At 63.6% G+C, this 113,540-nt stretch carries 107 protein-coding genes and 1 other RNA gene (2 of these 108 cut by a window edge); 45 read left to right on the top strand and 63 right to left on the bottom strand.

Translation table 11 applies throughout. The annotated features are described in order from the left end of the window. The 3 genes from hisS to AFIDRAFT_RS12780 all read right to left on the bottom strand — a co-directional run. Window positions 1-265 carry the beginning of a histidine--tRNA ligase gene (gene hisS, locus AFIDRAFT_RS12790; RefSeq protein WP_009339898.1) on the bottom strand. It extends 1,274 nt beyond the left edge of the window, so 265 of the gene's 1,539 nt are visible here — the first part of the coding sequence; the start codon lies at window positions 263-265; the stop codon falls past the left edge of the window. 69 nt (window positions 266-334) lie between these two features. Continuing rightward, the gene (locus AFIDRAFT_RS12785; RefSeq protein ID WP_009339897.1) at window positions 335-1,978 is read right to left on the bottom strand and encodes a pilus assembly protein TadG-related protein; all 1,644 of its coding nucleotides are present in this window, start codon (window positions 1,976-1,978) and stop codon (window positions 335-337) included. Further along, the gene (locus AFIDRAFT_RS12780; protein WP_009339896.1) at window positions 1,978-2,415 is read right to left on the bottom strand and encodes a TadE/TadG family type IV pilus assembly protein; all 438 of its coding nucleotides are present in this window, start codon (window positions 2,413-2,415) and stop codon (window positions 1,978-1,980) included. Before AFIDRAFT_RS12780 ends, AFIDRAFT_RS12785 begins: the two co-directional genes overlap by 1 nt. Before the next feature lie 186 nt (window positions 2,416-2,601). Between AFIDRAFT_RS12780 and aptA the strand changes: the two genes are divergently transcribed. From aptA to AFIDRAFT_RS12765, 3 genes are all read left to right on the top strand, one after another. After that, window positions 2,602-3,942: an omega-aminotransferase AptA gene (gene aptA, locus AFIDRAFT_RS12775; RefSeq protein WP_040298404.1), complete on the top strand. Its 1,341-nt coding sequence runs from the start codon at window positions 2,602-2,604 to the stop codon at window positions 3,940-3,942. 174 nt (window positions 3,943-4,116) lie between these two features. Further along, a complete protein-coding gene (locus AFIDRAFT_RS12770) occupies window positions 4,117-5,556 on the top strand; it encodes an EAL domain-containing protein (protein ID WP_009339894.1) in 1,440 nt (479 codons plus the stop codon). An 80-nt stretch (window positions 5,557-5,636) separates the two neighbouring features. Then, entirely contained in the window at window positions 5,637-6,497 is an 861-nt protein-coding gene (locus AFIDRAFT_RS12765; protein ID WP_009339893.1) for a TIGR01459 family HAD-type hydrolase, read from the top strand. Window positions 6,498-6,580: 83 nt separating this feature from the next. Here the strand turns inward: AFIDRAFT_RS12765 and AFIDRAFT_RS12760 are convergent, their stop codons facing one another. Further along, window positions 6,581-6,973, bottom strand: a complete 393-nt coding sequence (locus AFIDRAFT_RS12760; protein WP_009339892.1) for a response regulator — start codon at window positions 6,971-6,973, stop codon at window positions 6,581-6,583. Window positions 6,974-7,175: 202 nt separating this feature from the next. On the opposite strand from AFIDRAFT_RS12760, the gene AFIDRAFT_RS12755 reads away from it, so the two are divergent. From AFIDRAFT_RS12755 to mutL, 8 genes are all read left to right on the top strand, one after another. Beyond that, a complete protein-coding gene (locus AFIDRAFT_RS12755) occupies window positions 7,176-8,162 on the top strand; it encodes a bifunctional riboflavin kinase/FAD synthetase (protein ID WP_009339891.1) in 987 nt (328 codons plus the stop codon). A gap of 122 nt (window positions 8,163-8,284) precedes the next feature. Next, window positions 8,285-11,260, top strand: coding sequence for an isoleucine--tRNA ligase (ileS, locus tag AFIDRAFT_RS12750; protein WP_009339890.1), 2,976 nt, complete (start codon window positions 8,285-8,287; stop codon window positions 11,258-11,260). 3 nt (window positions 11,261-11,263) lie between these two features. After that, window positions 11,264-11,764, top strand: coding sequence for a signal peptidase II (gene lspA / locus AFIDRAFT_RS12745; protein ID WP_009339889.1), 501 nt, complete (start codon window positions 11,264-11,266; stop codon window positions 11,762-11,764). Window positions 11,765-11,845: 81 nt separating this feature from the next. Further along, window positions 11,846-12,586, top strand: a complete 741-nt coding sequence (locus AFIDRAFT_RS12740) for a hypothetical protein (RefSeq protein WP_009339888.1) — start codon at window positions 11,846-11,848, stop codon at window positions 12,584-12,586. Window positions 12,587-12,719: 133 nt separating this feature from the next. After that, window positions 12,720-14,117 carry a M16 family metallopeptidase gene (locus AFIDRAFT_RS12735; RefSeq protein WP_009339887.1) on the top strand — a complete coding sequence of 466 codons (1,398 nt, stop codon included), beginning with the start codon at window positions 12,720-12,722 and terminating at the stop codon, window positions 14,115-14,117. After that, on the top strand, window positions 14,114-15,466 hold the full coding sequence (locus AFIDRAFT_RS12730; protein ID WP_009339886.1) for a M16 family metallopeptidase: 1,353 nt from the start codon (window positions 14,114-14,116) through the stop codon (window positions 15,464-15,466). Before AFIDRAFT_RS12735 ends, AFIDRAFT_RS12730 begins: the two co-directional genes overlap by 4 nt. Window positions 15,467-15,500: 34 nt before the next feature. Beyond that, window positions 15,501-15,917, top strand: coding sequence for an alternative ribosome rescue aminoacyl-tRNA hydrolase ArfB (arfB, locus tag AFIDRAFT_RS12725; protein WP_009339885.1), 417 nt, complete (start codon window positions 15,501-15,503; stop codon window positions 15,915-15,917). Between the two features lie 78 nt (window positions 15,918-15,995). After that, a complete protein-coding gene (gene mutL, locus AFIDRAFT_RS12720) occupies window positions 15,996-17,792 on the top strand; it encodes a DNA mismatch repair endonuclease MutL (RefSeq protein WP_009339884.1) in 1,797 nt (598 codons plus the stop codon). 3 nt (window positions 17,793-17,795) lie between these two features. On the opposite strand, the gene rsmD is transcribed toward mutL, so the two are convergent. Then, a complete protein-coding gene (gene rsmD, locus AFIDRAFT_RS12715) occupies window positions 17,796-18,353 on the bottom strand; it encodes a 16S rRNA (guanine(966)-N(2))-methyltransferase RsmD (protein ID WP_009339883.1) in 558 nt (185 codons plus the stop codon). Window positions 18,354-18,355: 2 nt separating this feature from the next. After that, window positions 18,356-20,443, bottom strand: coding sequence for a pseudouridine synthase (locus tag AFIDRAFT_RS12710; protein ID WP_009339882.1), 2,088 nt, complete (start codon window positions 20,441-20,443; stop codon window positions 18,356-18,358). A 139-nt stretch (window positions 20,444-20,582) separates the two neighbouring features. Between AFIDRAFT_RS12710 and AFIDRAFT_RS12705 the strand changes: the two genes are divergently transcribed. After that, entirely contained in the window at window positions 20,583-21,029 is a 447-nt protein-coding gene (locus tag AFIDRAFT_RS12705) for a nucleoside deaminase (RefSeq protein ID WP_009339881.1), read from the top strand. A gap of 12 nt (window positions 21,030-21,041) precedes the next feature. Here AFIDRAFT_RS12705 and AFIDRAFT_RS12700 read toward each other — a convergent pair whose 3' ends face one another. Next, window positions 21,042-21,488, bottom strand: a complete 447-nt coding sequence (locus AFIDRAFT_RS12700; RefSeq protein ID WP_009339880.1) for a GNAT family N-acetyltransferase — start codon at window positions 21,486-21,488, stop codon at window positions 21,042-21,044. Continuing rightward, window positions 21,488-22,753 carry a phosphoribosylamine--glycine ligase gene (purD, locus tag AFIDRAFT_RS12695; protein WP_009339879.1) on the bottom strand — a complete coding sequence of 422 codons (1,266 nt, stop codon included), beginning with the start codon at window positions 22,751-22,753 and terminating at the stop codon, window positions 21,488-21,490. The genes AFIDRAFT_RS12700 and purD overlap by 1 nt, the downstream gene beginning before the upstream one ends. Before the next feature lie 81 nt (window positions 22,754-22,834). On the opposite strand from purD, the gene xseA reads away from it, so the two are divergent. The 3 genes from xseA (at window position 22,835) to AFIDRAFT_RS12680 (ending at window position 26,975) form a co-directional block, all read left to right on the top strand. After that, the gene (gene xseA, locus AFIDRAFT_RS12690) at window positions 22,835-24,277 is read left to right on the top strand and encodes an exodeoxyribonuclease VII large subunit (RefSeq protein ID WP_009339878.1); all 1,443 of its coding nucleotides are present in this window, start codon (window positions 22,835-22,837) and stop codon (window positions 24,275-24,277) included. 174 nt (window positions 24,278-24,451) lie between these two features. Beyond that, window positions 24,452-26,620, top strand: a complete 2,169-nt coding sequence (gene nirK / locus AFIDRAFT_RS12685) for a copper-containing nitrite reductase (protein WP_009339877.1) — start codon at window positions 24,452-24,454, stop codon at window positions 26,618-26,620. A gap of 127 nt (window positions 26,621-26,747) precedes the next feature. Next, the gene (locus AFIDRAFT_RS12680) at window positions 26,748-26,975 is read left to right on the top strand and encodes a DUF2093 domain-containing protein (RefSeq protein ID WP_040298402.1); all 228 of its coding nucleotides are present in this window, start codon (window positions 26,748-26,750) and stop codon (window positions 26,973-26,975) included. 3 nt (window positions 26,976-26,978) lie between these two features. Here AFIDRAFT_RS12680 and lpxK read toward each other — a convergent pair whose 3' ends face one another. From lpxK to AFIDRAFT_RS12650, 6 genes are read right to left on the bottom strand one after another with little or no spacing between them, the layout of a single operon-like run. After that, window positions 26,979-27,989, bottom strand: a complete 1,011-nt coding sequence (gene lpxK, locus AFIDRAFT_RS12675; protein WP_009339875.1) for a tetraacyldisaccharide 4'-kinase — start codon at window positions 27,987-27,989, stop codon at window positions 26,979-26,981. Next, window positions 27,982-29,286, bottom strand: a complete 1,305-nt coding sequence (locus AFIDRAFT_RS12670) for a 3-deoxy-D-manno-octulosonic acid transferase (protein WP_009339874.1) — start codon at window positions 29,284-29,286, stop codon at window positions 27,982-27,984. The genes lpxK and AFIDRAFT_RS12670 overlap by 8 nt, the downstream gene beginning before the upstream one ends. Next, window positions 29,279-29,992: a lysophospholipid acyltransferase family protein gene (locus tag AFIDRAFT_RS12665; protein ID WP_197083268.1), complete on the bottom strand. Its 714-nt coding sequence runs from the start codon at window positions 29,990-29,992 to the stop codon at window positions 29,279-29,281. Before AFIDRAFT_RS12665 ends, AFIDRAFT_RS12670 begins: the two co-directional genes overlap by 8 nt. Next, window positions 29,989-30,237, bottom strand: coding sequence for a DUF4170 domain-containing protein (locus tag AFIDRAFT_RS12660; protein WP_009339872.1), 249 nt, complete (start codon window positions 30,235-30,237; stop codon window positions 29,989-29,991). Before AFIDRAFT_RS12660 ends, AFIDRAFT_RS12665 begins: the two co-directional genes overlap by 4 nt. 41 nt (window positions 30,238-30,278) lie before the next feature. Next, on the bottom strand, window positions 30,279-31,043 hold the full coding sequence (locus AFIDRAFT_RS12655) for a 3'(2'),5'-bisphosphate nucleotidase CysQ (protein ID WP_040298449.1): 765 nt from the start codon (window positions 31,041-31,043) through the stop codon (window positions 30,279-30,281). Window positions 31,044-31,083: 40 nt separating this feature from the next. Beyond that, the gene (locus AFIDRAFT_RS12650; RefSeq protein ID WP_009339870.1) at window positions 31,084-32,505 is read right to left on the bottom strand and encodes a TldD/PmbA family protein; all 1,422 of its coding nucleotides are present in this window, start codon (window positions 32,503-32,505) and stop codon (window positions 31,084-31,086) included. Window positions 32,506-32,775: 270 nt separating this feature from the next. Here AFIDRAFT_RS12650 and AFIDRAFT_RS12645 point away from each other — a divergent pair, with 270 nt between their 5' ends. Then, window positions 32,776-33,309 carry a DUF6101 family protein gene (locus AFIDRAFT_RS12645; RefSeq protein WP_009339869.1) on the top strand — a complete coding sequence of 178 codons (534 nt, stop codon included), beginning with the start codon at window positions 32,776-32,778 and terminating at the stop codon, window positions 33,307-33,309. 14 nt (window positions 33,310-33,323) lie between these two features. Here the strand turns inward: AFIDRAFT_RS12645 and ubiA are convergent, their stop codons facing one another. Beyond that, window positions 33,324-34,259 (bottom strand): 4-hydroxybenzoate octaprenyltransferase, encoded by a 936-nt coding sequence (ubiA, locus tag AFIDRAFT_RS12640; RefSeq protein ID WP_009339868.1) that lies wholly within the window; start codon window positions 34,257-34,259, stop codon window positions 33,324-33,326. Between the two features lie 39 nt (window positions 34,260-34,298). After that, complete coding sequence (locus AFIDRAFT_RS12635; RefSeq protein WP_009339867.1) at window positions 34,299-35,009, bottom strand: hypothetical protein; 711 nt, start codon at window positions 35,007-35,009, stop codon at window positions 34,299-34,301. A 172-nt stretch (window positions 35,010-35,181) separates the two neighbouring features. Between AFIDRAFT_RS12635 and AFIDRAFT_RS12630 the strand changes: the two genes are divergently transcribed. The 6 genes from AFIDRAFT_RS12630 to AFIDRAFT_RS12605 all read left to right on the top strand — a co-directional run bounded on the left by AFIDRAFT_RS12630 (window position 35,182) and on the right by AFIDRAFT_RS12605 (window position 41,037). Continuing rightward, window positions 35,182-35,949, top strand: a complete 768-nt coding sequence (locus AFIDRAFT_RS12630) for a 16S rRNA (uracil(1498)-N(3))-methyltransferase (protein ID WP_009339866.1) — start codon at window positions 35,182-35,184, stop codon at window positions 35,947-35,949. Between the two features lie 79 nt (window positions 35,950-36,028). Continuing rightward, entirely contained in the window at window positions 36,029-37,168 is a 1,140-nt protein-coding gene (locus AFIDRAFT_RS12625) for an ATP phosphoribosyltransferase regulatory subunit (RefSeq protein ID WP_009339865.1), read from the top strand. Continuing rightward, window positions 37,165-38,142 (top strand): ATP phosphoribosyltransferase, encoded by a 978-nt coding sequence (gene hisG / locus AFIDRAFT_RS12620; RefSeq protein ID WP_009339864.1) that lies wholly within the window; start codon window positions 37,165-37,167, stop codon window positions 38,140-38,142. Before AFIDRAFT_RS12625 ends, hisG begins: the two co-directional genes overlap by 4 nt. Window positions 38,143-38,215: 73 nt before the next feature. Further along, window positions 38,216-39,271 (top strand): glycosyltransferase family 2 protein, encoded by a 1,056-nt coding sequence (locus AFIDRAFT_RS12615; protein WP_009339863.1) that lies wholly within the window; start codon window positions 38,216-38,218, stop codon window positions 39,269-39,271. Next, window positions 39,268-40,101: a ChbG/HpnK family deacetylase gene (locus tag AFIDRAFT_RS12610; RefSeq protein WP_009339862.1), complete on the top strand. Its 834-nt coding sequence runs from the start codon at window positions 39,268-39,270 to the stop codon at window positions 40,099-40,101. The genes AFIDRAFT_RS12615 and AFIDRAFT_RS12610 overlap by 4 nt, the downstream gene beginning before the upstream one ends. 123 nt (window positions 40,102-40,224) lie before the next feature. After that, a complete protein-coding gene (locus AFIDRAFT_RS12605) occupies window positions 40,225-41,037 on the top strand; it encodes a DUF2076 domain-containing protein (protein WP_009339861.1) in 813 nt (270 codons plus the stop codon). 77 nt (window positions 41,038-41,114) lie between these two features. Here AFIDRAFT_RS12605 and AFIDRAFT_RS12600 read toward each other — a convergent pair whose 3' ends face one another. Continuing rightward, window positions 41,115-41,864 (bottom strand): L,D-transpeptidase, encoded by a 750-nt coding sequence (locus AFIDRAFT_RS12600; protein ID WP_009339860.1) that lies wholly within the window; start codon window positions 41,862-41,864, stop codon window positions 41,115-41,117. A gap of 296 nt (window positions 41,865-42,160) precedes the next feature. Here AFIDRAFT_RS12600 and AFIDRAFT_RS12595 point away from each other — a divergent pair, with 296 nt between their 5' ends. Continuing rightward, complete coding sequence (locus tag AFIDRAFT_RS12595) at window positions 42,161-42,928, top strand: protein phosphatase CheZ (protein WP_009339859.1); 768 nt, start codon at window positions 42,161-42,163, stop codon at window positions 42,926-42,928. Window positions 42,929-42,984: 56 nt separating this feature from the next. Here AFIDRAFT_RS12595 and AFIDRAFT_RS12590 read toward each other — a convergent pair whose 3' ends face one another. After that, the gene (locus AFIDRAFT_RS12590) at window positions 42,985-44,187 is read right to left on the bottom strand and encodes an MFS transporter (RefSeq protein ID WP_009339858.1); all 1,203 of its coding nucleotides are present in this window, start codon (window positions 44,185-44,187) and stop codon (window positions 42,985-42,987) included. Between the two features lie 58 nt (window positions 44,188-44,245). Next, on the bottom strand, window positions 44,246-44,746 hold the full coding sequence (locus AFIDRAFT_RS12585) for a hypothetical protein (RefSeq protein WP_009339857.1): 501 nt from the start codon (window positions 44,744-44,746) through the stop codon (window positions 44,246-44,248). Between the two features lie 285 nt (window positions 44,747-45,031). Here AFIDRAFT_RS12585 and AFIDRAFT_RS12580 point away from each other — a divergent pair, with 285 nt between their 5' ends. The 4 genes from AFIDRAFT_RS12580 to AFIDRAFT_RS12565 all read left to right on the top strand — a co-directional run bounded on the left by AFIDRAFT_RS12580 (window position 45,032) and on the right by AFIDRAFT_RS12565 (window position 50,058). Further along, entirely contained in the window at window positions 45,032-45,328 is a 297-nt protein-coding gene (locus AFIDRAFT_RS12580; RefSeq protein ID WP_009339856.1) for a co-chaperone GroES, read from the top strand. A 51-nt stretch (window positions 45,329-45,379) separates the two neighbouring features. Then, window positions 45,380-47,032 (top strand): chaperonin GroEL, encoded by a 1,653-nt coding sequence (gene groL / locus AFIDRAFT_RS12575; RefSeq protein WP_009339855.1) that lies wholly within the window; start codon window positions 45,380-45,382, stop codon window positions 47,030-47,032. Between the two features lie 241 nt (window positions 47,033-47,273). Next, window positions 47,274-48,485: a hypothetical protein gene (locus AFIDRAFT_RS12570; protein ID WP_009339854.1), complete on the top strand. Its 1,212-nt coding sequence runs from the start codon at window positions 47,274-47,276 to the stop codon at window positions 48,483-48,485. Between the two features lie 37 nt (window positions 48,486-48,522). Then, window positions 48,523-50,058 carry a phytoene desaturase family protein gene (locus AFIDRAFT_RS12565; RefSeq protein WP_009339853.1) on the top strand — a complete coding sequence of 512 codons (1,536 nt, stop codon included), beginning with the start codon at window positions 48,523-48,525 and terminating at the stop codon, window positions 50,056-50,058. Between the two features lie 21 nt (window positions 50,059-50,079). Here the strand turns inward: AFIDRAFT_RS12565 and AFIDRAFT_RS12560 are convergent, their stop codons facing one another. Together AFIDRAFT_RS12560 and AFIDRAFT_RS12555 are read right to left on the bottom strand one after the other, a co-directional pair. Then, the gene (locus AFIDRAFT_RS12560) at window positions 50,080-50,478 is read right to left on the bottom strand and encodes an META domain-containing protein (RefSeq protein ID WP_009339852.1); all 399 of its coding nucleotides are present in this window, start codon (window positions 50,476-50,478) and stop codon (window positions 50,080-50,082) included. Window positions 50,479-50,617: 139 nt separating this feature from the next. Beyond that, window positions 50,618-52,279: an L-lactate permease gene (locus tag AFIDRAFT_RS12555; RefSeq protein ID WP_009339851.1), complete on the bottom strand. Its 1,662-nt coding sequence runs from the start codon at window positions 52,277-52,279 to the stop codon at window positions 50,618-50,620. 316 nt (window positions 52,280-52,595) lie between these two features. Between AFIDRAFT_RS12555 and AFIDRAFT_RS12550 the strand changes: the two genes are divergently transcribed. Continuing rightward, entirely contained in the window at window positions 52,596-54,326 is a 1,731-nt protein-coding gene (locus AFIDRAFT_RS12550; protein WP_009339850.1) for an ABC transporter ATP-binding protein/permease, read from the top strand. A 64-nt stretch (window positions 54,327-54,390) separates the two neighbouring features. Here the strand turns inward: AFIDRAFT_RS12550 and AFIDRAFT_RS12545 are convergent, their stop codons facing one another. The 28 genes from AFIDRAFT_RS12545 to AFIDRAFT_RS12415 form a co-directional block, all read right to left on the bottom strand. Next, window positions 54,391-55,374: a TorF family putative porin gene (locus AFIDRAFT_RS12545; RefSeq protein ID WP_040298400.1), complete on the bottom strand. Its 984-nt coding sequence runs from the start codon at window positions 55,372-55,374 to the stop codon at window positions 54,391-54,393. A 372-nt stretch (window positions 55,375-55,746) separates the two neighbouring features. Further along, on the bottom strand, window positions 55,747-56,172 hold the full coding sequence (locus AFIDRAFT_RS12540; protein WP_009339848.1) for a hypothetical protein: 426 nt from the start codon (window positions 56,170-56,172) through the stop codon (window positions 55,747-55,749). Window positions 56,173-56,262: 90 nt separating this feature from the next. Then, window positions 56,263-57,612, bottom strand: a complete 1,350-nt coding sequence (gene glcF, locus AFIDRAFT_RS12535; RefSeq protein ID WP_009339847.1) for a glycolate oxidase subunit GlcF — start codon at window positions 57,610-57,612, stop codon at window positions 56,263-56,265. After that, window positions 57,609-58,850 (bottom strand): FAD-binding protein, encoded by a 1,242-nt coding sequence (locus AFIDRAFT_RS12530; RefSeq protein WP_198007827.1) that lies wholly within the window; start codon window positions 58,848-58,850, stop codon window positions 57,609-57,611. Before AFIDRAFT_RS12530 ends, glcF begins: the two co-directional genes overlap by 4 nt. A 15-nt stretch (window positions 58,851-58,865) precedes the next feature. Next, complete coding sequence (locus AFIDRAFT_RS12525) at window positions 58,866-60,359, bottom strand: FAD-linked oxidase C-terminal domain-containing protein (RefSeq protein WP_009339845.1); 1,494 nt, start codon at window positions 60,357-60,359, stop codon at window positions 58,866-58,868. Between the two features lie 226 nt (window positions 60,360-60,585). Beyond that, window positions 60,586-61,260 (bottom strand): TetR/AcrR family transcriptional regulator, encoded by a 675-nt coding sequence (locus AFIDRAFT_RS12520; RefSeq protein WP_009339844.1) that lies wholly within the window; start codon window positions 61,258-61,260, stop codon window positions 60,586-60,588. Window positions 61,261-61,389: 129 nt separating this feature from the next. Continuing rightward, entirely contained in the window at window positions 61,390-62,565 is a 1,176-nt protein-coding gene (locus AFIDRAFT_RS12515; RefSeq protein WP_009339843.1) for an MFS transporter, read from the bottom strand. A 126-nt stretch (window positions 62,566-62,691) separates the two neighbouring features. After that, window positions 62,692-64,608 carry an ATP-dependent zinc metalloprotease FtsH gene (gene ftsH, locus AFIDRAFT_RS12510; protein ID WP_009339841.1) on the bottom strand — a complete coding sequence of 639 codons (1,917 nt, stop codon included), beginning with the start codon at window positions 64,606-64,608 and terminating at the stop codon, window positions 62,692-62,694. A 197-nt stretch (window positions 64,609-64,805) separates the two neighbouring features. Further along, window positions 64,806-65,849, bottom strand: a complete 1,044-nt coding sequence (gene tilS / locus AFIDRAFT_RS12505; protein ID WP_009339840.1) for a tRNA lysidine(34) synthetase TilS — start codon at window positions 65,847-65,849, stop codon at window positions 64,806-64,808. After that, window positions 65,824-66,822: a tol-pal system protein YbgF gene (gene ybgF / locus AFIDRAFT_RS12500; RefSeq protein WP_040298447.1), complete on the bottom strand. Its 999-nt coding sequence runs from the start codon at window positions 66,820-66,822 to the stop codon at window positions 65,824-65,826. Before ybgF ends, tilS begins: the two co-directional genes overlap by 26 nt. A 173-nt stretch (window positions 66,823-66,995) precedes the next feature. Beyond that, window positions 66,996-67,484, bottom strand: coding sequence for a peptidoglycan-associated lipoprotein Pal (pal, locus tag AFIDRAFT_RS12495; protein WP_009339838.1), 489 nt, complete (start codon window positions 67,482-67,484; stop codon window positions 66,996-66,998). Window positions 67,485-67,718: 234 nt separating this feature from the next. Further along, a complete protein-coding gene (gene tolB / locus AFIDRAFT_RS12490) occupies window positions 67,719-69,038 on the bottom strand; it encodes a Tol-Pal system beta propeller repeat protein TolB (RefSeq protein ID WP_198007825.1) in 1,320 nt (439 codons plus the stop codon). 62 nt (window positions 69,039-69,100) lie between these two features. Then, window positions 69,101-70,042 (bottom strand): cell envelope integrity protein TolA, encoded by a 942-nt coding sequence (gene tolA, locus AFIDRAFT_RS12485; RefSeq protein ID WP_009339836.1) that lies wholly within the window; start codon window positions 70,040-70,042, stop codon window positions 69,101-69,103. Window position 70,043: 1 nt separating this feature from the next. Further along, entirely contained in the window at window positions 70,044-70,496 is a 453-nt protein-coding gene (gene tolR, locus AFIDRAFT_RS12480; RefSeq protein WP_009339835.1) for a protein TolR, read from the bottom strand. Between the two features lie 24 nt (window positions 70,497-70,520). Continuing rightward, window positions 70,521-71,234, bottom strand: coding sequence for a protein TolQ (gene tolQ / locus AFIDRAFT_RS12475; protein WP_009339834.1), 714 nt, complete (start codon window positions 71,232-71,234; stop codon window positions 70,521-70,523). Window positions 71,235-71,626: 392 nt separating this feature from the next. Continuing rightward, window positions 71,627-72,127, bottom strand: coding sequence for a DUF2852 domain-containing protein (locus AFIDRAFT_RS12470; RefSeq protein WP_009339833.1), 501 nt, complete (start codon window positions 72,125-72,127; stop codon window positions 71,627-71,629). 97 nt (window positions 72,128-72,224) lie between these two features. Continuing rightward, window positions 72,225-72,875 carry a TetR/AcrR family transcriptional regulator gene (locus AFIDRAFT_RS12465; RefSeq protein ID WP_009339832.1) on the bottom strand — a complete coding sequence of 217 codons (651 nt, stop codon included), beginning with the start codon at window positions 72,873-72,875 and terminating at the stop codon, window positions 72,225-72,227. A 51-nt stretch (window positions 72,876-72,926) separates the two neighbouring features. After that, the gene (gene ybgC, locus AFIDRAFT_RS12460) at window positions 72,927-73,397 is read right to left on the bottom strand and encodes a tol-pal system-associated acyl-CoA thioesterase (protein WP_009339831.1); all 471 of its coding nucleotides are present in this window, start codon (window positions 73,395-73,397) and stop codon (window positions 72,927-72,929) included. 17 nt (window positions 73,398-73,414) lie between these two features. After that, a complete protein-coding gene (gene ruvB, locus AFIDRAFT_RS12455) occupies window positions 73,415-74,455 on the bottom strand; it encodes a Holliday junction branch migration DNA helicase RuvB (RefSeq protein ID WP_009339830.1) in 1,041 nt (346 codons plus the stop codon). Continuing rightward, window positions 74,452-75,069, bottom strand: coding sequence for a Holliday junction branch migration protein RuvA (ruvA, locus tag AFIDRAFT_RS12450; RefSeq protein WP_009339829.1), 618 nt, complete (start codon window positions 75,067-75,069; stop codon window positions 74,452-74,454). Before ruvA ends, ruvB begins: the two co-directional genes overlap by 4 nt. Next, complete coding sequence (ruvC, locus tag AFIDRAFT_RS12445) at window positions 75,066-75,581, bottom strand: crossover junction endodeoxyribonuclease RuvC (protein WP_009339828.1); 516 nt, start codon at window positions 75,579-75,581, stop codon at window positions 75,066-75,068. The genes ruvA and ruvC overlap by 4 nt, the downstream gene beginning before the upstream one ends. 33 nt (window positions 75,582-75,614) lie before the next feature. Next, a complete protein-coding gene (gene mgtE / locus AFIDRAFT_RS12440; RefSeq protein ID WP_009339827.1) occupies window positions 75,615-76,982 on the bottom strand; it encodes a magnesium transporter in 1,368 nt (455 codons plus the stop codon). Window positions 76,983-77,215: 233 nt separating this feature from the next. After that, window positions 77,216-77,962: a YebC/PmpR family DNA-binding transcriptional regulator gene (locus tag AFIDRAFT_RS12435; RefSeq protein WP_009339826.1), complete on the bottom strand. Its 747-nt coding sequence runs from the start codon at window positions 77,960-77,962 to the stop codon at window positions 77,216-77,218. Between the two features lie 111 nt (window positions 77,963-78,073). Then, the gene (locus tag AFIDRAFT_RS12430) at window positions 78,074-78,901 is read right to left on the bottom strand and encodes a TIGR00282 family metallophosphoesterase (RefSeq protein WP_009339825.1); all 828 of its coding nucleotides are present in this window, start codon (window positions 78,899-78,901) and stop codon (window positions 78,074-78,076) included. A gap of 5 nt (window positions 78,902-78,906) precedes the next feature. Beyond that, a complete protein-coding gene (locus AFIDRAFT_RS12425) occupies window positions 78,907-79,491 on the bottom strand; it encodes a 5-formyltetrahydrofolate cyclo-ligase (RefSeq protein ID WP_009339824.1) in 585 nt (194 codons plus the stop codon). Window positions 79,492-79,539: 48 nt separating this feature from the next. Then, window positions 79,540-79,700, bottom strand: a non-coding RNA gene (gene ssrS / locus AFIDRAFT_RS19500) — 6S RNA. 87 nt (window positions 79,701-79,787) lie between these two features. After that, window positions 79,788-80,171: a cell division protein ZapA gene (locus AFIDRAFT_RS12420; protein WP_009339823.1), complete on the bottom strand. Its 384-nt coding sequence runs from the start codon at window positions 80,169-80,171 to the stop codon at window positions 79,788-79,790. Continuing rightward, window positions 80,168-80,506: a DUF4164 domain-containing protein gene (locus tag AFIDRAFT_RS12415; RefSeq protein ID WP_009339822.1), complete on the bottom strand. Its 339-nt coding sequence runs from the start codon at window positions 80,504-80,506 to the stop codon at window positions 80,168-80,170. Before AFIDRAFT_RS12415 ends, AFIDRAFT_RS12420 begins: the two co-directional genes overlap by 4 nt. Window positions 80,507-80,813: 307 nt before the next feature. Here AFIDRAFT_RS12415 and tkt point away from each other — a divergent pair, with 307 nt between their 5' ends. The 10 genes from tkt (at window position 80,814) to AFIDRAFT_RS12365 (ending at window position 91,824) form a co-directional block, all read left to right on the top strand. Continuing rightward, window positions 80,814-82,820 carry a transketolase gene (tkt, locus tag AFIDRAFT_RS12410; RefSeq protein WP_009339821.1) on the top strand — a complete coding sequence of 669 codons (2,007 nt, stop codon included), beginning with the start codon at window positions 80,814-80,816 and terminating at the stop codon, window positions 82,818-82,820. Between the two features lie 98 nt (window positions 82,821-82,918). After that, window positions 82,919-83,926: a type I glyceraldehyde-3-phosphate dehydrogenase gene (gap, locus tag AFIDRAFT_RS12405; protein WP_009339820.1), complete on the top strand. Its 1,008-nt coding sequence runs from the start codon at window positions 82,919-82,921 to the stop codon at window positions 83,924-83,926. Window positions 83,927-84,077: 151 nt separating this feature from the next. Next, a complete protein-coding gene (locus AFIDRAFT_RS12400; RefSeq protein WP_009339819.1) occupies window positions 84,078-85,277 on the top strand; it encodes a phosphoglycerate kinase in 1,200 nt (399 codons plus the stop codon). 114 nt (window positions 85,278-85,391) lie between these two features. Next, on the top strand, window positions 85,392-86,420 hold the full coding sequence (locus AFIDRAFT_RS12395; RefSeq protein ID WP_009339818.1) for a class I fructose-bisphosphate aldolase: 1,029 nt from the start codon (window positions 85,392-85,394) through the stop codon (window positions 86,418-86,420). 115 nt (window positions 86,421-86,535) lie between these two features. After that, a complete protein-coding gene (locus AFIDRAFT_RS12390) occupies window positions 86,536-87,216 on the top strand; it encodes a thiamine phosphate synthase (protein ID WP_009339817.1) in 681 nt (226 codons plus the stop codon). Next, window positions 87,213-88,307 carry an SEL1-like repeat protein gene (locus AFIDRAFT_RS12385; RefSeq protein WP_009339816.1) on the top strand — a complete coding sequence of 365 codons (1,095 nt, stop codon included), beginning with the start codon at window positions 87,213-87,215 and terminating at the stop codon, window positions 88,305-88,307. Before AFIDRAFT_RS12390 ends, AFIDRAFT_RS12385 begins: the two co-directional genes overlap by 4 nt. Window positions 88,308-88,425: 118 nt before the next feature. Next, window positions 88,426-89,217: an inositol monophosphatase family protein gene (locus tag AFIDRAFT_RS12380; protein WP_009339815.1), complete on the top strand. Its 792-nt coding sequence runs from the start codon at window positions 88,426-88,428 to the stop codon at window positions 89,215-89,217. 129 nt (window positions 89,218-89,346) lie between these two features. Continuing rightward, entirely contained in the window at window positions 89,347-90,354 is a 1,008-nt protein-coding gene (locus AFIDRAFT_RS12375; RefSeq protein ID WP_009339814.1) for a MotA/TolQ/ExbB proton channel family protein, read from the top strand. Window positions 90,355-90,358: 4 nt separating this feature from the next. After that, complete coding sequence (locus AFIDRAFT_RS12370; RefSeq protein ID WP_009339813.1) at window positions 90,359-91,375, top strand: peptidoglycan -binding protein; 1,017 nt, start codon at window positions 90,359-90,361, stop codon at window positions 91,373-91,375. After that, a complete protein-coding gene (locus AFIDRAFT_RS12365; RefSeq protein ID WP_009339812.1) occupies window positions 91,372-91,824 on the top strand; it encodes a GNAT family N-acetyltransferase in 453 nt (150 codons plus the stop codon). The genes AFIDRAFT_RS12370 and AFIDRAFT_RS12365 overlap by 4 nt, the downstream gene beginning before the upstream one ends. Here the strand turns inward: AFIDRAFT_RS12365 and AFIDRAFT_RS12360 are convergent. Continuing rightward, complete coding sequence (locus tag AFIDRAFT_RS12360; protein ID WP_009339811.1) at window positions 91,821-93,668, bottom strand: ABC transporter ATP-binding protein/permease; 1,848 nt, start codon at window positions 93,666-93,668, stop codon at window positions 91,821-91,823. The two genes, AFIDRAFT_RS12365 and AFIDRAFT_RS12360, sit on opposite strands and share 4 nt — an antisense overlap. Window positions 93,669-93,848: 180 nt before the next feature. Between AFIDRAFT_RS12360 and rpmE the strand changes: the two genes are divergently transcribed. Beyond that, on the top strand, window positions 93,849-94,076 hold the full coding sequence (rpmE, locus tag AFIDRAFT_RS12355) for a 50S ribosomal protein L31 (RefSeq protein WP_002717151.1): 228 nt from the start codon (window positions 93,849-93,851) through the stop codon (window positions 94,074-94,076). 83 nt (window positions 94,077-94,159) lie between these two features. Here rpmE and rcdA read toward each other — a convergent pair whose 3' ends face one another. Together rcdA and AFIDRAFT_RS12345 are read right to left on the bottom strand one after the other, a co-directional pair. Beyond that, window positions 94,160-94,666, bottom strand: a complete 507-nt coding sequence (gene rcdA / locus AFIDRAFT_RS12350; RefSeq protein ID WP_009339810.1) for a protease adaptor protein RcdA — start codon at window positions 94,664-94,666, stop codon at window positions 94,160-94,162. A gap of 332 nt (window positions 94,667-94,998) precedes the next feature. Then, complete coding sequence (locus AFIDRAFT_RS12345; RefSeq protein ID WP_009339809.1) at window positions 94,999-95,190, bottom strand: DUF1192 domain-containing protein; 192 nt, start codon at window positions 95,188-95,190, stop codon at window positions 94,999-95,001. A gap of 141 nt (window positions 95,191-95,331) precedes the next feature. On the opposite strand from AFIDRAFT_RS12345, the gene AFIDRAFT_RS12340 reads away from it, so the two are divergent. Beyond that, entirely contained in the window at window positions 95,332-96,330 is a 999-nt protein-coding gene (locus tag AFIDRAFT_RS12340; protein WP_009339808.1) for an NAD(P)H-quinone oxidoreductase, read from the top strand. Between the two features lie 107 nt (window positions 96,331-96,437). After that, on the top strand, window positions 96,438-99,425 hold the full coding sequence (locus AFIDRAFT_RS12335) for an EAL domain-containing protein (protein ID WP_009339807.1): 2,988 nt from the start codon (window positions 96,438-96,440) through the stop codon (window positions 99,423-99,425). Window positions 99,426-99,444: 19 nt separating this feature from the next. Here the strand turns inward: AFIDRAFT_RS12335 and AFIDRAFT_RS12330 are convergent, their stop codons facing one another. Further along, window positions 99,445-100,098 (bottom strand): YqgE/AlgH family protein, encoded by a 654-nt coding sequence (locus tag AFIDRAFT_RS12330; RefSeq protein ID WP_009339806.1) that lies wholly within the window; start codon window positions 100,096-100,098, stop codon window positions 99,445-99,447. 95 nt (window positions 100,099-100,193) lie between these two features. On the opposite strand from AFIDRAFT_RS12330, the gene AFIDRAFT_RS12325 reads away from it, so the two are divergent. Together AFIDRAFT_RS12325 and AFIDRAFT_RS12320 are read left to right on the top strand one after the other, a co-directional pair. Continuing rightward, window positions 100,194-101,033 carry a protein-disulfide reductase DsbD domain-containing protein gene (locus tag AFIDRAFT_RS12325; protein WP_009339805.1) on the top strand — a complete coding sequence of 280 codons (840 nt, stop codon included), beginning with the start codon at window positions 100,194-100,196 and terminating at the stop codon, window positions 101,031-101,033. Window positions 101,034-101,104: 71 nt separating this feature from the next. Further along, window positions 101,105-101,590, top strand: coding sequence for a peroxiredoxin (locus AFIDRAFT_RS12320; RefSeq protein ID WP_009339804.1), 486 nt, complete (start codon window positions 101,105-101,107; stop codon window positions 101,588-101,590). A gap of 50 nt (window positions 101,591-101,640) precedes the next feature. Here the strand turns inward: AFIDRAFT_RS12320 and rnhA are convergent, their stop codons facing one another. The 3 genes from rnhA to ispH form a co-directional block, all read right to left on the bottom strand. Next, complete coding sequence (rnhA, locus tag AFIDRAFT_RS12315) at window positions 101,641-102,096, bottom strand: ribonuclease HI (protein WP_009339803.1); 456 nt, start codon at window positions 102,094-102,096, stop codon at window positions 101,641-101,643. Further along, the gene (locus AFIDRAFT_RS12310; protein WP_009339802.1) at window positions 102,093-103,073 is read right to left on the bottom strand and encodes a homoserine kinase; all 981 of its coding nucleotides are present in this window, start codon (window positions 103,071-103,073) and stop codon (window positions 102,093-102,095) included. Before AFIDRAFT_RS12310 ends, rnhA begins: the two co-directional genes overlap by 4 nt. 133 nt (window positions 103,074-103,206) lie before the next feature. Next, on the bottom strand, window positions 103,207-104,196 hold the full coding sequence (gene ispH, locus AFIDRAFT_RS12305; protein WP_009339801.1) for a 4-hydroxy-3-methylbut-2-enyl diphosphate reductase: 990 nt from the start codon (window positions 104,194-104,196) through the stop codon (window positions 103,207-103,209). Window positions 104,197-104,481: 285 nt separating this feature from the next. Here ispH and AFIDRAFT_RS12300 point away from each other — a divergent pair, with 285 nt between their 5' ends. Continuing rightward, a complete protein-coding gene (locus AFIDRAFT_RS12300) occupies window positions 104,482-105,186 on the top strand; it encodes a DUF1013 domain-containing protein (protein ID WP_009339800.1) in 705 nt (234 codons plus the stop codon). Between the two features lie 57 nt (window positions 105,187-105,243). Here AFIDRAFT_RS12300 and AFIDRAFT_RS12295 read toward each other — a convergent pair whose 3' ends face one another. The 7 genes from AFIDRAFT_RS12295 to AFIDRAFT_RS12265 form a co-directional block, all read right to left on the bottom strand. Then, complete coding sequence (locus AFIDRAFT_RS12295; protein ID WP_040298398.1) at window positions 105,244-105,972, bottom strand: DsbA family protein; 729 nt, start codon at window positions 105,970-105,972, stop codon at window positions 105,244-105,246. 41 nt (window positions 105,973-106,013) lie between these two features. Beyond that, window positions 106,014-106,256: a hypothetical protein gene (locus tag AFIDRAFT_RS12290; protein WP_009339798.1), complete on the bottom strand. Its 243-nt coding sequence runs from the start codon at window positions 106,254-106,256 to the stop codon at window positions 106,014-106,016. A gap of 30 nt (window positions 106,257-106,286) precedes the next feature. Next, window positions 106,287-106,493: a DUF6494 family protein gene (locus AFIDRAFT_RS12285; RefSeq protein ID WP_009339797.1), complete on the bottom strand. Its 207-nt coding sequence runs from the start codon at window positions 106,491-106,493 to the stop codon at window positions 106,287-106,289. Window positions 106,494-106,593: 100 nt separating this feature from the next. Beyond that, the gene (locus AFIDRAFT_RS12280; protein WP_009339796.1) at window positions 106,594-108,495 is read right to left on the bottom strand and encodes a propionyl-CoA synthetase; all 1,902 of its coding nucleotides are present in this window, start codon (window positions 108,493-108,495) and stop codon (window positions 106,594-106,596) included. A 33-nt stretch (window positions 108,496-108,528) separates the two neighbouring features. Next, on the bottom strand, window positions 108,529-109,803 hold the full coding sequence (locus tag AFIDRAFT_RS12275) for a DUF1850 domain-containing protein (RefSeq protein ID WP_245258173.1): 1,275 nt from the start codon (window positions 109,801-109,803) through the stop codon (window positions 108,529-108,531). 37 nt (window positions 109,804-109,840) lie between these two features. Further along, window positions 109,841-111,973, bottom strand: coding sequence for a TRAP transporter permease (locus tag AFIDRAFT_RS12270; RefSeq protein ID WP_009339794.1), 2,133 nt, complete (start codon window positions 111,971-111,973; stop codon window positions 109,841-109,843). 151 nt (window positions 111,974-112,124) lie between these two features. After that, on the bottom strand, window positions 112,125-113,078 hold the full coding sequence (locus AFIDRAFT_RS12265) for a TAXI family TRAP transporter solute-binding subunit (protein ID WP_009339793.1): 954 nt from the start codon (window positions 113,076-113,078) through the stop codon (window positions 112,125-112,127). Window positions 113,079-113,164: 86 nt separating this feature from the next. Here AFIDRAFT_RS12265 and AFIDRAFT_RS12260 point away from each other — a divergent pair, with 86 nt between their 5' ends. After that, window positions 113,165-113,540: the 5' end (the start) of a hypothetical protein gene (locus tag AFIDRAFT_RS12260; RefSeq protein ID WP_009339792.1), read on the top strand. 839 nt of this gene lie beyond the right edge of the window; the window shows 376 of its 1,215 coding nt (coding positions 1-376); the start codon lies at window positions 113,165-113,167; its stop codon lies off the right edge, out of view.

Below are 113,540 nucleotides of genomic sequence, written 5' to 3'. Positions count from 1 at the left end.
GCAACGAAATCCACTGCTCGTCATCGTCCTGGAACGAGAATACGCCCTCATTCGGCCGGTCCTGGTCGGGCAGGAATTTGCCGAGTGCGTCGGTGTATTCCATCGCCGGGGTCTCGACCGGTTCGAAGCCGTAACGCTCGTAGACGGCGCGGATTTTCTCCACCATCGCGCGCGTTGCGGCGATCTCGGACGGAGTGCGATCCACCAGCCCGCGCGGCAGGCGGGCACGGAGTTTTTGCGGCTTTTTGGATTTTTTGTCGGACATGGCCGGTTGGTATCAGCCGCCAAAACGTCCGGCAAGCACCGAAGGGGTCAGTTCACCAGCACCGCGCCATCAGCGGATGCCCGCGACCCAGACATCCGCCTGCCCCAATCCGACCCCGAGTGTCTGCAGCACCGTATTCAGCAGCGTGTCGATCGAGCCAGTGGCACCCGAGATAATCGACACCACCTGCGGCCCGAGCCCCGGAATCGGCAACGCCAGCGGGCCGAGTTGAACGGACAGCGACAGGTCACCCAGCAGGCTCCCCGTCAGCGACGAGGTGAAGGACGTGGTGTTCACGGTCTTGCGCGTCTGCGCCTGAATATCGGCATAGCTGAAATTCACATTGGTCGGAGCCGTGTTCGCCATCGTCACATGGGCGCGGCCCGTGACCTTGATCGCGCCGAGATCGACGATGGTCGCGGCCGGCGGATTCGGCTTGGTGGTGAAATTCGTCATATCGGCACTGGTCACTCCGCCGATCCACGCATCGACGATGCCGGGCGAGACGCCGAGTTGCGCGGTGGATGACGCGATGTCGGGATAGCCGCAACTCACGTTGTTCAACGTCGCGGTGCCCGCCGCGACTTCCACATAGATCGGCAGGTTCACCGCCGCGACCGAGCCGCTGCCGATCAACTGGACCGTCGCGAGGATACGGGTTTGCGCGGTGTGCACGCTCGCCCCCGCCTGGCCGATGGTGATCCAGCTTGAACCCACTGGCCGTTCGCCGACAGTGACCTGAAGCGAGACGGCGGCGATGCCCGGCAGGCCAAGATTGAGGCTCGTGGCGATCTGGTGGGTGCCGTTGGCCAGTTGCGCGGTGGCCGACAACAGATCCAGTGCGTCGAGATCGACACCCACTTTCGGCTGCTGGCCCACAAGCATGTCACCATAGGGACCGGCATCGATCAGATCACCGAGCGTCACCTTGGTGGTGACACCCGCCAGCGACGAACCGACGTTCGACAACGCGCTGCTCGCGGCGCCTGTGGCACCGCTTGCCTGCAGCGCGGCAATGATGTCCGTCACTTTCAGGTTGGATTGCAGCAGCGAATCGTAACTGACGCCGGTGAGATTTGCGCGCGTCGCCAGCGCCGACATGAAATCGAACAGGTTGACCTTGGCATCCGCCAGCGCCTGATAATCCATCGCCGAGAGCGACAGCGAGGTGCCAAGCATCTGGCCCAGCAACTGGTTGAGCAGCCCGCCGTTCAGCGACGCGAGCCGCGAGCCGATCGCGAAGGTCGCAAGCTGCGTGGTGCTCGCAACCGAGCTGACGCGGAGATTGATATAGGGATCGCCGGTCAGCACCTTGCCGAAGAACAGTGGCGTCTTCGTCTGCATGGTGACGCGCACGGCGTTGGCGGGCGTGGCTCCTGCGGTGAAGCGCTGCTGCGGCACAAGCGACGTGTCCGCCTTGTACACGCCGGTCTCGACAGCCACGAGCGAGTCCGGCGGGTAGTTATTTTTGGCGACAGTGGCCGCAGCAGCGCGAGGGGCACGGGTGAGATCGCTCGCCGCCACGATGGCGGCAAGGTCGGCCGCGCTTTGCGCGCGGCGCTTGTCGGTGAACACCGAGCCGACATCGACACCGAGCGCGGCACAGCCGGTCACCAGCAGCATGCAGGCGGCGGCGATGAAGGCGATGTTGCCGCGTTCGTCGGAGACGAACTGGCGGCCCAGATGCCGCGCGAATTGTCCCGGCTGCTTCATCAATAGCCTCCGCCCGGAATCGCGGCCGAGCGCACGATGACCGGCGGCGGGGCGGGCACGAAGGACGGCAGCGAATAAATGAACGTGTTCGAGGCGTCGTAGTTGACGGTGACGATGAACACGTTGGGATCGGCACCGGAGGTCGCGGCGTTGACCGACAGATGCGCGGGCACGATCAGCGGATAGCTCGCGGCGTTCTGTGTCACATAGTTCGTGGCCAGAGATTTGCGCTCGGTCTCATTGAGGCCCGCGACCGAAGTGCGCGCAGCTTCGGCGGCCAGTTGCTGCACGTCGTGGACCATCGCGAGATAGGCGCCGAACATCACGATGCCGAACACCAGCAGCATGAACACCGGCAGCACCAATGCGAATTCGACGGCGGACGCACCCGAACAGGCGCGGCGAAAATCCCGGAAGCGGTGAAAGCCCGTTGTCATGGGCGCAGGATGCTCACACAACTTTTAACAGGTTACGAAAGATATATACTACCCATGGTAGTAAATACATGCCGTCCCGGATGCGCAGGACACCAGAGGCGAGCGATGCGCCCACCGTCGTTCCGCTCATTGTCTCCGCCTGATAGGGTCCCCGCCATCTACCTGCCCGAGGGAAGGAAATCCGTCTTGAATATTCAGCAGTCCCGCTCCGTTTTGTCGCCGAACGACCTTGCCGCCTATTGGATGCCGTTTACCGCCAACCGCGCCTTCAAGAAGGCACCGCGCATGCTCGCGGGCGCGAAGGACATGCACTACTTCACGACGGACGGGCGACAGATCATCGACGCGGCCTCGGGCATGTGGTGCTCGAATGCGGGCCATTGCCGCGAGCCGATCACGCAGGCGATCGCCAGGCAGGCGGCGACCTTGGACTATTCGCCGCCGTTCCAGTTCGGCCATCCGCAGGCGTTCGAGCTTGCGAACCGCATCGCGGCGCTCGGCCCCGAGGGGCTCGATCATGTGTTCTTCTGCAATTCGGGATCGGAAGCGGTCGACACCGCGCTCAAGATCGCGCTCGCCTATCATGCGACGCGCGGCGAAGCCGCGCGCACGCGGCTGATCGGGCGCGAGCGCGGCTATCACGGCGTCGGCTTCGGCGGCATTTCGGTCGGCGGCATGGTCAACAACCGCCGTCTGTTCGGCGCGCTCCTGAACGGCACCGATCACCTGCCCACGACCTACGACCGCGAGCACCAGGCTTTCTCAAAAGGCGAACCGGAATGGGGCGCCCACCTCGCCGACGAACTGGAACGGATCGTCACGCTCCACGGCAAGGATACCATCGCAGCCGTCATCGTCGAGCCAATGGCGGGCTCGACCGGCGTGCTGGTCACACCGAAGGGCTACCTGCAGAAGCTGCGCGCGATCTGCGACAAGCACGGCATCCTGCTGATCTTCGACGAGGTCATCACCGGCTTCGGCCGCCTCGGCTATGCCTTCGCCGCCGAGCGCTACGGCGTGGTGCCCGACATGATCACCTTCGCCAAGGGCGTCACCAACGGCGCGGTGCCGATGGGCGGCGTGCTGATCCGCAACGACATCCACGATACGTTCATGAAGGGGCCGGAACACATCGTCGAGTTGTTCCACGGCTACACTTACTCGGCGCATCCGCTTGCCTGCGCCGCCGGCCTCGCCACCCTCGACATCTACCGCGACGAGGACCTGTTCGCGCGCGCCCGCAAGCTGGAACCGTTGTTCGCCGACGCCGTGATGGGGCTGCGCAAGGAACCGAACGTCATCGACATCCGCACGGTCGGTCTGACGGCGGGTATCGACCTCGCGCCCAAGGACGGCCAGGGCGGCCTGCGCGGCCTCACCGCGCTCGCCAACGCCTTCAACGACCATGACCTGATGCTGCGCGTGGCGGGCGACACCCTCGCCTTGACGCCGCCACTGATCATGAGCGAGGCCCAGATCGGCGAGATCGTGGACAAGGTCGCGGCCGTCATCCGCTCGGTCGCCTGAACGCCCGCCCTGCCCGCGCCCGGCCAGCCGGCAGGACGCGGGCCGTTTCGGCGTCTTCGGACCCGCTCCGCCCGCACATCCGGCGGTGGAGAAACACCAGACAGCGCCCCGCAGAACTTCCCGTTGAATCGAACTTGATGCTAGAATCAGCCTTGCCGGGGGGATGGCTGCTGCATGGTCCGCGTATCGACGATTTTCATCGCCATCTGCATGGTGCTGATCGCGGCTTCATTCGGCCTGATTCTGTACGCGATGACTGGCCTGAGCATGCGCGAATCCGCGCTTGTTGCACTGGCCGCGTTCGTTTGCCTTATCCTCTACAACGCCATCTCGATGCGCATCCGCGGGGGCACCGATGCCAGCGGCCAAATCGCGGACCTATCGCGCGGCACCGCCGATCTCGCCCGGCAGGTTGCCGAGTACGGCCGCCGCATGGCGCTGATTGAATCGAGGCTCGCCAGCGCGGACAATGTTGCGCAGGACCGCGCCCGCGCGGTGATGGGCGAGATCGGCGAACTCGGTGTCATGATCAAGCACCTCGCCGGGTCGGTCGCGACCCACGACGAACTGCTGACCTCCGCCACAAGCCTGACGGTCGCACACCATCCTTCGCAGCCTCAGATGACGAGCGCGCCTCAGACCCAGCCTGTCGAGCCAGTCCACGCGGCCGAGACGCCCGCGCCAGTGCCCGTCGCATTGCAGGCTGCCGCAGAAGCGATCTCGAATCTTCCGGACATGCTTGCCGCCATCAAGAGTGCGACGGAAGCCAACCGCATCGATCTCTATCTGCAGCCGATCGTGTCGCTGCCCCAACGCAAGGTGCGCTTCTACGAAGCCGTTTCGCGTCTGCGCGACGAGAAGGACCATGTGTTCACCGCAGGCCAGTTCATCGACATCGCCGAAGCGAGCGGCGTGGTCGGCCAGATCGACTACACCGTGCTGTTCCGCTGCGTTCAGGTGCTGCGCCGCCTGCAGGTGCGGACCAAGGACGTCGGCATGTTCTGCAACATCTCCGGCGTCACGCTCGCAAACCCCGACATTTTCGGTGAGTGCATCGCCTTTCTCGAAGCCAACCGCGCGCTCGCGCCCTCACTGGTGCTGGAATTCAAGCAGAGCGCCTTCCGCAGCCTCGGCCCCATCGAAATCGAACATCTCGCCGCGCTGAAACGGCTCGGCTTCCAGTTCTCCATCGACAATATCGCCGACCTCAGGATCGACGGCCGCGAACTGGCCGACCGCGGCGTACGCTACATCAAGGTCCCGGCCTCGCTGCTGCTCGACCAGAAGGAGGCCGCATCCTCCGACATCCATACCGCCGATCTGACGAGCCTGCTGACAAGGTTCGGCATCGACCTGATCGCGGAGAAGATCGAGGGCGAGCGCTCCGTGGCGGATCTGCTCGATTATGACGTGCGCTTCGGCCAGGGCTTCCTGTTCTCCGCGCCACGGCCGCTCCGTCCGGAAGCCGCAGTGCCGACTCCGGTCGCCGCGAGCCGCCAGTCAAAGGCTCCTTCCCCACCACCCGCCGAGCCTGCCGCGGTCGCCGCCCGCGCAGCCGCCGAGACACGCCTGTCCGGCACTGCCGCGCTCGCACGGCGGATCGCGCAAAGCTGAACCTTTCTTTCCTCGCCGCATCGTGGCAGGGGTTGGTCATGCGCATATAACTGCGCCTGATCTTTCCCCGGACACGAATAATGAGCTTTCCCCGCTTCGCCCCGCATTTGCGCGACCTCGTTCACGACACAGACGTTCTCATCAGCGACATCTGGGGCGTGGTCCATAACGGCGTGGTGGCGTTTCCCGAGGCCTGCGAGGCCTTGCAGACATTCCGCAAGCAGGGCGGCATCGTGGTGATGCTGACGAATTCACCGCGCCCGACGCCAGCCGTGCAGGAGCAGCTTCGCGACCTGCGCGTGCCGGACGATTGCTACGACGACATCGTCACCTCCGGCGATCTGTCGCGCCAGTACATCGCCGCACGCCCCGGCCAACCTCTCTACCAGATCGGCCCGGACCGCGACGGCCCGACCTTTCATGGCCTCGACGTCAACTTCGCGCCGCTGGAGCGCGCCGATTATATCGTCTGTACCGGGCTGTTCGACGACGAGACCGAGACGGCGGAAGACTATCGCGAGGTTCTGCTCAAAGCCCTGAGCCGCAAGCTGCCGATGATCTGCGCCAATCCCGACATCATCGTCGAGCGCGGCCACAAGATGATCTATTGCGCGGGCGCGATCGCCGAGCTGTATCGCGAGCTTGGCGGCGACGTCACCTTTTACGGCAAGCCGCACCTCCCCGCCTACCAGCGGGCGTTTGAACTTGCCGCCGCGCGACGCGGCGCGGCTGTGCCGCGAGAGCGGATGCTGGCGATCGGGGATTCGGTACGCACGGACCTCGCGGGAGCTAACAATTCCGGCATCGCATGCGTGTTCGTGACGCGTGGCATCCATTCGGCCGATTTCGCGAGCCTTGAAGAGCTCGACGCAGCAACGTCCAAACAATTGTTTGGTGACACCCAGCTACCTTCCGTGCTGATGCGGGAGTTGCGCTGGTAAGAGGCCCGCCGACAAGCCTCAAAAGCAAAATGCCCGGCGCGAGCCGGGCATTTCAAAACACAAATCCGTCGATCACGCAGCGCTTACGCGTTGTTGTCGGGGAACACCGCGTCGATCTTGGTCTTGAGCGTCGCCGCATTGAACGGCTTGACGATGTAGTTGTTCACGCCGGCCTTCTTCGCCGCGATCACGTTCTCGGTCTTGGACTCGGCGGTGATCATGATGAACGGCGTGGTGGCGAGATTGGGATCGCCGCGCACTTCCTTGAGCAGGTCGTAACCCGTCATCGGCTCCATGTTCCAGTCGGAAATCACGAGCCCGTATTTCTTGCCGCGCATTTTGGCGAGCGCGGCCGAGCCGTCGCTGGCGTCGTCGATGTTCTCAAAACCAAGTTGTTTCAAAAGGTTTCTGATAATGCGGATCATGGTGTTGTAGTCATCCACCACCAACACCGGCATCGATAAGTCCATAGCCATCGCTCAGCTTCTCCCGAACGCCCAGCCCATGGGCGCGCTTCGTCTATATTCTATAGTGGCGCGATCCGGACCTTGCGGTCCCATCCCAGCCTTGGGAGGAATTGCTAGCATCCCGGCTTAAACAGCCCGTTAATCCGTTCCATCGCCTTGACTTCATCCTCCCCACCCGGTCACTTCGAGCATCCTGTTCTCACTTGGCGTTATGATAAAAAATCCGTTTCAAATCATCCACGACACCACTCCGCCGGCCGACATCCCGCGCGGCGCGGTCATCGCGCTGGGCAATTTCGACGGCGTTCACCTCGGGCATCGCACCGTGATCGCGGCAGCCCAGAAAATTGCTAAAAGCGCAGGGCAGAAGGCTTTTGCATTAAGTTTCGAGCCGCATCCGCGCAGCTTTTTCAATCCGGCCGCGGCGCATTTCCGTCTCACCAACGAACAGGCCAAGCTGCGCCTGCTTGCAGGCACCGGGCTCGATGGCGCGGTGGTGCTCGATTTCAATGCGGCCCGTGCCGCCACCAGCGCACAGGATTTCATTAACCAAGAACTCGTCCGGCGGCTTGGCGTGTCCGGAATCTCCGTCGGCGACGACTTTCATTTCGGCAAGGGCCGCAGCGGCTCGCCTGCGACTTTAGCCGAGCAGGGCGAGCGGCTTGGCATCAAGGTCCACATTCAATCGCATGTCGATCTATCGGGACTGCCGATTTCCTCCAGCGCCATCCGCGCCTCGCTCGCCGAAGGCCGCATTCGCGACGCCACCGCCATGCTCGGCGGGCCGTGGTTCGTCAGCGGCACCGTGATCCCCGGCGAGAAGCGCGGGCGCGAGCTTGGCTATCCCACAGCCAACATCCGGCTCGATCCGCATGTCGACCTCAAGCACGGGATTTACGCGGTGCGTGTCGGACTCGGCGGCGGCACCGACCCGCAGCGCTTCGATGGCGTCGCGAGTTACGGACGGCGGCCGACCTTTGACAACGGCCCACCGCTGCTCGAGGTCTTCCTGTTCGATTTCAATGCCGACCTTTACGGTCAGACGCTCGACGTCGCCTTCATCGAATATCTGCGCGACGAGCTGAAATTCGACAGCATCCCGGCGCTGATCCGGCAGATGGACGACGACAGCCTGCGCGCGCGCGCCGTGCTGGAGGCGGCCCCCGGCGCATTTCCAACCCTCGGTGCGATCGGCTAAACGGAAATCTCGCCCTTCCGGCCGCACAACCCCGGCCGCATGGGGCAAAAACATCGGCCCGATAGAAGCATTTACCGCTTTGGACCGTTTCCCCACGGCCAGAAAATGCTATTCACCCCGCCATGACCGAGAAGCCTAAATCCGACGCCCCCGATTATTCCAAAACCCTCTACCTACCGCAGACGGACTTCCCGATGCGCGCGGGCCTGCCGCAGCGCGAGCCGGACTTCCTGGCGCGCTGGAACGAGATCGGCCTGTACGAGCGGCTGCGCGAGCAGTCCAAGGACCGTCCGAAATTCGTGCTGCATGATGGGCCGCCCTACGCCAACGGCAACATCCATATCGGCCACGCGCTCAATAAGATCCTCAAGGACCTTGTGACCAAGAGCCAGCAGATGCTCGGCTACGATTCCAACTACGTGCCGGGCTGGGACTGCCACGGCCTGCCGATCGAGTGGAAGATCGAAGAAGGCTACCGCGCCAAGGGCAAGAACAAGGACGCGGTGCCGATCAACGAATTCCGCAAGGAGTGCCGGGCGTTCGCGCAGAAATGGGTCGACATCCAGCGCGAGGAATTCAAGCGTCTCGGCGTGATCGGCGACTGGGCGCATCCCTACACCACCATGAACTTCGCCGCCGAAGCGCAGATCGCGCGCGAGATCATGAAGTTCGCCGCCAATGGCCTTCTGTATCGTGGCTCGAAGCCGGTGATGTGGAGCGTGGTGGAGAAGACCGCGCTCGCCGAAGCAGAGGTCGAATACGAAGATCACATCTCCGATACGGTGTGGGTGAAGTTTCCGGTGAAAGCCGCGTTCGGCCGTCTCGCCAACGCCTCGGTGGTGATCTGGACCACGACGCCGTGGACGCTGCCCGGCAACCGCGCCATCTCCTTCTCCTCGAAGATCGGCTACGGCCTCTACAAGGTCACCGACGCACCCGCCGATAACTGGGCGAAGACCGGCGACCTTCTGATCCTCGCCGACAAGCTCGCCGGGGATGTGTTCAAGCAGGCGCGCGTCACCGCCTTTGAGCGCGTGTCCGACATCGACAGCGGCATTCTCGACGCGCTCGAATGCAGCCATCCGCTGAAAGGCCTGGACGGCGGCTACGAATTCACCGTGCCGCTGCTCGACGGCGACCACGTCACCGACGACACCGGCACCGGCTTCGTCCACACCGCGCCGGGCCATGGCCGCGAGGACTTCGACATCTGGATGGCGAATGCACGCGAGCTGGAAGCGCGCGGCATCTCATCCACGATTCCCTACACCGTCGATGCCGACGGCGCGCTGACCGCGCAGGCGCCCGGCTTCACCGGCAAGCGCGTGCTCACCGACAAGGGCGAGAAGGGCGACGCCAACGATGCCGTCATCAAGACGCTGATCGAGCGCGGTGCATTGCTCGCGCGCGGCCGTCTCAAGCACCAGTATCCGCATTCCTGGCGCTCGAAGAAGCCGGTGATCTATCGCAACACGCCTCAATGGTTCATTGCGATGGACAAGGATATCTTGAACAGCGGCAAGGCGAAATCCGGCGACACGTTGCGCCATCGCGCCTTGCAGGCCATTTCCGTGACGCAATGGGTGCCTGAGCAGGGTCAGAACCGCATCACCGGCATGATCGCAGGCCGCCCCGACTGGGTGGTGTCGCGCCAGCGCGCATGGGGCGTGCCCATCACCGTATTCGTTCGCGAAAAGGGCGACGGCTCGGTGGAGATTCTCCGCGACGAAGCCGTCGATCTGCGGGTCGCGGAAGCGTTCATGAGTGAGGGCGCCGACGCTTGGTACGCCGATGGCGCGCGCGAACGCTTCCTCGGCGATCATGCCAAGGATGGCTGGCAGAAAGTCGACGACATTCTCGATGTCTGGTTCGATTCCGGCTCGACGCACGCTTTCGTGCTGGAAGACGCGCAGCAATTCCCCGGTCTCGCCGGCATCAAGCGCAAGGCCGACGGCGGCAACGACACCGTGATGTATCTCGAGGGAAGCGACCAGCATCGCGGCTGGTTTCATTCCTCGCTGCTGGAAAGCTGCGGCACGCGCGGCCGCGCGCCTTACGACATCGTTCTCACCCACGGCTTCACGCTCGACGAGCACGGCCGCAAGATGTCGAAGTCGCTCGGCAACACCACCGCGCCGCAGGATGTCATCAAGCAGTCCGGCGCGGACATCCTGCGCCTGTGGGTGGCGCAGTCGGACTACTCCGACGATCTGCGGATCGGGCCGGAAATCCTCAAAGGCACCATCGAGACCTACCGCAAGCTGCGCAACACGATCCGCTGGATGCTGGGCAGCCTCGCTCACTTCCATGATGCAGACCGCATCAAGGCAGATGACATGCCCGAACTCGAACGGCTGATGCTGCATCGGCTCTCCGAGATCGATGCCGTCGTGCGCCAAGCCTATTCCGAGTTCGACTACAAGACGGTGATCGCCGCATTGTCGCATTTCATGAACACCGAACTGTCGGCGTTCTACTTCGATATCCGCAAGGATACGCTGTACTGCGACCCGCCATCGTCAGTGGCGCGCAAGGCGGCGCTCACGGTGATCGATTATCTGTTCCGTAGCATCGTCACCTGGCTCGCGCCCATCCTGTCTTTCACCGCCGAGGAAGCGTGGCTCTCGCGCTATCCCGACGCATCGTCCGTGCATCTGGAGCCATTCCAGAGCGTGCTCGCGGCATGGCGCGACGATGCGCTGGCCCAAAAGTGGGAAGCAATCCGCGAGGTGCGCCGCGTCGTCACCGGCGCGCTGGAAGTCGAGCGCGCCGCCAAGCGCATCGGCTCCTCGCTGGAAGCCTCGCCGCTGGTCTATGTCTCGGACATGGCGCTGCTCGGCACGCTCGCCGATATCGACCTTGCGGAAATCTGCATCACCTCCAACGCGATGGTGACCAACGAGGCCCCGCCCGCCGGGGCGTTCACACTCAACGATGTTCCGGGTGTCGCCGTTGTGGTCGAGAAGGCCGCCGGCACCAAATGCGCGCGCTCATGGAAGATCCTCCCGACCGTCGGCGACGATCCCGAATATCCGGATGTCACGCCGCGCGATGCGCAGGCGCTGCGCGAGTGGAAGGCGCTGGGAGGGACCGTCTAACCGATGTCGCCCCTGCTGCGCTCCGGCCTGATCGCTGCCGTCGCCACGCTGATCGTCGATCAGGCCTCCAAGCTGTGGCTGCTGCATGTGTTCGACATCGGCCGCCGCGGCATGGTGCAGGTGACATCGTTCTTCGATCTCGTACTCGCCTGGAACACCGGCATCAGCTACGGCTGGCTTCAGAACATGGGCACGACGGGCCAGACCCTGCTGATGGCTGGCAAAGCAGTTGCCATCGTCTTGCTGGCCATCTGGATGGCGCGCTCGCAGACCCGGCTTGCGGTGATCGGCCTCGGCCTCATCATCGGCGGTGCGATTGGCAACGCCGTCGACCGCATCGCCTACGGCGCGGTGGTGGACTTCGCCCTGTTCCACATCGCGGTCGCCGGAAAAACCTATAGTTGGTATGTGTTTAACCTTGCCGACGCGGCGATTGTTGCCGGTGTCGCCGCCCTGCTATATGACTCTCTGATCGCCCCAGCCGCCGCAAAAACGCCCCGATAAACGGCGATACAGGCAGCGGCCGGTGACGCTTAAGTGACTGTGCTATCGCCACATTTCCTGTCGAAAGCTGGACGGATCACGATGATTTCCCTGCGCTCCGATGACACCCTCGCCAAGCCCGCTATCTCGAAGGCTGCGCTGACGCGCCTGTTCAGGGTTACCGGGATTGCCTGCGCACTGACGCTCGCCGTCGCCGCCAGCGCCGCTTACGCTCAGGACGATGACGAGCAGCAGCCGGACACGACCTTCGAGCACAAGATGATCGACGGCCTGCTGCGCGGTCTCGGCGGCGAGACGATGGAAGACAACAACAAGGGCATCGTGTACCGCGAACGCTCTCCCCTGGTGATCCCTTCCAAACTCGATCTGCCGCCACCGGCATCGTCGAAGACGCCGACTGCGGCAAACTGGCCGAAGGATCCCGACGTTCAGGCCCGTAAGGAGGCCATCGAAGCCAGCAAGCAGCCGGGGCCTGATTGGGACCAAGCCAAGCGGCCTCTGATGCCGAGCGAACTCGCCAAGAAGCCATCGTCCAAGAAGCGCGCAACGGCACTCAACGATGACCGTCCGGGCATGGACAACTCCAATTACAACCTGATGACGCCTTCGCAGCTTGGCTTCAAGAACAGCATGATGTCCGACCTGTTCGGCGGCGGCAAACAGGAAACCGCGAAGTTCGTCAAGGAGCCCGAGCGCAGCGAACTGTCGCAGCCGCCCGCCGGCTATCAGACCCCGTCGCCGAATTACGCCTATGGCGCGGGTCCGATGGAAAGCAAGACCAAGACCGAATACAATCCGATCTTCGATAAGGGCGGCAATTAAAACAGCCCACGCAGGCTTGCGGCCAGATCCATACATTGATTTGTCGTAAGCTTGCGCCGCGCGCCATGATCCCGCCATCCGGACAGCCCAGTCAGGGTTGTTCTTTGTATTGTTTCGGAGCCGATATCGGATCATGCGCGATCTCAAAATCATTTCCCGGCGTGACGCACTCCGCGGCATCGCACTGACCGCAACCGCCCTGACCTCGCCGTGGCCTGCTTTCGCGGATACCGCGCCAGCCTCGAACCAGCCCTCGACATTCACCATCGCCAACGGCCTACAGGTCGTGGTCATTCCCGACCATCGCACGCCAACCGTCACCCAGATGATCTGGTACAAGGTCGGCTCGGCCGACGAGACGGCGGGGAAATCAGGACTCGCGCATTTTCTCGAACACCTGATGTTCAAGGGCACCGCGAAGCATCCCGCCGGAGAATTCTCGCAGAGCGTGGTGCGGGTCGGCGGCAGCGAGAACGCCTTCACCTCGTATGATTACACCGGCTACTACCAGAGCGTGCCGCGCGACAAGCTCGCGCTGATGATGGACTTCGAATCCGACCGCATGACCGGGCTGATCCTCAAGGACGAGAACGTCTTGCCCGAACGCGACGTCGTGCTGGAAGAATACAACATGCGCGTCGCCAACAGCCCTGATGCCCGGCTGACAGAACAGGTGATGGCGGCGCTCTACCTCAATCATCCCTATGGCCGCCCGGTCATCGGCTGGCATGCGGAGATCGAGAAGCTCAACCGCGAGGAAGCTCTCGACTTCTACCGCCGCCACTACGCCCCCAACAATGCGACGCTTGTGGTCGCGGGAGACATCACGGCCGAAGATCTGCGGCCCATGGTCGAGGCGACCTACGGCAAGATCGCACCGCAGCCATCCATTCCCGCCAAGCGCATCCGCCCGCAGGAGCCGCCACCGGCAGGCCCGCGCACCGTAACTCTGGCCGATCCGCGTGCCGAGCAGCCAAATCTGCGCAGGCTTTATCTCGTACCGTCGGCGGTCACAGCTGCCGCGGGCGAGAGCGAGGCGCTGGAAGTCCTTGCGCAACTGATGGGCGGCGGCGTCAATGCCTATCTGTTCCGCGCGCTCGCGGTGGAGCAGAAAGTCGCGGTGAGCGCCAATGCCTGGTACCAAGGCACGGCGCTCGACCCATCCCAGTTCGGCATCGCCGCCTCGCCGAAGCCTGGCGTCACCTTCGAGCAGATCGAACAATCGATCGACAAGGTGATCGCGACCGTTGCGAAAACGCCGGTCCCGGCCGAAGATCTCGAGAGCGCAAAAACCCAGTTGATCGCGGAATCGGTCTACGCCCGCGACAGCCAGAGCACGATGGCGCGCTGGTACGGCGGAGCGATCACCGTCGGCCTCACCGTGGCGGATATTCAAAGCTGGCCGGATCGCATCCGCGCGGTCACGGCGGCGCAGGTCAGCGATGCTGCAAAGAAGTGGCTCGACAAGAAGCGCTCCGCGACAGGCTACCTCATCAAGGAAGCGCCGTCGCGCGAGGAGAAACGCTCGTGAGAATCGCCTTGAAACACATTGCCCGGACGCTCGCACTCGGCGCGGCACTCCTTGCCTTCGGCCACGCGCCCGCGCAGGCTGCCGCCAAAATCCAGCGCGTGATCTCGCCCGGCGGCATCGAAGCCTGGCTGGTGCAGGATGCGACCGTGCCGCTGGTCGCCATGCAATTCGCCTTTCGTGGCGGCAGCGCACAGGACCCTGCCGACAAACCCGGCGTCGCCCAGTTGATGGCCGACAATCTCGACGAGGGCGCGGGCGATCTCGATTCCAATGCCTATCACGAACGGCTGGAGCGCCACGCGATCCAGATGAACTTTACCGTGACGCGCGATTACATTCGCGGCTCGCTGCGGATGCTGAAGGACAACCGCGACGAGGCATTCGACCTGCTGCGCCTTGCACTCACCGCTCCGCGCTTCGATGCCGAGCCGCTGGAGCGCGTCCGCGCGCAGACCATGTCGATCCTGCGCCGTGAATCGGTCACGCCCGGCTCGATTGCGAGCAACAAGTTCTTTGCCGCCGGATTTCCCAACCACCCTTACGCGCACTCGCCGCGCGGCACGCTGACCAGCATCCCGGCCATCGGCGCCGACGATCTGCGCGCCTATCGCAAGAAAATGTTCGCACGGGACGGACTGACTGTCGCGGTGGTCGGTGACATCGACGCCGACGCGCTCGGCAAGCTGCTCGACGCCACCTTCGGCACACTCCCGGCAAAGGGCGATCTCGCCTCCGTGCCGGACGTCACGCTTGCCACAGGCGACAGCAGGGTTTTCGTGCCGCTCGACGTGCCGCAGACCAATATCCTGTTCGGCGGCCCATCGATCAAGCGCGACGATCCTGACTTCATGGCGGCCTATATCGTCAACCACATCATCGGTGGCGGCTCGCTATCGTCGCGGCTCTACCATGAAGTGCGCGAAAAGCGCGGCCTCGTCTATTCGGTCTCGACCTCGCTGTGGTGGATGGACAAGACCTCGATCTTCCTCGGCAGCACGGCCACCCGCGCCGACAGGGCCAACGAGACAGTCGACCGGATCTCCGCCGAATTGAAGCGCATCGCGGACGAAGGGCCGACCCAGCAGGAACTGGACGAGGCCAAGTCCTACCTCAAGGGATCGCAGATGGTGGCGCTGGATTCGTCCACCAAGTTCGCGGGCGCGCTGCTGCAATACCAGCTCGACAAGCTCGGCATCGACTATCTTGACCGTCGCCCGGCGATCATCGATGCGGTGACGCTGGATGACGCCAAGCGCGTCGCCAAAAAGATCTGGAGCCACCAGCTTCTGACGGTGAGCGTCGGACGGCCACCCGCGGAAGCCTCCACGCCCAAACCGATCAAGAACTAAGCCGTTTCCATTTCGGCTGTGCTATCTGTGACCCATGATCCGGGTCACGCGCGATATCATTATTGACGAGAGCGACATCGACATTTCCTTCGTCCGCGCCTCCGGGCCGGGTGGGCAGAATGTCAACAAGCTCTCGACCGCGGCGCAATTGCGCTTCGATGTCGGCCGCCTCAACCTCGCCGCCGACACGCTGGAGCGACTGCAGACGCTCGCGGGCCAGCGCATGACCAAGGACGGCGTGCTGGTGCTGCATGCCCAGCGTTTCCGCACCCAAGAGCGCAACCGCGCCGATGCTATCGACCGTCTGTTGGTTCTGCTGCGTGAGGCCGCCGTGCGCCCGAAGCCGCGCCGTCCCACCCGGCCGACGCTGGGCTCGAAAAAACGTCGACTTGACGGCAAGAAGCGCCGTTCCGACATCAAGGCTGGCCGCAGCGCGCGATTCGACGACTGAGCGAATCGACACCCAACCCTGTGCGCAAGCGCAAAGGCAGCCTCCCTATTTGGCTGAAATCTCCGTAAAATCCGCATCATGCCCGTCCGTCAATTGCCCGAACAAATCGTCAACCGCATCGCCGCCGGCGAAGTGGTGGAACGGCCCGCAAGCGCGGTGAAGGAGCTTGTCGAGAACGCCATCGATGCTGGCGGCACGCGTATCGACATTTTCACCGAGGGCGGCGGACGGCGGCGCATCGCCATCACCGATGACGGCAGCGGCATGACGCGCGGCGACCTCGCGCTCGCCGTCGAACGCCATGCCACCTCGAAGCTCGACGACGAGGACCTGCTGCGGATTCGCACGCTCGGCTTTCGCGGCGAGGCGCTGCCCTCGATCGGTTCAGTCGCAAAGCTCGCGATCACCACGCGCCACGCCAATGAACCGCACGCATGGGCCCTCCAAGTCGACGCAGGCACGAAATCCGGCATCGCGCCTGCCGCGCTCGCGCACGGCACCCGCGTCGAGGTCAACGACCTGTTTTATGCTACGCCCGCGCGGCTGAAGTTTCTGAAGACGGACCGCACCGAGGCCGAAGCGATCCGCGAAGTGGTGCGGCGTCTCGCGATGGCGCGACCTGACATTGCCTTCACGCTCGCGGGCGAGGAACGCGCGCCCGTCACATGGGCGGCCGCGCTGCCAGGTGCTGCGGGGCGTCTGACGCGGCTCGGCGATATCCTCGGCAGCGATTTCCGCACCCACGCTATCGAAGTGAGTGCGGAGCGCGAGGGCGTTTCCGTCGAAGGCTTCGCCGCAGCCCCCTCGCTGACCCGCGCCAACGCACTCGGGCAATATCTGTTCGTCAACGGCCGCCCGGTGCGCGACAAGCTCATTCTTGGCGCGGTACGTGCCGCTTATGCAGACTATCTGCCGCGCGACCGCCACCCCATTGTGGCGCTGTTCGTCACGCTCGATCCGCAGGAGGTCGATGCCAACGTCCATCCCGCCAAGACCGAGGTGCGTTTCCGCAACGCAGGGCTCGTGCGCGCGCTGATCGTGCACGCGCTGAAGGAAGGCCTCGCGCGCGAAGGCCGCCGCACCGCCGCCAACACCAATGGTGCAGCGATCACCACAGCCTTCCACCGAGAGGACTTGCCACGCAGTGGTTATGACTGGCGATCCTCGCCCGCCGCACCTTTTGCGCCCCGCGCATCCGCGATGGCGTTCGCCGAGGCGCCGCAGGCTGCCTTCGATGCCTACACACCGAGCGCGGATGCGCGTGGCCACGACGCGCCGTTGTCTGAGGCTGTCAACCAGCCGCTCGGTGCCGCGCGGACGCAACTTCACGAGAACTACATCGTGGCGCAGACCAATGACGGCCTCATTCTGGTCGATCAGCACGCTGCGCACGAACGCATCGTCTACGAACGGCTCAAGGCCTCGCTGGAGAAGAATGGCGTGCAGCGGCAGATGCTGCTGATCCCGGAAATCGTCGAGATGGACGAAGCCGTGGTCGAGAAGCTGCTCGCGCGCACCGGCGAACTGGAGAAATACGGCCTCGCCATCGAATCCTTCGGACCCGGCGCGGTTGCGGTACGCGAGACGCCCTCGCTCCTGGGCAAGACCAACGCCGCTTCGTTGTTGCGCGACTTGGCCGAGCACATGGCGGAATGGGACGAGGCGCTTCCGCTTGAAAGACGACTGATGCATGTCGCCGCGACCATGGCGTGCCATGGTTCGGTGCGGTCGGGCCGCATTCTCAAGGTCGAGGAAATGAACGCCCTGTTGCGCGAGATGGAAGCGACGCCGAATTCGGGCCAGTGCAACCACGGCCGCCCGACCTATGTGGAATTGAAGCTCGCCGACATCGAGAAGCTGTTCGGGCGCCGCTGAGACCTAACCAACCGCCCTTAGAAACACGAACTCGGTATCGTCATAGACACGACGTTCGAGCTCTTCGAAACCTTCCGGCGCCTTGAGCGCGGCTGACACAGCCTCTTCGACTACGACCAGCGCGCCCGGCACAAGCCATTGGCCGTCGCGCAGCGAGGCAAGCGCTTTCTCCGCAAGACCCTTGCCATACGGCGGATCGAGGAACGCAAGCGTGAACGGCTCCATCGGGTGCGCCGGTCCCAGTTGCGTGGCATCACGACGATACACTTTCGTGACGCCGCCCAGGCCCAGCGCCTCGACATTGTTGCGCAACAGCGCGCGCGCCTCCGCGCCATTGTCGATGAACAGCGTGAAGGTCGCGCCGCGTGACACCGCCTCAATGCCGAGCGCGCCGGTGCCGGCGAACAGATCGAGCACCCGTGCATCGACCGCGGGATTCTCGTAGGCGTGCATCAGGATGTTGAATATCGACTCGCGCAGGCGGTCCTGCGTCGGCCGGATGTCCTTCGACGCAGGAGAAGCGATATTACGGCCCCGCAGCCGCCCGCCGACGACGCGCATCCTTAGTCCTTCGGCGTCAGATCGCGCTTGCCGTGATAACCGCGCTTCGGCTTGCGCGGCGGCCCATAACCGTTGGCCTCGGCCTCGTTGCGCGCGCGCTTCTCGTCGCTGCCACTGCGCTGAACCACAACAGTGCGACCCTTGCGGTCCTCGATCTTGGAGCGCTTGATCTTCTTGTTGTCGGCCTTGCTGCGCAACGGCGTACCGTCGCGGCCCACCTTCGGACCTTCGTCTTCGCGCACAGGCTTGTCGAACTGCGCGCCGGACATCGTGGCGATCTTCTCGCCGAGCTGCTCGCGCAGCACCCGGCTCTTGATCTCCTCGACCTGCCCTTCCGGAATTTCGCCGAGCTGGAACGGGCCATAGGACACGCGGATCAGGCGGTTTACCTCGAGGCCGAGATGCGCCATCACATTGCGCACTTCGCGGTTCTTGCCCTCGCGGATCGCGAACGTCACCCAGACATTCGCGCCCTGGTCGCGCTCCAGCGTCGCATCGATCGAACCGTATTTGATGCCATCGACCTCGACGCCGTTCTTCAGTTCATCAAGCTGCGCCTGCGTCACCTCGCCATGGGCGCGGACGCGGTAGCGCCGCAGCCAGCCGGTGTCGGGGTGCTCGAGCGCACGCGACAGACCGCCATCGTTGGTCAGCAGCAGCAGGCCTTCGGTATTGAAATCGAGACGGCCGATCGAGATCAGGCGCGGCAGGCCTTCGGGCAAATGATCGAACACCGTCGGGCGGCCTTCCGGATCGTCATGCGTCGTCATCAGCCCGCGCGGCTTGTGATAGAGAAACAGCCGCGTGCGTTCGCGCTCCGGCAACGGCTTGCCGTCGATGGTGATGACATCGCGCACCGTCACATCGAGCGCGGGCGAATTGATGACGCGGCCATTAACGGCGACACGGCCTTGCGTGATCCATTCCTCCGCATCGCGCCGCGAGCACAGACCCGCACGCGCGACGGCCTTGGCGATCCGCTCGCCGGTCTTGTCCTTCTTCGGCGCGGCACGCGGCGCACGCTTGTCGGAATCCGCTGGCCGCTCACGATAGGCGCCACGCCCGCCGAAAGCCGGACGCTTGGCGAAAATCTTCGAATCATCCTCGCCGTCGCGGCGCGGACGCTCGCCACCTTCGTTGCGCGGATGCTCCTGCCAGGCGTTGCGGCGCGGGGCGCGGTCGTCACCGTCTCGCTCAAAACGCGGACGGCTGAAACCTTCCCGCTTGCGCTCAAAGCGCTCGCCGCCTTCCGGGCGATCCTCACGCGGCCGCGAAAAACGCGGGCGATCGCTTGCCCCGCGGTCGTCGCGGCGCGGTGCGCGCTTTTCCCACGGCTTGTCGTTGCCGCGATCCTCGCCACGATTGAAGTCCTTACGCGGGCCGCGAGATGACCCTCGGTCATCCCGATTGAAACGCGGGCGTTCCTCGCCCCTCGGCCTGTCGTCGCGGTTGAAACGCGGGCGCTCGTCGCGCTGCGGGCGATCATCGCGATTGAACCGCGCCGGGCGCGATTCACCACGCGGGCCATCCTTGCGAAAACCTTCGCCGCGCGGCGTATAGGGCCGCTTCTCGCCAAACTTCTTGTCACCGAACTTCTTGTCGCCGTATCCGCGGCTGGGGCGCGCATCGCTGCGCTCGCCACGCGGCGCGCGGTCTTCACGGGGCTTGAACGAACGCCCTTCGCCGCGATTGCCTGCGCCAAATTCCTTGCCCGGGCCAAACTCCTTGCGCGGGCCACGAGCCGGACGGTCACCGCGATCCTCGCGCGGCTTGAACGAGCGGCCTTCGCTCCGGTCGCCACGCGCTGGCCGATCATCCCGATCAAAACGCGGACGTGGACGATCACCATCCTTGCGGAAGCCCTCGCCTTTGGCCGCATAAGGCCGCTTCTCACCAAAGCTGCGTCCGGCAGGCTTTTTGTCGCCGAACTTCTTCTCACCGAACTTGCGGTCGCCGCGAGGCGCGGATGAACGCGCAGGGCGCTCGTCGCCAAAGCGACCCCTGCCCTTGCTCTCCCCGTCGCGGCCGCGGCCCGGCGGACGGCGCGAGCCGGGCCCGCTTCTGTTGTTTTTATCGTCGTCGCGGGGCATGAAAGGTCTCGTTCGAGGAGTGCGCTGGGTGCAGAAAGCCGGGTCCGAACGGCCGCGTTCCCCTCATCAGGGCCGCCTGTCGCCAAAACCGGTGGATTGAAGGCGCTCTCATAACAGACTTCGACGCAGGAAACGAGGGATGACGGCACAAAGTTTCATGGATTTGGCCCTGAAACAGGCCGAAATCGCGGCCTCGGGCGGCGAAGTGCCGATCGGCTGCGTCGTGGTCCATGACGGGGCCGTGATCGCACAGGCAGGCAACCGCACCCTCGCCGACCGCGATCCGACCGCCCATGCCGAAATGGTCGCGCTGCGCGAGGCCGCGCGAAAGCTCGGCCGCGAGAGGCTGACCGATTGCGATCTCTACGTGACGCTGGAGCCCTGCACGATGTGCGCGGGCGCGATCTCGCATGCCCGAATCCGGCGACTCTATTACGGTGCGCTCGATCCGAAAGGCGGCGCGATCGACAGCGGCGTGCGGTTCTTCGGCTCGCCGACGTGCCATCACGTGCCGGATGTCTATCCAGCGGTCGGAGAAGAACAGGCGGCGGCGCTGCTGCGGGATTTCTTCAAGGCGCGGCGCTGAGCACCGCTCTCCTCACAGATCCACCGTCATCGCTTCATGCGACATCCGCAGGCCGATTCGCTCGTAGAAGCGATGCGCAGCGGTGCGGCGCTTGTCGCTCTTGAGCTGCAGGGAACGGCAACCGCGCTCACGCGCGATGCCCATGATCGCCTGCATCATCTTCTCGCCGATGCGCTGGCCGCGCAGCGCGCGATCGACACGCACGCCCTCGGCCTGTGCGATCCACGCGCCTTGATACGACAGGCCGGGCAGGAAGGTGAGTTGCACACACCCGACCGCGAAGCCGTTTTCATCCCAGACGTAGAGCACGTTGTTGGCGTCCTTCGCGATCGCATCGAATGCCGCCTCGTAGGGCGCGAGCCCCTTCGACGTGTCCTCGCGCTCGTGCGCCAGATCATCGTCCAGCAGCAACTGGAGAATCCGCGGGACCTCATCGCGTCTCGCTTTACGTAACGGCATTACCCATGCTCCCGCTTGATTGCCTGCCAGCCGATGTCACGGCGGCAGAAGCCTTCCGGCCATTGAATCCTATCGACCGCCTGATAGGCACGCTGCTGCGCTTGTCCGACATTATCGCCAATGGCCGTTACGTTAAGCACGCGCCCGCCATTGGCAAGGATTCGCGCACCGTCGGATTTGGTTCCCGCGTGAAATATCTCCACGCCTTCAAGGCTTCCGGCCTCATCGAGACCTGAGATCACCGAGCCCTTTATGTAATCACCCGGATAGCCCTTCGCGGCCATCACCACGGTGAGAGCCGATTGAGGATACCAGCGCAGGTCGAAATGCTGAAGTTCGCCGTCGACCGCCGCCATCAGCGCCGGCACGAGATCGGACATCATCCGCATCATCAGCACCTGCGTTTCCGGATCGCCGAAACGGACATTGTATTCGATCAGCTTCGGCCCCTCGGCCGTGATCATCAGCCCCGCAAACAGCACGCCCTTGTAGGGCATGCCCTTGTCTTTCATCGCGCGCAATGTCGGACGGATGATCTCGTCCATGGTGCGCGCGATCATCGCATCCGTCATCACCGGCGCGGGCGAATAGGCCCCCATGCCGCCGGTGTTCGGCCCCTTGTCGCCGTCGAAGGCGCGCTTGTGATCCTGCGCGGTCGCGAGCGGCAGCGCATGATCGCCGTCGCACAACACGAAGAACGAGGCTTCCTCGCCCTCCATAAATTCCTCGATGACGGCTTCCGCGCCTGCGGACGAGAACAACGCATCAAGCGCGGCGTCGGCCTCGGCAAGCGTCATCGCCACGACGACACCCTTGCCTGCCGCGAGCCCGTCCGCCTTCACCACGATCGGCGCGCCTTGGGCATGGACATAGGCCTTCGCCGCGGCAGCATCCTTGAAACGCTCGTAAGCGGCGGTTGGGATATTGTTCGCCTTGCACAGATCCTTGGTGAAGCCCTTGGAACTCTCGAGTTGCGAGGCTGCCTTGGAGGGACCAAATGCCTTGATGCCCGCCGCCGCCAGATCGTCGACGATACCGGCCGCGAGCGGCGCCTCCGGCCCGACGACGACCAGATCGACCTTGTTGGCCTTGCAGAAAGCAACCACCGCCGCATGATCGGCGACATCCAGCGCGATACATTCGGCCTCGCGCGCAATCCCGGCGTTGCCCGGCGCGCACCACAGCTTCGCCAGCTCCGCCGAGGCCGCTATTTTCCAGGCCAGCGCATGCTCGCGCCCGCCGGAGCCGATCAAAAGGATATTCATGGGAGAAGGTCGAACCGCAGTTTATCGTGTGAGAAAACAGACTATCATGGGATTTCCTCACAAGACCAGATTCGATTACCGATGAGCAAAGCTGCCGAGACGTTATCCAATGCCACGGAATTCACCGTTTCCGAGCTGTCTTCGGCGCTGAAACGCACCGTCGAGGACACCTACGGGCATGTCCGCGTGCGCGGCGAGATTTCGGGGTTTCGCGGGCCCCATGCCTCGGGCCATTGCTATTTCGCCCTCAAGGACGAGAGCGCCAAGATCGAGGCCGTAATCTGGAAGGGCGTACATGGGCGGATGCGGGTCAAGCCGCAGGAGGGCCTCGAGGTCATCGCCACCGGCAAGCTCACCACCTACCCCGGCTCCTCGAAGTACCAGATCGTCATCGAGGCCATCGAGCCGGCCGGCATCGGCGCGCTGATGGCCTTGATGGAGGAGCGCAAGAAAAAACTCGCCGCCGAAGGCCTGTTCGACGAGTCGCGCAAGCAGTTGCTGCCCTGGCTGCCGGAGGTGATCGGCGTCATCACCTCGCCCACCGGCGCGGTGATCCGTGACATCCTGCACCGCCTCGAAGACAGGTTTCCGCGCCGCGTGCTGGTGTGGCCGGTGCGGGTGCAGGGCGAAGGCTCGGCCGAACAGGTCGCCGCCGCCATCGAGGGATTCAACGCACTGGAGGAAGGCGGGCCCATTCCGCGCCCCGATCTTTTGATTGTGGCGCGCGGCGGCGGCTCGCTGGAAGACCTGTGGTCGTTCAACGAGGAGATCGTGGTGCGAGCGGCGGCGGCCAGCATGATCCCGCTGATCTCCGCCGTCGGCCACGAGACCGATATCACGCTGATCGATTTCGCCGCCGACAAGCGCGCGCCGACGCCCACCGCCGCCGCCGAAATGGCGGTGCCGGTCCGCGCCGATCTCGCCATCGAGATTTCATCTCTGGCGCGCCGCTCCTTCGCCTGCTGGCAGCGCGGCCAGGAACACCGGCGCTCCGAGCTGCGCAGCGCCGCGCGCGGCCTGCCGAAGCTCACCGATCTGCTTGCGATCCCGCGCCAGCGGTTCGACCGGGCCTCGGCGCAATTGCCGCGCGCGCTGCGCGCGAACACCCATGTTTATGACCGGCGGCTGTCGATGATCGCGGGCCGCCTCACCGTGACCACATTGCGCGGCCAGATCGCGCGCGCGAGGGATCAGGTCAACCGCCTCTCCGAAAGCGCGCGGCGATGCTCGCAACAATTCATCGCCTTGCGACGTACCCGTATCCAGCACAGCGCCCAGATGCTGGCGGCTCTGTCCTATAAGGGCGTGCTGTCGCGCGGCTTCGCGCTGGTGCGCGACGAAACCGGCCTGCCATTGCATCACGCGGCACAGGTCGGCGCGGGCGAGCATATCAGCATTGAATTCGCCGACGGCCGCATCGCGGCAACCGCTCATGGCACACCGCCATCCGCTAAGAAGGTGGCAAAGCCCGCTAAGACTGCCGACGTGCCGGAGCACAAAAAGGTTCAGGGCGATCTTTTCTGATCGTGCTCCAAGTGTTGACACTGCGATGACAATCTTAGGCAAATGCGATATCGCGAACGGGATATCGCATTGCTTGCGGCAGCGCGGAAAGAGAATGTCTATTCACGAGCCCGATCTGCCGATAGTCTCTGCCCGCGAGCCTGATTTCGCTCGACCCAGAGAAAGGCAGTCCCGATGGCATTCTTCACGCACTCGAACCTGAAGAACTGGCTCCCGGGCACACTTGGCGTCATCGCTGTTTTCGCACTGCTGGCCATCGCCGGCATCTCTCACAATCGCGCAAGCACCGCGACCACGCAGGTAGCGGCCAGCACTTCATCTCCGGCAGCACAGGATAACGCACCCGCCAAGCCGGCGGCGAACACGCCCGCCACGCCACAAGCCGCGCCTGCGAAAACTGCTGCAGCACCTGTAGCCAAGCCGGCTGCCAGCCATGAGGACAGCCACACCGCTGCGACTCCTAAGGCCGCACCAGCAGCGCAAGCCCCCGCTTCCACCACAGCGACGGCCAATCCGCCTGCTGCTCATGATCACGCCATGGCCATGACTCCAGCGAAAACAGCTCCGGCAAAGACGGCACCGACGCCTCCCGCCAAGGTCGCTCAGGCCAATCCGGTGCCGTCAGCCGCTCCAACCGCAAGCGCGGCCAATGTCGAAGGCGACGTGGTTCACGGCCGCGAGGTCTACAAGAAGTGTCAGGCCTGCCATTCAACCCAGCCCGGCCGCAACGGTCTTGGCCCGACTCTCGCCGGCATTGTCGGAAGCAAGGCAGGCGATGTGCCGAACTACAGCTTCTCCGCCGCGATGAAGCAGAGCGGAATCACCTGGACGCCCGAAAAGCTCGACGCTTATCTCGCCGACCCGCAGAAAGTCGTCCCTGGCAACAAGATGCCCTTTCCCGGCCTGAAGACAGAGGCCGACCGCACCGACGTGATCGCCTTCCTGGCGAAAGCGAACGCCGCACCTGCCGCGAGTGGTGCAAACGAGGCCGCCAAGGCGCCATCTGCCGCCACGCCCGCACCCGAACCCGCCGCACAGGCTCCGGCCACCGCGCACACCTATGTGTCTGACGCAAAATACACGCTTCGCTCCGGCATCGCTGGCGGCAAGATGGTATTCATCGGCGTCGGCGGCACCATCGACGGCAAGGCCAACCCGATTCTGACCGCCGTCGAGGGGCAGGTCGTGCAGCTCACCCTCATCAACGGTGAAGGCGCCGAGCACAACATCGTCTTCCCCGATCAGGACGCGCGCTCGCCGCGCGTGCTGGGCAAGGGCGCGAGCACCACCATCGTCTTCCGCGCCGGCAAGGCCGGTGACTATCTCTATTACTGCGACGTGCCGGGACATCGCCTCGCGGGCATGGAAGGCCAGTTCCTGGTGACGAATACGGCCACACCGCAAACGACGGTGGAAGCCGACATCTCGCGCGATCCGGCCGACATGCCGCCGCCCATTGGCAAGCGCGATCCGAAGACGGTGCGAGTCGATCTGTTCACCGTGGAAATGGAAGGCCGCCTCGCGGAAGGCACCACCTTCGGCTACTGGACCTTCAACGGCAAGGTGCCCGGGCCGATGGTACGCGTGCGCGTCGGCGACACCGTCGACGTGCATCTGAAGAATTCCGCCGACAGCAACATGATCCACTCGGTCGATTTCCATGCCGCGACAGGACCGGGCGGCGGCGCGGCGGCGCTGCAGGTCGATCCGGGCGACGAGAAGTCGATGACGTTCAAGGCGCTGAAGCCCGGCCTCTACGTCTACCATTGCGCCACGCCGATGGTCGCCGAGCACATCGCCAACGGCATGTACGGCATGATCCTGGTCGAGCCCGAGGAAGGACTGCCGAAGGTCGATCACGAATTCTACGTGATGCAGGGCGAGATCTACACCGAGGCGCCTTATGGCCAGCACGGCAGCCAGGAGTTCAGCGTCGAGAAACTGCTTGCGGAACGCCCCGAATACTTCGTCTTCAACGGTTCGGTCGGCGCGATCTCGAAGCTGCACCCGATGCACGCCAAGGTCGGTGATACGGTGCGGATGTATTTCGGCGTCGGCGGCCCGAACTTCACGTCGTCGTTCCACGTCATCGGTGAGATTTTCGACAAAGTCTACAATCTCGGCACGGTGACGAGCCCGCCGCTGCATGACGTCCAGACCGTGTCGGTTGCGCCGGGCGGGGCCACCATCACCGAATTCAAGCTCGACGTGCCGGGCAACTACACCGTGGTCGATCATGCGCTGGCACGGATGGAGCGCGGCCTTGTTGGACAGTTGATTGTCGAGGGTGAGCCCAATCCCGACATCTACAATGGCAAGGTGATGCCCGGCATGGGCCACTGAAAGGCCCATAGAGGCCTTTGAAAGGTCCCTGGATTGGCGGTTGACCCCGCCTCTCCATGGCCTATCTGTAGTAAAATCACGGCGCCTGATCGGAATGCCGGGGCGGGGCTTTCGGGAGACTTTTATCTTGTTGAATAAATTCGGGCCGTCCGGCCGTGGCGAAGCCAAGGTCGAATATCTGGACGGCGATTTCCGTATCCTCTCCCCGGGCGCCTATGTGGTGTGCGCCGTGACCGGGGAACACATCCCGCTTGAGGAACTCTCACTGTGGAGCGTGGACCGGCAGGAAGCCTATGCGACCCCACAGGCCGCGATGGAACGGACTTTTCCGGGTTCCGTGAAGAAAAAAGCCTAAGGCTTACTGGCGGTCCTGTCGCGCCCGGCGGAGCCGGTCTTTCAGAAAATCCTCGAGCGCCCCTTCGTCCTCGATCCGCAACGTCACCGGAAACGAAACGATCTGCATGGCATGAGCTGCAAGCGCCGGATTGCCTTCGATCCGCGCGAAATCCTTCTCCGTCGTCACCAGCGTCAGCCCGCCTGCCTGTGCTTCGCGCGCCAGCGCATCGATGTCGTCAGACGTGAAGGGATGATGGTCGGCGAACGCTCGCTGTGACGCTACCTCAATGCCATGAGCGCGCAGCGTCGCGAAAAACCGGACTGGATCGCCGATCCCTGCGAAAGCCAGCACACGCTGTCCTCGCAATCGCGCGACAACCGGTTCATCCGGTACGAACGCGGCGCGCAGCACGAGGCCGCCGCGCTGCACCACGCCCTGCGCGACATCGTTCGCGGCATTGCCCTCGCCGATCACGACCAGCGCGTTGGTGCGCGCGATCTGCACGGCAAGTGGTGCCCGCAACGGGCCTGCGGGAAACACGCAACCATTGCCGAGCCCGCGCGCGGCGTCGATCACGATCACCGATGCATCCTTGTCGAGCGCCGGATTCTGAAATCCGTCATCGAGCAGGACCACGCTCGCGCCTTCGTCGCGTGCAAGCTCCGCGCCCGCGACGCGGTCGCGCGCGACGATCACCGGCACATGACGCGCCATCATCTTCGGCTCGTCGCCGACCTCGGTGGCCGAATGATCCGCAACACGCACCGGCCCCGTGAGGCTGCCGCCATAACCCCGGCTCACCACGAATGGCGTCTCGCCGAGCGAGCGCAGCATCTCCACCAGCCGCAACGTGGTCGGCGTTTTGCCCGCGCCGCCGAGATGGTAGTTGCCGACGCAAATCACCGGAACAGCGGCGCGCGCGCCCTGACGCACCATGCGCGCGCCTGACACCGCGCCATAGATCGCGGCAATGGGCGCGAGCAGCAGCGAGGCAAGCGAAGGCGATGCGTACCAGAAGCCTGGCTCACGCATCGGCAGCCCCCTGCTCGATTCGCATCTGCAACAGATAAGGCTCCAACGCCGCCATCGTCTTGTCGACCGCGCCGCCGAGCCGCGTCACGACACTCTGTGCAGACGCGGCAAGGCGATTGCGCGCGATCGGATTGCCGAGCAGATGACGCAGCAGCGTGACGAACTCCTCGGGGCCACGAGCCAGAAGCGCGCCTTCTTCGCGGTCGAGTTGGGCATAAATATCCTTGAAGTTGAACACATGAGGCCCGTGCAGGATTGCGGCATCGAGCTTGGCCGGTTCGATCGGATTCTGTCCGCCGTGTGGAACGAGCGAGCCGCCCATGAACACCACCGGCGCGATGCGATAGAACAACCCGAGTTCGCCCATCGTATCGGCAATATAGATATCCGTATCTGCCGAAGGCAGATCGCCGCGCGAGCGCAATTGCACCTGCAAGCGGGAGACGGCAGCCAACTGCGCAATGGCCGGCCCGCGCTGTGGATGACGCGGCACAATGACCGTGAGAAGCGACGGAATATCCCTGGCCAGACGCCGATGCGCGTCGATGATGATCTCCTCCTCGCCGGGATGGGTCGAAGCCGCGACGAAAACCGTCCGCCGTCCCGTCGCCGCTTTCAGCCGTTCGAACCTCTCGGGATCGGCAGGCAGCGCCTTGATGTCGAGCTTGAGATTGCCGGAAGTCATGACATTGGGACTGCCGAGCGCAGCGAAACGTTCGTGATCGATGTCGGATTGCGTGAGGCACAGATCGAAGCACGACAGCAGCGCCGCGATGGTGCCGCGCGCCCTGCGCCAGCGCGGAAACGAACGCGGCGACATGCGCCCGTTGATCAGGACGAGAGGCACCCGCCGGTCGGCAGCCGACAGCAACAGGTTCGGCCAGAGATCGGATTCAATGAACAGCGCAAGACCCGGCTTCCAGTGATCGAGAAAGCGCTCGACGAAAGCCGGGACATCGAAGGGAATGAACTGATGAATGACATCCGGCGGAAAACGCCTCGCGACGATCTCCGCCGACGTGCGCGTGCCCGAAGTCAGAAGGACGCGCAGATTGAGCGCGCGCAGCCGATCGATCAGTTCCGCCGCCGCGAGCACCTCGCCGACGCTCGCGCCATGAATCCAGACGAGCGGTCCCGGCGGCCGCGCGAGGCCCGGACTGCCACGACGCTCATTAATGCGCGCAGGGTCTTCCTTGCCTTGCCTCAGCCTGCGTCCGATAAGAAGGCCCGCCAGAGGCGCCGCCAGAGCCGACGCTCGCCGGTAAACACCAAGCGTCACCGGCAGGGCATCAGCCATTGAGACCCTCATCGGGATGACCGACCCGCGTATAGGCGAGACGGTTCACGGCATTGAGCGCACCTTCAAGCTGCTGGCGCAGGATCTCCATTGCGGCGTCGTCGGCATCCGGCGGCACATGGATCAGTTCGCCTGCCGCCATGATCCCGCGCCCGAACGGCAGGTTGATGACGGAACGATCCCAGTTGTTCAGCCGCTTGAAGCGGCTGGTCGCGATCGCCACCGGCAGGATCGGCCGCCCGGATTCACGCGCCAGCATGATGACACCGAGCCCGGCCTTGCGCGCAACCTTCGGCACGTCCGCCGTCAGCGCCATATTGATATTGCTGTCCAGCGTGCGCAGCATCGCCTTGAACGCCCCCACGCCGCCCTTGCGGTGAAACTCGGAGCCGTGATCGCCGGAGCCACGCACGGTGCCGACATCGAGCCGCTCAGCGGCAATCGCATTGATCTCGCCGTCGCGGTGACGCGAGATCAAAACCTTGGCGGGATATTTCTTCTTCTTCAAGAACGGCATCATGAAATGCTGTCCATGCCAGAACGCGACGATCACCGGCATATGATGCTCGGCCTGCTCATACACATCCGGCGGCTCGTATTCGAACCTGTTGGTCCACCATACCAGGCGCAAAAACTCGGCCGCGAGGAAACCCGCAGTCTGCTGCACCCAGCCGGCTCGGCCCAGTTTACGAAGCGACAAGTTCAATGTCCGGTTTTCGAATCGTGTCCGGGATCGAGCAGACGGTGAATATGCACAATGAAGTAGCGCATGTGTGCGTTATCGACCGATTGCTGCGCCTTCGCCTTCCACGCCTGATAGGCCGTGGCATAATTCGGGAACAAGCCCACCGTCTCGACCTTCGACAAATCCTTGAAGGTCGTGTCATCGAGGGCGGAAACCTCTCCACCGATGACGAGATGAAGCAATTGAGGCGGTGCGGGATCCGGCATGATGGCCCCTAGAAACACGGACCAGCGCGGTAATTCAAGCCTCAAATAGGCGCATTGGCATTAAAAACCGGCTTGCGGGCAAGGGTTTCCAAAAGGTGCCGGTGCCGGGACCGGCCCGCCGCCATCAGGATGCCGTGGGCCACTTCGGGACCGTTGTAGCGAAGGTTTTCGCCGGTCAGTTCGGTCATGGCGCCCCCGGCCTCGCTGATAATCAGGTCGGCAGCGGCAATATCCCAGTCGCGGCTATGGCCACCGGCAAAGGCGACGTCGAGGGCCCCATTGGCGACGCGGCACATCCGCAGCGCCAGCGAACCGATCCGCGGATATCCGGCGGTGCCGCCTGAGATTTTCGCCACGCGATCGAGGATCGACTGCGGCGCGGCGATTCGCGTCAGGTCAAGGTCGGTGCCACGCGCAGCATTGATCGCGCTGGCGTTGAGGGTCGCGCCCTTGCCGCGCTCGGCCAGATAGAATTCATCGCTCATCGGCGCATAGACACATCCGAGCACGGGAACTCCATCCTCGACCAGTGCGACGCTGATCGACCAATCCTTGCGCTTGTTCAGAAACGCGCGGGTGCCGTCGATCGGATCGACCACCCAGACGCGGGGCCTGTCGAGCCGTGCGAGATCGTCGGCACTTTCCTCCGACAACCAGCCGTAATCGGGATTGAAGGAGCGCAATCGTTCTTCAAGAAAATGGTTGACCGCAATGTCGGCGTCGGAGACCGGCGACGAACCGCCCTTGATCCAGCTTTTCAGGTCGGTGCCGAACATTGCGGCCGCAAGCTGTCCGGCCTCGCGCAGCGTACCTGCGAGAAGCATCGCCTCGGCCGCAAGATGGTCGTCAACGCCCGGCAATCGTCAGCCCCTCGATCCGCACGGTCGGCGAGTTCACTCCATACTTGAAGACGAGATCGTTCGCAGGCCGCATCGACTTGAAGATATCGAACAGATGCCCCGCAATCGTAACCTCGCTCACCGCATAGGTGAGCTTGCCGTTCTCGATCCAGAATCCCGAAGCGCCGCGGCTGTAATCGCCGGTGACGCCATTGACGCCCGAGCCGATCAGATCGGTGATGTAGAAACCTTCCTTGATGTCGGACATTAATTCTTCCGGGGTCACGTCACCGGGCTCGAGGTGCAGATTGTAGGCACCGGGCGACGGCGACGACGAGACGCCGCGATGGGCATGGCCGGTCGTCGCCATGCCCAGCTCACGCGCGGTCGCGCAATCCAGCAACCATGTGGTCAGCACGCCCTCGTCCACGATCGCGCGCCGCTTCACCGCCACGCCTTCCGCATCGAACGTCTGCGAGCGCAGGCCGCGCACCCGCAGCGGATCGTCGATGATGCGGATGCTGCCGTCGAACAATTGCTGTCCGAGCTTGTCCTTGAGAAAGCTCGTCTTGCGCGCGACGGACGCGCCATTTGCGGCCCCGATCAGGTGTCCGATCAGCGATCCCGCCACGCGCGGATCGAACACCACCGGCGCCTTGCAGGTCTTAACCTTGCGCGGATTGACGCGGGCGACGGCGCGCTCGCCTGCGCTCTGCCCGATATCGCGCGGCGATGCGAGGTCCGCGCCATGAATGGCGGAGGTGAAATCGTAATCGCGCTCCATGCCGGTGCCCTCGCCGGCGATCGCGGTCATCGAGATGCCCTGGCTGGAACGCAAGTAAGCGCCATGAAATCCGGTGCTGGTCACAAGAACCATGCCGCCGATGCCGGACGAGGCCGACGCGCCGCTGGATTTGGTGACGCCTTTCACTGCGAGCGCCGCCTCCTCCGCTTCATGCGCGCGCCGCTCAAGGACATCGAGCGAAGGCACGTCGCGGTCGAGCAGATCGAGATTGGGAAAGTCCTTCGCCAGCAACGCCGGATCGGCAAGACCCACGAATGCGTCCTCCGGCGCGACCTTGGCCATCGCCACCGCGCGCGCGGCGAGCGTTGCGACATTGTCGCCGCTGATGTCGTTGGTGGAGACCACCGCTTGCCGCTTGCCGACCAGCACCCGCAGGCCGACATCGTCACCCTCGGAGCGCTCCGATTCCTCGACGCGCCCGTCGCGAATTTCGACACCTTGCGACACGCCGCGCACTGCCACCGCATCGGCGGCATCCGCGCCTGCTTTTTTCGCAGCCTCGACGAGGCGTTGCGCAATATCGGTGAGCGCGCTCTGATCGAGCAGATCGGAGACGGATGAGGACGAAGCGGCGTTGTTCGGGGAAAGGGAGGTCAAAGATACTGCGTTTGGTGAAGAGTTCACGAACGAAATCCTGCCGCTTGGGTTGATACGCGTTAGGGATGGAGATGTGCCTGTTTTACGCGGACTGCAAGCATTCCATCGCAAGAACTTACAATATTTCTTGAAAGCGCAAGGTCTCGTCAATCATGTCGGCCAACCTCTTATCAAGCATGCGAATCGAAGCGATGCGCGCAACATCCGATTAACCAGCCTTCTTAAGCGAATTCCGAGCCGCGCCTGACATTCTCCTCGCATCGACCGGGAACATAATCCCGGCGGGGAGACAAGAACGTGAGGCGTCAATACGGACTAAGCGGGACTCAACCCGCTTCCGGGTCGAGCCGCGATCTGCGGCTCGACCCTCTTTCCTTGCCAGCCCGTTTTGAGGCGCGCGACGGCCGCGCCGACGGCGGATCGCGGCAAATCGAAATCAATCGCGAACGCGTTGTGGTGCGCCGCATGGTGCGCGGCATGCGCATGACGCTGCAACTGCGAATGCCAGAATTTCTCGGCATTGCACGGCGGCAGACCGAGGACGCGGAGGCTCTTGTGCTGATCCATCGCGATCCGTCCTTGTCCGTGCCGCTGCTTCTGAGCACCGATGCCGACGAGATCGAACGGCAATGGTCGGCCTGGAGCGACGTGCTGGCGTTGCCGCAAGTCGAGGAAGAAGGCGAAGCCGCGGGCGACCCCGCGCCGCGCCGCCGGCGTCACAACGTCATCCGCATCCGCAGGCCGCGTTTTCTCACGCGGCGCAAGGCGGGGCGTCCGGCATCCGAGCCCACCGTGCATCACGGCGAGCGCGAGATCATCGCCCGGAATTAAAAAAGGAAGCGGGCCTAACTCCAGGCCCGCACCAGTGCGTCGATCACAAGGCCCGCGAACAGCAGCAAGCCGGCATCGCGGTTACCGCGAAACAGACGCAGACACAGCGTCGAATCCGCAATGCGCAGGCGGATGATTTGCGACACCAGATGTGCGGCGAACACCGCAAGTCCGAGCCATGCCGGCAAGCCCGCGCCCGCCGACCACAGTGCTGCACCGATCAGGATCACAGCCAGCCCATAGAACAACGCGAGCCAGCTTCGCGTATTCTTCCCGAACAGAAGCGCTGTCGATTTCACGCCAATCAGCGCGTCGTCTTCGGTGTCCTGATGGGCATAGATCGTGTCGTAGCCGATCACCCAGGCGATCGATCCCGCATAGAGCCATAATGCGGCGGCATCGATCCGCGCCAGGATCACGGCAAATCCCATCAGCGCGCCCCATGAGAACGCAAGGCCAAGCACCGCCTGCGGCCAGTAGGTGATGCGCTTCATGAAAGGATAGACCACAACCACAATCAGCGAAGCGATGCCGGTCGCCACCGCGAACCAGTTGAACTGCAAGAGCACGCCAAGCCCGACCAGCAATTGCAGCGCGAGAAAGACTACCGCCTGCTTCGCCGTCACCTGCCCCGCAGGAATGGGGCGCGAACGCGTGCGCTCGACCTTGGCGTCGAGATCGCGGTCGGTGATGTCGTTCCAGGTACAGCCCGCGCCGCGCATCACCAGCGCGCCGATGGCGAACAGAATAAGCGTGGACGGGAGATGAGAGAGATTATCCGCGACGCCAGCCGCGAGTGCTGCCGACCACAGGCATGGCATCAGCAGCAACCAAGTCCCAATCGGCCGGTCCATCCGCGCCAGCCGCAGATAGGGCCGCGCCCATAGCGGCGCATAGGTATCGACCCAATTCGCCGTCGCATCGGCCACGGGCGCGCTGAAATCCGTCATGGGAGAGAAAACCATTCGGCCCGACGGGCCAATGATGCCTCAGCGCGCCAGCACATTGCCGCTCAGGGTGTCGAAGGTGGAGCCGCCATTGCGCTTGGTCGGCTTCGCCTCGGGCAATTCCGTGGACGCGCCGAGCGCTTCGCTGAGACTCATCGCTCCTCCGCCGCGCGGCGCACGGGCCTGCTGCTCGGCGGCATTACAGACCTTCACGCGCATCTGCTCGGTGCCCATGTGGCCTTTCTGCATCTGTTCGGCGACCTGCGCGGGAATCCCGCATCGCTGGGAATTGGACCTGATGTAGTTGATCATCTTGGTTTCGGACTGCGCGAACGCGCCGAGCGCCTTGCAAGCCTCGCTCGCGGGCGCCTTGCGCTTGCCGAGAGCCTTGATGACCTCGGCGCGCTTCTCGGCTTCCTGCTTCAGCGGCGTGAAGCCCTTCATGCAATCCGCCTGATTGCCGCCACCCGGCCTGGCCGCCGGTGGAGGTCCGGCCGGCGCGGAAAAGCCTTGTCCCATCGGCGCCGCGCCCTGAGACGGAAACGCGAGCGGCGCGTTCATCGGCTTCATTGGCGCATTGCCGCTGATCGGCGGGAAGGCATCCGTATTCGCCTTCTGCGGCGCGGGCGCGGCGGTTTGCCCCGGCAACGGCGCCGGGAATGCCACCTGCGCAGACGCGGCTGATCCAGCTGAGGCAAGCGCGCAGGCCGAGACGACGGCCAATGTCCAACGCGGCAAGCAAGATGAGATCACGGCATTCCTCCGGCTGCGGCTTTCGCCTGCGCCTGCTTTTACGATTCCGGGTCAGCCTTAACAACCCGCCGAATCAGGCAATAGCGCGGCGGTTAGGCGCATTTGAACCCCGTTTGGACCAATTCGGCGGGTTTTCTCGCCCAGTTCCATGCTCTAAAACACCAGCGGTTTGATGATGCAGCGCGATTTCAAAAGCCCCCGCCTGTTCGTGGATGCGCCGCTCGATGCGGGCGGACGCGTCGCGCTCGAACGCGAGCAGGGCCACTATCTCGGCAACGTGCTGCGGCTCGGGACTGGTGACAGCATTCTGGTCTTCAACGGCCATGACGGCGAATGGCGCGCGCAGATCGAAGGCCGCAAGCGCCCCGAACACCTCACCCTGACCGAGCAGACCCGGCCGCAGGAGACGCCCTGCGACCTGCATCTCTTATTCGCGCCCCTCAAGCACGCCCGGCTCGACTACATGGTGCAGAAGGCTGTGGAGATGGGCGCAAGCCTGCTCGCGCCGACGCTGACGCAATTCACGCAAGTCTCCCGCGTCAACACGGAGCGGATGCGCGCCAACGCGATTGAGGCCGCTGAGCAATGCGGCATCCTCAATCTGCCCGGAATCAATGAGCCACAGCCGCTCGCGCGCCGCCTTTCGGAGCGTGACGGCCAGCGCCTGCTCATTTTCTGCGACGAAGCCGCGCCACAGTGTGATCCGCTCGCAGCCCTGGGGATGGGGGCAGGCAAGACAAAAGGCCTCGACGTGCTGGTCGGGCCGGAGGGCGGCTTTTCGGAAGAGGAGCGCGCTTTGCTGCTGCGCCAGCCCCGCCTGATGCGCCTCTCCCTCGGCCCGCGTATCCTGCGGGCCGATACCGCCGCCGTGGCCGCGCTGGCGCTGGTTCAGGCCGCACTGGGCGACTGGAGACAGCCCCGAGGGCCGGATTCCCGTTAAGGCACTTTGAGTTTCCCCATCGAAACCCGGGCCTTACCGTGTTAAACGGCTGCAAAATTGATCGTTTACGGACTTTCCGATGAATACCGCTTCCACCTCGCCCGTGACCGGGTCCGCCGCCCGGGCGGATGCCCTGCTGTCGGCGTTCGCAGGCGCCGGCTACGAGCAGGCCGCGCCTGCGATCCTGCAGCCGGCCGAGCCGTTCCTTGACCTGTCCGGCGAGGACATCCGCAAGAGCCTGTACCTCACCACCGATCCGAACGGTGAGGACCTGTGCCTGCGTCCCGACCTCACCATCCCTGTCGCCCGCGATTATCTTGCCTCGCGCCGCGCCGGCCAGCCGGGAAATTTCTATTATCTCGGCCCTGTGTTCCGCTTTCGCGGCGGCAAGCCTAGCGAATTCATGCAAGCAGGCGTCGAATCCTTCGGACGCATCGACCGCACGGCAGCCGATGCCGAGATGATGGCGCTGGCACTTGAGGCGACCTCCGCTTTCGGTGTCCGCGATCTCGATATCCGCTCTGGCGACGCGGCGCTGTTCATGGCGCTGATCGATGCACTCAGGCTGGCTCCGGTGTGGCGACGCCGTCTCGTGAAATGCTTCAATCGCAAGACCAGCATCACCGCCGAGGTCGAGAACCTGACGCAGGGCGCGGGCCAGAGCGACTATGAAGGCGTGCTGGCGGCGCTCGCAGGCTCCGACCGCAAGGCGGCGCTGGCGCTCGTCACCGATCTGATGTCGATCGCAGGCACCGAGAATGTCGGCGGCCGCACGACGGCGGAGATCGCCGACCGTTTCCTCGAGCAATCGACCCTGAAGGGCGGCACGCTGGCGCGTGAAACGCTGACGCTGATCGAACGCTTCCTGACCATTGCGGGCGAGCCCGACGAGGCGCTGGCGCAATTGCGCAACCTCACCGCCGACGCCGGCATCAATATCAACGCAGCGCTCGACGAGTTCGAGAGCCGTATCGGCTTCATGGCGGCGCGCGGCATCGACACCGGCGAGATCGCGTTTTCGACCTCGTTCGGGCGCGGCCTCGACTACTACACCGGCTTCGAGTTCGAGATCCGCCGCAGCAACAATGGCAGCGAGCCGCTGGTCGGCGGCGGACGCTACGACGGCCTGCTGACGCGGTTAGGTGCGGCCTCTCCCATTCCCGCCGTCGGATTCTCTGTCTGGATCGACGCGCTGACCAAGGCGGGAGACGCCGCATGAGCAACCCGTTCGTTCTCGCCGTCCCCTCCAAGGGCAGGCTTCAGGAAAATGCCGACGCGTTCTTCGCTCGCGCAGGTCTTGCGCTCGCCAAGCCGCGCGGCGCGCGCGACTATCGTGGCACCATCGCGGGCCTCGATCAGGTCGAGATCGCCTATCTCTCCGCGAGCGAAATCGCAGCCCAGCTTGCACGCGGACAAATCCACCTCGGCATTACCGGCGAGGATCTGATCCGCGAAAGCATCGCCGACGCCGACAAGCGCGTGATGCTGATCGAGTCTCTCGGCTTCGGCAGCGCCAACGTGGTGGTCGCCGTGCCGCAGGCGTGGATCGATGTCCGCACCATGGCCGACCTCGACGACGTCGCGACCTCGTTCCGCGTCAAGCACAACCGCCGCATGCGGGTCGCCACCAAATACATCAACCTGACACGCCACTTCTTCGCGCTGCATGGCATCGTCGATTATCGCATCGTCGAGAGCGCGGGTGCGACCGAAGGCGCACCTGCGAGCGGCGCGGCCGAACTGATCGTCGACATCACCACCACCGGCGCAACACTTGTCGCCAACGGCCTGAAGGTTCTGGACGACGGCACAATGTTGCGCAGCCAGGCCAATCTCGTCGCGTCCCGCGCCGCCGACTGGACCGCGGAGGCACGCGAGACCGCGCGCGTCATCCTCGATCACATCGCCGCCCGCGCCCGTGCCGCGAAATACAAGGAAGTCCGCACCCGCCTATCGAATTGCGACGAGGCGCTGCTGACCGAAATCCACGACCGTTTCGGCGCCGTCGCCCCATTCGGCGGCCCGGTATCGTCCGGCATCCTGACGTTGCACTGCCCGCCCGCGCAGCTTTACGCGCTCGGCAGCCTGCTGCGCGCACGCGGTGCGGAAACCGTCAGCATCGGTTCGCTCGATTACGTGATGGCCCGCGACAATCCGCTGTTTTCGCGGCTCGAAGCCTTTCTCGGAACATGAGACGCGACATGACTGCCCGTTGGCGAAACCTTCTTGCCGTCGCCATATCGGGGTTGGCTCTTTCGAGGAATTGATGTTCATGCCCGGCTCCGAGGTTCCAGCTTCCACTCGCGAGACACTTCCCGTCACCGTGCGCGGGCTGTCCATCGTGGTGCCATTGCTCAACGAAGCGCCGGGCCTTGCAGCGCTGCATGACCGCATCTCCACGTTCGCGCTCAAGCTGAAGCAGCGCTACGGCCTGTCCTGCGAGGTCATCTATGTCGACGACGGCTCGACCGACGCCACGCTGACGGTCGCGCGCGACCTGCCCGCCGACCATCTCGACGTGCAGACGGTGTCGCTGTCGCGCAATTTCGGCAAGGAGGCCGCGCTGATGGCGGGCCTCGACCATGCCCGCCTCGGCGCCGTGCTGTTCATGGACGGCGATGGCCAGCACTCGCCGGATCTCGCCGAACAATTGGTGCGTCACTGGATCGAGGGCGGCTATGATGTCGTCTACACCGCCAAGGCCCATCGCCAGAACGAGTCGGTGTTGCGCCGCTTTGCGGTCCACAATTTCTATTCGCTGGTGAACTGGGGCGCGCGTCAGAAAATACCCGAGGATGCCGGTGACTTCCGCCTGCTGTCGCCGCGCGCGGCGCAGGCCTTGCGGATGATGCCGGAGCGCAACCGCTTCTTCAAAGGCCTCACAAGCTGGATTGGCTTTCGCCAGATGCGGGTCGATTACGAACCCGAGCCGCGCGCCTACGGCACCACCACCTTCAACACAAGGCGTTTGCTCGGCTTGTCAATCGAAGGTCTGACCTCGTTCTCGGTCGCGCCGCTGCGGGTGGCGAGCCTGCTCGGCGTGATGATCGCCTTCTTTGCACTGCTGTTCGGCCTGTCGATCATGTGGGAGACCCTGACGACCGGCAAATCGGTGCCGGGCTATCCGTCGCTGGTCGTCGGCATGATGACGCTGGGTGGCGTGCAGTTGATCGTGATCGGCGTGCTCGGCGAATATATCGGCAAGATTCTGTCCGAGCTGAAGGCGCGGCCGATCTATTTCGTCGCCGAGCAGTCGCTGCGCACCACAAGCGACCATGCAGAGACTGCCGAAACGCCCTCACATACGGCAGACCCGGTGTGAGCGGAACGCGCCGCATCACGCTCTGTGCCGACGATTACGGCATCAGCGAAGGCGTCAACCGTGCCATCCGTGACCTGATCGAACGCCGCCGCCTCAACGCCACCTCGGTGATGGTGGTTGCCCCCGCCGCCACCCGCGAAGAAGCCGAGGCACTCTCGCGGGTCGCCGCGGAAGGATGCGAAATCGGTCTGCATGTCACGCTGACTGCGCCGTTCTCTCCGCTGACGATGCACTTTCGCCCGCTCGATGGCGGCATGTTCTGGCCGGTGAACAAACTTTTGCGGATGGCGTTGTTACGACGCCTCGATTCCGAATTCGTCTATGCCGAAGTGATGGCGCAGATCGCACTGTTTCGCGAACTGTTCGGCACACCGCCCGCCTATCTCGACGGTCATCAGCACGTTCAGTTGTTTCCGGGTATCCGCGAGGGATTCATCCGTGCCGCGCGTGACGCGGCACCGGAGGCATGGGTGCGGCAATGCGGGCGGACGCACACATCCATGCAACTCGGCAATCCCAAGGCGATGCTGCTCGATGGGTTGAGCGCGACCTTCCGCAGACGTTGCGCCGCGAGCGGTCTTCGCACCAATCCCGCCTTTGCCGGCGCGTACGATTTCCGCACCCTGCCCGACTTCGGCAACCTGATGCGAGGCTTCCTCAGCACCCTCCCCGATGGCGGCCTTGTGATGTGTCATCCCGGTTTCGTCGACGAGACCTTGCGGGCGCTCGATCCCCTCACCGACCAGCGCGAGCGCGAACATGCCTATCTTGCCAGCGACGATTTCCCGCGTCTGCTTGATGAACTTGGCATTTCGCTGGCGAAGGCATAAGGGCAGTTTGCCGCAGGGCAGCGCGCCACCTTGGCGAAATTTAATCTCCGCTCCCGCTTACGCCGATCCAAAACCCGCCTAGATCGTTCCTAGAATCACTCGCCCAACGAGGAGAGGACGAAGATGACCCCGCAAGAGCGCCAGTTGATCGACGATCTGTTCGGCCGGCTTGAAAGGCTCGAAACCGCCCCGCGCGATGCCGAGGCGGAATCCGCGATCATGGCCGGTTTGCGGCGCGCGCCGAATGCAGTCTATGCGCTGGTGCAGACGGCGCTGTTACAGGATGAAGCGCTCAAGCACGCCGCGGAGCGGATCAAGCAGCTTGAGGCAGGCGAAACTCCGCAAAATCAGGGCAGCTTTCTGGATTCGCTGCGTGGCTCGCTGTTCGGCGAGAACACGAATACGACCGCCTCGCGCGGTTCGGTGCCGAACGTGCCGCCCTCCAATCCGAACACGCGGCCGGTGTGGAACAGCGGTCAGGTGCTTGGTCAGGCCGATGGCACTATCGATCCGCGTGGCGCACCGGGCGGGTATGCCCAGCCGGGCTATGGCGCACAGCAAGGCGGCGGTTCGTCGTTTCTCGGCACGGCGGCTGCGGCGGCAGCCGGTATGATCGGCGGCTCGATCCTGATGAACAGCCTGCGTGGCCTTGGCGGACTCGGCGGCGGACAGCAGCAGAGCTTCGGCGGCAGCTCCGCGAGTCCGTGGGGCGGCGGCGGCAATAACAATGACTCCCTCGCGCGCGACGCCGGCATCAACGACATCGGCAAAAGTAACAGTGGTGGGATCGAGGATCGCCGCCAGAGTTTTGCCGACCAGGCGCAGGATGCCCAGCAGGACCGCGATGACGATCAGGATCAGGACCAAGATCAGGACGATGATGACGGCGATTTCGACGACGGCGACTTCGGTTCCGACGACAGCGATTTCGCGTAACTCTTAAGCGTCACGTACCCCCAAATAAAAAACGGCCGCTGCGACAGCGGCCGTTTTCAATTTATGAGCGAAATCGATCAGAGCACGACGACGCGCGTGCCGACCTTGACGCGGCCGTAGAGATCGATGACGTCCTCGTTGCGCATGCGGATGCAGCCCGAGGAGACGTTGGTGCCGATCGTCCACGGTTCGTTGGAGCCATGGATACGATACAGCGAAGAGCCGAGATACATCGCGCGGGCGCCGAGCGGGTTTTCCGGCCCGCCTTCCATGTGGCGCGGCAGATCGGGACGGCGCTTGAGCATTTCCGCAGGCGGCGTCCAATCCGGCCACTCGCGCTTGGCGGAGATCGTCTTCACGCCGGACCACATGAAGCCCGGCTTGCCGACGCCAACGCCGTAACGCAGCGCCCGGCCGTTGTCCTGCACCAGATAGAGAAACTTGTTCGGCGTATCGATCACTAGCGTGCCGGGTGCTTCCTTGCCGTTGTAGTCGACCACCTGCTTTTCATAGCGCGGATCGAAGCCAGGCTGCGCCGCCTCCACCGCACGTTCCTGCTGATAGCCGCGCTGGCGCGGGTCGTACTGATCTTCGGGCATCTGCCGGTACACAGGCGCGGCCTGCTCGCCGCCACCGAACAGAAACTGGATGAAGCCGCCACCCATATTGTTGGCAGGCTGCTGGTAGGCGACACGCTGTGGCTGCGGAGCGTAGCCGGCCTGCGACGTATAGTAGACTTGGGAATCGGCATTCTGGGCGAACGCGGGATAGCTCATGCCGATCAGGCATGCGCCGGCAACGAGCGCGAGGCGGATTTTTGCGGACATGGACGTACTCTGTACTGTTCGTCACGGATCATGCGGGCGACACGACGCCGCGCGTTCCGATGTAACGGCGCAATCGCGGAAGTTTTGGTAAACGAAAGCTGCGTTTCGATTCACCACATTGCGCGGCCACCCGCGTTCCTTCCAACAGCGTTTATTTTTAATGAAAGAGGCGGCACCATGGTTAATTGCCGTTGAGCATGTTCAGAATATTTTCCGAGGCACAAAGATACCCATGAACCGGGCGTTAAATAGCGGCCCGCTACACACTTGCGCATTGAGGTTGGGGAAGAATTCCAATGACTGCTCAGCGTAAGCGTTTCCGCATCGAAGAATTGCAGTTCGGCGCCATGCCGGAATTGAACGAAGCAGGGTCCGATCAGATGCATGAGCGCATCATGACGGAGCTGCGTGTTATCCGCGAACAAATGGGCCGGATCACCTTGGGCTCCCGCGCCAAGACCGAAGACACCACCAACTTCGCGCAGGAAGAAGCCAACGCCAAGGCGGCGCTCGAATCCTATCGCGCGCAGATCGCCCAGTGCGAGAAGCTGAAGGTCGAACTCGATCTCATTCACGAGGCGATCAACCGCACCAAGGAAGAAATCGCCGTGCTGCACGGCACGAGCTTCAGCGGCGACGAGATGTCCAAGGTCACGGGCGAACTCGGCGCCATCGTCGGCGGCACCGAAGAAGCCACCGATCAGATCCTTGCGGCAGCGGAAGCCATCGACCAGGCGGCCTCCGCGCTCGCCAAGGGCACTTCAGCCGATCAGCAGGAGCGCATGGTCGCCGACATCTCCGAGCGCGTCATCAGCATCTTCGAGGCCTGCAATTTCCAGGACCTCACCGGCCAGCGCATCAGCAAGGTGATGAACACGATGAAATTCATCGAGCATCACATCAACGTCATGATGGAGATCTGGGGTGGCGTCGATGCCATCAAGGCGCATGCACCGGCCATTCTCGACACCCGCGAAGGCGATGCCAAGTTGCTCAACGGGCCGAAGCTCGACGGCGACGAGGGCCACGCCTCGCAGAACGATATCGACGCGCTGTTCAACTAAAAAGCCGCCAACCCATTCTCAACGCCCCCGCTTCGCGGGGGCGTTTTTGTTTTGCCTCACACCCGCCGCAACATGGAAAAGCAAAGCAGCGCCAGCGCAATCGTCCCGATCATGATGTCGAGCGCCGCCTGATCCGACCAGCGGTCGATCACGAAGGCCAGAATGAACGGCGCAAGCGCCTGCATGATCTGGCCCGGCCGTGAAATTCGCCCGACCACGCGGCCATATCCCATCGGACCGAATGTCGCGAGCGGCAATGCTCCGCGCGCGATCGTCATCACGCCGTTGGCCGCGCCAAACAAAATCGCGAAAATCATGGCATGCAACGTCTCGATGCCGGCAACCGACAGGATCGCGAAAGCGACCGCCATGGTGCCCATCGAGATGCGCGCCACCCAGACCGGATGCAGCCGCCCCTTGCTGGCGAAATCCGCAAAGCGCGTCACGATCTGGGCGGGGCCGAACATCGCGCCGATCGTGACGGCAAGCCCGGGATCGATTCCGCCACGCTGCAGAATCGGCAAAAGGTGTGTCGTTGTGCCTGACAGCGCGAAGGCATGGCCCGCGAAACCCGCCGCCATCAGAATGAAAGGCCAGCCGTGCGGCTGGACAAATCGCTTCTTCGCAACCGGCTCATCGGCCGCCACCGCCGGCGCCGTCACCTGTGCCTTACGCCTCGGCAGCACAAACCAGTGCAGCGGCGCGATCAGGAATGCGAGCACCCCGGCCCAGGTGAAGAACACGCTCTCCCAGCCGAAATGTTCGATCAGGAAATGCATCAGCGGCCAGCCGACGGTGGAGGCCAGTCCACCGGAAAAGGTCACGACCGTGATCGGCCCGCGAGAGGCCATGCCATAGATTCGCGTGAGCGTGGTGAAAGCGGGATCGTAAAGGCAGGATGCGATGGCGATCCCGATCAGGATCCAGGCCAGCAGGTAGATCGGGTAATTGGGCGCCAGCGGCAACAGCAGCAATCCGGCGGCTCCGATCAGCGCGCCGGCGGACATCACCAGATTACCGCCGCGCTTGTCGATCAGGCCGCAGGCATAGGGCGCGCACAGGCCGGATGTGCCGAGCGCGACGGAAAACCCGGACAGTGCCAGCGGCAGCGACCAGCCGTGGGCATCCGCGATATAGGTCATGGTGAGAGCGGGGGGATAGAACAGCGCGCCCCAGCCCAGAATCTGGGTAACGCACAGCACCGCCACCGCGCGATGAGGCCCTGCGATCAGCGCGGCCGGTCCGGCAAAAGGGTTCATATCACCGGCATTAATGTCAGGATTCGCGGATTAAAGAAGAGCAGCCCGCGCAGCTTTTCTATGCGCGCGGCGCGCAGCGCACATAGACCATGGTGCCGTATCGCGTCGCAGCATCCGGATCGATGAAGCGCGTGGTCAGCACACGGCCGTCGAAGGAGACAATCTCGCGATCCTGCGGACCACCTGGCGGGCCTGCGGGCCCAATGTAGTTCTTGCCGCTCCGGCTGCCCTTGACCCGCAGCTCCTGCGGGGTCGCCTCGTCGGCCAGATGCATGATGACGCCTCCGGTCGGCCCCTTGCCGATCACGTAAGGCTGCTTGCACTGTCCGCGCGCCGCATTCTCGGTACGTACACGGTCTTCCGGCTTGTGATAGGCGGCAAGGCCCCAGCGGCCAACCAGCTCATCGGCACGGATGGTGGCGGGAATCTCCGGCTCCACTGCCGGCTCCTGGGCGACCGGCGTATTGTTGCCATTGAGGTTGAAAGTGCTGCAACCGCCGATACCAGCGGCAAGAAGCGAAATCATCGCTAATTTCGAAGCGGTGCGCAGACTGACCATAGATTCTCCTCGACAGACTTCATGAACCACGTTTGCCAGCCTGGCAAGCGGCGGCGTTCTCTCAAAGCCTGTTGTTCGAACGCGGATGATGGCCTTCGAGCATCATATAATGACCTCACCAAGGTCTTAAGCCAGCGGCGTTTGCTTGACAGGAAAAGCGCCAGCCCATATTTCCCCACGGCAACACCGTTAGCACTCCCAAAATGGGACTGCCAGTCTCGTTCAAGGGCGGCCTGTCCGCTCCGATCAATCCCCAAACTGAAACCAACGCGAAGGACCATCACCATGGCCAAGACCACGTTCCGTCCGCTGCACGATCGCGTCGTCGTCAAGCGCATCGACGCCGAAGCGAAGACCAAGGGCGGCATCATCATTCCCGACAACGCCAAGGAAAAGCCCTCCGAAGGTCAGGTAGTCGCTGTCGGTCCGGGCGGACGCGACGAGAGCGGCAAGCTGATCCCGATGGACCTCAAGGTCGGCAACCGCGTGCTGTTCGGCAAGTGGTCCGGCACCGAAGTCAAGCTCGATGGCGAAGACCTCCTGATTATGAAGGAATCCGACATCCTGGGCGTGCTGGGCTGAAGCAGCCTCTCCCGACATCATTCAAGACATCTCAATTCGGAGTAATTTCTCATGGCTGCCAAGGACGTAAAATTCTCGGGCGACGCGCGCGAACGCATGCTGCGCGGCGTCGACATTCTCGCCAACGCGGTGAAGGTCACGCTCGGTCCCAAGGGCCGCAACGTCGTGATCGACAAAAGCTTCGGCGCACCCCGCATCACCAAGGATGGCGTGACTGTCGCCAAGGAAATCGAACTCGAGGACAAGTTCGAGAACATGGGCGCACAGATGCTGCGCGAAGTCGCCTCCAGGACCAATGACCTCGCCGGTGACGGCACCACCACCGCCACCGTGCTTGCCCAGGCGATCGTGCGGGAAGGCGCGAAGTCGGTTGCCGCCGGCATGAACCCGATGGACCTCAAGCGCGGCATCGACATCGCCGTCGCCGCCGTCATCAAGGACATCGAGAAGCGCGCCAAGCCGGTCGCTTCGTCCTCCGAAGTCGCCCAGGTGGGCACCATTTCGGCCAACGGCGATTCCACCATCGGCTCAATGATCGCCAAGGCGATGCAGAAGGTCGGCAATGAGGGCGTCATCACCGTCGAGGAAGCGAAGTCCCTCGACACCGAAGTCGATATCGTCGAAGGCATGAAATTCGATCGCGGCTATCTCTCGCCCTACTTCGTCACCAATGCCGAGAAGATGACCGCCGAGCTCGATGACGCCTACATCCTGCTGCACGAGAAGAAGCTCACCGGCCTGCAGGCGATGTTGCCCGTGCTGGAAGCCGTGGTGCAGTCGGGCAAGCCGCTCCTGATCGTCGCCGAGGACATTGAGGGAGAGGCACTCGCCACCCTCGTCGTCAACCGCCTGCGCGGCGGCCTGAAGGTCGCGGCCGTCAAGGCGCCGGGCTTCGGCGATCGCCGCAAGGCAATGCTCGAGGACATCGCGATCCTCACCGGCGGCCAGCTCATTTCCGAAGATCTCGGCATGAAGCTTGAGAACGTCACGCTCAAGCAGCTCGGCCGCGCCAAGAAGGCGGTGATCGACAAGGAGAACACCACCATCGTCGGAGGTGCGGGCAAGAAGGCGGACATCGAGGCCCGCGTCAACCAGATCAAGGCGCAGATCGAGGAGACCACCTCGGACTACGACCGCGAGAAGCTGCAGGAGCGTCTTGCCAAGCTCGCGGGCGGCGTCGCGGTGATCCGCGTCGGCGGCGCGACCGAGATCGAGGTCAAGGAGAAGAAGGATCGCGTTGAGGACGCACTCAACGCAACCCGCGCGGCCGTTCAGGAAGGCATCGTGCCGGGCGGCGGCACCGCGCTGCTGCGCGCCAAGAAGGCGGTCGGCCGCATCAACAATGACAACTCCGATGTTCAGGCCGGCATCAATATCGTGCTGAAGGCGCTGGAAGCCCCGATCCGTCAGATCGCGGAGAACGCCGGTGTCGAGGGCTCGATCGTGGTCGGCAAGATTCTCGAGAACAAGACCGAGACCTTCGGCTTCGACGCCCAGAACGAAGAGTATGTCGACATGGTCGCCAAGGGCATCATCGACCCCGCCAAGGTGGTGCGCACCGCGCTTCAGGACGCTGCATCCGTCGCGGGCCTGTTGGTGACCACCGAAGCTATGGTTGCCGAACTGCCCAAGGAATCCGCGCCGGCGATGCCGGGTGGCGGCGGAATGGGCGGCATGGGAGGAATGGGCGGCATGGGCTTCTAAGCTCTCGCCCGCACTTCTCTCGAAGAAAACGAAAAGCCGCCTTCGGGCGGCTTTTTTGTTGCCGATACTTTAACGGCGGGCACAGCGGCGCTTGCGGCAAATAATACCCGCCCCTCAACCGCCTGAAACGAGGAAAACGCTATTCCGGCAATGAGATGGCGTTCAAATCATACAGATAAGCGTCTATGGTCGCCCCGCTTGTTTCGATGGACGTTCCCCGCTTCACGCAGGATGCCCCCTGATGCGATTTTCGACCGTTGCCTGCTCGGCCCTCATCCTCGGCATTGCCGCGAGTCCTTTTGCGATGGCGCAGACGGCCAAGACGCCCGCGAAAAGCCCGCTTGTTGGCGGCGAGGTGCGCTACTTCACCGGGCTTGGCGACATTCTCGGCGATTTGCCCGTCGATGCCTTCATCCGCGAGATCCACGACGGCGGCAAGATCACCTCGACCGTGCTCGATGTCTGCTATTCGGCCTCGATCGGCTCCGAGCACAAGGATCGCTTCGCCATCGAACTGAAAGCCGACGGCCAGAAGCTGAGCGGCACCGGCCAGACCACCGAGGAAAAACTGCCTGTCACCGTCAACCTGACGCGCAAGCCCGAGAACAGGGCCATCACTTTCCAGGGCAAGATCACGATCGGCGACAAGACGTCCGAGGTCACCTCGACCGACAACACCGATTCCGATCAGCGGGAGTTCGAGGCCGCTCAGAACACAGACGACAGCATCACCGCGAACCCGGCGGACTTCACCGAGCTGTCGCCGCAATCGCTTGCCCTCAGGGTCAAGCGTGAGAATTTCGCCGATCTTCTGAAAAGCCTGCGCAACGACGATATCGAGCTGTCGCTCGACAGCCTCTCCACCGACTGCGCGGCACTGCGCACCGGCACGCAGCTCGTGCGCTTCGATGTCGATCCGCAGCGCGCGGGCGCCCTCCTCGCGCGCTTAAAGACTGCGCCGGGCGTGATCGCCGCAGGCTGGACCACCGGCAGTTACGATACCGAGCGCGCCATCCGGATTCCCGCCGCCGACTGGCGCAAGGACGGCAAACTCGACCGCGACCACTTGGCCTCCGCGCTCGCGGCCAGCGCCTCGAAAATCCTCAAGGCGCAAGCCGCCAGCACCAAATGGAGCGACACCACGGGCGAGCTGACGATCACGATGAAACGCCCCAACACCCTCGTGCCCGCACTGAACCTCACCGACACGCTGGAAGTGTCGGCGCTGGTCGGGCCCGAAAAGCCGGGCAATGCCGACCGGCTGGTGATCTGGCTCGGCGTGCCGGCGACGACGACGCGCGATGAAACCGCCGGCCCGCATTTGAACTTCGCGGATTCCTCGACCGGCGACGAAACCGAAAGCACCTACACCGACGACGACGGCCTTGTGCAGGGCATCGCAGCCGACCTCAAGGGGCAACGCTGGGATGCCGAGCAAGCGGCGTGGAAATGATGGCCGTCATCTCCCGCAGCAACCCGGTTCAGGACTGATGTCATACGACATCATCATCGTCGGCGCCGGTCTCGGCGGCCTGACCAGCGGCGCGCTGCTGGCGCGCGCGGGCCGCAAAGTGCTCGTGATCGAGAAAAGCAATTCCGTCGGCGGCGCGGCATCGAGCTACAAGGTCGGCGATCTCTTCGTCGAGGGCTCGCTGCACGAAACCGGCGATCCGCACGACCCGCGCGATCCCAAGCATCTTCCGCTGGCGCGCGCGGGCATTCTTGAGACATTGAAATGGTCACCGGGCGGCGCGCTCTACGAGGTGCGCGGCGGCCCGTTATCGTCTCCGCTGCTGGTGCCGGATAATTTTGACGGCGCGCGCGAAGCATTGAGCGCCCGTTTTCCCGAGGCGCGCGAAGCGATCGCGCGGCTGCTCTGCGAGATGAAGCAGATCGCCTCCGCCGCCGGAGCACTGACGCAGGGCGATGCCACAGCCCGCCGGTCCGGCGATATCTACAGCGCGCTAATGTCGCTTGCGCCCGCGATCCGCGACTGGAAGCTGCCGCTGGCGAAAAAGCTCCAGCAAGCGTTCGGTAACAACGAGGCGCTGAAATGCGCCCTCGCCGCGAACCTTTGCTATTATCACGACGACCCCGCGACGCTGTGGTGGGTCTATTTCGCCATGGCGCAAGGCGGCCTGCTGCTCAGCGGCGGGCGCTATATCCATGGCGGATCGCAGCGGCTCTCCAGCGCGCTGGCCCGCGAGATCAAGAAAGCCGGCGGCGAAACTATCCTGCGCCGCATCGTCACTGCCATCGAAAAGGACGGCGGTACGTTCCGCGTCCATCACACCGCCAAGGACGGCAGCGACCCGAAAACTGTCGAGAGTAAGCGCGTCGTCTGCAATGGCGCGCCCGCCTCGGTGGCCGCGCTGCTGCCGCCGAAGCAGGCCAAGCCTTTCCTCGCGCCTTATGAATCGCGGCCTTCCTCGATCTCGCTGTTCGCGCTCACGCTCGGCCTTTCAAAGCCGCCCGGCGCATTCGGTTTCACCGCCTACTCCACGCAATTGCTGCCGGACTGGATGACAACGCTGGCAGATTATGCGCAGGCAACGACGCTGATGCGAGACGAGCCGGGCGAGAAGATGCCGCCGCTCGCGATGGTCGATTATGCCGCGATCGAGTCAGGCATCCCCGCGCCGCCTTATGTGCTGTCGATCATCGCACCGGACACGCTCTCGAACTGGGAAGGTCTCGATCAGGATGGCTACCGCGCCAAGCGCGCGCGCTGGCAGAACGCGATCGTCGCCTATCTCGACCGGCATTTTCCGGGATTGGCCCAATCCATCGTGGCATCGTCGTTCAACACGGCGTACTCGGTGCGGCAATATCTCGGCTCTCCGGGCGGCGCAGTCTATGGTTTCGCGCCGACACCGCCGCGCTCGTTGTTCAGCGGGCCCAGGCGCAGCCCGGCCACGCCCCTTCAGGGACTCTACCTTGCTTCCGCCTATGCCGGATTCGGCGGATACAGCGGTGTCATCCAGGCTGCAGGCGAATGCGCCGATATGATCCTGCGGGACACGTAAGCGGCGTTGCCGAAGCCTGCGTCAGTTCGAATTGACGCGGAAACGCAGCGTCGTCGGACCGATGAAGGAGATGGCGTCTCCCTGACGCTTCCAGTTCGCGGCGGCGCCGAGATTGGCGATCAGCGCGTCATCGGCCTGCGCCAGGGACGGCGTACAGCTGTTATCGGCGATCGTGCCCGGCATGAAAATCACCGTGTCACCGGCCACCGAGAATTGGCCGCGGCCGGACTTGCACCACAGATCGAGTTTGGCCTCGCCGTTCTCGCCGATCTCGAGCGTCGGCAGGCGGCGCGCACCCGCCATTTGCGGCGCATCGAGGGTCATCTCAAGGCCGAAAGGAAATTCCTGTGCCCGCGCGGGTAGCGTCGTCAGCATCAATGCCGCAAATGCGGCCAGCATCATGGGTTTGTAGTCCAGCATTCCGATTTCCGTCGTGATGGGCAGGAGATGTCTAGAAGCGAATTGTGACAATGGCGAGGGGCGAAGCACCGCACCAGCACGCCGTCAACAAAAAATCCCCGCGGCAAGCCGCGGGGATTTCTCGTTTGGAATACAGCGCTTACTTGATGACCATCGCCGAGAACGGATGGACGTAAGCCTGCAGCATCACGAACAGGCCGACAAGGCAGGCCAGCGTGATCGAATGCTTGAACACGAAGCGCAGGATCGAGCCTTCGTGGCCGTACCAGTTGGTCGCGGTGGATGCCACCACGATCGACTGAGCATCGATCATCTTACCCATGACGCCACCCGAGGAGTTCGCGGCACTCATCAGGATCGGAGACAGACCAAGCTGTTCGGAGGTGATCTTCTGCAGGTTGCCGAACAACACGTTCGATGCGGTGTCCGAACCTGTCAGCGCCACGCCCAACCAGCCGAGCAAGGTGCCGAAGAACGGATACAGCACGCCGGTCGCGGCAAAGGCGAGGCCGAGCGTGGCGTCGATGCCGGACAGACGGGTCAACGTGCCGATCGCCAGCATCGCCGAGATCGTGATCAGCGAGTAGGCGCACAGCTTGATGGTCTTGCCATAGACCCGGATCAGCCCGAGCGGGGAATACCCCATCAGGAAGCCCGAGATGATAGCGGCGATCAGCATGCCGGAGCCGGTGTAGGACAGCCACGTGAAGGCAAACACGGCACCTTCCGGCGTGGGCTTCGCCACAATCGGCGCGACCTTCATGATCATCTTGTCGAGATCAGGAACCGCGTACTTCCACGTCGCCCAGGAATTGACGGCGTTCTTGAAGTGGTCGGTGCCCCAGATCAGCAGCACGATACAGACGATGATCCACGGCAGCAGCGACTTCCACACTTCCTCGCGGGTCGGCTTCACCGTGCTCTGAACGACCGGCGCCATGGTGCCGGAGGATTCATCGTGAGCTCCCAGCGTCGCCGAGGTCCAGATGGTCTTCGGATGCCAGACCTTCAGGAACAGGATCAGCGCCCCCATCGAGATCAGCGAGGCGCCGATGTCGACGATCCAGGGGTTGACGAAGTTCGAGATCAGGAATTGCGGGACGGCGAAGGAAATGCCGGTCACCAGAATGGCCGGCCAGACTTCCTTCATGCCTTTGAACCCGGCGAACGCCCAGACCACCCAGAACGGCACGATCAGCGAGAAGATCGGCAACTGGCGTCCGACCATCGCGCCGAGCAGGAACGGATCAAGCCCGGTGACGCTGGACAGACCGGCGATCGGCGTGCCGAGTGCGCCGTAGGCAACTGGGGCGGTATTGGCGATCAGCGACAAGCCCGAGGCGGCGAGCGGCGAAAAGCCGAGGCCGATCAGGATCGCGCCGGTCACCGCGACCGGGGTACCGAAGCCCGAGGCACCCTCGAAGAAGGCGCCGAACGAGAAGGCGATCAGCAGGATCTGCAGGCGCCGGTCGCGGGTCACGCCGCCGATGGTGTTCTGCAGCGTCTCGAATACGCCTTTCTCCACCGTCAGGCGGTAGAGGAAGATGACGTTCAGCACGATCCAGCCGATCGGGAAGAAGCCAGTGACGACGCCGAGCAGCGAGGCCCGGATCGACATGCCGGCCGGCATGGTGAAGAAGAAGATCGCGACAAGGTTGGCGACGATCAAGGCGGTGATCGCGGCGATGTGAACCTTGACCTTGTTGGATGCGATCAGGACCAGCAGCGTGACGACGGGAATCGCCGCCGCTATGGTCGATAAGACCTGATTGTTGAATGGATTATAGACTTGATTCCACATGTATTCCTTCTCCCCCACGCGGTTATGTCGCCCCGGGAGAAGCGAACTGCCCGGAGCCTGAGGCGAGGCATCTTGAGGGAGAAATTTGGGCGGCCGGCGCTAGAAGTAAGCGGAATCTCTCGCCAACTCGTGAAGTGCTCCCCGGCCTTGCCGTTATGTCGCATGCTAAAAGCGGTAAGGGATTTCGCACAAGACAACGCAACCGAACCCGGCCCTAACTTTAGTCTTATTCAGTGATTTATTTTACGCAGGGGTCTGTCTTCGGTCCGCGCCACTCTCCCGTGGCGTCACCCGGCCACCTTTCAGGAGATTATCCGTGAAACGTATCGTATCGGCGCTCGCCACAATCTGGCGGCTGGCGACCCCCTATTTCCGTTCGGAAGACAAATGGGCCGGCGGCATCCTGCTCGCGGCTATCGTCGCCATCGAACTCGGTACCGTGGCGATCGACGTCCTCATCAACCAGTGGCGCAATCGGTTTTATACTGCACTGCAAGAGTATAAGTGGGACGTCTTCGTTCATGAGATCATCTACTTCAGCGTGGTGGCGGCAATCTTCATCGTCATTGCGATCCTTCAGCTCTACCTCAACCAGTGGCTTCAGATCCGCTGGCGCAAATGGCTGACCGAGCGATATCTCGGCGAATGGCTGGATGACACCACGCACTACCGGATGCAGCTTGCAGGCGATCCGGCCGACAACCCCGACCAGCGTATCGCCGAGGACGTACGTATCTTCATCGAGCAGTTTCTGACGCTCAGCCTTGGCCTTCTCAACTCAGTGGTGACGCTGGTCTCTTTCGTCGTCATCCTTTGGGGACTGTCGGAGACGGCTCCCCTCCATCTGTTCGGCGCGGCGATCAGCATCCCAGGCTACCTGGTCTGGGCGGCGCTGATCTATGCGATCGGCGGTACGATCCTCACCCATCTGATCGGCAAACCGCTGATCAAGCTCGACTTCCATCAGCAGCGCTATGAGGCCGATTTCCGTTTCAACCTCGTGCGCGCGCGGGAAAATTCCGAACAGATCGCATTGCTCAAGGGTGGCGATGCCGAACATCTGCGGCTGTCGGAGCGGCTGGGCGCCATCATCCGCAACTGGCACGCCATCATGATCCGCACCACGAAGATCACGGCCGTAACCCAGAGCTATGCGCAGGCCGTTCAGATCTTTCCCTACATGATGGTTGCGCCCGCCTATTTCGCACACAAGACCCTGCTCGGCGGCGTGATGCAGGCGGCCTCCGCCTTCCTTAGCGTCCAGGGCGCGCTGTCGTTCTTCATCAGCGCCTACCGGCAACTGGCCGAATGGCAGGCGGTGATCGACCGTCTCGAAGGGTTTGAGCATTCGATGGCAACCGCGCGCGAGCGGCGGCGCGGCAACATCCGCCTCGCGCCCGAAGGCGGCGCGGACGGCATCATTCTCAAGAACCTGCAACTCGCCTCTCCGACGGGCACCCCGCTTCTCGTCGCCAGCGACTTCACGTTGCGCCGCCATCAGCGCACGCTGCTGACCGGCCCTTCCGGCTCCGGCAAGTCCACGCTGTTCCGTGCGATCGCTGGAACCTGGCCGTTCGGCGCGGGCACGGTTTCAATCCCGGCGGGCGCGACGCTGATGTCGCTGCCGCAGCGGCCATATTTTCCGGTCGGGCCATTGTCGGACGCGCTCGCCTATCCGGCAATGCCGGGTCATTTCGACCGCGAGACGCTTGAAGCCGCTCTCGCCGATGTCGGCCTGCCCGCACTCGCAGGCCAACTCGACGAAACCGGGCACTGGAATCAGTCGCTGTCGCCCGGCGAGCAGCAACGGCTCGGAATCGCACGCGCGCTCCTGCACAAACCGCAATTCCTGATGCTGGATGAGGCCACCGCCTCACTCGACGAAGCGACGGAAGCCTTGCTGTATCGCCTGATCGCGCAGCGGCTGCCGGACAGCACGGTCGTCTCGATCGGCCACCGCAGCACGCTCGCGGCCTTCCACCAGCGTCATGTCGCCGTGACGGATCACGCGCTCGTCGAACAATCCGCCTCCGCGCCCGCAGGCTGACACTACAAATAAAAAGGGCGGCGGATTGCTCCGTCGCCCTCTGTAGTCGATCTTGGAAGAGAGCTTACTTGATGTTGCTCATCAGCGTCAGGTCGGCCGAGAGCTTCGCGATGAAGCTCGCACCGCACCATTTCGAGCCAAAGCCAGGAGCCGCGTTGATCGGCGTGATGAAACCGGTCTGGCTGGCGGTGTAGTCGCTGGTGAAGGCGTTGCAATCACCCTTGCTGAGGTTGGTGTCGGAATAGCGCAGATCGAGCGTGAACACCTTGTAGGTGAAGCCGATACCAACGTTCCAGGTGTTGTAGTCCTTGTAATCGATGTTGCCGTAGAACGAGTCAGACGTGCCGAGCCACTGGCGGCCGAACTCACCGGAGACATAGCTGCCGATGCCGTTCGGCAGGAACGAACTCGGTGCCGTGATCTTGGCGGTCACCGATGCGTAGGTGCCTTCCGCGCCCGAGTTCAGGAAGCTCGGCGTGTAGAACACGTTGCCGCCCATCGCGAAGGTATCGTTGAAGGTGTAGTTCGCCTTGCCGTAGACCTCGTAGAAAGAGACGTCCTTCTTCAGGAAGTTGCCGTTGGCCAGCACGATCTGGTTGTCGAAGCCGCAGGAGCCAGCCACACCGAACGAACCAGCGGTGCCGTTGCCGACACAGGTGCCGCCTGGATAGAGGTAGCCCCAGACACCGAAATCGAGCGCGAGGGCGCCGAAGGTCGGGCGGACACCGCCGTAGATATCGACCTCGGCCGCCGCTCGGTTCGGAAACGAGATGCTCTCGAACGAAGAGCCGACATAGAACTGCAGGTCCTTGGTTACGTTATAGCGCGGCTCGAAATAGGCGGTGACCGACGGCTTGTGATTGGACTGCGTGATGCCGCGGAAGACGTAATCGTTCATGACGCCCGCACCAAAGGCGATGTCCCACGGATCGAACGCCGCCACCGCCGGAGCCTTCAAGGCCTTGACCGGAAGATCGGCCGCGACCGCCGCCTGCGCTCCGAGAAGACTAACTACAACCGCAGCCGCGGCTGGAAGAACCGATTTCATAACTACCCCCACCGTTGAAGCCCGCCATGGCCGGTAACCGGAGTGGCGGGCATTGAGAACGAACGTCTTTCGTGGGGCCAATGTGCGAAGCAGCATGAAAAGGGGAAAGCAAAAATGCCGGGCAATTGCTGCCTTATTAGGCGATTCCGCCATCAAGGCCGCTCTCTCTGTCACAATGTTGTATTTCGACAACGGAGAAAACGCGTAATTCGCCCCCGATACGATATGTTTTTCTCCGCGCAGGCTGGAATACATCGCCCTACTCCGGACGACCCCGCATCCGAATCGCTTAAATACTCCCGCGGAGGCTACCCCTCAAAACGAAGAAGCCGCACCTTGCAGCGCGGCTTCTGGTGGGAAACCATCGTCCTGTCAGGACTGGTGTTCGTCCTTGTCCTCGCCGGTGAACCAGTTCGAGTGCGACAATTGCGAGGATTCCGACAGGTTCGCCATAGGCTCATCGTAAGATGGGACCACCGCTGGGGCAGGCGCAGCCGCCTTACGCGGCGCGGCACGCTTCTTTGCAGCCTTCTTCGGAGCGGCCTTCTTGGCGGTTTTCTTCACGGCCTTCTTGGCCGATTTCTTCGCCGGACGCTTGGCCGCCTTCTTGGCTGACTTCTTTGCAGCTTTCCTGGCCGACTTCTTCGCCGAGCGCTTGACGGCCTTTTTCGCCGAGGACTTTTTGGCGGCCTTGCGGCTGCTCTTCTTCGCCGACTTCTTCGCGGGGCGCCGCGCGGTCTTTGCCCGGCTTACTTTCTTCTGCTTCTTGACCTTCTTACTCTTCTTACCCTTAGCCATGCCGTCCTCCTGTTTCCCTTCGGCGGGATGATCGATCGACGTTTCAAGGCGCTTCCTTAACGGAAGGCCTCCTGCCCTCTCGGCAGCCGATCACCTGTTTGCAGGCAGGGTATTGTGCGGGGACGGGCCGCCGGTCATCCAGTCGAGCAATTCAATGGTGTGAACCACCGGGATCGGTGCGCCTTCGGCATTCTTGAGTTCGCTGCCGATCTGCACCATGCACCCAATATTGCCTGCCGACACGATGTCCGGCCTGACGGATGCGATATTGGCGACCTTACGCTCGCGCAATCTCCTTGCAATCTCGGGCTGGAGGATGTTGTACGTCCCAGCCGATCCGCAACACAGATGACCCTCAGGCACATCTTTCACCACGAATCCGCTCTTGGAAAGCAATTCTTTCGGAAGCTCCGTGATTTTCTGTCCATGCTGGAGCGAACATGCGGAGTGATAGGCGACGACGATTTCATTTTGAGGCCGTGGCCATTGCACATTTAACGCAGAGACATATTCGGTGATGTCCTTCGCGAGTTGCGATACGCGTGCGGCCTTCGCCGCATAGGCTTTGTCCTCGCGTAAGAGATAGCCGTAATCCTTGATCGTGGTGCCGCAGCCCGAGGTGGTCACCAGAATCGCATCGAGCCCGTTGGCATCGGCCTCGCGGACCCAGACATCGATATTGGCCTTTGCCCTGTGCAGCGCGTCGTCATCGCGGCCCATGTGATGCGTCAGCGAGCCGCAGCATTGCTCATCCGCGACCAGCACCACCTCGATGCCGAGCCGGGTGAGCAGGCGAATCGCCGCCTGATTGATGTTCGGTCCCAGCACCTGCTGGGCACACCCCTGCAGCAACGCAACACGCCCGCGCCGTGTTCCCTGCGCGGGGAACACCGTGCCACCCGCAGGCCCCGGCGACGGCAGCGCACCCGGCGCCAGCGCCAGCATCGCCCGCAACCGGTCGAAGAATGTCGGCGGATGGCTTGCTTTTGCGGAGCCCGGCAGCAGGCCGACAAACGGCTTCGCCAGCCGCGCCGCCATCATACCGGCACGGAACACGCGGGGACGCGGCAGCACATAGGCCAGCAGCGCACGGATCAGGCGGTCGCCGAGCGGGCGGGAATAACTCTCCTCTACCCGGACGCGGGCCTGATCGATGAGGTGCATGTAGTTCACGCCCGAAGGGCACGTCGTCATGCAGGCAAGGCAGGACAGGCAGCGGTCGACATGCTTGACCACCTCGGCCGTCGGCTTCTGGTCCTTCTCCAGCATCTCCTTGATGAGGTAGATGCGCCCGCGCGGGCTATCGAGTTCGTCGCCGAGCAGGACGTAGGTCGGGCAGGTTGCGGTGCAGAAACCGCAATGCACGCATTTGCGGAGGATTGTGTTGGCTTCCGCAATATCCGGATCGGCAAGCTGGGCAGGAGAAAAATCGGTCTTCATGGGTTGTCGTCCCGGCGCATGCGGCCGCGGTTGAGGATATGACGGGGATCGAAGCTATGCTTGAGGCGGCGGCTCAACGCCGCGACGCCCGGAGCCTGCGGGTGGAACACATCGATGGCGGCGCGCACATCCTTCGGCGCGCGCAGCAGCATGGCATGGCCTCCGGCCGCCTCTGCATGAGCACGGACCTTGGCGGCATGGGCGTCGGCGGCGGGCGGCAGCGCCGCCCAGACCAAGCCCCCGCCCCAGCCGTAGATGACTTCGCCACCGGTCTCGCGCTTGAGCGCCATGCCGAGCGCCGCACCCGCGGTCGGCGGGCAGACGATGCGCCAGACCACATGGCCACCGAGAGGCGACGTCGCGGCAAACGGCGTCACGTCACGTAAGGCGGCCCAGATCGCAGCCGATTCATCGTCCGCGATCGTCTCCACCGCACCGAAGGAGGAGAGCAGCGCCGCCAGCGACCGCGCCCGTTCCGCCACCGAGACGTCGATGCCTTCGACCCGAACCAGCGTCAGCGCCTGCTGCGGCGCTCCCGCCTTTGCCAGCGCGCCGTCGGGTTCCTGCTGATTGGACGCCGGAACATGCGCTGCGGCCGAGACGTCGAAGGACGAGCCCAGCGCCTTGGTCATCGCCTTGTTGGCGGTGGCGTCATCGAGGCCGCGCAGCACCAGCGTGGTCTGCGCCTCGGCCTTCGGCACCAGCTTGATGGTGGCCTCCGTCAGCACCGCGAGCGTGCCCCATGAGCCCGCCAGCAGCTTGGAAATATCATAGCCCGTGACGTTCTTGACCACGCGGCTGCCGGCGACGAATGCGTCGCCAAAGCCCGACACGGCATTGCCGCCGAGCAGATGGTCGCGGACGCCGCCCGAACGGATACGGCGCGGCCCCGAAAGGCCCGATGCGATCATGCCGCCGATCGTACCCTGCCCCGCGCTCGTTCCGAGCAGCACCGAGGTGTCCATCGGCTCGAACGCGAATTCCTGGTTCTTGGCATCCATCATCGCGATCACATCGGCGACTGGTGCCCCGGCCTGCACGGTGACGATCAGCTCGTGCGGCTCATAGGACGTCACCGCATTCAGCGCCGACAGATCGAGCACCGCGTTGGTCGCCACGGGCTGGCCGATGTCGCGCTTGCTGCCGTGCCCCACGATTTCCAGCGGCTGTTCCGCCTCTATCGCCTCGCGCACCGCCATCTCGACGTCCTTGGCGTCGCGAACCTTCAACGTCTCCACCACGTCAAACCTTCCTCAGAATCGCGGGATGTCGGGGAACGGCAGCTTGCCGCCATGCACATGCATCCGGCCAAGCTCCGCGCAGCGGTGCAGGACCGGGAACATCTTGCCCGGATTGAGCAGACCGCCTGAATCGAACGCGCATTTGATGCGCTGGTGATGGGCAAGATCGATGTCGCTCAGCATCTCCGGCATCAGGTCACGCTTTTCGACGCCGATGCCATGCTCGCCGCTCAACACGCCGCCGAGCTTGACGCACAGCCGCAAGATATCGGCGCCGAAATCCTCGGCGCGCTGCATCTCGTCGGCGACGTTGGCATCGTACATGATCAGCGGATGCAGATTGCCGTCGCCCGCATGAAACACGTTGGCGCAGCGCAGCCCGTATTTTTTGCCAAGCTCGCGAATGCCCACCAGCGCCTCCGGCAGCTTGCCGCGCGGAATGGTGCCGTCCATGCACAGATAGTCCGGTGACAGTCGCCCGACAGCTGGGAACGCTGCCTTGCGGCCGGCCCAGAACAACAGCCGCTCCTGTTCGGAATTGGATATCTGGCAGGTCTTGGAGCCGCAATCCAAGGCGATCTTCTCGACGCGGCGGATCAGTTCGTCGACCTCGATGCTCGGCCCATCGAGTTCGATGATGAGCAGCGCCTCGACATCGAGCGGATAGCCGGCATGGACGAAGGCCTCGGCGGCGTGGATTGCATCCCTGTCCATCATCTCCATGCCACCGGGAATGATGCCCGCACCGATCACCCGCGCGACACACTCGCCTGCCGCCTCCACTTCGGAGAAGCCGACCATCAGCGCACGCGCGGTTTCCGGCTTCTTCAGGATGCGTACCGTGATCTCGGTGACGACGCCGAGCAGTCCCTCCGAGCCGGTGATGACGCCCATCAGGTCGTAGCCGTCGTTCTCCGGGGCGCGGCCGCCGATCCGCAGGATCTCACCGGTGATAAGCACGAATTCGCAGCCCAGCACATTGTTGGTGGTGAGGCCGTATTTCAGGCTGTGAACGCCGCCGGAATTTTCCGCGATGTTGCCGCCGATCGAGCAGGCAATCTGCGAGGACGGATCGGGCGCGTAGTAGAATCCCTCATGCGCCACCGCCTGGCTGACCGCGAGGTTGGTCATGCCCGGCTCGACCACCGCGACGCGGTTGTCGAAGTCGATCTCGCGCACGCGCTTGAACTTGGACAGGCCGAGCAGCACGCCGTCCGCGAGCGGAAACGAGCCGCCCGACAGCGAGGTGCCGTTGCCGCGCGGCACCACCTTGATGCCGTTGTCGTGGCAATATTTCAGAACCTTGGAGACCTGCTCGGTGGTATCGGGCAGCACCACGACCATCGGCGGCTGGCGATAGGCCGTCAGCGCGTCGGATTCGTAGGGCTTCATTTCCCGCTCGGTCTCGATCACACCCTCGCCGGGAACGATGGCCCGCAATGCTGCGATGATCTCGTCGCGGCGGCCGAGAATGCCCTGATCGGGCAAAGGCATCTTGATCGTCATGGACTATCTCCGCGCGTATCCCGCGCACAAAACCTGACCTGACAAAAGCACGCCGTCGCGCCCATGGGTAGGCAATCCGGGTTATCCTTTGGCGGCATGCATTGCATACGACGCATCGCAGGTCCTTGCGTTGCACCAATAGGCCGATGATCCGGCTGATGCCACAGCCGATCGAATCCGCCGTAGTCCATGATGTAAGGAAGAATGCAGCCCCGCCGCCAGCCCGTCAGCCGCCGACGGCCATCCGGATCGGCAGCACGGCCTGAACGACCAGCCCTCGGGCGCGCGCATCGAGCACGCCGGCCGCGCGGAGCGCAAACAGCGAGATATTCTGCACCGCCTCGCGCAATTTGGTCGCATCGCCCGTTGCGTCCATCGCCAGCGGCCCTACCAGCGCCTCGTGCAGCGCACCGATCAATGCGGTCGCGGTCAGCGCCGTGTCCTGCGCGGGCAGATGACCGGCCTTGATCGCGGCCTCGAGGCGTTGCTCCAGTTCGGCGGCGATGGCGCGGCGGCTGGTCAGGCGCGAAGCGCTGACATCAACGTCCACCGGTTCCGCCAGAATGCCCCAGGCGAGCTTGCGATGAGACACGACATGAACGGCAATGGTGGTGATGGCGGCGGCGAGCGCCGAAGATGGTCCCGGCGCGGCATCGGCGGCGCGGCGGATCGCGATCAACTCCCTGTCGGAGACATCCGCGATCAATTCTGAAATCAGATCGGCCTTGGAAGGAAAGTAGCGATAGACCGTGCCCGCCGCGACATTGGCCCGTGCGGCCACCGGGGCGATCTGAACCGCCGCCATGCCGCCTTCCGACGCCGTTTCGCGGGCTGCCGCAAGAATGGCGGCGCGACGCGCTTCCAGACGTTTCACAACTTGATGTGTACGGCGATAAACCAATGAAATCTCACTCCTTTAAGGAGTGAACACCAATTCAAATATCATGGCAAGGATTTCCGCACGCTCCCGGATAAATTTGCACCTGGCATCTCCTCTCGCCGGAAGCCCCGAACGGGATATCGGCGAAGCTCAACGATGCGGCAGGCGAATGTAGGCGAGAGCGATACCGGCAAGAGCGACGACCGAAAAACCTGCGCCCGCCAGAAAAGTCGCCTGTGCCCCGGCCCTATCCCACAACAGCCCCGCTAGAATACTCGCAACCAGTAGCATCACGCCACCGAGCAGATTGACGACGCCGAAAGCCGTGCCACGCAATTCGGCTGGCGCCGTATCGGCGATCATCGCACTCACCACGCCCTGCGTGCAGCCCATATGCAGGCCCCACAGCGCAACGCCGCAGGCAACCCCGGCGATGCCGGTCGCCAGTCCCAGCACAAGATCGGCGGCGATGAGCACGACAAGCCCGAGCGCCAACAGATCGATGCGGCTCATGCGATCCGACAGAACTCCGATTGGGTAGGAAGTCAGCGCATAGACGATGTTCATCAACACCAGCACGAGCGGCACGAGAAAGATCGGCAAGCCTACCGCCTGCGCCCTCAGGATGAGGAAGGCTTCGCTGAAGCGTGCGAGCGTAAACACCGTGCTGATCGCCACCGTGATCCAGTATGCCGTGCCAAGGCTGCGCAGCGCTGCGCCACTCAGCGGGATGCGGGCCGTGCCGGTTGCGGCATGGCGCGAGGGCTCGTCCACCAGAAGCACGATCACGACAACCGAGAGCACCGCCGGAACGACGGCAATCCAGAACACCGCCTGAAAATGGTTTGCGGTGAGCCACATCAGGGCGATCGCGAGACCCGGCCCGAGAAACGCGCCGACGGTGTCGAGCGATTGCCGCAACCCGAAGCTAGCCCCGCGCAAATGAGAAGGCGCGATATCCGCAACCAATGCATCGCGCGGCGCGCCGCGAATGCCCTTGCCGATCCGATCGATGAACCGCGCGGCGACCAGCCAGCCAACCGACGGGGCAAGCGGAAATATCGGCTTCGTCGCCGCGGCAAGACCATAACCGAACGCGGCAAGCCACTTCCGCTGGCCGAGCCGGTCCGACAGCGCGCCGGAAAATACCTTCATGATCGAGGCAGTCGCCTCCGCCACGCCCTCGATCACGCCGACGGCGAGCGCGGAGGTACCGAGCACCGTCACCAGATAGACCGGCAGCAGCGCATGGATCATCTCCGAGGAGACATCCATCAGCATGGAGACAAACCCGAGCGCCCAGATGCCGCCGGGAATGTCTCGCAACCGAGTCCGCCGGGGTGTGGCCGCTGTCAAAGGACTTTCCCAAATGAGTTGAAATGCTCGGGTCAAAGAAAAAGGCGCAGTTTCAATACTGCGCCTTTGAAGATGAGAGAGCGAAGGCCGAGCCGCTTACGCCTGCGGCTGCGGCTCCATTCCGGCATCGGGACGCGGACGCGGCTTGCCGGTCGGCGGCACCGCCGAGGTGCGGGGTGTCGCCGGCTCAAGCACCGATTCACGGTTCGGCTTCTTGCCGTTGAGCAGGTCCGTGATCTCGTCGCCCGACAGCGTTTCGAATTCCAGGAGGCCCTTGGCCAGCGTTTCGAGATCGTCGCGCTTCTCGGTCAGAATCCGCGTCGCCTCGTTGTAGCCTTCCTCGACGAGACGCTTCACCTCCGAGTCGATCTTCTGCGCGGTGGCCTCCGAGACGTTCTGCTGGCGGTTCACCTGCATGCCGAGGAACACCTCGTCGTTGTTCTCGCCATAGGCCACCGTGCCTAGTTCGTCCGACAGACCCCAGCGCGTCACCATCATCCGGGCAAGACGCGTCGCCTGATCGATATCCGACGATGCACCGGACGTGACCTTGTTACGGCCGAAGATCATCTCCTCGGCAACGCGGCCGCCCATCATGATGGCGAGACGCGAGGTCATCTGCTCCAGCGACATCGACATCTTGTCGCGCTCCGGCAACTGCATGACCATGCCGAGGGCACGGCCGCGCGGAATGATCGTCGCCTTGTGGATCGGATCGGTCGCGGGCACGTTGAGGCCGACGATGGCGTGGCCGCCCTCGTGATAGGCCGTCAGCATCTTCTCTTCCTCGGACATGACGAGAGATTTGCGCTCGGCGCCCATCATGACCTTGTCCTTGGCTTCCTCGAACTCGGCCTGCGTCACCATGCGCTTGTTGCGGCGCGCGGCGGTGAGCGCCGCCTCGTTGACGAGATTCATCAGGTCGGCACCGGAGAAGCCCGGCGTGCCGCGCGCGATGGTCTTGAGGTTGATATCCGGCGCCAGCGGCACCTTGCGGACGTGCACCTTGAGGATCTGTTCGCGGCCGACGACGTCGGGATTCGGCACCACGACCTGACGGTCGAAGCGGCCCGGACGCAGCAGCGCGGGATCGAGCACGTCGGGGCGGTTGGTCGCGGCGATCAGGATCACGCCCTCGTTCGCCTCGAAGCCGTCCATCTCGACCAGCAACTGGTTCAGCGTCTGCTCGCGCTCGTCATTGCCGCCGCCGAGACCGGCGCCACGATGACGGCCGACCGCATCGATTTCGTCGATGAAGATGATGCACGGCGCATTCTTCTTCGCCTGCTCGAACATATCGCGGACGCGCGAAGCGCCGACGCCGACGAACATTTCGACGAAGTCCGAACCCGAAATGGTGAAGAACGGCACGTTGGCTTCGCCCGCGACCGCACGCGCGATCAGGGTCTTACCGGTGCCGGGCGGGCCGACCAGCAGCACGCCGCGCGGAATCCGTCCGCCGAGGCGCTGGAACTTGCCGGGGTCGCGCAGGAACTCGACGATCTCCTGCAAATCCTGCTTGGCTTCATCGACACCCGCGACATCCTCGAACGTCACGCGGCCATGGGCTTCAGTCAGCATCTTGGCGCGCGACTTACCGAATCCCATCGCCTTGCCGGCACCGCCCTGCATCTGGCGCGACAGGAAAATCCACACGCCGATCAGCGCGATGAACGGCAGCCACGACACCAGCAGCGAAACAAACCACGGCACGTTGTCGCCCGGCGGCTTCGCGGTGATCGACACCTTGGCGTCGTACAGACGCTTGATCAGGGTCGGATCGCTCGGCGCATAGGTCTGGAAGGTCGAGCCGTTCGTCAGGGTGCCGCGAATTTCGGGGCCCTGGATAACGACATCGCGGACGCGGTTCTGGTCGACCTCGTTCAGCAACTGCGAAAATGAAATGTCCTGCGACGAAGTGCGCTGCGCCGGGTTCTGGAACAGCGTGAACAGCGCCAGCAGCAGGAGGACGATGATGACCCAGAGGCCAAAATTGCGCAGATTCGCGTTCATTCGTTATCCTTCACAGGCCCGCAACGCAGGGGCCTACCCCTTGGATCCATGTCGTCCGATTGCCGGTATTGATCGGCCTGCCCCAATCTATGTGTCGCTGTCCACAATGCCAAGGGAACTGGGCAAGACTATTTAGCGCAATTTGCGGCTTTTACGGAGGTTTTGGCCACTCAGCACATGGTCGGACCGCCGCATGGTTAAGAGCGGCTGCTCCGGCCTGCGGGCCGGACGCCGCGGCGAGGTGGCGCCGGACGAACCACAAGCCGCTCCTTCTCGACGCTCACCGTCATCCCCGCGAGACTTTGCTTGAACCGCCGCCCCTCGCTCCGCGCCTGCGCCAACGCCCGCAGCAGCGTCTCGATCTGCCCCAGCTCCGGCGAATGGGCTGTCATCCCACCCGCCAGCGCGCGGCGAAGCAGCCGCACCTGGATTTCCTCGGCCATCGTGGAGAAGAGCGAGATATCGAAGCCGCCGCCCCCTCCGCCACGCAGGCGGAGATAACGCTCCGCACCGTCCGTCATCCGCTCGAGAGCCGCGTCGGCACGTGATAGCCGCATTGCGAGCCGGGAAAATGTCCTGGCATCCGCACCCTCGGACGCCAGCACCGGCATCAGGGCGCGCAGCCGCGAGCGCGTGTAGGCGGGATCGTGATTGGTGGGGTCATCGGCATAAACGACTTTGGCGCGATCGAGCGTCGCCACCAGCCGCGCCTTCGGAATTTCGAGGAACGGACGCAATAGCCCGACGCCGTGCCGTTCCGTCTGCATCGCCATGCCGGCGAGGCCGGTGATGCCGCTGCCGCGCGACAGCCGCATCAGAACGGTTTCCGCCTGATCGTCCTGGGTGTGAGCGGTGACGATCGCCACCGCCGACGCTGATCGCGCCGCGCGGGCAAGCAGTTCGTAGCGTGCGTCACGCGCGGCGCGCGGCACGCCGGTTTTCGGTTTCGGGCCGCGCCAGGACAGGATGCGATGGGTGATGCCGAGCGAGGACGCCAGCCGCTTCACATTGCGAGCCTCGTGCGCGGCGGCCGCCCGCAATCCGTGATCCACCGTCACCGCAAGAAGATCGGGACCGTTCTTGAGCGATTTGCGCCAGCGCGCGGCGAGCCACAACAGCGCCACGCTATCCGGACCGCCCGAGACGGCCAGCACCAGCGCCGGAATCCGCTTCCATCCGGCAAACAGATGCCGGGCCTCCTGCGCCGAGATAGGTTCAGCAACCGGAGCGTTTTTGTCCACGCGCGACACCTTGCTTCACGCTGTTTGATGCCCGCGGATATTTCCGCATAACTTCACCGAATGCTGCACAGGCGGCATCCTTTTCCTTCAGCGCGGCAAGCGATTCACCCAATCGCAGCATCGCATCCGGCGCCTTGGCGGACTTGTCGTATTTCGAAGTCACGGCCAGAAACGCCTCCGCCGCCTCGCGATACTTCTTGCGCTGATACAGGCTCTCGCCGAGCCAGTATTGCGCATCCCCGACGAGCCGGTCGCTCGGATACTTCACCGTGAAATTGCGCATGGTTTCTTCGGCGAGCCCGTAATCCTTGTGCTGCATGTAGCCGAGACCGAGATCGAACTCGTCCTTCGGCGACCTTGTCGGCGGCGCCGTGGTTAGCCCGCCGCTTGGGCTGGGCGGCGCTGCGGCAGCGCCGCTGTTGTTGCCGTAGTTGTTGTTCTCAAGATTCATCGGTGCGCCCGGCGCAGCCCCCGGCTCCGTATAATTGGATTGACCCCGCATGCTGCCGAGGGCGCGCGGCGCACCAGGCGCGCTCGGGTTCTGGTTCGGATCGAATGCATCGCCACGACGGCCGGGCGCTGGCGCCTGCCCATCATTATACGGCGTGGTGATCGGCGTGCCCTGCTGACCCTGATAGGCCGGCTGTTGCGGCTGCTGATATTGCGGGTTCTGATTCTGATACGGCGCGGGCCCCGCATTCGCAGGCCCCCGCGCGGCAGGTGCGCCCGGCGCTGCCCCGCCCTGCAACTGGCGAAGCTGCTCTTCGAGAACCTGATTGCGGTGCTGCAATTCCTCATTCTGACCGGTCAGCTTGCGCAACTGGTCGGACAGCCGGTCGATCTCCATCTGGGGATCGCCCTGAGAATCGTTGTCGTATTGCGCGTGCGCCTGCATCGGCAGCGCAAGAGGCGACAGAACAACGAACCCGCAGGCCAACCCCGCTGCGACGGCAGTTTTCAATTTCGATGACATGGCGATTTCGTTCTTGGCGATTTGATTCTTCATTCCCGCCCTGAAATGGGGCCGTGCAGGATGAGAGTTTTACTACGCCAAAAATGTGACTGCCGACAGGCCCCGCCTCCTTGCCACAAACAAAAAACGGCGCCCGAAGGCGCCGCTTTCATCCCCGGTGAGCCCCCGGAAACTTAAGAACTGGCGTTGAGCACCGTCACAGCGCGGCGGTTCTGCGACCAGCAGGAGATATCGTTACACACCGCCACCGGACGCTCCTTGCCGTAGGAGATCGTGCGCATGCGGCTGGCGCTGATGCCACGCGACACCAGGAAGTTACGCACCGACTGGGCGCGCTTGGCGCCGAGCGCGATGTTGTATTCACGCGTGCCGCGCTCGTCCGCGTGTCCCTCGATGGTGAAGGTGTAGCGCGGATACTGCTGTAGCCACTGAGCCTGCTTTTCGAGGGTGTTGATCGCCTGCTGCGACAGTTCGGTCTGGTCGCTGTCGAAGAACACGCGATCGCCGACATTGACCACGAAGTCCTGCTGGCTGCCTGGCGTCGCCGCGCCGGCCATACCGTTCAGGTCGCCGTTCTTGTTGGCGCAAGCGCCCATCGAAAGGGCCACGGCCAGCACGGCCGCGAATTTGAATCCCTGGAGGATACGCATTTGGGAGAACATTCCGGAGCCTCCACGCTCGGGTTTTTTGAACAGATTTCGGTCTACGCCCGCTTGGTTAAGCGAACGTTCCGTCAACCTTGATGAGCCGTTGCCAAAGCCCCTCAAATGCCACTGAATCGCTTAAAGCAATGGCGATGGTTAATAGGGTGTAAATATGGCGCCACTTCAGGACCTCCGCAGTTCCCAGACGATTATGCGGAGACGTGACCTGAAGGACGCGCCGCTGTGTCCGGATCAGGACAACAGCGGCGACCAGGCTGGATCGGACGCGAAGCCCGGCGTCGGAACCTGAAGTTCGTTGCGGCCCGAAATATCCACGGTGAACAGATGAGGGCCCGCGCCAAGATCGCGGAAGAACATCACCACGCGGCCGTTCGGCGCGAAGGTCGGACCTTCATTATGGAAGCCCGATGTGAGGATGCGCTCGCCCGAGCCGTCCGGCTTCATGATGCCGATGGCGAACTGGCCACCGCCCTGCTTGGTGAAAGCAATGTAGTCGCCGCGCGGCGACCACACCGGCGTGGAGTAGCTGCCGTCGCCGAACGAGATGCGTTGCGCCGCGCCGCCGCCCGCCGCCATCACATAGATTTGCGGCTTGCCGCCACGGTCGCTCTCGAAGCAGATGCGCGAACCGTCCGGCGCGTAAGACGGCGAGGTGTCGATCGCGGGCGTATCGGTCAGGCGCGTGGTCGACTTCGAGCGCAGATCCATCACATAGAGGTTGGAATTGCCGCCCTGCTGCAGGCTCATGATGATGCGCTGGCCGTCCGGAGAAAAGCGCGGGGCGAACGACATACCGGGAAAGTTGCCGACGATTTCGCGCTGGCCGGTCTCGACGTTGAACAGATAGACGCGCGGATCGCCGCCGCCGAATTCCATGTAGGTGATTTCCTGCGTGGACGGCGAGAACCGCGGCGTCAGCACCAGATCGGCGCCGCGCGTGAGATAGCGCACGTTGGCGCCGTCCTGATCCATTATCGTAAGACGCTTGACGCGGCGCTGCGCCGGGCCGGACTCGTCGACGAACACCACGCGGCTGTCGAAATAGCCCTTCTCGCCGGTGAGACGCTCGTAGATCTGATCGGAGATGATGTGAGCCACCCGCCGCCAGGATTCCGGCGAGGTGAAATATTGCTGGCCGGTGAGTTGCTGCGCAGCCGGCACGTCCCACAGGCGGAATTCCGCCTTGAGGCGTCCGTCGCTCTGCCGCGTGGCGCGACCGGTAACCAGCGCCTGCGCGTTGATCTGCCGCCAGCTCGGAAACTGCGGCGGCACATCAATGTTGGAGATACGCTCGATATAGGCCGCCTGATCGATCGGCGCGAACAGACCGCTGCGCTTGAGGTTGTTGGTGATGACCGACGCGATGCCTGCACTGACCTCGCCATCGCCCTGACCGCCCGCGACGAAATTCGGAATCGCAATCGGGATCGGCTGGAAGTTGCCCTGATCGACCTGAACACGGACCTGCGCGAACGCCTTGGCGAGCGGCGCAGCCGCAAGGCCAGCCGCTGTTGCGCCGACCAATTGCCGGCGCGTCATCTTGAATGTCATAGGCGTACCATCGTCCTTGCTCATCGGATCATGTTCCTGCGCGTGCATCACGCGGCTTTTTTTTAAGACGTACGTTCGGTGAAAACGGGTTCGAAGAATTTCCATTCGTTGAAGAATGACGGCGGCAGCTTGTAAGGCTGGCATTCGATGATCGCGCGGCGCGCGCTTTCCTGATAGACGCGGAAATACGGCGTGTTGCTGCCGGGCAGCGGCACCGGCATCGCCTCAAGCGTGCCGTCCTGCTTCAGGCGGACATCGAAGCTCGCCTGAATCTGTTGTGCCTCGATGCCGCCATACGGCTTCTTCCAGCAACGCTCCACCTGCTGCTTGAACATCGCGCCCCAGGTCGCCGAATTGTCGGCGGAACGGCCGTGCGAGAGGCCGAGCGCGGCCTGCGAATTCAATTCCGACCCGGTCATCGACTGCCGCGTCGGATCGCGCTTGTCGAGAAGTGCGGCGATCTTGGTCTGATCGAACACGCGCTCGTGCTTTTCCTTCGGCGGCGGAGTCGGCTTCGCCTGCGCCTGCTGTTTCTTCGGCTCAGGCTTCTTCGCCTGCTCCTTCTTCAGCGCTTCGGCGATGGGATCGACCTTCGCCGGGTCGGGCTTCTTTTCCGCCGGCTTGGTTTCTTCCTTCGGCTTCTCTTGCGCGACAGGCTTCGGCGGCTCCGGCTTTTTCTCGACCGGCTTTTCGACGGGCTTCGGCGGCGGCTCGGGCGCGGTGTCGGTCACGACCGGAGGCTTCTTGTCCTCGATCTTGCCGACCGGATCGTCCTGTGGCGGCGTCGCATCGGCGACCTTCTCGACCAGCGGCTTTACGCTTTCCTTCTTGCCGGTCTTGATGCCCTGCGTGACCTTGGCGAACTGATCGGCGGAAATGATGTCGACGGGCAATGACTCCTCGGGAGTCATCTCGTACATCTTGGTCGAAAACGAGATCAGCCCCCAGGAAATTACCAGAGCGTGCAAAGCGACAGACGCGGCAAGTGTCCGGTCGATTTTCACGTCAGCTCCCCTGCTCGACCTCGGTGACCAGAGCAACACGCTTGAACCCGGCAGCCGACAGGCGGCCCATCACCTTCATGATCGTGCCGTAGTCGGCTTTGGTGTCGCCGCGCACGAAGATGCGTTCCTCGGTGCCCCCGCGCGCATCGGTGATGGCCTTCAGCTTCGGCACCAACTCGTCGGCGGAAATTTCGGTGTTGTTGAGGAAGATCTTGCCAGACACTTGCACCGACAGCGTCAGCGGCTCCTTGTCCTGATCAAGGCTCTTGGCCGCGGTCTGCGGCAGGTCGAGCGGCACGCCAACCGTGAGCAGCGGCGCGGACACCATGAAGATGATGAGCAGCACGAGCATCACGTCCACCATCGGCGTGACGTTGATCTCGGCCATGACACTGGCGCGCTGATGACGGCGCCGGCCGCCACCGCCTGCTCCCCCGCCCATGCTCATGCCCATGTCGTCTGCCCGTCGTGTTGGTGCTTACGCCCGCTCGTCGATCTGACGAGACAGGATCGCGGAAAACTCATCGGCGAAGCCTTCCAGGCGCTGTGCCTGACGGCCGACTTCGGAGATGAACTTATTGTAGAAAATTGTCGCCGGAATGGCGGCGATCAGACCCATTGCGGTCGCGAACAGCGCCTCGGCGATGCCCGGCGCCACGACCGCGAGCGAGGTGTTCTTCGAGGCCGCGATCGACTGGAAGCTCGACATGATGCCCCAGACCGTACCGAACAGACCGACGAACGGACCGGCGGAGCCCACGGTCGCGAGCACCAGAAGCCTGCGGTCCAGCCGCTCGATCTCGCGCGCGATCGACACGCTCATCACCTTGTCGATGCGGGTCTGCAATCCTGCGAAAGAGCGGGAGTGACTCTCGAACGAGCGCTTCCATTCGCGCATCGCCGCGACAAACAACGCCGCCATCGAATGCGTCGGCTTGGCCGACAGCGCACGATAAAGGTCGTCGATCGACTGCCCAGACCAGAACGCCTGCTCGAAACGGTCCATCGCGCGGCGCGTGCGTGCGTACAGGAAAATTTTGTCGATCGCGATCGCCCAGACCCATACCGAGCAACTCAGCAGGCCGAGCATCACGAATTTGACGACGATGTGCGCCTGCCAGAATAGCGCGATCAGCGATACGTCGGAGGAGGCCACCGGCAAGGCGGACTGTGCCACGTCGGCTGGGTTCATGATTGGAATCCTCTCAACGCAATGTTCTCCAAAATGATTGCAGGAGCGCGACAATTGCTGCGCAGCCCGCGAGCGGACGCCAGAAAGCGCCGGCATGGCCGAAGCGTCGGATCGGAACAAGAGCCGCTGTCATGTTCGCACGGAGCGGCCTCCCCAAGGCCGGCTCCTCCATCCTCCGCCAACATGTCAAAACAAGGGCTGTCAGCGCTGTTTCAGCCCACTCACCAGACGCCCCGCGTGGTTAAAAGGGGGTTAAGATGACTGCTTTTAACCGCCAAAACGTCTGCCGGATCAAGGCCAAATCTGCCCTTCACAAGCAAAACCACCCGCCTGGAGGGCCAGGCGGGTGGTTTGGAGAAAGACTCAGTCGATGGCGAGGTGGAACGGCCGTTTCAGCCCTGTGCCGCGGGTGAGTCGGGCGATGCCGGACGCTGGCGGTGCTGAGCCATGAAGGCGTCGAACTCCTCCTTGTCCTTGGCCTGACGCAAACGGTCGAGGAAGTCGCGGAATTCCTTCTGCTCCTCCTCAAGGCGGCGCAGCGTCTCCATCCGGTACTCGTCGAAAGCGCGGTTGCCGCTCGACGGGCCCCAGAAGCCACGGCCGTAATTCCGGCCGTCCATGCGCTCGCGCATCCGCTCCATCTTCCACTGCATCCGTTCCATCTTGTCGGCGAAACGCCCGTGATGATTCCAGCAACCCATTTTTCTGCTCCAGAAGGTGTAGGCGAGCGCCGCCAGACCGAGCGGCCACCAGACGATGAAACCGGCGATGACGATCAGGATCGAGGCCGGATGGCAGGACCGCTGCCATTCGTGACTCTGCCAGCGCATGTCGTGGGGCGGTCCGCCCCAACCCGGCCGGCCCGAGCGGTCGAAGTCTGCGGTATTCGTCATGCGCGTCTCCTCACCGTGAATGTAAATAACATTTACATAGCTAAACCATCCAGGCGGATTGTCAAGCGCGGCACAATCGCCCTCCCGCAAATTTAATCTACGGGGTAGGTTCCAGGCGCGGCGAAAAGCCGAGGCCCTTGAGGTAGACGAGCACGCCTGCTTCCAGCAGGTCCTCAGCCGACATCGGCAGCTTGCGCGAGGTCGCATCCCCTCGCCCAAACAACGAGGCGATGCCGTGCGACAGCGACCAGATGTGCAGCGCCATCATCATCGCGGGCGGACGCGGCACGTTCGGCGGCGCGAGCGCCACCAGCCGCTCAGAGGCGGCGCGGATGATCGCGAAGGCACGCTCACTCGCCATCAGCAGCGCGGGATTGTCCTGCACCGGTACGCCGGATTCGAACATCGCCGAGTAATAGGCCGGATGTTCACGCGCGAAGGCGAGATAGGCTTTGCCGACACGCGAGAACGCCACGAACGTATCGGGGCGGCCGTCGTCCCACGCAGTGGAGAGCTGCTTCTCGAACAACTCAAAACCTTGCTGCGCGATACTCGCCAGCAATTCATCGCGGTCACGGAAATGCCGATATGGTGCTGCCGGGCTGACGCCCGCCGAGCGCGCGGCCTCCGCGAAGGTGAAGCCCGCAGGGCCCTTCTGCGCGATGAGATCGAGCGCAGCCTGGATCAGCGCTTCCTTGAGATTGCCGTGATGGTAGCCGCCTTCCCGGCGGCCGCGATGCCAGTTCATGTGAAAGGTTTTAACATGGCATCGGGAGCGCGCGCCAGAGCGCAGCGGCGCTCATGCTCCGGCGTCCTGATCGGCCTTCATCAGCAGCCGCAGCGCTTTCGGGATCGGCCGGGCGCGGCCCTCCGAGATGAAGGCGACCTTCACCCTGGCCTCGATCAGAAGCTCCTCGCCGCGCCGCACCTCCTGCGCCAGCATCATCGAAGCGCCCTTCACCTCATGCGGCGTGGTGATGACCATGAGGATGTCGTCCATCCGCGCGGGCCGCAGAAATTCGAGCTGCATCGAGCGCACCACGAAGGCAAAGCCCGGCGCTTCCGCCCCCGCTTCTGCGAACAGCGCGCTCTGCTCGGCGCCGAGCAGCCGCAGGTAGTTGGTCCGCCCGCGCTCCATGAAACGCAGGAAATTGGCGTGATAGACGATGCCGGAAAAATCCGTGTCCTCGTAATAGACGCGGATCGCCATCACATGGCGGCCGTTCTGAATCTCACCGTCGAGGGAAAGCGAGGCGGGTTTTTCGGTCATCGCATCAATCTTGGAAATCAGTCTTCGTCATCAGTGAACATGCCGAACTGGGCAGAGTCGCGCGAGGGCGCGGCCAAGCCCAGATGCCTGAAGGCGTGATCGGTGAGAAGCCGCCCGCGCGGGGTGCGCTGCAGATAGCCGCACTGGATCAAATACGGCTCGATGATGTCCTCGATGGCGTCGCGCGGCTCCGACAATGCCGCCGCCATGGTTTCGACGCCCACCGGGCCCCCGCCATAGTTCAGCGCGATGGTCGAGAGATAGCGGCGGTCCATGGCATCGAGCCCTGCTTTATCCACCTCGAGTGCGCCGAGCGCGTGATCGGCAATCTTGCGGTCGATGGCGTCGGCATCGGCGGCTGAAGCGAAGTCACGCACACGGCGCAGCAGGCGCCCCGCGATGCGCGGCGTGCCGCGCGCCCGCCGGGCGATCTCGTTCGCGCCGTCTTTCGTCATGCCGATGCCAAGCACCCGCGCGCCACGGGTGACGATCTTCTCAAGCTCGTCCTCGGTATAGAAATTCAGCCGCAGCGGGATGCCGAAACGGTCGCGCAGCGGATTGGTCAGCAAGCCTGCGCGCGTCGTCGCGCCGACCAGCGTGAACTTCGCAAGGTCGATCTTCACCGAGCGCGCCGCAGGTCCCTCGCCGATGATGAGATCGAGCTGGAAATCCTCCATCGCGGGATACAGCACTTCCTCCACCGCCGGATTGAGGCGATGAATTTCGTCGATGAACAGCACGTCGCGTTCTTCGAGATTGGTCAGCAGTGCCGCGAGGTCTCCCGCTTTCGCGATCACAGGACCCGACGTGGCGCGGAAGCCGACGCCAAGTTCGCGGGCGACAATCTGCGCCAGCGTGGTCTTGCCCAAGCCCGGCGGGCCGACAAACAGCACATGGTCCAGCGCCTCGTTGCGCTTGCGCGCGGCATCGATGAACACCTGCAAGTTCGCGCGCGCCTGCGCCTGGCCGACGAACTCCGACAGGTTCTGCGGGCGCAGCGAGGTGTCGCCGATGTCATCGGCGCGGCGCTCGGGCGTAACGAGGCGAGGACCAGTCATTTCGCCAGTTCCTTCAGCCCGAGGCGGATGAGCTTGGTCGTCTCCGCGCCTTCACCCGCATCGCGCGATGCGCTTGCAATTGCAGCCGCCGCCTGCGGCTGGCCGTAACCGAGATTGACCAGCGCGGAAATCGCGTCCCGCACCGGACCGGGCGCGCGGTCGTCATCGACGGCGCTGGCAAGATGCACCACCGCCGGATCGACGCTGGCGAAAGCGGGCGCCTTGTCTTTCAGTTCAGTGACAATGCGCTCGGCAACTTTCGGGCCGACGCCCGGCGTGCGCGCCACCGCCGCCTTGTCGCGCAGCGCAATCGCATTAGCGAGATCGGACGGCGGCAATGTCGAGAGTACCGCCAGCGCGACCTTGGCGCCGACGCCCTGCACGGTCTGCAGCAGGCGAAACCATTCACGCTCGATATCGCTGCGGAAACCGAACAACCTGATCTGATCCTCGCGCACGTATGTCTCGATCGACAGCACCGCGGCCTCGCCGGGCGAGGGCAGCGCCTGCAACGTGCGGGCGGAGCAACTCACGAGATAGCCGACGCCCTGCACGTCGAGGACAACATAATCCTCGCCGTAGGAATCGATTAGGCCCTTGAGCTTGCCGATCATGCGCTGGCCACCTTCCGCATCAGCGCCACGCTCTGCCTATGATGCGCATGGGTGATGGCGATGGCGAGGGCGTCGGCAGCGTCCGGTGTCGCAGGCTGAGCCTTCGGCAGCAGCACGCCGAGCATGACGCGAATCTGGTTCTTGTCCGCATGGCCCGCGCCGACCACGGTTTTCTTCACCTGATTGGGCGCGTATTCCGCGACCGAAATGCCCGACATCGCGGGCACCAGCATCGCGACGCCGCGCGCCTGCCCGAGCTTGAGCGTGCCTGCGCCGTCCTTGTTAACGAAGGTCTGCTCAATCGCGGCTTCCATCGGGCCGTGCTCGCTCATCACCTTGAGAAGGCCTTCATGGATTGCCAGCAGGCGCTCCGACAGCGGCAGGCTTTCGCGCGATTCGACGGAACCGCAGCCGACATAGATCAGCCGGTTGCCATCGACGTCGATCACCCCCCAGCCGGTGCGGCGCAGGCCCGGATCGATCCCCAGAATACGAATCGCGCGCGAAGTCATGCCTTATGATAACCGAAACCGCCGCAAAGGTCGTTACAGCAGGGTGCCGCGCAGGATCAGGAGCGCGACGCTGAAATAGATCATCAGTCCCGTGACATCGACCAGCGTGGCGACGAAGGGCGCCGACGCGCTGGCAGGGTCGAAGCCCACCCGCTGCAGCAGGAACGGCAGCATCGAGCCCACAACCGAGCCGAACGTCACCACGCCGACCAGCGCGGCGGCGACCGTCACGCCGACCAGAAACCAGTGCTCGCCATAGTCGTAAATGCCGAGCTTCTGCCACATCACCACCCGGAACAATCCGATGATGCCAAGCCCCGCCCCGAGCAGAAGCCCGGTCGGCAGTTCACGCAGCATCACATGCCACCAGTCGGACAGCTTCACGTCATGCAGCGCCAGCGCGCGGATCAAAAGCGAGGTCGCCTGCGAGCCGGAATTGCCGCCCGAACTCATGATCAGCGGGATGAACAGCGTCAGCACCAGCGCCTTTTCCAGTTCGCCCTCGAAGTGCTGCATGACGCTCGCGGTCAGCATTTCGCTGACGAACAGAACAGCCAGCCAGACGCCGCGCTTGCGGATCATGTCGCCGAGCTTGATCTGCATGTAAGGCTCCTCGATCGCCTCCATGCCGCCGAACTTCTGCGCGTCCTCGGTGCTTTCCTCGATGATGGTGTCGATGACGTCATCGAAGGTGACGATGCCGAGCAGGTGCGAGGCTTTATCCACCACGGGCACGGCAAGAAGGTCGTGACGCGCGATCAGCCGCGCCACGTCTTCCCGGTCCGCGAGCGGCAGCGTGGTGATGGGCGTGACCGCGAGATCGCCGATCCTCTCGTCCGGCTCGCCCGCGATCAGGCGGCGCAGCGATAGCGCGCCGGCCAGACGGCGGGTCACGGGATCGAGTACATAGATCGCATAGACTGTCTCGCGGGTGCGCTCGACCTGGCGGATGTGCTGCAGCGTGCGCTCCACCGTCCAGTTGCTCGGCGCGCTGACGAATTCGATCGTCATCATCGCGCCGGCGGTGTTCGCCGGATAGGCCAGCAGGCTCTTGATGGCGTTGCGCGAGGCCGGGTCGAGCCCTTCCATCAGCTCGGTGCGCGGCGGGTCCCGCAACTGCTGGATGAGGTCGGCCGCCATGTCCGCGGACATCCCCGCCAGCAGCGGGATCGCGACATCGTGCGGCAGCGCCTCGACGATCTCGGCTGCGAAATCGAGTTCCGGCTTGTCGAGAACCTCGATCGCCCTCTCGCGCGGCAGGAGACGCAGGACCTCGGCGGCCTCCTCAGGCTCCAGCCTGTTGAGAATGTCGACCGTGTCGGCGGTATGCTCGTTGGTCAGGCTTGCCGCGACCACAGCCGCGTTGAAGCCATCCTCGGAGATTGTGTGGATGTCCGTCATGACTCACCTTCGGATCTGCCGACACCGGCAGCGGGTGAGCCTCAGAAGCGCTCAGACCGCACGGGCCGCTGTCGGCAAAGTACGTTGACTGTCGCTTGGCATAGTTGGGTGTTTCCAGTGACACGGCGCGCGATCCAAAGGATCCCGCGCCGCCATGACGACCACATGAGCTTTCACTTGCGCGGCGTCAAGAAAAAATCGCGCGCATCGCAACGAAAGAACGAAAGCGCGCTTCAGCCCGCCATCTTGGCGGCGAGCGCGTCCGAGACTTCGAAATTGGCGTAGACGTTCTGCACGTCGTCATGTTCGTTCAACTGATCGAGCAGCTTGAACAGCTTTTCGCCGACCTCGTCGCTGACGGCGATGTTGTTCTGGGGTTTCCAGATCAGCGCGGCCTTGCGCGGCTCGCCGAACTTGGCCTCCAGCGCCTTGGCAGCCTCACTCAGCGAGGCCTGCGAGGTGTAGATTTCATGGCCATCCTCGGAGGACACCACGTCGTCGGCGCCGGCGTCGATGGCGGCCTCCAGCATGGTTTCGGCATCGGCCTTGGCCGCGTCGTATTCGATCACGCCGACATGGTCGAACATGAACGAGACCGAGCCGGTTTCGCCGAGGTTGCCGCCGGACTTGGTGAAATAGGAGCGGATGTCGGAGGCGGCGCGGTTGCGGTTGTCGGTCAGCGCCTCGACGATCACCGCGACGCCGCCCGGGCCATAGCCCTCGTAACGGATTTCATCGTAGCTCTCGCCCTCGCCGCCGATCGCCTTCTTGATGGCGCGCTCGATATTGTCCTTCGGCATGTTCTCGGCGCGGGCGGCGATCACGGCGGCGCGCAGGCGCGGGTTCATCGCCGGATCGGGCGTGCCGAGCTTGGCCGCCACGGTGATTTCGCGGGCGAGCTTGCCGAATATCTTGGACCGCATGGCATCCTGCTTGCCCTTGCGGTGCATGATGTTCTTGAATTGGGAATGTCCAGCCATGCGAATGGTCTCTGTAGGGGGCGCATCGCGCCTTGCATTGAAGATCGGGTTGGGTGGCGCGTTATAAAGCCGCACTCGCCAAAATCAAAGATTTTCGAAGCCGACCGAACCTTACCCCTGCTGCCAGAATCCGGGGGTCACAGGCTCCAGCACCGGGCCGATCCGCACCGGGGCGACCCTCTCGGCGAGGCCGGTCGCATCGTTCGTCTCCACGGCAACGCCGCTCAGGGTGCCGGGGCCGTCGCCCGCCGTAAAACGCGCCGCCGGATAGCCGCGCAGGAAGCGGCCGAGCGGCTCCTCGCGATCCATGCCGATCACGGTCTCGTAGTCGCCGGTCATGCCCGCGTCGGTCATGTAGGCGGTGCCGCGCGGCAGGATGCGATGGTCGGCGGTCGGCGCGTGGGTGTGGGTGCCGACAACGAGGCTCGCGCGTCCGTCGCAATGATAGCCGAACGCCTGCTTCTCGCTGCTCGCCTCGCCATGAAAATCGACCACGACGGCATCGACAGCCTCGCCCAGCGGGCAGGCGTTGAGTTCGCGGTCGATGGCGATGAAGGGATCATCGCAAGGCGACATAAAAATGCGTCCGATAGCGTTGACGATCAGCGCGCGCTGGCCCTTCTTGGTCTCGATCATCGCAGCCCCACGCCCCGGCGTGCCTGCCGTGAAATTGAGCGGACGGATCAGGCGCGGCGCACGCTCGATGAACACCAGTGCCTCGCGCTGGTCCCAGGAATGATTGCCGAGCGTGATGGCGTCGGCGCCCGCATCGACCAGTTCCTCATAGATCGCCTCGGTAATGCCGAAACCGCCGGCGGCGTTCTCGCCATTGACGACGACCAGATCGAGCGCCCAGTCGCGGATCAGGCCGGGCAGCGTTTCTGTTATTGCAACACGCCCGCTGCGCCCCACTACATCGCCGACAAAGAGAATCCGCACCCCGCCTACTCCCGGAAATCAATCACATCACGTTCCGTTAGCACGAGATCGAGCGGTTCGTCGTGGGCGTCGGCGGGTAGCTCATCGATTTCCTGCACGGAAAACGCAAGGCCTGCGGCCATGATGCGCTTGCTCCGCCGCAGTTTCTGCAGCGTGCGGTCGTAATAGCCGCCGCCATAGCCGAGACGATGGCCACGGCGGTCGAAGGCGGCGAGCGGCACCAGCACGATGTCCGGCTCGACCTCCTCCGCATCGGAGGAAGGCTCGAGAATGCCATACAGGCCACGCACCAGAACCGTATCCTTCGTCCATGCCCGAAAGACCAGCGGCTGGCCGCGTCCCACCGCGACCGGCAACGCCAGCGCAGCACCGCGTGCGTGCAACGCATCCATCAATGCGGACGGATCGATCTCGGTGCGGATCGCGGAAAAGCCGGCGACTATACAGCCAGGGCCGACTTCAAAACGAGTGACATGCCGCGCCAGCGCTTGCGCCGCGGCGGCACGCTTGGACGCATCAAGCGCATCGCGGCGGGCAAAAGCCTGCTGGCGGAGGTGGTTCTTGGATTGCTGCAGGGAAGAATCGTCCACCGCGCCCTCAGTGAAAATCCGGTCATGCCTGGAGGACAAAAAGGAAAGTGCGAAGCCACGGTCGCCGTTGAAGCACTCGATCCCGGAGTTCCCTACGAAAGTAGGTGGGCACCATATGTCCGGGTCCACGGACCCGGCCAGGGACAGTTCCCTAAAGGATCGATAAGGCCCCGGGGATATATGGCTCCTGACGCGCGCTGCAGCCTCGCCTGCCCAATGTAGCGACGATCACCCTGCGCCGCCAGCCGTTGCCGGACGATTTCAGCCGATGAGGGGTTGACGAGAAACTAGCGATTTCAGCCGAGCGCGACGTTGCCCGCCAGCGGCTTGTTCAATTCCTGCGTCATCCGCTCGATGCGATCAGAGGCAGCGTTAAGCGCATTGGCGATCGCGCTCTGGGTGGCGCGGGCACGATCCGATGCCGCCACACGGCCCTCGCGCAGCACTTCGATCTCTTCCTCGAAGCCACGGATGCGGCGCTCGGCGTCCTGCAACTCATCGGCGATGGTGAGGGACGCCATCACCGTCAGGCGCTGATCGCCGATCTCGCCGAACTTGCCCCGCAGGTCGGTGACGCGGCTCTCCAGCATTTCAGCCAGCCGCAGCAGCCGCGTCTCCTGCCCTTCCTCGCAGGCCATGCGGTATTGCCGGCCATTGATGGTGACGTTGACGTGACTCACGAGGCGTCCTCCTCGATCACCGAACGTATCGTGCCGATGGCGACGTCGAGGCGCTCGGCGATTTCACGGTTCGTGCGCTCGAGCTCGCGCGACCGCACCAGGGTGCCGTCGAGTTCATTGGCGAGGCGCGAACGATCCACGCCGAGCGACTGAATGCGCGCTGCCAACTCGTCGCTGCCACGATCGTATTCGCGACGGCGTTCCACCGCGCTCTCCAGCGCATCGAGGGCTGCCGCGAGTCGCCGTGTCGCAGCCTCGATCTCGCTCGCGGCAGAAGAAGCAGCCGGTGCCGCAGTTTCGCCGGCGGCGAAGGCGTTGGGCATACGGTCGTTCATATACGAGCCATTCGGTCTCGGATGTTGAACCATGGAAGGTTGAGCGGCCGATCTCATCGGAAAATCCCGGTCCAGCAAGCATTTAGTTGCTGAATCTACGGTCCGATTCGCGCTCTTGCAACGTCGTGTTGACGCTATGCACCGTTAAGCGCGGCAATCGTGTGGCATTCGTCTTTCGAACACCTCCTCCGCGCGTTGATTTCCCGTTTGATTCTTGGACTCACGGGTGCGTCGGTGCTATCCACCGGCCGCGGTCATACGACTGCAATATCCCGCCTTTTTGGAAACATTTTTCAGGTCCCGATCCATGACGTTTCAAGCGAAGACCCCGCGTGTCGATCCGTCCCGCATGGCCAACGCGATCCGCGCTCTCGCGATGGACGCCGTGGAGAAAGCAAACTCGGGTCATCCCGGCCTGCCGATGGGCGCCGCCGACATCGCCACCGTGCTTTTCACACAGTTCCTGAAGTTCGATGCGCGCGATCCGAAATGGGCTGACCGTGACCGCTTCGTGCTCTCGGCCGGTCACGGCTCGATGCTGCTTTATGCGTTGCTGTATCTCACCGGCAACGAGGCGATGACGATCGATCAGATCAAGAATTTCCGTCAGCTCGGCTCGCTGACGCCGGGACATCCGGAGAACTTCATCACCCCCGGCATCGAGATGACCACCGGTCCGCTCGGTCAGGGTATTTCAACAGCCGTCGGCATGGCGCTCGCGGAGCGTCACCTCGCGGCCGAGTTCGGCGGCGACATCGTCGATCACACCACCTACGTGCTCGCCTCCGATGGCGACCTGATGGAAGGCATCAGCCAGGAAGCCATCGCGCTTGCAGGCCATCTCAAGCTCAACAAGATGATCGTGCTGTTCGACGACAACGGCATCTCGATCGACGGCGCGATCTCGCTGTCGGATTCGGTCGATCAGGTGAAGCGTTTTGAAGCCGCGGGCTGGGCCGCTGAGCGCATCGACGGTCATAATCACGACGCTATCGTGGATGCGATCGCGCGCGCGCAGAAGTCTGATCGCCCGACGCTGATCGCCTGCAAGACTACTATCGCTTTCGGCGCGCCGACCAAGGCGGGCACCTCGAAGTCGCACGGCTCGCCGCTCGGCGCCGAAGAAATCGCGGGCGCGCGCAAGCAACTGAACTGGGATGCACCGCCGTTTGAAATCCCCGCCGACATTCTCGAGGCCTGGCGCGCCGCCGGTTCGCGCGGCGCAGCCGTTCACGCCGAATGGGCGAAGAAGCTCGCCTCCAAGGATGCTGGACAGCGCGCGGAATTCGAGCGCCGCATGAAGGGCGATCTGCCCGCGAAGGCGCTCAAGGATGCCGTCGCCAAGATGAAGGCGGCGCTGGCGGAGGCTCCGAAGGACATCGCCACGCGCACCGCGTCGGAACGCGCGCTGGAAGTGCTGATCCCGGCGGTGCCGGAAATGGTCGGCGGCTCGGCGGATCTCACCGGCTCCAACAACACCCGCATCAAGGACATGGTCGCGATCTCCGCCAACAATTACGGTGGACGTTACGTGAACTATGGCATTCGCGAACACGGCATGGCGGCAGCGATGAATGGCATGGCGCTGCACGGCGGCATCATTCCGTATTCCGGTACGTTCCTGGTGTTCTCCGACTACCTGCGTCCGTCGCTGCGGCTCGCCGCGCTGATGGGCGAGTGCGTCATCCATGTGCTGACCCACGATTCCATCGGATTGGGCGAGGACGGACCGACGCACCAACCGGTCGAACATGTCGCAGCATTGCGCGCGATCCCGAACCTCAACGTGTTCCGGCCGTGCGACACCGTTGAGACGCTGGAGTGCTGGCAGCTTGCGCTGGAGGCGAAAGACCGCCCGAGCGTGCTCGCACTGACGCGCCAGAACCTGCCGCAGCTCCGCCGCAGCAATGACGCCGACAACAAATGCGCCGCCGGCGCCTACGAAATCTCCAAGGCCGATGGCGAAGCGAAGGTCTCGATCTTCGCCTCGGGCTCGGAAGTCTCGCTGGCGGTGGAAGCGCAGAAGCTGCTCGCCGCGCGTGGCATCGCCGCGCGGGTGGTGTCGGTGCCATGCATGGACCTGTTCCTGGAGGCTCCGGAAGCCGTGCGCGCAGCGCTGATCGGCAATGCACCGGTGAAGGTCGGCGTGGAAGCCGCGATTCGACAGGGCTGGGACGCCATCATCGGCTCGGACGGAATCTTCGTCGGCATGAGCGGATTCGGCGCCAGCGCCCCATATAAGACGCTGTACAGCCATTTCGGCATCACGGCGGAGGCAGTCGCCACCGCTGCCGAAGCCCGGCTCAAGCGGTAACCCTGCATGGATATTGCCGCTTCGGATAATTGCATCAGGGCGTCATTCGGGGCAAAACCGCCCCGAAAAACGTCAATTCAGGCTTTAAGGAGAATGGAATGACCATCCGCGTCGCGATCAATGGATTTGGCCGCATCGGCCGCAACGTGCTGCGTGCGATACATGAGTCCAAGCGCACCGACATCCAGGTGGTTGCGATCAACGATCTGGCCCCGGTCGAGACCAACGCCCATTTGCTCCGCTACGACTCGGTGCATGGCCGTTTCCCCGGCGAAGTGAAGGTCGACGGTGACACCATCGATATCGGCTACGGCAAGATCAAGGTCACCGCGATCCGCGATCCCGCGACGCTGCCGTGGAAGGAGCTCAACATCGACATCGCGATGGAGTGCACCGGCATCTTCACCGCGCGCGACAAGGCGGCCGCACACCTCACCGCTGGTGCCAAGCGCGTGCTGGTCTCCGCTCCCGCCGACGGCGCCGACGCCACCATCGTTTTCGGCGTCAACCATGACACGCTGACAAAGGATCACGTCGTCGTCTCGAACGGCTCCTGCACGACCAACTGCCTCGCGCCGGTCGCCAAGGTGCTGAATGACACCGTCGGCATCGAGACCGGCTTCATGACCACGGTCCACGCCTACACCGGCGACCAGCCGACGCTCGATACCGTGCACAAGGATCTCTATCGCGCCCGCGCCGCCGGCCTGTCGATGATCCCAACCTCGACCGGCGCGGCCAAGGCCATCGGCCTGGTGCTGCCCGAACTCAAGGGCAAGCTCGATGGCGTCTCGATTCGCGTGCCGACACCGAACGTCTCCGTGATCGATCTCAAGATCGTCGCCAAGCGCGAGACCACCAAGGATGAGGTCAACGACGCGATCCGCCGCGCCTCGCAACAGCAGCTCAAGAACATTCTTGGCGTCACCGATCATCCCAACGTGTCGATCGACTTCAACGGCGACCAGCACTCCTCGATCTTCGCCACCGACCAGACCAAGGTGCAGGGCGGCAAGCTGGTGCGCGTGATGTCGTGGTACGACAACGAGTGGGGCTTCTCCAACCGCATGGCCGATACCGCTGTCGCGATGGGCAAGCTGATCTGACCTAAATTTTCCGGGCGACGCGATCCATGTAACGGCGCGCCGCCCGGAACCGCTTCACGAGGACGGCGGTTCAAGCTTCCGTCGTCCGCGCGTCGGTGACGCATATTCACGCGCCGATGGCGATGCATCGGGTTCGGGGACAAGGAGACCCATGACTAGCCTCTTTCGCACCCTCGACGACGTCGACGTGCACAACAAGCGCGTCCTCTTGCGTGTCGATCTCAACGTCCCGATGGACAATGGCCGCGTCTCCGACGCCACGCGACTCGAGCGCGTCACCAAGACCATTACGGAGATCGCCGAAAAGGGCGGCAAGGTTATCCTGCTCTCGCACTTCGGCCGGCCCAAAGGCGTGGTCAATCCGAAGGAATCGCTGAAGCCCGTCGCGATCACGCTCGCCTACATGCTGCGGCGGCACGTCGAGTTCGTCGACGACTGCATCGGCAAGAAGGCGGAGGATGCCGTGTCCTGGATGAAGCCCGGCGACATCATTTGCCTCGAGAACACTCGCTTCCATAAAGGCGAGGAAAAGAACGATCCTGCTTTTGTCGCCGAACTCGCCAAGCTCGGCGATATCTGGATCAACGACGCCTTCTCCTGCGCGCACCGCGCCCACGCCTCGACCGAAGGCCTCGGCCATGTGCTGCCCGCCTATGCCGGGCGCTCGATGCAGGCCGAACTCGACGCGCTGACCAAGGCGCTGGAAGCGCCGACCCATCCGGTCGCTGCCGTAATCGGCGGCGCGAAAGTCTCGACCAAGCTCGATCTTCTCGAAAACCTCGTCACCAAGGTCGATGCGCTGGTGATCGGCGGCGGCATGGCCAACACCTTCCTGCATGCGCAGGGCGTGAATGTCGGCAAGTCGCTCTGCGAAAAGGAACTGGCGCCGACCGCGTTGCGGATTCTGGAAAAAGCCGAAGCCGCCAAGTGCGCCGTGATCCTGCCGGTAGACGCAGTGATCGCCCGTGAGTTCGTTGCTCATGCGCCGTCGCAGGCCTGCGGCCTCGACGCCATCCCGGCCGACGCAATGATCCTCGATGTCGGCCCGAAGTCCGTGGATCGTGTGCGCGCCGCCTTCGACGACGCCAAGACGGTGGTGTGGAACGGTCCGCTCGGCGCGTTTGAGCTGTCGCCGTTCGACCGCGGCACCGTGCAGGCCGCGCGCCATGCCGCCGGCCTCACCCGCGAGGGCAAGCTGATCTCGGTGGCGGGCGGCGGCGATACTGTCGCAGCCCTCAACCATGCCGGTGTCGCGCCCGACTTTACTTATGTCTCGACCGCAGGCGGTGCCTTCCTTGAATGGATGGAAGGCAAGCCGCTGCCCGGCGTCGAGGTGCTGCGGGCCAAATGACAATCCCGCGCCGTTTGGGTAGATTGGCCCGAATGGGGCGGAACCGGCCACCCGTCCACGAATTACAACAACCGAAACCCCATCCCTTAGATCAGTCGCTTGCAGGAGAGCTCGATGAATCTCGCTGACCTCAACAAGGTAGCCAATGCCATGGTCGCGCCCGGGCGCGGCATTCTGGCTGCCGACGAATCCTCCGGCACCATCAAGAAGCGTTTCGACCCGATCGGCGTGGAGTCGACCGAAGACAGCCGCCGCGACTATCGCGAACTGCTGTTTCGCTCGAAGAAGGCGATGACCGAAAATATCTCCGGCGTTATCCTCTACGACGAAACCTTCTGGCAGAAGGCGAAGGACGGCACGCCGCTGGTCAAGCTGATCGAACAGGCGGGCTCCATTCCCGGCATCAAGGTCGATGAAGGCACACAAGCCCTGCCCGGCTGCCCCGGCGAACTCATCACCGTCGGCCTCGACAAGCTCGCCGAGCGCCTGAAGAAATATTACGAGCACGGTGCGCGCTTCGCGAAATGGCGCGGCGTGATCGACATTGGCAAGGGTATCCCGAGCTACACCGCCGTGCGCACCAACGCTCATGCGCTCGCGCGCTATGCAGCCCTTTGCCAGGCGGCGCAGATCGTTCCGATCGTCGAGCCGGAAGTGTTGATGGACGGCGATCACGACATCGACCGCTGCTACGAAGTCACTGAGTTCGTGCTCAAGGAAGTCTTCCAGGAGCTTTACTACCAGAAGGTCGCGCTGGAAGGCATGATCCTGAAGCCGAACATGGCGATCTCCGGCAAGAAGGCAGCCAAGCGCGCCTCGGTGCAGGAAGTCGCAGAAAAGACCATTCGCATGCTGAAGAACACCACGCCGTCGGCGGTGCCGGGCATCGCGTTCCTGTCGGGCGGCCAGTCCGACGAGGAGGCGACCGCGCATCTCGACGCCATGAACCGGATCGGCGGCCTGCCGTGGAAGCTCACCTTCTCCTACGGCCGCGCGCTGCAGGCCGCGCCGCAGAAGGCATGGTCGGGCAAGTCCGAGAACGTGCCGGCAGCGCAAGCTGCATTCGAGCATCGCGCCCGCATGAACGGCCTCGCCAGCAAGGGCGAATGGAAGGCCGATCTTGAAGGCAAAAAGGCGGCGTAAAGCAGCCTCGACACCTAAAATTCGAACTGCTCGAAATGTGAAAATGCGCCGCATCCGCGGCGCATTTTTGCTTCAAGGCTTGTGGCCTTCCTGATCGTCGGTTACCGATTTTCCCATGGCCCCTAAATCCTCCTCATCTGCCCGGCCCGCGCCCCGCCTCTATCTGGCCACGCCCGCGCTCGACGACACGGCGGCGTTCGCCGCATCGTTGCCGCCGCTGCTTGCTGAATTCGACATCGCGGCGCTGTTGCTCCGCCTAGCGGACGCCGACGAGCGCACATTGACCTCGCGCATCAAGACCCTCGTGGTCCCTGTGCAGAAGGCCGGTACGGCGCTTCTGGTCGAGCATCATCACAATCTCGTCGCGCGCGCGGGCGCAGACGGCGCCCACGTCGACGGCTTGCAGGGGATGGAGGACGCATCCTCGCTCAAGCCGCAGCGCATTCTCGGCGTCGGGCAGTTGCACACCCGTCATGACGCCATGCTCGCGGGCGAAAACGGCGCGGACTATCTGCTGTTCGGCGAGCCCGACAGCCATGGCGAGCGTCCATCTCCAGATGCGATCTTCGAACGGCTGCAATGGTGGGCCGAATTGTTCGAGCCGCCCTGCGTCGGCTATGCCGCGACGCTGGAGGAAGCAGCGCTGTTCGCCGGCTCCGGTGCCGACTTCATCATGGTCGCCGATTTCGTCTGGAGCGATGCGCGCGGACCGAAGGCCGCCTTGGCCGAGGCGCAGGCCGTGATCGCCGAGCGTTTCAATCAGGCATTCGGCGCAACACAGGCGTCGCACACATGATCCGCGCGTCTCGTCTCACGGTTCTGTTGACGGCTACGACGTTCTGCCTTGCGAGCGGCAACAGCTTCGCACAGATGGCGCTGCCTTCCGCGCAGCCCGCACCCGTACAGCCGCCGAAGGCTGCGCCCAGACCCAAGGCTCCACCAAAGGCTTCGCCGAAAACCACGCCCAAAGTGGCACCGAAGACCGCCCCGAAGGCGTCCGCACAACCCGCCGCCGCCAATACCGTCACCCTGCCGCCGGAATCCGACGATCCGAACGTCGATCTCGCCTACGGCGCGTTTCAGGAAGGCCGTTACAAGACCGCGCTGGCGCTTGCCATCCGGCGCGCGACCGAGAAGGGCGATCCGAAGTCGATGACGCTGATCGGCGAAATCTATTCCAACGGCTTCGGCGTCAAGCGCGACGAGCCGCTCGCCGCAAGCTGGTACAAGAAGGCCGCCGACCGCGGCGACCGCGAGGCGATCTTCGCGCTCGGCATGATGTATATCTCCGGGCGCAGCGGCACCGTCGACCGCAACGAAGGCGCGAAACTGCTCGCCGCAGCCGCCAAGCTCGGCAAGCCGGAAGCCGCTTACAATCTCGGCCTGCTCTATCTCGAAGGTCAGGTGTTTCCGCAAGACATCAAGCGCGCGGCCGAGCTGTTTCGTCAGGCCGCCGATAAGGGCAACCCGGAGGCGCAATACGCGCTCGCCACGTTTTACAAGGAAGGCCGTGGCGTCGAGAAGAATCCGGTCGAGGCCGCGAAGCTTTTGGGCGCCGCCGCGCTCGCCGACAACCTCGATGCCGAGGTCGAATATGCCATCGCGCTGTTCAATGGCACCGGTGTCAACCGCGACGAGCGCACCGCCGTCGCGCTGCTCAACCGCGCCGCGCGGCAAGGCAGCCCGATCGCGCAGAACCGGCTGGCCCACGTCCTGATCGAGGGCAAAGCCGCGCCACAGAACAAGGTCGAAGGTTTCAAATGGCACCTGATCGCCAAGACCGCCGGTGCCAGCGATCCCGACCTCGATGCCCAGATGGCGCAACTCCCGGCGGAAGACCGCGCCAAGGCCGAAGCGGCCGCCAAAAAATGGTTCGGCATCAAATAAGCCCGGTGTGCCGGGCACCCCTGACGCCACTGCACTTGACCTGATGGGCCTTTGACGCCAATACCCTCGCCTGAACGCTGGATTATTCCGCCTTTTCCCTCACCCAAGATCGCGCACCATGATTCATTCCGCCCTCATCAACGTCATGGTCAAGGCCGCGCGCCGCGCCGGCCGCAGCCTCAAGCGCGACCTGGGTGAAATCGAAAATCTTCAGGTGTCGCTGAAGGGACCCGCCAATTTCGTCTCGGCGGCCGACCGCCGCGCCGAGCAGATGCTCTACGACGACCTCATCAAGGCGCGCCCCGGCTATGGCTTCCTCGGCGAGGAAGGCGGCACCCGCGAGGGCACCGACAAGAGCAACACATGGATCGTCGACCCGCTCGACGGCACCACGAACTTCCTGCACGGCATTCCGCAATTCGCGATCTCGATCGCCTTGCAGCGCGAGGGCACGATCATCGCCGGCGTGATCTACAATCCCGGCAATGAAGAACTCTATATCGCCGAGCGCGGCAAGGGCGCCTTCCTCAACGACACGCGGCTGCGCGTCGCCGCCCGCAAGAAACTCGAGGATTGCGTGATCGCCTGCGGCCTGCCGCACATCGGGCGTGGCGATCATGAACTGTCGCGCCGCGAGATGGCGGAGTTGCAGCCGCGTGTCGCGGGCCTGCGCCGCTTCGGCGCGGCATCCCTCGACATGGCGTTTGTCGCTGCCGGCCGCCTCGACGGCTACTGGGAGCGCAACTTGCAGCCGTGGGACATTGCGGCAGGCCTTATCATCGTGCGCGAGGCAGGCGGCACCGTCAGCGGCATCGAGGGCGGTGACACCGCGCTCGAAACCGGCAACGTCGTGTGCGGCAACGAGATCATCCAGCGCGAGCTGGTAAAAATCCTCAAGCCGCTGGGCTGATAGCGCTGCACAAACCGCGGCGGCGAGAGCCGTACCGACTTAAGTTCCACACAACATCTTTCGGTGCGGGTTTCCTCGACCCGTCATGCCATAGTAGGCTGGCGTCTCAACGAGGAGCGATAGTCCCGCATGGCGAAGCACCCTCCTGTTACTGCTGACGACATCGTCGTCACGAAACTGTCGTCACCGCGGATCTTCCTGGTCCGGATGCTGGTGTTTCTGGTGCTGTGCGCACTCGTCTGTGTCATCCTCTACAAGCAGATCTGGACCGCCTTCCTCGCCAACCCCGGCCTCAACGCGCTGATCGGCGGTGTGCTGCTGATCGGAACGCTGCTGTCGTTCCGGCAGGTGCTCCGGCTCTATCCGGAAGTCGCATGGGTCAATCACTTCCGCGTCTCCGATCCCGGCCTCGCGCTCGACCGGCGGCCGGTGCTGCTCGCGCCGATGGCCGCGATCCTCTCCAACCGCTCGGGACGGATGAGCATCACCCAGCAGACCATGCGGCATATGCTGGATTCCATCGCCACGCGCCTTGATGAATCGCGCGACATCTCGCGCTACATGACCGGCCTTCTGGTTTTTCTCGGCCTGCTTGGTACCTTCTGGGGCCTGATCGAGACCGTCGGCTCCGTCGGCCATGTGATCGACGGGCTGAAAGTCGGCGGCGAAGCGGGCGCGATGTTCGATACGCTGAAGGAAGGCCTCGCCGCGCCGCTCGGCGGCATGGGCATCTCATTCTCATCCTCGCTATTCGGCCTTGCGGGATCGCTGATCCTCGGCTTCCTCGATCTGCAATCGAGCCAAGCGCAGAATCGCTTCTATACCGATCTTGAAGACTGGCTCGCGGGCACCGTGCGCGAATATGCAGGTGACGCCGCGCTCACCGGCACCGCGGCCGACATGGCCCCTGCAATTGAGCGGCTCCGCGAGGCAGTCGAAAACATGGGCTCCAACCGCGCCGGTACCACCGCCATGGCGAATCTCGCCGAAGCGATCCAGGGGCTCGTCAACCATATGCGCGAGGAACAGGGCCTGATCCGCGAATGGGCGGATTCGCAAGGCGAGCAGAACGCCGAGATCAAGAAACTGCTGGAACGCATCGCGCGCGCCCCCGGCACACTCGAGCGGGAATCCTGACGTCATGGCGTTGGGTCGCTCACGCCACAACGGCGGCACCGGCCTCAATTACTGGCCGGGATTCGTCGACGCGCTCTCCACGCTGGTGCTCGCCATCGTGTTCCTGCTGTCGGTGTTTCTGGTGGTGCAGTTCTATCTGTCGCAGGAAGTCTCCGGCAAGGACAAGGCGCTGGAGCGGCTGAACGCGCAGATCGCGCAGCTCACCAATCTCCTGTCGCTGGAAAAAGTGACGAGCGGCAACCTCAACGACCAGATCGCGCAACTGCGCGCGAGCCTCGCGACCACCGAGGCCGAGCGCGACCGGGCAAAAGGGCAGATTGAAAGCCTCAGCGGCGGCGCGGGCGGCGGCGACCTCAACAAGCAACTCGCCACCGAGAAACAGATTTCCGAGCGGGCGCTGGCGCAGGTCGAGGTACTGAACCAGCAGATCAGTGCACTGCGCCGCCAGTTGGCCGCGCTGGAAGATGCGCTGAATGCCTCCGAGCAGAAGGGCAAGGAATCGCAGGAGAAGATCGCCGACCTCGGCCAGCGCCTCAACGTCGCGCTGGCGCAGCGGGTGCAGGAATTGTCGCGCTATCGCTCCGAATTCTTCGGGCGTCTGCGCACGATCCTCGGCGACCGTCCAGACATCCGCATCGTCGGCGACCGCTTTGTATTCCAGTCCGAAGTGTTCTTCGACTCCGGCAGCGCGGCGCTGCTGCCGGAAGGCCGCAACGAACTCGACCAGCTTGCCACCGCACTGGGCGATCTTGAGAAGAAAATCCCGGCGGAAATTCCGTGGGTGCTGCGCGTCGACGGCCACACCGACGTGCGGCCGATCAACAGCCCGCAATTCAAATCAAACTGGGACCTGTCGGCGGCGCGCGCGATCTCGGTGGTGCAATATCTGATCTCGCGCGGAGTGTCGCCGCAGCGGCTGGTGGCCGCAGGCTTCGGTGAATTCCAGCCGCTCGATACCGGCACCACGGAAGAAGCCTACAAGCGTAACCGCCGCATCGAACTCAAGCTCACCGAGAAATGAGGCTGCGCCCCTACAGCGCAGCCGACGAAGACGCGCTGATCGCGCTGTGGCAGCGCACCTGGCAATACGCCTACCCCTCGATCGATTTCGGCGAGCGCGTCAGGGCATGGCGCGAGCGCTGGCGCACGGAATTGGTCCCGGCCACCCGCATCACGGTCGCGGAGAGCGACGCAGGCGCGATCGGCTTCGTCACGCTTGATGGTTCCGGCTATCTCGACCAGCTTGTCGTCGCTCCGGAGGCATGGGGCTCAGGCGCAGCCGACGATCTGGTGAATGAAGCCAAGCAGCAATCATCCGGGACGATCACCCTCTTGGTGAACGCGGACAATGCTCGCGCCATCCGCTTCTACGAGCGTCACGGCTTCCGCCATACGCATGACGACGTGAACCCGACATCGGGCCGCGCGGTGCACGGGATGCAATGGGAGCGGCCAAAAACCGCGCGCTAGCCGCCTTCGAACTGCAATCGCGCCAGCCGCGCATAGAGCCCGTTCGCGGCGACAAGCGAGGCATGGGTGCCCTGCTCCACGATGCGGCCGTGCTCCATCACCAGAATGCGGTCGCACGACAGCACCGTGGCGAGACGATGCGCGATCACCAGCGTGGTGCGGTGCTGCATCAATTCTTCCAGCGCGGTCTGCACCAGCGTCTCGCTTTCGGCGTCGAGCGCCGATGTTGCCTCATCGAGCAGCAGCAGCGGTGCATCGCGCAGGATCGCGCGCGCGATCGCGATACGCTGGCGCTGGCCGCCCGACAGCGTGACGCCACGCTCGCCGAGTTGGGTCTCGAAGCCGTCCGGCAGGCGGCGCAGGAATTCCGTGGCGTGCGCCTGCTCGGCGGCGCGTTCGACGTCGGCATCGGAGGCATCGGGGCGGCCGAAACGGATATTCTCCCGCGCGGTCGCGGCGAAGATCGCCGAATCCTGCGGCACCAGCGCGATGCGCGAGCGCAGGTGCTCCGGCGTCACCTCGTCGATCGGCACGCCGTCGAAGGTGATCGAGCCATTTCGCGGATCGTAGAAGCGCAGCAACAAATGGAACAGCGTGCTCTTGCCCGCGCCCGAGGGGCCGACCACCGCGATCTTTTCGCCCGCATTCACCGCGAACGACACGTCATCCACCACGAAGGCATCAGGCCGCGTGGGATAGGCGAAGCGCACGCGATCGAACACGATGTCGCCGCGCGCGGGTTCGGGCAGATGCTTCGGGTTGGCGGGCGCGGTGATGTCGGATTTCACGTTGAGGATTTCGAACAGCCGCTCGGCCGCACCTGACGCCTGCGCGATCTCGCCCCAGACTTGGCTCAACTCGCCGAGCGCGCCGGCGGCGAACGCCGCATACAGCACGAACTGCCCAAGCCGGCCTGCGGTGATCTGCCCGGTGACGATGTCGTGCGAGCCGACCCACAGGATCGCCACCACGCTGGAGAAGATCAGAAAGATCACGACGGCGGTGAGCCACGCGCGTGCGCGCGTCGAGGCCCGCGCGGCCTCGTAGGCGCGCTCGACTTCGCCGCCGAACCGTGCCTGCGCCAGCAACTCGTTCGTGAACGCCTGCAAGGTGCGGATCGCACCAATCAACTCGGAAGCATAGGATGACGCTTCCGCAAGTGTGTCCTGCGCGCCGCGCGACAGTTTGCGCACCCGGCGCCCGAAGGCGACCAGCGGCAGCACGATCAGCGGGATCGCGGCGAGCACGAAGCCGGATAGCTTGGGACTCGACACCACCATCATCGCTGCGGCACCGACGAACAACACGAGATTGCGCAACGCGATGGATACGGACGCACCGACCGCCGACTTGATCTGGGTGGTGTCGGCGGTCAGCCGCGAGACAAGCTCGCCGCTATGGGCCGTGTCGAAGAAAGATGGCGACAGCCGCGTGAGATGCTTGAACACATCGCTGCGCAGATCGGCGACGATGCGTTCGCCGATGGTGATGACGAAATAATAGCGCATCGCACTGGAGGCCGCGAGCACGGCGACGACGCCGATCATCACGCTGAAGTAGTTGTTGATCATCGCCACGCTTTCGGGACTGAACCCGAAATCGATCATGCGGCGAACGGCGAGAGGAACAGCCAGTGTAGCCAGCGAGGCGATGATCAGCGCCACCAGCGCCCCGATGGCGCGGCCACGATAGCGTCCGACATAGGGCGCAAGCGCGAGCAAGGGCCGCAGGCCGGGGCGGCGAGTCTTGGTCTCCGGCGGCGCGGCCGTCGGCTCAGCTGCCTTCACTTCGGCCGAAGCCGGCACGACCTGCCCCTCCGCCGGGATGCGTTCCACCACGTTCATCGCGCCAACACCGCTGTCTTTCTTCAGGCTTCCCAATAGGCTGCAGATACCGCGCTGGCAAATGCGGCGCTCTGCGATGGGTCAAGCTGCTTGTCTGGAGCCGCCCCGTGGGGTATAGACCCGCCAAATTCGCCCCACAAATTACCGATCAGCAAGGCGCGAGCCGCCGAAGGATTTGCCATGAAAGCCGAAATTCATCCGGATTATCATACGATTAAGGTCGTTATGACCGATGGAACCGAGTACCTGACGCGCTCGACCTACGGCAAGGAAGGCGACACGCTGAACCTCGACATCGATTCCAAGTCGCATCCGGCCTGGACCGGCGGCACTCAGCAGATCCTCGACCGTGGCGGCCGCGTCTCCCGGTTCCAGAAGAAGTTCTCGGGCTTCCTCAAGAAGGACTAAAGTCCTCCTTTTGACGGCTGTCCAAATCAAAACGCCCCGCGCCGATGCCGGGGCGTTTTTTCGTTTGAGTGATTGGAAAGCTCTCAGCCTTCGAACGCGGCCCGCAGCCTGTCGAGTTGCGGCATCAGCGGATTGCCCGGCGCGCCGGCGTCCGTCTTCTCGGCATGCATGGTGGCATCGAGGCGGCGCACCTTCGCCTGCAATTCCATCGAGCGCGTGATCAGCGCCTGCAATTGTGACGGCAGCTTCTCGATCAGATCGGTTGCGCCCGGTTCTGCTGCGGTCAGCTTCACCTTGGTCTTTTCGCGATTGGCCTGGTTCAGCGTCATCTCGCCTTCGCGCACCGCGCGATGCAGCAAGAGCCACGAGGCCAACTGCATCAGCCGCGTGGTGAGACGCATGCTCTCGGTCGCGTAGGTCAGGCCGACGGCGCGCTCGAGCGATTTCGCTTCCGTGCGGCCTTCGCCGTCCAGATACGCGGCCGTTTCCTCGACGAGATTCATGCCGTCGCGGAATAGATCCTGAAACGCGGCCGAATTGGTGAAATGCTCGCTCAGCAGGATGAGACCATCCTGCGCCTGATCCGACATGGTTAACGCCTTGAACTTGTACGCCTGTTACGCGGCCGGTTTCTTATGATGAACAAATCATTGCCTCCCGGCGGCTCTGGAGTCCAGCCGTCCAACCGATCAAATCGGGATATGGTTTCCGTGACATCTGCGTGAAGCAAACAAATCCATGACGCAAAAAAAGAGCCGCCGGAAACCGGCGGCTTTTGAAAGTTGATAACAGGGAGGCGTCAAACAGAGTGGACAGGAGCCACTCGGTGTCCAAACAAGGACAGTCTGGTCATAAACCCGAAAGCTTAATGTGCCGTAAATGAACGAATTCATTTACCTTTCGTTGGCAAAGGCGGCGACCGTCATGACTTGAAGAAACTCGCCGCCGCATCACGCGATGCACGTTTCTTCGTGGCTTCGGCCTTCAACCGTTCGATCTCCGCCTCCAGCATCGCGATCCGTTCGTTCAGATCGTCGAGCGATAGAAGCGATAGATCCTGTCCGAGTTGATGCGTGATCTTAGGCCGCGGCCGGTCATCGTCGTCGATCGGCATATCGTTCTCCTTGTGGTGACACCTGCTTGTTCCGCAACCTGCCACAGCGCGGCGCTTGCGGTCGAGCGCCGGGGCTGACTCGCCTGCCGTTCGGTGGCATACCCTGCCTGTCTCAATTCGATATTTCCGAGGACCGCCCGCATGGATCAGCTCCCCACCCACATGACCGCCATCGCCATTTCCTCACCGGGCGGCCCGGAGGTGCTGGTCCCGGAGCAGCGCGAGCTGCCGAAGCCGCGCGCCGGTGAAATCCTGGTCAAGGTGGAGGCCGCGGGCGTCAACCGCCCCGACGTGTTGCAGCGGATGGGCAAGTATCCCGTGCCTCCAGGCGCAAGCGATCTGCCGGGCCTCGAGATCGCGGGCACTGTGGTCGCGCTTGGCGAAGGCGCGAGTAAGCACAAGATCGGCGACCGGGTGATGTCGCTCACCGCAGGCGGCGGTTACGCCGAATACTGCGTGGCACCCGACGCGCACGCCATCACCATTCCCGATGGCCTGTCGATGAAGCAGGCCGCCACGCTTCCTGAAACCGTGATGACGGTGTGGCACAACGTGTTCGAGCGCGGCGCACTCAAGCCTCATGAGACGCTGCTCGTACATGGCGGCTCGTCCGGCATCGGCACCACCGCGATCCAGATGGCGAAAGCCTATGGCGCGAAGGTGATCGTCACCGTCGGCGGACAGGACAAGGCCGATGCCTGCCTCAAGCTCGGCGCCGATGTCGCGGTGAACTACAAGACCCAGGATTTCGTCGCCGAGGCCAAGGCTGCCACGGGCGACAAGGGCGTCAACGTCATCCTCGACATGGTCGGTGGCGAATATGTCGACCGCAATTACGATGCCGCCGCCGTCGAGGGCCGTATCGTGCAGATCGCCTTCCTCGGCGGGCCGAAGGCCACCGCCAATTTCGGCAAGCTGATGATGAAGCGGCTCTGGCACACCGGATCGACCCTGCGGCCGCGCTCGGACAAGGATAAAGCGGCGATGGTTAAGGCCATCGAGGCAACCGTCCTGCCCTGGATCCTGAAGGGGCAGCTAAAGCCCCTGATCGACAGCGAGTTTTCGCTCAAGGATGCCGCCAAAGCCCACGCCCGGATGGAAAGCGGGCAGCATATTGGCAAAATTGTGCTCGCGGTTTGAGGGGATGACGGGGCTGTAAAGCCTTTGATTCATCTCGCTTTCGTGTCATTGATCGCGCTCCCGCCGGGGCCCTGAGGGCCCTGCGCCCGACCGCGGAGACAGACACCTTGCGTTCGATCAGATGCTACGCGCTCCTCGCGCTCAGCTTCCTGATGTTGGCCGCCCTACAGCCGGCACACGCGGTCGACGCCATCAGCGTCCGCACCGACGCGCCTGCCATCGACCTCACCGGCGTCCTCGAGTTCCAGCACAGCGACACCGACCGCATCCAGGTTTCGACCGCGCCCGGCCCTGACGGCATCGTGCGCCGCATCGAGGTGCGCGCGCGCGAGGGTGGCAAGAACTGGGTGGTGTTCGCGCTGACCAACACCACCGACGAGCAGATCGACCGCCTGATCGTGGTGCCGCATTATCGTATCGTGTCGTCAGGCCTATTATGGCCGGACCTCGGCCTGTCGCGTATCGCCACCATCACGCCGTCCGCCGGCGACCGGCCCGACCGGCAGGACAGCTCCACCGCCGACATCTTCCGCATCACGCTCGATCCCGGCGCCGTCGTCACCTATGTCGCGGAACTGCGCACCGACGCCATTCCGCAGCTCTATCTGTGGGAGCCGGAAGCCTACAAGGACAAGGTCAACTCCTTCACGCTGTATCAGGGTATCGTGATCGGCATCGCGGGCCTGCTCGCGCTGGTGCTGACGATCCTGTTCGTGGTGAAGGGCAGCATCATGTTCCCCGCCGCCGCCGCGCTCGCCTGGGCGGTGCTCGTCTACATCGGCGTCGATTTCGGATTCTGGGGCAAGGTGTTCGACATGTCGATCGACGCCGAGCGCGTCTGGCGCGCCTCAGGTGAGGCGATGCTGGCGGCGACGCTGCTGGTGTTCCTGTTCGCCTACCTCAATCTATCGCGATGGCATGTACGATACTCTCACATCACCATCGGCTGGCTCGCCTTCCTCGGCGCGCTGGTGGCGCTCGCTTTGTTTGATCCCGCCGTCGCCTCGGGCATCGCGCGCATCTCGCTGTTCCTGATCGCGGGCGCGGGTTTCGCGCTGATCGTCTATCTCGCCACGCAAGGCTTCGACCGCGCCGTGCTGCTGATCCCCACTTGGTTCCTGTTCCTGGTCTGGGTGATCGCGGCGGGCATGACCGTCACCGGCGCCGTGACCAACGACATCGTCGGCCCCGCTTTGCTCGGCGGCCTCGTGCTGATCGTGATGCTGATCGGCTTCACGGTGATGCAACACGCTTTTGCCGGCGGCACGACATCCGGCGTCGTCTCCGATGTCGAGCGCCGCGCGCTGGCGCTGACCGGGTCGGGCGATCTGATCTGGGACTGGGACGTGTCCGCCGACAAGGTGTTCACCAGCCCCGAAACCGAGGGCCTGCTCGGCCTCAAGCGCGGCACGCTGGAAGGCCCCGCCGCGCGCTGGCTCGAAGTACTGCACCCGCTCGATCAGGATCGCTTCCGCGCCGCGCTCGACAGCGTGCTGGACCAGCGCCGCGGCCGCCTGGTGCAGGATTTCCGCCTGCGCACGCCCGATGGCCATTTCATGTGGTTCGCGCTGAAGGCGCGCCCGGTGGTCGGCTCCGATGGCGAGGTCGCGCGGGTGGTCGGCACGCTCTCCGACGTCACCGAGATCAAGAATGCCGAAGAGCGCATGCTGCACGACTCCGTGCACGACAACCTCACCGGACTGCCGAACCGGCAATTGTTCATGGACCGCCTCAACGCGATGGCGAGCTTCATCAAGACCGCGCCGAATCTGCGTCCCACCGTGATGGTGATCGACCTCGACCGCTTCAAGCAGGTCAACGACTCCGTCGGCATCGCGGTCGGCGATTCCATCCTGCTGACGCTGGCGCGGCGGCTAGCGCGCATTCTCAAGCCACAGGACACGCTGGCGCGGCTCGCCGGCGACCAGTTCGGGCTGCTGCTGACCTCCGAGCACGAGCCCGCCAAGATCACCGCGCTGGCCGAAACTATCCGCAAGACCATCCGCGCACCGATCGCCTTCAATGAACGCGAGATTTTCCTCACTGCCTCGATCGGCCTTGCGCTCAGCGACCCGCAGGCGCCGCTGACCGACGAGATCGTCAAGGATGCCGAGCTTGCGATGTATCACTCCAAGCGGATCGGCGGCGACCGCATCGACGTCTACAAACCGCCGATGCGCGCGCGCAAGACCGACCGCCTGACGCTGGAATCCGAACTGCGCCGCGCCATCGAGCGGCAGGAAATCACCATCCTCTACCAGCCGATCATGCGGCTGGAGGATCGCGCGGTGGCGGGATTCGAGGCGCTGGCGCGCTGGGATCATCCCAAGCTCGGGCGGATGTCTCCATCGGAGTTCATCACCATCGCCGAGGAGATCGGCCTGATCGTCGATCTCGGCCAGTTCGTGATGGACACGACCGCCCGGCAGTTAAGCGCATGGCAGCGCGCGACGCGCACCCGCGTGCCGCTGTTCGCGAGCGTGAACGTCTCGTCGCGCCAGTTGCTGCGCCATGATTTGATCCATGACGTGCGCGGCGTGTTGTCGCGCTCGGCAGTGGCGCGCGGCTCGCTGAAGCTGGAATTGACCGAGTCGCTGGTGATGGAAAATCCCGAGCATGCCGCCCAGATGCTACACCGGATCAAGGAGCTCGGCACCGGGCTGTCGCTCGACGATTTCGGCACCGGCCACTCGTCGCTGTCCTATCTGCAGCGCTTCCCATTCGACACCATCAAGATCGACCAGTCGTTCGTGCGCACGACGCGTAACGGCGTGCGGCCGACGCTGTTGAAGTCGATCATCGCGATGGCACACGACCTCGGCATGGAAGTGGTGGCGGAAGGCGCGGAGACGGATTCGGATGCGGTCGAGCTTTATCAACTCGGCTGCGAATACGCGCAGGGCTTCGCGTTCGGCGAACCGATGGATGCGGCCAGCGCGACGCGACTGCTGACCGGCGACAAGACCGAAGCACCGCGTCCGCGCCGCTACTCGCTGCGCTCCTCGACAACGTCTCCATCCACGACTGCTGCGACGACTACTCCGGCCGCGCCGCCACCGGCCGCCCCTACGGCCGCGCCCCAGCAAAGCCGCTGAACGGCCTGCCGGTCACGCCTCAGGCGTGACCGGCGCTGTTGGAGAGCATCGCGAGGTCGATGCCGATCTTATGAAGCGCGCGCTCGTACTTGTCGTCCATGTCCCGACCGAAAATCAGATCCGGATCGGCCGGGCAATGCAGCCAGCCGTTGTGCTGGATTTCGCTCTCCAGTTGTCCCGGGGCCCACCCGGCATAGCCAAGGGCGAGAATGGCCTGCCTCGGCCCCGTGCCCTGGGCAATCGCCTTCAGAATATCGAGCGTCGCGGTGAGGCAGATGCCACCGTCGATCGGCAGCGTCGCATCCTGGATCGAATAGTCGGACGAATGAAGGACAAAGCCGCGGCTGGTTTCGACCGGTCCGCCGCGCAAAATCTTCACCGTTTCGCCATCATCGGACAGTTCGATCGGTGCCGCATCGTCGACGATATCGAGCTGCCGCAGCAATTGCGGGAAATCGATACTGCCGGCGGGGCGGTTCACGATAATTCCCATTGCGCCATCGGCGGAATGCGCACAAACATAGATGACGGAGCGCGCAAACCGCTCATCTTCCATTATCGGCATCGCAATAAGGAGCTGCCCGTCGAGATAAGTCGTTTCCGTTGAAACAGCCTTTCCCGCAGGCTCGTCAGAACCAGCCGGCTGTGCTTCAGATGTCCGTTTCTCGTCCATCAAACCGTCTCTTTGTTCTTGCCTGATCCTGATATTGGGTGTCCTTCCTGTCAATCAACCAGCCTTTCCTTCGCACCGTGTTTGTAAGACGTCGCATGAATGACATTGTTCCCGTAAAGCTTCGCGCTGCTCTGCTCGCGGCTGCAACACTCGTTGCGCTGCCATGCGTCTCACACGCACAGGATGCGTCGCCATGGACCCGCGACAGCCACGCACAGCTTCGGCTGCTTGCGGGCTCGCGCAACGGCCCCGTGCTGCTCGGCGGCATCAATTTCAAGCTCGATCCGGGCTGGAAAACCTACTGGCGCACGCCCGGCGATTCCGGCGTCCCGCCGCGGTTTGATTTCTCCAAATCCGAAAACGTCGAGGCTGTCACGGTGTTGTGGCCCGCGCCGCAGGCCTTCCCCGATGGCGCAGGCGGCACCGCGCTCGGCTACCACAACGAAATCGTCATCCCGCTTCGCATCGCGGTCCGCGACGCCAGCAAGCCGGTGACGCTCAACGCCAACATCCAATATGCTGTCTGCGAAAAACTGTGCGTGCCGGCGCAGGCCGATTTGTCGCTGCCCGTCACCAGCGTCGCCAGCACCGAGGACAGCACGCTGAGTGCGGCGCTGGACCGCGTGCCGAAGCCCGCCAATGTCGGGGATCCAAATCCGCTGACCATCCGCGACGTCAAGCGCGTCGGCCCCAAGACCGTGCAGGTCGACGTCACTTCGGAGAAGAAAGAAGAGCCTGCGCTGTTCGTGGAAGGGCCATCGCCGGATTGGGCGTTGCCGGTGCCGAAACTCGCCGCGCATCATCCGCCCGGCGTGAAGCGTTTCGTATTCGATCTCGTCGGACTGCCGTCCGGCGTCAACCCGGAAGGCGCCGCGCTCAAATTCACCCTGACCGGCGGCGAGCGCGCTTACGAATTCAACGTCAATCTTTATTGAACGGCGTCCGCGACGCTGGCACGCGGCACGCCTTCCGATCCACCCAGCAGATTTTTTTCAAGGAGATACGCATGAGCATTAAAGTCGGCGACAGCCTGCCGCAGGCGACCTTCACCGTGATGACGGAAGAAGGTCCGAAGCCGAAGACCACCGACGAGATTTTCAAGGGCAAGAAGGTAGCGCTGTTCGCGGTGCCCGGCGCTTACACCGGCACCTGCCACAAGATGCACATGCCGAGCGTGTTTCAGAACGCCGCCGCGATCAAGGCCAAGGGCGTCGACACCATCGCGGTCGTCTCCGTCAACGATGTCTTCGTGATGAATGCCTGGAAGCGGGACACCGATTTCAACAATGAGGCGATCTATCTCGCCGACGGCAGCGCCGATTTCGCCAAGGCGATCGGCCTCGACATCGACCTGTCCGCGCGCGGTCTCGGCATCCGCTCGAACCGCTATTCGATGCTGGTGGATAACGGCGTGGTGAAGAAACTCAACCTCGAGCCGAACCCCGGCAAAGTCGAGGTGTCCGGTGGCGACACGCTGCTCGGACAGCTTTGAGAATTCCGGCAATCATTGACAGAAAATGCCCGGTCTCGCACCGGGCATTTTTATTTCAAGCGATGCTCGGCCAGCCCATCGCGCGCGAGCTGGTCGGCGCGTTCATTCTCGGCATGACCGGCGTGGCCCTTGATCCAGTGCCAGCGCACCTCGTGCGGCTTCAGCGCCGCATCCAGCCGCTGCCAAAGCTCGGCATTCTTCACCGGCTTTTTGTCGGCCGTGCGCCAGCCGTTCCTCTTCCAGTTGTGAATCCAGCTCGTGATGCCCTGACGAACATACTGGCTGTCCGTGGTGAGATCGACGCTGGCCGGTTTCTTCAGCGCCTCCAGCGCGGAGATCGCCGCCATCAATTCCATGCGGTTGTTGGTGGTCGGATTTTCTCCGCCCTTCATTTCCTTTTCGATCTCGCCGAACCGCAGGATCGCACCCCAGCCGCCCGGCCCCGGATTTCCCGAGCAGGCGCCATCGGTGAAGATCACCACATGCGGACGGGGCGGTTCACTCACGTCACGTTTTCCGACGTGGCGAGGCCGTAATCGGCAATGGTCCCCACGCTTTGATGGAAGCGCAGCTTGCGGACATATTCGAGCGGGTCTTTCGGCTTCACCAGTGCCCCCGGCGGCACGTTGAGCCAGTCCACCAGCCGCGTCAGCAGAAAGCGCAACGCCGCGCCACGCGCCAGCAGTGGAAACGCCGCCTGCTCTTTCGCGCTCAGAGGACGCACCTTGCCGTAGGCGTTGAGAAACGCCCGCGCCTTGGTGACGTTGAAGGAATGATCGGCCTCGAAACACCAGGCATTCAGGCAGATCGCGACGTCGTAGGCGAGCAGATCGTTGCAGGCGAAATAGAAATCGATCAGCCCCGACAGTCTGTCGCCGAGAAACAGCGCGTTATCCGGAAACAGGTCGGCATGGATGATGCCGCGCGGCAGATCGGCCGGCCAGCCCGCCTCCAGATGAGCGAGTTCGGCGGCGAGAAAATCGCGTAGACCCGGCTGCACCGTATCGGCGCGCGCCTCTGCCGCTTCGAACAACGGCCGCCAGCCTGCAACGGACAGGGCGTTGGCGCGCGAAATCGCGAAATCCGCGCCCGCCAGATGCAGCTTCGCAAGCGCTTCACCGATTGCGGCGCAATGCACGACACCGGGCTTGCGCGGCCAGACGCCTTCAAGAAAATCGATGATCGCGGCCGGGCGTCCCGCGAGCACGCCAAGCGTCTCGCCGCTTTTATTCGCTACCGGCTGCGGACAGATGATCCCGCGCGCGGCGAGATGACCCATCAGATTGAGGAAGAATGGCAGATCGCCCCTGGCGACGCGCTTTTCATACAGCGTCAGGAAAAAATGGCCGCGCGTGGTGTGCAGCAGGAAGTTGGAATTCTCGACGCCTTCGGCGATGCCCTTGTAGGACAGCAACTCGCCGAGATCATAACCGGACAGGAAGCCCGCGAGCTCGTCGGCGGCAACGTCGGTATAAACCGCCATCAGGGTGTTCCGATTCCGAAATTGGCTGTCGTTATCGCCCCCGATGGAATGCCGGAATCAGGAGCGTTGCGCATCATATCACCGGCGGAAGGCGGGATTGAAGATGCCGGGGCGGCGAATTGCCCGTGCGTCCTCAGCCAGCCGCCTTTTCCGCAGCCGCCGCTTCGTTGCGCAGCGGGCGCGGCAGCGGGAAGAATTCATCCTCCTCGGCCGCCGAGACGGTTTCGACGTGCAGCTTATAATGCGCGGCGAAGGCGTCCATGATCTCCTCGACGATCACTTCCGGGGCGGACGCGCCCGCGGTGATGCCGAGGCGGCTGATGCCCTCGAATTTCGCCCAGTCAAGTTCGGAGGCGCGCTGCACCAGCACGGAGACCTTGCAGCCCTCGCGCTCGGCGACCTCGCGCAGGCGCTGCGAGTTCGAGGAATTCGGCGAGCCGACTACGATCATCGCATCGACCTTCGGCGCCACCTTCTTCACCGCGAGCTGGCGGTTGGTGGTGGCGTAGCAGATGTCTTCCTTGTGCGGGCCGTCGATGTCCGGGAAGCGCTCCTTAAGCACCGCGACGATTTCCTTGGTGTCGTCGATCGAGAGCGTGGTCTGGGTCACGAAAGCGAGCTTGGAGGCGTCCTTCGGCTGGAATGAACGCGCCGCGTCCATGGTCTCGATCAGCACCACCGCGCCCTTCGGCAACTGGCCGAGCGTGCCAACCACTTCCGGGTGTCCGGCATGGCCGATCAGCAGGATTTCGCGGCCGCGCTTGAAATGAATCGCCGCCTCGCGGTGAACCTTGGTCACCAGCGGGCAGGTCGCATCCAGGGTGAAAAAATGCCGCTTGCCGGCTTCGGCCGGGATCGCCTTGGGAACCCCGTGCGCCGAGAACACCACCGGAGCGTCGGTTTGCGGAATTTCGTCCAGTTCAGCGACGAAAATCGCGCCCTTGTCGCGCAGGCTTTCCACCACATAGCGGTTATGCACGATCTCGTGACGCACATAGACCGGTGCGCCATACAGCTTCAGGGCCCGCTCGACGGTATCGATGGCCCGCACCACGCCGGCACAGAAGCCGCGGGGGGAACAGAGCACGATCGAAAGTGGCGGTTTCTCAGTTTGCAGGGTCATTTTTCAGCCGAAACAGGGGTTTAGAGCGGATCACGGACCGGTGTCCCTGATATAGGGCTTTGGTGCCGCGAGGCCAAGCCGATCGGGCCTATGTAAAAGAGAATGCGAGGGAATAGGAGCCGCATCCCCTCCCCTGTCAAGCCCGCCCTCCCCGCCCTTTGGCGGATTTCTGACAGGTTGCGCGGCAAGGCAGTGACGGACTATATAGGTGCGAATTCCCGTCATCCCGATGACCAGACGGCTTCGCCCTTCAAAAAGGCGGGCGAAGCACAAAGGAGATTTGCCATGAGCAATGCACCGCTGATGCCGAAAGCGACGGCCGTATGGCTGGTCGACAACACCGCGCTGTCGTTCGATCAGGTCGCCGATTTCACCAAGATGCATCCGCTCGAGGTCCGTGCCATCGCCGACGGCGACGCCGCGCAGGGCATCAAGGGCATGGACCCGATCTCCACCGGCCAGCTCACCCGCGAGGAGATCGAAAAAGGCGAGAGGGACCCGGATTACCGCCTGAAGCTGCAGGAATCCAAGGTCGTGCTGCCGACGGCCGCGAAGAAAAAGGGTCCGCGCTACACCCCGGTCTCGCGCCGCCACGAGCGCCCGAGCGCCATTCTCTGGCTGGTGCGCAACCATCCCGAACTGAAGGACGCGCAGATCATGCGCCTCGTCGGCACCACCAAGACCACGATCGCCAGCGTGCGCGACCGCACCCACTGGAACGCCTCGACGCTGACGCCGATGGACCCGGTCACGCTCGGCCTGTGCACCCAGATCGAACTCGATTTCGAGGTGCAGCGCGCGGCGAAGGAAAAGCCGGCCAAGCAGGAATATGGCGGCGTCACGCTGCTGCCGGCTTCCGAGACCACGCGCCGCGAAGCCGAGCACGAAACTCCACTCTCCGCCAAGGAGCAGGAAGACATCAACGTCGATGCGGTGTTCGCCAAGCTGAAGACGCTCGGCCACGACAAGAAACACGACGACGAGGAATAACTATCCATCGGCGCTCATGCGGTGATGGCATTGACGGGATGAAACAGAAGCGCCGCGCTATTTCGCCGGCGCTTCTTTCGTTTTCGGCGCCATCTTGTTCGGCTCGGACTTGGATTTGCTCTTGGCCTTCGGAGCAGCCTTGCCGCTCTCGGCCTTCGCCTTGGCGCGTGCATCGGCAATCGCGAGCTTGAACAGTTCGGGCTTCATGACGCCCGGAATGCGGAACGTGCCGACAATGAAGGATGGCGTGGAATTGAACCCGAGTCCTTCGGCCTGCTCGTTGTTGCGCGCAAGCAGCGCCTCGATCTCGGCCTTGTGCGTCTCGAGATCGGCCTTCGCCTTCGCCACGTCAACACCAGCACCCGCAAGCGTCTCGTCGATGGTGCCTGTGGTGAGCCGCCCGACCCGCGCCATCAGCGCCTTGTGCGCTGCCTCGAACTTGCCCTGATATTTCGTCGCCAGCACGAGGCGCGAGGCCTCCGGCGACGGCGGCCCCAGAATCGGCCAGTCCTTCAGTACAAACCGCACATGGCCGTCTTCCTTGATGATCTTTTCAAGTTCCGGCGACAGCGCCTTGCAATACGGACACTGATAATCGAACCACTCGACGATGGTGACATCGCCGTTCGGATTGCCAAGCGACGGAATTTCCGGATCGCGCAGGATGCGTTCGCGGCTTGTGACATTGTCCGGCTCGGCACGGACGTCCGACGCCATGCCTGCAACCAGCGTCAGAACCGCCATGGCGAAAGCGGAGGCGCGAAGTCCCGATATTGTTTTCATCATGATCCGTTCTACGGCGGAAACCGCGCCGCGTTACATCCGGCTCACCGGCCGTTGAGCATATCGTTGGCAAGATTCTTGTGCGCGCGCTCGACGCCGACCTCCGAGCGCGACGCCCGTGACGCGGCAACGTCACGGTCGCGGCGGCAGGCGACATAAGGCTGCGAACCCGGTTCGCCTTCCTTGCGGCACATCGCGTCGTCATCGGTCGCCGCCGCCTGCGGCAGCGACGTGCGATCGAACTGCGCGCAGGCCGACACCAGAAGGCTCGCGGCGAGCGCCGCCATTGCAATTGCAGGTTTCAAGGTCACGATATTCTATTCGAGGTCAATGCTTGCTTCCACGACATGGGTGAAATCGATCCCACCGAGATTCAAGGTCATCTTGGCAGGGATTTTCTCATTGCCTTTCAGCCGTCCATCGGCGAGCGCGCCGCGGATGGCGGCTTCGATCTCACGTTGGCTGGTGATTCCGACTTTCTTGAGAAAGCCCCGCAGGCTGATGTTGAATGCATCCTCGTTCATCGCAAAGACCTCCATGGCTTGCCGATAGCGGCGCCGCCTCTCGGCGGCGTCCTCATCTGGCTAGGCCGGATAGCCCCGCTTCTCAAGCCTTTTCTGGCACTCAGCCCTTCAGCGCGGCGCTGATATCATCCAGCGCTTTCGGGTCCTCGATCGTCGCCGGCATGCTCCAGGGGTCGCCATCGGCGATCTTCTTCATGGTCCCGCGTAGAATCTTGCCGGAGCGCGTCTTCGGCAGGCGCGGCACGGTGACCGCGCGCTTGAAGGCCGCGACCGGGCCGATCCTGTCGCGGACCATGCCGACGACCTCGCTTTCGATGTCCTTGGCGCTGCGGGTGGCTCCCGATTTCAGCACCAGGAAACCGCAAGGTACCTCGCCCTTGAGTTGATCCTTGATGCCCAGCACGGCGCATTCGGCGACATCCGGGTGCGAGGCGAGAATTTCCTCCATGCCGCCGGTCGAGAGCCTGTGTCCAGCGACATTGATGATGTCGTCAGTGCGGCCCATCACGAACACGTAGCCGTCCTCGTCCTTGTAGCCAGCATCCGAGGTTTTGTAGTAGCCGGGGAATTCGCTGAAATAGGCCTCCTTGCAGCGTTCGTCCTGCTGCCACAGCGTCGGCAGGCAGGATGGCGGCAACGGCAGCTTGACGACGATCGAGCCCGTGGTGTTCGCGGGCACGGGCTTGGCCGATTCATCGACGATGTCGACCTGATAGCCCGGCATCGCAACGGTGGCCGAGCCCGGCTTCACCGGCAGCGCGCCGATGCCGACGGGATTGCCCGCGATCGCCCATCCGGTTTCGGTCTGCCACCAATGATCGATCACCGGGCGCTGCAGCCGCGCCTGCGCCCATTCCACCGTTGGCGGATCGGCGCGCTCACCGGCGAGAAACAGCGCGCGGAAGCGCGACAGGTCGTACTTCTTCATCAGCGCGCCGTCGGGATCTTCCTTCTTGATGGCGCGAAAGGCCGTCGGCGCGGTGAACAGCGCCACCGCCTTGTGCTGCGCGATGACGCGCCAGAATGCGCCTGCGTCCGGCGTACCAATCGGCTTGCCTTCATAGAGGATCGTGGTGTTGCCGTGGAACAGCGGCCCGTACACGATATAACTGTGGCCGACCACCCAGCCGATGTCGGACGCGCTCCACCACACCTCACCCGGCTTGACGTCGTAATGGTTCGACATCGACCATTTCAGCGCCACCATGTGGCCGCCATTGTCGCGCACCACGCCCTTCGGCACGCCGGTGGTACCGGACGTGTAGAGAATGTAGAGCGGATCGGTCGCGAGCACCGGCACACACGCGGCGCGCTTGCCCGCGGTGAGCGCCTTCTGGCGCAGGCTGGCCCAGTCATGGTCGCGGCCTGCGACCAGATCGCATTCCTGCTGCGGACGCTGGAGAATGATGCAGGTTTCGGGCTTGAACGACGCGAGCCTGATCGCCTCGTCCAGGAGCGGCTTGTACTGCACGGTGCGGCCGGGCTCGATGCCGCAGCTTGCGGAGAAGATCAGCTTCGGCTTGGCGTCGTCGATGCGGGTCGCAAGCTCTTTCGAGGCGAAGCCGCCGAACACGACCGAATGAATCGCTCCGATGCGCGCGCAGGCCAGCATCGCGATCACGGCCTCCGGCACCATCGGCATGTAGATCACGACACGGTCGCCCTTGGTGACGCCGAAATCCTGCATCACCGCGCCGAGCGTCTCGACCTCCTGCTGCAACTGCGCAAAGGTCAGCGTCGTGATCTGATTTGTCAGCGGAGAATCATGGATGAGAGCGAGTTGTTCAGCCCGCCCGCCTTTGACATGGCGATCAACCGCATTGAAACAGCTATTGACGACTCCACCCGCGAACCAGCGGCCATAAATTCCCATCGAAGGGTCGAACACCTTTTTCGCAGGCTCGAACCAGTCGATCTCCTTGGCGGCCTCCGCCCAGAACCCCTGCGGGTCGCGCAGCGAGCGCTCATGGATTTCGGCATAACGGGCTTTTGCATCACTCATCGAACGGTCTCCGGACCCTAAATTCCGCCTTTTTCAATGGCGGTTACAGTCCTTTATACCGGCCGCGCAGGCGAGCGTCGTATGCGACTTTTGGCCCTTTCCGGCGAGCCGCGCCATCTGCGGGGTGAGCGCGTCGCGGTGTTCACGCGCGACCGTGAGGTCGGGATTGAGTTGTAACGCCATGGAAAAATCGGCGTAGGCCCGCCCCAACTCGCCCTTGTCGCGCAGCGCGAGACCCCGGTTATTGTAGGCGAGCGCCATGCGATCATCGAGTGCGATGGCGCGGTCGTAATCGGCCAGCGCATGGTCGAGATCGGCTTTGTTTCCTTTGAGGTAATACGCCATGCCGCGATCAAGAAACGACACGGCGACCGGATCGAGGCGGATCGCGGTATTGTAATCCGCGATGGCACGATCATAGGCGTTGTTGCGGGCATAGACCTCGCCGCGCTCGCGATAGAGCATGGCCGAATCCGGCGCGAGACCGATTGCATCGGTGAGATCGTCGAGAGCAAGATCGGTACGCCGAACTTTCCTGAAGGCGATGGCACGGTCGAGCAGCCGCGCGACGCTGTGATCAAGCCGCACGGCTTCGGTATAGTCGCGCACCGCCATGCGGAAATTCCGCAACCGACCGAACGCCGCCGCGCGGCTGGCATAAAGCCGCGCCACCTTCGGGGTCAGGCGGATCGCCGCGTCGTAATCGTCGAGCGCCTTCTCATAATTCTTCAGGCCAACCCAGGCGTTGCCGCGTATCTCGAAGGCGTCAGCATCCTCCGGCCTGGCCTGAATGATATCGCTGGTGATGGCGCGCGCCCCCTCGAAATCGCCCTTGGCATAATCCGAGCGGGCCAGCGCAAGCTGCACGGCGGCATGTTCGCCGGCAATCGCGGCATTATCCATAGCGCCGCTCTCCGCCTTCGGCGCGGTCGCGCCATCGCAGATCTTCATGACCGTCGGTTCGGCACCGAGCTTGCGACCAAGGACATCGGACAGCGTGCGGCAGTGGCCATCGGTGCAGATGCGCCATTCGCCGGCGAGACCGGAATTGCCCAGCACCACCTGAGGCAGTGGCGCCATCTTCGGCGACCATTGAAACCAGTCATTGACGAGACGGGCTTCGGGCGGCGGCTCCATGCCCGCGCCCGAACCTTTCACCCGCGCCTCGACCAGTTGCAGCCCTTGCGGGGTGACGTGCCAGTCCTCCTGCCATTCGATCTTCTCGATCGAATGGGTCCACGCCAGGGTAAATGCCGTGACCGACAGCACCTTGACGACGCCCGCAGCGGCAAAACAAAGGCCCAACACACCCTCGCTTAAAGAGAGTCCCGCCTACAGGGCGGCCTCACGGGACGGTCGATTCCGGCGCCACTTTCAGCGGCGGAGCCGGACGCTTCCGCCATTGCCAGAGGAAAACAGCAATCGCCAGAACATACCCCAACTCGTCGCTGTAGGCGAACTCGCCAAGCAGCATCAGCGCCGCCGCAAATGCAACCATCCGCTCGATCACCGTCATCCGGGTGAACAGGAAGCCGATCGCCACCATGCCGAACAGGGCGATCGCGACCAGCGCCTTGAGGAAGGCATAGAAGACCGCGCCATAGAAGCCGAGGGTCGCCACCATTGGGTCGCTCGCCTGCATCATCAGCGCAGGCGAATAGACCGCGATGAACGGAATGACATAACCGGCAAGCGCGATCCGCATTGCCTCCCAGCCGATCTTGTCGGGATTTTCCTTGGCTATCGGCGCGGCGGCGAGTGCCGCCAGCGCAACAGGCGGCGAGAGGTCCGCCATGATGCCGTAGTAGAACGCGAACATGTGACTGACGATCAACGGCACGCCGAGATGCGCCAGCGCCGGTGCGGCCAGCGCCGCAACAATGATGTAGGTCGGGATGGTGGGAATGCCGGTGCCGAGCAGAATCGACAGCAGCATCGTCATGATGAGCGCCAGGAACAGGCTCTGCTTGCCGAGTCCGATCACCCAGCTTCCGAACACCGTGCCGACGCCGGTCTGGGTCATCATGCCGATGATGGTGCCGACGATAGCGCAGGCCATGCCGACCGTCAGTGCCGACTTCGAGCTCTCTGCCAGCGAATCCCGGCAGGCCACCAGCGTGGCGCGGCCACCACGGGTCAGCGCGGACAACAGCACCAGCGCCAGCACGACAGCCGCAACGTAGCGGATGTCGACACTGGTGCCATTGCGGAACAGCGACCCCACGACCAATGCAAGCCCGATCCAGAAAACATAGCGGATCACCTGGGTCGGGAATCCGGCGACGATGCTCGTACCGAGGATGAGCGTCACCGTGAGGGCCAGACCCATGCTGCCCGCATAAAGCGGCGTGAAGCCCTCGAACAACATGAAAACCAGCGCAGCCAGCGGCAGGACCAGATACCAGCCCTTCACCAGCGCCCTCCACGCGTTCGGGATTTCTTCCTTCTTCATGCCGACAAGGCCGTATTTGCCGGCTTCGAGATGCACCATCCAGAACGCGGACGCGAAATACAGAATCGCCGGGATCACCGCCGCCTGCACAATGACGGAATATTGCACGCCCAGTGTCTCGGCCATGATGAACGCGACCGCGCCCATCACCGGCGGCATGATCTGGCCGCCCATCGATGCGGTGGCCTCGACGCCCGCCGCGAAAGCGCGGCGATAGCCGAAACGGATCATCAGCGGAATCGTGAACTGGCCCACCGTCACCACGTTGGCGACGCCCGAGCCGGAAATGGTGCCCATCATGCCCGAGGCCACGACGGCGACCTTCGCAGGGCCGCCGCGCGTGCCGCCGAACAGACCAAGCGAGAAATCGGTAAAGAGCTGGATCATGCCCGCGCGTTCAAGGAACGACCCGAACAGGATGAACAGGAAGATGTAAGTCGCCGACACATAGATCGGCACGCCGTAGAAACCCTCGGTGCCGTAAGACAGATGCGTGACGATCTGGTCGAAGTAATAGCCACGATGATTGAACGGCGATGGCAGATACTGGCCAAACGCCCAATACACGATACAGGCGCCGCACATCAGCGGCAGCGCCCATCCCATCAACCGGCGTGTCGCATCGAAAATCAAAATCGCGAGCACGGTACCGACAACGAGATCGAGACGGCTCGGATCACCATCACGCTGAATGAGATCGGCGTAATAAAGCCACTGATACAGGCCGCAATAGAAGCCGACACCGCCGGTAGCCCAGCCGAGGAGGCGCTGCCAGTTCGTCTTGGCCGTGAAGTTCGCAACAAGGCCGTAGGACAACAGAATCAGAAAGCCGACATGGATGCCGCGCACCGACTGGGTCGGAAGAAAGTTCCACGCAGCCACCATGATCTGGAAGGCGGAGAACGCAATGCCGATGACATAGGCTAAATGCCCCCACCAGCCGGGACCGAAGCCCGGCGGAAAGCCATGCTCGAAATTGTCGAGCTCGACGCTGACGTGTTCCTGCGTTCCCTGTTCCTGCAGCATCGGTATCCCCACTTTATCGATGCAGCGACGCTCAATCCGTCGCCTTGTAACGCGCCCATGACGCTTGATCCGCGTTCTTCGGAGGCCCGAGATATGGATGGCCGGGACTAAGCCCGGCCATGTTTCAGTTCAATACCGTTTTTCGGAATTCTTATTTGAGAATCCCTTTTTCCTTGTAGTAGCGGATCGCGCCCGGATGCAGCGCCGCGGGGCTACCCGTCGCAGCGGTTTCCAGCTTGATCCCCTTGCCTGCCGCATGCGCGTTGGCGAGTTCCGGCAGGTTTTCGAAGATCTGCTTGGTCATCTGGTAGGCGACATCATCCGAGACATCGGAATTGGTCACCAGATAATTGACCACCGCAGCGGTCTCCACGTCGGACTTCTGGCCGGTATAGGTGTTGGCCGGAATGATAACCGACACGAACGGAGGGCCGATCTTCTCGACCGTCGCCTTCGGTACCGCCACCACATTGATCTCGGTCGAGCTCGACAGATCCTTCAGCGAAGCCACGCCGAGGCCCGCCGACTGCAAGGTCGCATCGAGCTGACGGTTCTTCATCAGGTCGACCGATTCCGCGAACGGCAGATACTGCACCTGCTTGAGATCCTTGTAGCTCATGCCCGCAGCCTTCAGGATCGCGCGCGAGTTCAGTTCGGTGCCGGACTTCGGCGCGCCGACGGAGAGGGTCCTGCCCTTCAGATCGGCCAGCGTCTTGATGCCGCTATCGGCGGTCGCGACGATCTGGATGTAGTTCGGATAGATCGCCGCAATGGTACGCAGCTTGGTGAGCTTCTTCTTGAAACCCGCTTCCTCGTCGCCCTCAACAGCCGCCTTGAGCGAATCACCCAGCGTGAAAGCCAGTTCGCCGCGGCCTTGCTCGATCAGGTTGAGATTTTCGACCGACGCCTTGGTGGCCTGCACCTGCGCGCGGACGCCCGGAATCTTGTCGCCATAGATTTTGCCGATCGCAACGCCGAGCGGATAATAAACGCCGGACGTGCCGCCGGTCAGGATGTTGATGAACTGCTCCGCATGCGCTGCCGGAGCCGTCATGCTCATCGCCGTGACCAGTGCGGCGACCGTGGATACGAACTTGAACCTCATAATCCCTCCCTGGGTTTTTTTGTGGTTGCCGGGAGGTTGAACGGACGGACGCGTTCGGTCAACTTCTTCTATCGGCGAGGAGTCGCATGACGTTAGACGTTCGTATCAGACCGGATCGCCGCTTTTATGTGCGACGCAATGCCGCCCGCGCCGCGCCGGTGTTGGTATTTCTCGCGGTTACGGGGCTTTCAGCAGCGATTGCCGCGCCGGCGCAGCAAAATGTCCCAGCGTCCGCGAGCCCTTTCCAGATTAACGAATATCACCAAAAACTTGCCGCCTACCAAAAAGCGCGGGAGCATTTCGAGGCAAAGGCCGAGGCTTACTGGTCCGCGATCGCGGAGAAGCGGCGCCTGCGCAATGCTCGCCGCCGCAGCGGCGAAGCCATCGGCGCGGATGACTACGTCCTGACGCAGCCGCCGGTTTATACCGGGCCACCAAGGCCGGTCGATCCGACCGCTCCGC

The organism is Afipia sp. 1NLS2 (assembly GCF_000178995.1).
Classification (GTDB): Bacteria; Pseudomonadota; Alphaproteobacteria; order Rhizobiales; family Xanthobacteraceae; genus Afipia.
The sequence above is the reverse complement of the archived record's forward strand: the minus strand, read 5'-3'. Positions and strand labels throughout refer to the sequence as shown.

Coding starts and splice junctions, on each gene's coding strand:
- AFIDRAFT_RS12785 (WP_009339897.1), bottom strand. CDS start 1,978: ATGAAGCAGCCGGGACAATTCGCGCGGCATCTGGGCCGCCAGTTCGTC.
- AFIDRAFT_RS12780 (WP_009339896.1), bottom strand. CDS start 2,415: ATGACAACGGGCTTTCACCGCTTCCGGGATTTTCGCCGCGCCTGTTCG.
- AFIDRAFT_RS12770 (WP_009339894.1), top strand. CDS start 4,117: ATGGTCCGCGTATCGACGATTTTCATCGCCATCTGCATGGTGCTGATC.
- AFIDRAFT_RS12765 (WP_009339893.1), top strand. CDS start 5,637: ATGAGCTTTCCCCGCTTCGCCCCGCATTTGCGCGACCTCGTTCACGAC.
- AFIDRAFT_RS12760 (WP_009339892.1), bottom strand. CDS start 6,973: ATGGCTATGGACTTATCGATGCCGGTGTTGGTGGTGGATGACTACAAC.
- AFIDRAFT_RS12755 (WP_009339891.1), top strand. CDS start 7,176: ATGATAAAAAATCCGTTTCAAATCATCCACGACACCACTCCGCCGGCC.
- ileS (WP_009339890.1), top strand. CDS start 8,285: ATGACCGAGAAGCCTAAATCCGACGCCCCCGATTATTCCAAAACCCTC.
- lspA (WP_009339889.1), top strand. CDS start 11,264: ATGTCGCCCCTGCTGCGCTCCGGCCTGATCGCTGCCGTCGCCACGCTG.
- AFIDRAFT_RS12740 (WP_009339888.1), top strand. CDS start 11,846: ATGATTTCCCTGCGCTCCGATGACACCCTCGCCAAGCCCGCTATCTCG.
- AFIDRAFT_RS12735 (WP_009339887.1), top strand. CDS start 12,720: ATGCGCGATCTCAAAATCATTTCCCGGCGTGACGCACTCCGCGGCATC.
- arfB (WP_009339885.1), top strand. CDS start 15,501: ATGATCCGGGTCACGCGCGATATCATTATTGACGAGAGCGACATCGAC.
- mutL (WP_009339884.1), top strand. CDS start 15,996: ATGCCCGTCCGTCAATTGCCCGAACAAATCGTCAACCGCATCGCCGCC.
- rsmD (WP_009339883.1), bottom strand. CDS start 18,353: ATGCGCGTCGTCGGCGGGCGGCTGCGGGGCCGTAATATCGCTTCTCCT.
- AFIDRAFT_RS12710 (WP_009339882.1), bottom strand. CDS start 20,443: ATGCCCCGCGACGACGATAAAAACAACAGAAGCGGGCCCGGCTCGCGC.
- AFIDRAFT_RS12705 (WP_009339881.1), top strand. CDS start 20,583: ATGACGGCACAAAGTTTCATGGATTTGGCCCTGAAACAGGCCGAAATC.
- AFIDRAFT_RS12700 (WP_009339880.1), bottom strand. CDS start 21,488: ATGCCGTTACGTAAAGCGAGACGCGATGAGGTCCCGCGGATTCTCCAG.
- purD (WP_009339879.1), bottom strand. CDS start 22,753: ATGAATATCCTTTTGATCGGCTCCGGCGGGCGCGAGCATGCGCTGGCC.
- xseA (WP_009339878.1), top strand. CDS start 22,835: ATGAGCAAAGCTGCCGAGACGTTATCCAATGCCACGGAATTCACCGTT.
- nirK (WP_009339877.1), top strand. CDS start 24,452: ATGGCATTCTTCACGCACTCGAACCTGAAGAACTGGCTCCCGGGCACA.
- lpxK (WP_009339875.1), bottom strand. CDS start 27,989: ATGCGTGAGCCAGGCTTCTGGTACGCATCGCCTTCGCTTGCCTCGCTG.
- AFIDRAFT_RS12670 (WP_009339874.1), bottom strand. CDS start 29,286: ATGGCTGATGCCCTGCCGGTGACGCTTGGTGTTTACCGGCGAGCGTCG.
- AFIDRAFT_RS12660 (WP_009339872.1), bottom strand. CDS start 30,237: ATGCCGGATCCCGCACCGCCTCAATTGCTTCATCTCGTCATCGGTGGA.
- ubiA (WP_009339868.1), bottom strand. CDS start 34,259: ATGACGGATTTCAGCGCGCCCGTGGCCGATGCGACGGCGAATTGGGTC.
- AFIDRAFT_RS12630 (WP_009339866.1), top strand. CDS start 35,182: ATGATGCAGCGCGATTTCAAAAGCCCCCGCCTGTTCGTGGATGCGCCG.
- AFIDRAFT_RS12625 (WP_009339865.1), top strand. CDS start 36,029: ATGAATACCGCTTCCACCTCGCCCGTGACCGGGTCCGCCGCCCGGGCG.
- hisG (WP_009339864.1), top strand. CDS start 37,165: ATGAGCAACCCGTTCGTTCTCGCCGTCCCCTCCAAGGGCAGGCTTCAG.
- AFIDRAFT_RS12615 (WP_009339863.1), top strand. CDS start 38,216: ATGTTCATGCCCGGCTCCGAGGTTCCAGCTTCCACTCGCGAGACACTT.
- AFIDRAFT_RS12605 (WP_009339861.1), top strand. CDS start 40,225: ATGACCCCGCAAGAGCGCCAGTTGATCGACGATCTGTTCGGCCGGCTT.
- AFIDRAFT_RS12600 (WP_009339860.1), bottom strand. CDS start 41,864: ATGTCCGCAAAAATCCGCCTCGCGCTCGTTGCCGGCGCATGCCTGATC.
- AFIDRAFT_RS12595 (WP_009339859.1), top strand. CDS start 42,161: ATGACTGCTCAGCGTAAGCGTTTCCGCATCGAAGAATTGCAGTTCGGC.
- AFIDRAFT_RS12590 (WP_009339858.1), bottom strand. CDS start 44,187: ATGAACCCTTTTGCCGGACCGGCCGCGCTGATCGCAGGGCCTCATCGC.
- AFIDRAFT_RS12585 (WP_009339857.1), bottom strand. CDS start 44,746: ATGGTCAGTCTGCGCACCGCTTCGAAATTAGCGATGATTTCGCTTCTT.
- AFIDRAFT_RS12580 (WP_009339856.1), top strand. CDS start 45,032: ATGGCCAAGACCACGTTCCGTCCGCTGCACGATCGCGTCGTCGTCAAG.
- groL (WP_009339855.1), top strand. CDS start 45,380: ATGGCTGCCAAGGACGTAAAATTCTCGGGCGACGCGCGCGAACGCATG.
- AFIDRAFT_RS12570 (WP_009339854.1), top strand. CDS start 47,274: ATGCGATTTTCGACCGTTGCCTGCTCGGCCCTCATCCTCGGCATTGCC.
- AFIDRAFT_RS12565 (WP_009339853.1), top strand. CDS start 48,523: ATGTCATACGACATCATCATCGTCGGCGCCGGTCTCGGCGGCCTGACC.
- AFIDRAFT_RS12560 (WP_009339852.1), bottom strand. CDS start 50,478: ATGCTGGACTACAAACCCATGATGCTGGCCGCATTTGCGGCATTGATG.
- AFIDRAFT_RS12555 (WP_009339851.1), bottom strand. CDS start 52,279: ATGTGGAATCAAGTCTATAATCCATTCAACAATCAGGTCTTATCGACC.
- AFIDRAFT_RS12545 (WP_040298400.1), bottom strand. CDS start 55,374: ATGAAATCGGTTCTTCCAGCCGCGGCTGCGGTTGTAGTTAGTCTTCTC.
- AFIDRAFT_RS12540 (WP_009339848.1), bottom strand. CDS start 56,172: ATGGCTAAGGGTAAGAAGAGTAAGAAGGTCAAGAAGCAGAAGAAAGTA.
- glcF (WP_009339847.1), bottom strand. CDS start 57,612: ATGAAGACCGATTTTTCTCCTGCCCAGCTTGCCGATCCGGATATTGCG.
- AFIDRAFT_RS12525 (WP_009339845.1), bottom strand. CDS start 60,359: ATGACGATCAAGATGCCTTTGCCCGATCAGGGCATTCTCGGCCGCCGC.
- ftsH (WP_009339841.1), bottom strand. CDS start 64,608: ATGAACGCGAATCTGCGCAATTTTGGCCTCTGGGTCATCATCGTCCTC.
- ybgF (WP_040298447.1), bottom strand. CDS start 66,822: ATGTCATCGAAATTGAAAACTGCCGTCGCAGCGGGGTTGGCCTGCGGG.
- pal (WP_009339838.1), bottom strand. CDS start 67,484: ATGTTCTCCCAAATGCGTATCCTCCAGGGATTCAAATTCGCGGCCGTG.
- tolB (WP_198007825.1), bottom strand. CDS start 69,038: ATGACATTCAAGATGACGCGCCGGCAATTGGTCGGCGCAACAGCGGCT.
- tolR (WP_009339835.1), bottom strand. CDS start 70,496: ATGGGCATGAGCATGGGCGGGGGAGCAGGCGGTGGCGGCCGGCGCCGT.
- tolQ (WP_009339834.1), bottom strand. CDS start 71,234: ATGAACCCAGCCGACGTGGCACAGTCCGCCTTGCCGGTGGCCTCCTCC.
- AFIDRAFT_RS12470 (WP_009339833.1), bottom strand. CDS start 72,127: ATGACGAATACCGCAGACTTCGACCGCTCGGGCCGGCCGGGTTGGGGC.
- AFIDRAFT_RS12465 (WP_009339832.1), bottom strand. CDS start 72,875: ATGAACTGGCATCGCGGCCGCCGGGAAGGCGGCTACCATCACGGCAAT.
- ybgC (WP_009339831.1), bottom strand. CDS start 73,397: ATGACCGAAAAACCCGCCTCGCTTTCCCTCGACGGTGAGATTCAGAAC.
- ruvB (WP_009339830.1), bottom strand. CDS start 74,455: ATGACTGGTCCTCGCCTCGTTACGCCCGAGCGCCGCGCCGATGACATC.
- ruvA (WP_009339829.1), bottom strand. CDS start 75,069: ATGATCGGCAAGCTCAAGGGCCTAATCGATTCCTACGGCGAGGATTAT.
- ruvC (WP_009339828.1), bottom strand. CDS start 75,581: ATGACTTCGCGCGCGATTCGTATTCTGGGGATCGATCCGGGCCTGCGC.
- mgtE (WP_009339827.1), bottom strand. CDS start 76,982: ATGACGGACATCCACACAATCTCCGAGGATGGCTTCAACGCGGCTGTG.
- AFIDRAFT_RS12435 (WP_009339826.1), bottom strand. CDS start 77,962: ATGGCTGGACATTCCCAATTCAAGAACATCATGCACCGCAAGGGCAAG.
- AFIDRAFT_RS12415 (WP_009339822.1), bottom strand. CDS start 80,506: ATGAACGACCGTATGCCCAACGCCTTCGCCGCCGGCGAAACTGCGGCA.
- tkt (WP_009339821.1), top strand. CDS start 80,814: ATGACGTTTCAAGCGAAGACCCCGCGTGTCGATCCGTCCCGCATGGCC.
- gap (WP_009339820.1), top strand. CDS start 82,919: ATGACCATCCGCGTCGCGATCAATGGATTTGGCCGCATCGGCCGCAAC.
- AFIDRAFT_RS12400 (WP_009339819.1), top strand. CDS start 84,078: ATGACTAGCCTCTTTCGCACCCTCGACGACGTCGACGTGCACAACAAG.
- AFIDRAFT_RS12395 (WP_009339818.1), top strand. CDS start 85,392: ATGAATCTCGCTGACCTCAACAAGGTAGCCAATGCCATGGTCGCGCCC.
- AFIDRAFT_RS12390 (WP_009339817.1), top strand. CDS start 86,536: ATGGCCCCTAAATCCTCCTCATCTGCCCGGCCCGCGCCCCGCCTCTAT.
- AFIDRAFT_RS12385 (WP_009339816.1), top strand. CDS start 87,213: ATGATCCGCGCGTCTCGTCTCACGGTTCTGTTGACGGCTACGACGTTC.
- AFIDRAFT_RS12380 (WP_009339815.1), top strand. CDS start 88,426: ATGATTCATTCCGCCCTCATCAACGTCATGGTCAAGGCCGCGCGCCGC.
- AFIDRAFT_RS12375 (WP_009339814.1), top strand. CDS start 89,347: ATGGCGAAGCACCCTCCTGTTACTGCTGACGACATCGTCGTCACGAAA.
- AFIDRAFT_RS12370 (WP_009339813.1), top strand. CDS start 90,359: ATGGCGTTGGGTCGCTCACGCCACAACGGCGGCACCGGCCTCAATTAC.
- AFIDRAFT_RS12365 (WP_009339812.1), top strand. CDS start 91,372: ATGAGGCTGCGCCCCTACAGCGCAGCCGACGAAGACGCGCTGATCGCG.
- AFIDRAFT_RS12360 (WP_009339811.1), bottom strand. CDS start 93,668: ATGAACGTGGTGGAACGCATCCCGGCGGAGGGGCAGGTCGTGCCGGCT.
- rpmE (WP_002717151.1), top strand. CDS start 93,849: ATGAAAGCCGAAATTCATCCGGATTATCATACGATTAAGGTCGTTATG.
- rcdA (WP_009339810.1), bottom strand. CDS start 94,666: ATGTCGGATCAGGCGCAGGATGGTCTCATCCTGCTGAGCGAGCATTTC.
- AFIDRAFT_RS12345 (WP_009339809.1), bottom strand. CDS start 95,190: ATGCCGATCGACGACGATGACCGGCCGCGGCCTAAGATCACGCATCAA.
- AFIDRAFT_RS12340 (WP_009339808.1), top strand. CDS start 95,332: ATGGATCAGCTCCCCACCCACATGACCGCCATCGCCATTTCCTCACCG.
- AFIDRAFT_RS12330 (WP_009339806.1), bottom strand. CDS start 100,098: ATGGACGAGAAACGGACATCTGAAGCACAGCCGGCTGGTTCTGACGAG.
- AFIDRAFT_RS12325 (WP_009339805.1), top strand. CDS start 100,194: ATGAATGACATTGTTCCCGTAAAGCTTCGCGCTGCTCTGCTCGCGGCT.
- AFIDRAFT_RS12320 (WP_009339804.1), top strand. CDS start 101,105: ATGAGCATTAAAGTCGGCGACAGCCTGCCGCAGGCGACCTTCACCGTG.
- AFIDRAFT_RS12310 (WP_009339802.1), bottom strand. CDS start 103,073: ATGGCGGTTTATACCGACGTTGCCGCCGACGAGCTCGCGGGCTTCCTG.
- ispH (WP_009339801.1), bottom strand. CDS start 104,196: ATGACCCTGCAAACTGAGAAACCGCCACTTTCGATCGTGCTCTGTTCC.
- AFIDRAFT_RS12300 (WP_009339800.1), top strand. CDS start 104,482: ATGAGCAATGCACCGCTGATGCCGAAAGCGACGGCCGTATGGCTGGTC.
- AFIDRAFT_RS12295 (WP_040298398.1), bottom strand. CDS start 105,972: ATGATGAAAACAATATCGGGACTTCGCGCCTCCGCTTTCGCCATGGCG.
- AFIDRAFT_RS12290 (WP_009339798.1), bottom strand. CDS start 106,256: ATGGCGGCGCTCGCCGCGAGCCTTCTGGTGTCGGCCTGCGCGCAGTTC.
- AFIDRAFT_RS12285 (WP_009339797.1), bottom strand. CDS start 106,493: ATGAACGAGGATGCATTCAACATCAGCCTGCGGGGCTTTCTCAAGAAA.
- AFIDRAFT_RS12280 (WP_009339796.1), bottom strand. CDS start 108,495: ATGAGTGATGCAAAAGCCCGTTATGCCGAAATCCATGAGCGCTCGCTG.
- AFIDRAFT_RS12270 (WP_009339794.1), bottom strand. CDS start 111,973: ATGCTGCAGGAACAGGGAACGCAGGAACACGTCAGCGTCGAGCTCGAC.
- AFIDRAFT_RS12265 (WP_009339793.1), bottom strand. CDS start 113,078: ATGAGGTTCAAGTTCGTATCCACGGTCGCCGCACTGGTCACGGCGATG.